This is a genomic window from Profundibacterium mesophilum KAUST100406-0324 (genome assembly GCF_009835145.1).
Classification (GTDB): domain Bacteria; phylum Pseudomonadota; class Alphaproteobacteria; order Rhodobacterales; family Rhodobacteraceae; genus Profundibacterium; species Profundibacterium mesophilum.
Window position 1 is genome coordinate 56,138 of sequence record NZ_APKE01000026.1, and the last position, 113,213, is coordinate 169,350.

Annotated in this window: 102 protein-coding genes, 1 tRNA gene and 1 other RNA gene (2 of these 104 running past the window's edge); 67 read left to right on the forward strand and 37 right to left on the reverse strand. The window is 67.7% G+C overall.

What is annotated here, in order from left to right:
• Positions 1 to 789, reverse strand: partial view of a pyridoxal phosphate-dependent aminotransferase gene (locus PMES_RS11160; RefSeq protein ID WP_159965772.1) — the 5' portion only. Its footprint begins 408 nt before the window's first position; the window shows 789 of its 1,197 coding nt (coding positions 1–789); its start codon is at positions 787 to 789; its stop codon lies beyond the left edge, outside the window.
• A gap of 177 nt (positions 790 to 966) precedes the next feature.
• Between PMES_RS11160 and PMES_RS11165 the strand changes: the two genes are divergently transcribed.
• Together PMES_RS11165 and ade are read left to right on the forward strand one after the other, a co-directional pair.
• Positions 967 to 1,203, forward strand: a complete 237-nt coding sequence (locus PMES_RS11165) for an Lrp/AsnC ligand binding domain-containing protein (RefSeq protein WP_159965773.1) — start codon at positions 967 to 969, stop codon at positions 1,201 to 1,203.
• Positions 1,203 to 2,918: an adenine deaminase gene (ade, locus tag PMES_RS11170; protein WP_159965774.1), complete on the forward strand. Its 1,716-nt coding sequence runs from the start codon at positions 1,203 to 1,205 to the stop codon at positions 2,916 to 2,918. Before PMES_RS11165 ends, ade begins: the two co-directional genes overlap by 1 nt.
• A gap of 108 nt (positions 2,919 to 3,026) precedes the next feature.
• On the opposite strand, the gene PMES_RS11175 is transcribed toward ade, so the two are convergent.
• The 4 genes from PMES_RS11175 to PMES_RS11190 all read right to left on the reverse strand — a co-directional run bounded on the left by PMES_RS11175 (position 3,027) and on the right by PMES_RS11190 (position 8,573).
• Complete coding sequence (locus tag PMES_RS11175) at positions 3,027 to 4,379, reverse strand: aspartate aminotransferase family protein (RefSeq protein WP_159965775.1); 1,353 nt, start codon at positions 4,377 to 4,379, stop codon at positions 3,027 to 3,029.
• Complete coding sequence (locus PMES_RS11180; protein WP_159965776.1) at positions 4,379 to 4,801, reverse strand: universal stress protein; 423 nt, start codon at positions 4,799 to 4,801, stop codon at positions 4,379 to 4,381. Before PMES_RS11180 ends, PMES_RS11175 begins: the two co-directional genes overlap by 1 nt.
• Positions 4,802 to 4,812: 11 nt before the next feature.
• Positions 4,813 to 7,449, reverse strand: coding sequence for a TRAP transporter permease (locus tag PMES_RS11185; protein WP_159965777.1), 2,637 nt, complete (start codon positions 7,447 to 7,449; stop codon positions 4,813 to 4,815).
• A 155-nt stretch (positions 7,450 to 7,604) separates the two neighbouring features.
• Positions 7,605 to 8,573, reverse strand: a complete 969-nt coding sequence (locus tag PMES_RS11190; protein ID WP_159965778.1) for a TAXI family TRAP transporter solute-binding subunit — start codon at positions 8,571 to 8,573, stop codon at positions 7,605 to 7,607.
• A 393-nt stretch (positions 8,574 to 8,966) separates the two neighbouring features.
• Between PMES_RS11190 and PMES_RS11195 the strand changes: the two genes are divergently transcribed.
• The 4 genes from PMES_RS11195 to PMES_RS11210 are packed head-to-tail and all read left to right on the forward strand — an operon-like array spanning position 8,967 to position 13,984.
• Positions 8,967 to 9,587 (forward strand): paraquat-inducible protein A, encoded by a 621-nt coding sequence (locus PMES_RS11195; protein WP_159965779.1) that lies wholly within the window; start codon positions 8,967 to 8,969, stop codon positions 9,585 to 9,587.
• A gap of 14 nt (positions 9,588 to 9,601) precedes the next feature.
• Entirely contained in the window at positions 9,602 to 10,222 is a 621-nt protein-coding gene (locus PMES_RS11200) for a paraquat-inducible protein A (RefSeq protein ID WP_159965780.1), read from the forward strand.
• On the forward strand, positions 10,219 to 13,410 hold the full coding sequence (locus PMES_RS11205; protein ID WP_159965781.1) for an MlaD family protein: 3,192 nt from the start codon (positions 10,219 to 10,221) through the stop codon (positions 13,408 to 13,410). Before PMES_RS11200 ends, PMES_RS11205 begins: the two co-directional genes overlap by 4 nt.
• 1 nt (position 13,411) lies before the next feature.
• The gene (locus tag PMES_RS11210) at positions 13,412 to 13,984 is read left to right on the forward strand and encodes a PqiC family protein (protein ID WP_159965782.1); all 573 of its coding nucleotides are present in this window, start codon (positions 13,412 to 13,414) and stop codon (positions 13,982 to 13,984) included.
• A gap of 310 nt (positions 13,985 to 14,294) precedes the next feature.
• Here PMES_RS11210 and dtd read toward each other — a convergent pair whose 3' ends face one another.
• The 9 genes from dtd to PMES_RS11255 form a co-directional block, all read right to left on the reverse strand.
• Entirely contained in the window at positions 14,295 to 14,732 is a 438-nt protein-coding gene (dtd, locus tag PMES_RS11215; protein ID WP_159965783.1) for a D-aminoacyl-tRNA deacylase, read from the reverse strand.
• Between the two features lie 4 nt (positions 14,733 to 14,736).
• Complete coding sequence (locus PMES_RS11220; RefSeq protein ID WP_159965784.1) at positions 14,737 to 15,654, reverse strand: carbohydrate kinase family protein; 918 nt, start codon at positions 15,652 to 15,654, stop codon at positions 14,737 to 14,739.
• An 85-nt stretch (positions 15,655 to 15,739) separates the two neighbouring features.
• Positions 15,740 to 16,813, reverse strand: a complete 1,074-nt coding sequence (locus tag PMES_RS11225) for a TFIIB-type zinc ribbon-containing protein (RefSeq protein ID WP_159965785.1) — start codon at positions 16,811 to 16,813, stop codon at positions 15,740 to 15,742.
• Positions 16,814 to 16,829: 16 nt separating this feature from the next.
• Complete coding sequence (locus PMES_RS11230) at positions 16,830 to 18,035, reverse strand: SPFH domain-containing protein (protein ID WP_159965786.1); 1,206 nt, start codon at positions 18,033 to 18,035, stop codon at positions 16,830 to 16,832.
• Between the two features lie 64 nt (positions 18,036 to 18,099).
• Positions 18,100 to 19,104 carry a DUF2927 domain-containing protein gene (locus PMES_RS11235; protein WP_159965787.1) on the reverse strand — a complete coding sequence of 335 codons (1,005 nt, stop codon included), beginning with the start codon at positions 19,102 to 19,104 and terminating at the stop codon, positions 18,100 to 18,102.
• A 2-nt stretch (positions 19,105 to 19,106) separates the two neighbouring features.
• Positions 19,107 to 20,285 (reverse strand): toxic anion resistance protein, encoded by a 1,179-nt coding sequence (locus tag PMES_RS11240; protein ID WP_159965788.1) that lies wholly within the window; start codon positions 20,283 to 20,285, stop codon positions 19,107 to 19,109.
• 15 nt (positions 20,286 to 20,300) lie between these two features.
• On the reverse strand, positions 20,301 to 21,251 hold the full coding sequence (locus PMES_RS11245) for a 5-bromo-4-chloroindolyl phosphate hydrolysis family protein (protein ID WP_159965789.1): 951 nt from the start codon (positions 21,249 to 21,251) through the stop codon (positions 20,301 to 20,303).
• Entirely contained in the window at positions 21,251 to 21,424 is a 174-nt protein-coding gene (locus PMES_RS11250) for a hypothetical protein (RefSeq protein WP_159965790.1), read from the reverse strand. The genes PMES_RS11245 and PMES_RS11250 overlap by 1 nt, the downstream gene beginning before the upstream one ends.
• A gap of 186 nt (positions 21,425 to 21,610) precedes the next feature.
• Positions 21,611 to 22,405 carry a pseudouridine synthase gene (locus PMES_RS11255; RefSeq protein ID WP_236549780.1) on the reverse strand — a complete coding sequence of 265 codons (795 nt, stop codon included), beginning with the start codon at positions 22,403 to 22,405 and terminating at the stop codon, positions 21,611 to 21,613.
• A gap of 58 nt (positions 22,406 to 22,463) precedes the next feature.
• On the opposite strand from PMES_RS11255, the gene PMES_RS11260 reads away from it, so the two are divergent.
• Both PMES_RS11260 and PMES_RS11265 read left to right on the forward strand, forming a co-directional pair.
• Positions 22,464 to 22,922 (forward strand): nucleoside deaminase, encoded by a 459-nt coding sequence (locus PMES_RS11260; protein ID WP_159965792.1) that lies wholly within the window; start codon positions 22,464 to 22,466, stop codon positions 22,920 to 22,922.
• A 70-nt stretch (positions 22,923 to 22,992) separates the two neighbouring features.
• Positions 22,993 to 24,234, forward strand: a complete 1,242-nt coding sequence (locus PMES_RS11265) for an ion channel (protein ID WP_159965793.1) — start codon at positions 22,993 to 22,995, stop codon at positions 24,232 to 24,234.
• Positions 24,235 to 24,256: 22 nt separating this feature from the next.
• Here PMES_RS11265 and PMES_RS11270 read toward each other — a convergent pair whose 3' ends face one another.
• Positions 24,257 to 24,958 (reverse strand): metal-dependent hydrolase, encoded by a 702-nt coding sequence (locus PMES_RS11270; RefSeq protein ID WP_159965794.1) that lies wholly within the window; start codon positions 24,956 to 24,958, stop codon positions 24,257 to 24,259.
• 157 nt (positions 24,959 to 25,115) lie between these two features.
• Between PMES_RS11270 and gatC the strand changes: the two genes are divergently transcribed.
• From gatC to rpmG, 6 genes are all read left to right on the forward strand, one after another.
• Positions 25,116 to 25,403: an Asp-tRNA(Asn)/Glu-tRNA(Gln) amidotransferase subunit GatC gene (gene gatC, locus PMES_RS11275; RefSeq protein ID WP_159965795.1), complete on the forward strand. Its 288-nt coding sequence runs from the start codon at positions 25,116 to 25,118 to the stop codon at positions 25,401 to 25,403.
• A complete protein-coding gene (gene gatA, locus PMES_RS11280; RefSeq protein WP_159965867.1) occupies positions 25,403 to 26,890 on the forward strand; it encodes an Asp-tRNA(Asn)/Glu-tRNA(Gln) amidotransferase subunit GatA in 1,488 nt (495 codons plus the stop codon). The genes gatC and gatA overlap by 1 nt, the downstream gene beginning before the upstream one ends.
• Before the next feature lie 39 nt (positions 26,891 to 26,929).
• Complete coding sequence (locus PMES_RS11285; protein WP_236549781.1) at positions 26,930 to 27,670, forward strand: hypothetical protein; 741 nt, start codon at positions 26,930 to 26,932, stop codon at positions 27,668 to 27,670.
• 56 nt (positions 27,671 to 27,726) lie between these two features.
• Complete coding sequence (locus PMES_RS11290) at positions 27,727 to 28,392, forward strand: N-acetylmuramoyl-L-alanine amidase (protein WP_159965869.1); 666 nt, start codon at positions 27,727 to 27,729, stop codon at positions 28,390 to 28,392.
• An 11-nt stretch (positions 28,393 to 28,403) separates the two neighbouring features.
• An RNA gene (gene rnpB / locus PMES_RS11295) (RNase P RNA component class A) lies at positions 28,404 to 28,774 on the forward strand.
• Positions 28,775 to 28,918: 144 nt separating this feature from the next.
• Entirely contained in the window at positions 28,919 to 29,086 is a 168-nt protein-coding gene (gene rpmG, locus PMES_RS11300; RefSeq protein WP_159965796.1) for a 50S ribosomal protein L33, read from the forward strand.
• 185 nt (positions 29,087 to 29,271) lie between these two features.
• Here the strand turns inward: rpmG and PMES_RS16720 are convergent, their stop codons facing one another.
• The 3 genes from PMES_RS16720 to PMES_RS11315 all read right to left on the reverse strand — a co-directional run bounded on the left by PMES_RS16720 (position 29,272) and on the right by PMES_RS11315 (position 31,246).
• Entirely contained in the window at positions 29,272 to 29,991 is a 720-nt protein-coding gene (locus PMES_RS16720) for a hypothetical protein (RefSeq protein ID WP_159965797.1), read from the reverse strand.
• Positions 29,992 to 30,100: 109 nt separating this feature from the next.
• Positions 30,101 to 30,838: a Bax inhibitor-1/YccA family protein gene (locus PMES_RS11310; RefSeq protein ID WP_159965798.1), complete on the reverse strand. Its 738-nt coding sequence runs from the start codon at positions 30,836 to 30,838 to the stop codon at positions 30,101 to 30,103.
• A gap of 186 nt (positions 30,839 to 31,024) precedes the next feature.
• Entirely contained in the window at positions 31,025 to 31,246 is a 222-nt protein-coding gene (locus PMES_RS11315; protein WP_159965799.1) for a DUF1127 domain-containing protein, read from the reverse strand.
• A 118-nt stretch (positions 31,247 to 31,364) separates the two neighbouring features.
• Between PMES_RS11315 and PMES_RS11320 the strand changes: the two genes are divergently transcribed.
• On the forward strand, positions 31,365 to 32,222 hold the full coding sequence (locus tag PMES_RS11320) for a LysR family transcriptional regulator (protein ID WP_159965800.1): 858 nt from the start codon (positions 31,365 to 31,367) through the stop codon (positions 32,220 to 32,222).
• A gap of 12 nt (positions 32,223 to 32,234) precedes the next feature.
• Here the strand turns inward: PMES_RS11320 and PMES_RS11325 are convergent, their stop codons facing one another.
• Positions 32,235 to 33,203 (reverse strand): NADPH:quinone oxidoreductase family protein, encoded by a 969-nt coding sequence (locus PMES_RS11325; protein WP_159965801.1) that lies wholly within the window; start codon positions 33,201 to 33,203, stop codon positions 32,235 to 32,237.
• 230 nt (positions 33,204 to 33,433) lie between these two features.
• Between PMES_RS11325 and PMES_RS11330 the strand changes: the two genes are divergently transcribed.
• From PMES_RS11330 to PMES_RS11350, 5 genes are all read left to right on the forward strand, one after another.
• Positions 33,434 to 33,802 carry a helix-turn-helix domain-containing protein gene (locus PMES_RS11330; RefSeq protein WP_159965802.1) on the forward strand — a complete coding sequence of 123 codons (369 nt, stop codon included), beginning with the start codon at positions 33,434 to 33,436 and terminating at the stop codon, positions 33,800 to 33,802.
• 167 nt (positions 33,803 to 33,969) lie between these two features.
• Positions 33,970 to 34,764 (forward strand): inositol monophosphatase family protein, encoded by a 795-nt coding sequence (locus PMES_RS11335; protein WP_236549789.1) that lies wholly within the window; start codon positions 33,970 to 33,972, stop codon positions 34,762 to 34,764.
• Between the two features lie 74 nt (positions 34,765 to 34,838).
• The gene (locus PMES_RS11340) at positions 34,839 to 36,137 is read left to right on the forward strand and encodes an 8-oxoguanine deaminase (protein WP_159965870.1); all 1,299 of its coding nucleotides are present in this window, start codon (positions 34,839 to 34,841) and stop codon (positions 36,135 to 36,137) included.
• Between the two features lie 132 nt (positions 36,138 to 36,269).
• Complete coding sequence (locus PMES_RS11345; RefSeq protein WP_159965804.1) at positions 36,270 to 37,175, forward strand: SDR family oxidoreductase; 906 nt, start codon at positions 36,270 to 36,272, stop codon at positions 37,173 to 37,175.
• The gene (locus tag PMES_RS11350) at positions 37,172 to 37,720 is read left to right on the forward strand and encodes a CAP domain-containing protein (protein WP_159965805.1); all 549 of its coding nucleotides are present in this window, start codon (positions 37,172 to 37,174) and stop codon (positions 37,718 to 37,720) included. Before PMES_RS11345 ends, PMES_RS11350 begins: the two co-directional genes overlap by 4 nt.
• On the opposite strand, the gene guaD is transcribed toward PMES_RS11350, so the two are convergent.
• Positions 37,717 to 39,033 carry a guanine deaminase gene (gene guaD / locus PMES_RS11355; RefSeq protein ID WP_159965806.1) on the reverse strand — a complete coding sequence of 439 codons (1,317 nt, stop codon included), beginning with the start codon at positions 39,031 to 39,033 and terminating at the stop codon, positions 37,717 to 37,719. The genes PMES_RS11350 and guaD overlap by 4 nt on opposite strands.
• 133 nt (positions 39,034 to 39,166) lie before the next feature.
• On the opposite strand from guaD, the gene mgtE reads away from it, so the two are divergent.
• The 6 genes from mgtE to PMES_RS11385 all read left to right on the forward strand — a co-directional run bounded on the left by mgtE (position 39,167) and on the right by PMES_RS11385 (position 45,019).
• Complete coding sequence (mgtE, locus tag PMES_RS11360; RefSeq protein ID WP_159965807.1) at positions 39,167 to 40,558, forward strand: magnesium transporter; 1,392 nt, start codon at positions 39,167 to 39,169, stop codon at positions 40,556 to 40,558.
• Positions 40,555 to 41,121, forward strand: a complete 567-nt coding sequence (locus PMES_RS11365) for a 5-formyltetrahydrofolate cyclo-ligase (protein WP_159965808.1) — start codon at positions 40,555 to 40,557, stop codon at positions 41,119 to 41,121. The genes mgtE and PMES_RS11365 overlap by 4 nt, the downstream gene beginning before the upstream one ends.
• A gap of 52 nt (positions 41,122 to 41,173) precedes the next feature.
• Entirely contained in the window at positions 41,174 to 41,986 is an 813-nt protein-coding gene (locus PMES_RS11370; RefSeq protein ID WP_159965809.1) for a TIGR00282 family metallophosphoesterase, read from the forward strand.
• 88 nt (positions 41,987 to 42,074) lie between these two features.
• Positions 42,075 to 43,853 (forward strand): SLC13 family permease, encoded by a 1,779-nt coding sequence (locus PMES_RS11375; RefSeq protein WP_159965810.1) that lies wholly within the window; start codon positions 42,075 to 42,077, stop codon positions 43,851 to 43,853.
• The gene (locus tag PMES_RS11380; protein WP_159965811.1) at positions 43,853 to 44,212 is read left to right on the forward strand and encodes a hypothetical protein; all 360 of its coding nucleotides are present in this window, start codon (positions 43,853 to 43,855) and stop codon (positions 44,210 to 44,212) included. The genes PMES_RS11375 and PMES_RS11380 overlap by 1 nt, the downstream gene beginning before the upstream one ends.
• Before the next feature lie 66 nt (positions 44,213 to 44,278).
• A complete protein-coding gene (locus tag PMES_RS11385) occupies positions 44,279 to 45,019 on the forward strand; it encodes a YebC/PmpR family DNA-binding transcriptional regulator (protein ID WP_159965812.1) in 741 nt (246 codons plus the stop codon).
• Positions 45,020 to 45,103: 84 nt separating this feature from the next.
• On the opposite strand, the gene PMES_RS11390 is transcribed toward PMES_RS11385, so the two are convergent.
• Complete coding sequence (locus PMES_RS11390; RefSeq protein WP_159965813.1) at positions 45,104 to 46,522, reverse strand: sensor histidine kinase; 1,419 nt, start codon at positions 46,520 to 46,522, stop codon at positions 45,104 to 45,106.
• Positions 46,523 to 46,669: 147 nt separating this feature from the next.
• Here PMES_RS11390 and PMES_RS11395 point away from each other — a divergent pair, with 147 nt between their 5' ends.
• Positions 46,670 to 47,269 (forward strand): LysE/ArgO family amino acid transporter, encoded by a 600-nt coding sequence (locus PMES_RS11395; protein WP_159965814.1) that lies wholly within the window; start codon positions 46,670 to 46,672, stop codon positions 47,267 to 47,269.
• A 151-nt stretch (positions 47,270 to 47,420) separates the two neighbouring features.
• Here PMES_RS11395 and choV read toward each other — a convergent pair whose 3' ends face one another.
• Positions 47,421 to 48,452, reverse strand: a complete 1,032-nt coding sequence (gene choV / locus PMES_RS11400) for a choline ABC transporter ATP-binding protein (RefSeq protein ID WP_438943240.1) — start codon at positions 48,450 to 48,452, stop codon at positions 47,421 to 47,423.
• A gap of 8 nt (positions 48,453 to 48,460) precedes the next feature.
• Complete coding sequence (gene choW / locus PMES_RS11405) at positions 48,461 to 49,294, reverse strand: choline ABC transporter permease subunit (RefSeq protein ID WP_159965872.1); 834 nt, start codon at positions 49,292 to 49,294, stop codon at positions 48,461 to 48,463.
• Positions 49,295 to 49,465: 171 nt separating this feature from the next.
• On the opposite strand from choW, the gene PMES_RS11410 reads away from it, so the two are divergent.
• Positions 49,466 to 50,245 carry an MBL fold metallo-hydrolase gene (locus tag PMES_RS11410; RefSeq protein ID WP_159965816.1) on the forward strand — a complete coding sequence of 260 codons (780 nt, stop codon included), beginning with the start codon at positions 49,466 to 49,468 and terminating at the stop codon, positions 50,243 to 50,245.
• Between the two features lie 62 nt (positions 50,246 to 50,307).
• On the opposite strand, the gene choX is transcribed toward PMES_RS11410, so the two are convergent.
• Positions 50,308 to 51,231, reverse strand: a complete 924-nt coding sequence (gene choX / locus PMES_RS11415) for a choline ABC transporter substrate-binding protein (RefSeq protein WP_159965817.1) — start codon at positions 51,229 to 51,231, stop codon at positions 50,308 to 50,310.
• 85 nt (positions 51,232 to 51,316) lie between these two features.
• Between choX and betI the strand changes: the two genes are divergently transcribed.
• The 5 genes from betI (at position 51,317) to PMES_RS11440 (ending at position 56,558) form a co-directional block, all read left to right on the forward strand.
• Complete coding sequence (gene betI, locus PMES_RS11420; RefSeq protein WP_159965818.1) at positions 51,317 to 51,880, forward strand: transcriptional regulator BetI; 564 nt, start codon at positions 51,317 to 51,319, stop codon at positions 51,878 to 51,880.
• Positions 51,881 to 51,998: 118 nt separating this feature from the next.
• Positions 51,999 to 53,453: a betaine-aldehyde dehydrogenase gene (gene betB / locus PMES_RS11425; RefSeq protein WP_159965819.1), complete on the forward strand. Its 1,455-nt coding sequence runs from the start codon at positions 51,999 to 52,001 to the stop codon at positions 53,451 to 53,453.
• Positions 53,453 to 55,111, forward strand: a complete 1,659-nt coding sequence (betA, locus tag PMES_RS11430) for a choline dehydrogenase (RefSeq protein WP_159965820.1) — start codon at positions 53,453 to 53,455, stop codon at positions 55,109 to 55,111. Before betB ends, betA begins: the two co-directional genes overlap by 1 nt.
• 59 nt (positions 55,112 to 55,170) lie before the next feature.
• On the forward strand, positions 55,171 to 55,752 hold the full coding sequence (locus tag PMES_RS11435) for a hemerythrin domain-containing protein (protein ID WP_159965821.1): 582 nt from the start codon (positions 55,171 to 55,173) through the stop codon (positions 55,750 to 55,752).
• A 95-nt stretch (positions 55,753 to 55,847) separates the two neighbouring features.
• The gene (locus PMES_RS11440) at positions 55,848 to 56,558 is read left to right on the forward strand and encodes a thermonuclease family protein (protein WP_236549782.1); all 711 of its coding nucleotides are present in this window, start codon (positions 55,848 to 55,850) and stop codon (positions 56,556 to 56,558) included.
• A 10-nt stretch (positions 56,559 to 56,568) separates the two neighbouring features.
• Here PMES_RS11440 and PMES_RS11445 read toward each other — a convergent pair whose 3' ends face one another.
• Positions 56,569 to 57,960 (reverse strand): helix-turn-helix domain-containing protein, encoded by a 1,392-nt coding sequence (locus PMES_RS11445; protein WP_159965822.1) that lies wholly within the window; start codon positions 57,958 to 57,960, stop codon positions 56,569 to 56,571.
• 84 nt (positions 57,961 to 58,044) lie between these two features.
• Entirely contained in the window at positions 58,045 to 59,259 is a 1,215-nt protein-coding gene (locus tag PMES_RS11450; protein WP_159965823.1) for a multidrug effflux MFS transporter, read from the reverse strand.
• A 210-nt stretch (positions 59,260 to 59,469) separates the two neighbouring features.
• On the opposite strand from PMES_RS11450, the gene PMES_RS11455 reads away from it, so the two are divergent.
• From PMES_RS11455 to PMES_RS11475, 6 genes are all read left to right on the forward strand, one after another.
• Positions 59,470 to 61,002 carry an acyl-CoA carboxylase subunit beta gene (locus PMES_RS11455; protein ID WP_159965824.1) on the forward strand — a complete coding sequence of 511 codons (1,533 nt, stop codon included), beginning with the start codon at positions 59,470 to 59,472 and terminating at the stop codon, positions 61,000 to 61,002.
• A 633-nt stretch (positions 61,003 to 61,635) separates the two neighbouring features.
• Positions 61,636 to 61,767, forward strand: a complete 132-nt coding sequence (locus tag PMES_RS16850; RefSeq protein WP_268892418.1) for a hypothetical protein — start codon at positions 61,636 to 61,638, stop codon at positions 61,765 to 61,767.
• A 63-nt stretch (positions 61,768 to 61,830) separates the two neighbouring features.
• Complete coding sequence (locus PMES_RS11460) at positions 61,831 to 62,190, forward strand: hypothetical protein (protein WP_159965825.1); 360 nt, start codon at positions 61,831 to 61,833, stop codon at positions 62,188 to 62,190.
• Between the two features lie 355 nt (positions 62,191 to 62,545).
• Positions 62,546 to 62,782, forward strand: coding sequence for a hypothetical protein (locus PMES_RS11465; protein WP_159965826.1), 237 nt, complete (start codon positions 62,546 to 62,548; stop codon positions 62,780 to 62,782).
• 106 nt (positions 62,783 to 62,888) lie between these two features.
• On the forward strand, positions 62,889 to 64,964 hold the full coding sequence (locus PMES_RS11470; RefSeq protein ID WP_159965827.1) for an acetyl-CoA carboxylase biotin carboxylase subunit: 2,076 nt from the start codon (positions 62,889 to 62,891) through the stop codon (positions 64,962 to 64,964).
• Positions 64,961 to 65,590: a hypothetical protein gene (locus tag PMES_RS11475; protein WP_159965828.1), complete on the forward strand. Its 630-nt coding sequence runs from the start codon at positions 64,961 to 64,963 to the stop codon at positions 65,588 to 65,590. The genes PMES_RS11470 and PMES_RS11475 overlap by 4 nt, the downstream gene beginning before the upstream one ends.
• 112 nt (positions 65,591 to 65,702) lie before the next feature.
• On the opposite strand, the gene PMES_RS11480 is transcribed toward PMES_RS11475, so the two are convergent.
• Positions 65,703 to 66,281 (reverse strand): DUF4174 domain-containing protein, encoded by a 579-nt coding sequence (locus PMES_RS11480; RefSeq protein WP_236549783.1) that lies wholly within the window; start codon positions 66,279 to 66,281, stop codon positions 65,703 to 65,705.
• Between the two features lie 111 nt (positions 66,282 to 66,392).
• Between PMES_RS11480 and scpA the strand changes: the two genes are divergently transcribed.
• From scpA to PMES_RS11495, 3 genes are all read left to right on the forward strand, one after another.
• Entirely contained in the window at positions 66,393 to 68,513 is a 2,121-nt protein-coding gene (gene scpA / locus PMES_RS11485; RefSeq protein ID WP_159965829.1) for a methylmalonyl-CoA mutase, read from the forward strand.
• A gap of 257 nt (positions 68,514 to 68,770) precedes the next feature.
• A complete protein-coding gene (locus PMES_RS11490; RefSeq protein WP_159965830.1) occupies positions 68,771 to 69,451 on the forward strand; it encodes a molecular chaperone DjiA in 681 nt (226 codons plus the stop codon).
• A 63-nt stretch (positions 69,452 to 69,514) separates the two neighbouring features.
• Complete coding sequence (locus PMES_RS11495) at positions 69,515 to 69,943, forward strand: AAA+ family ATPase (protein ID WP_236549784.1); 429 nt, start codon at positions 69,515 to 69,517, stop codon at positions 69,941 to 69,943.
• Here the strand turns inward: PMES_RS11495 and PMES_RS11500 are convergent, their stop codons facing one another.
• From PMES_RS11500 to PMES_RS11515, 4 genes are all read right to left on the reverse strand, one after another.
• A complete protein-coding gene (locus PMES_RS11500) occupies positions 69,944 to 71,494 on the reverse strand; it encodes a Ppx/GppA family phosphatase (protein WP_159965831.1) in 1,551 nt (516 codons plus the stop codon).
• Positions 71,495 to 71,648: 154 nt separating this feature from the next.
• Positions 71,649 to 73,817 (reverse strand): RNA degradosome polyphosphate kinase, encoded by a 2,169-nt coding sequence (locus PMES_RS11505; RefSeq protein ID WP_159965832.1) that lies wholly within the window; start codon positions 73,815 to 73,817, stop codon positions 71,649 to 71,651.
• A 71-nt stretch (positions 73,818 to 73,888) separates the two neighbouring features.
• Positions 73,889 to 74,629: a DnaA/Hda family protein gene (locus tag PMES_RS11510; RefSeq protein WP_159965833.1), complete on the reverse strand. Its 741-nt coding sequence runs from the start codon at positions 74,627 to 74,629 to the stop codon at positions 73,889 to 73,891.
• Positions 74,619 to 75,716, reverse strand: coding sequence for an AI-2E family transporter (locus PMES_RS11515; protein ID WP_159965834.1), 1,098 nt, complete (start codon positions 75,714 to 75,716; stop codon positions 74,619 to 74,621). The genes PMES_RS11510 and PMES_RS11515 overlap by 11 nt, the downstream gene beginning before the upstream one ends.
• Before the next feature lie 146 nt (positions 75,717 to 75,862).
• Here PMES_RS11515 and proS point away from each other — a divergent pair, with 146 nt between their 5' ends.
• The 4 genes from proS to PMES_RS11535 all read left to right on the forward strand — a co-directional run bounded on the left by proS (position 75,863) and on the right by PMES_RS11535 (position 80,471).
• Positions 75,863 to 77,221, forward strand: coding sequence for a proline--tRNA ligase (gene proS, locus PMES_RS11520; RefSeq protein WP_159965835.1), 1,359 nt, complete (start codon positions 75,863 to 75,865; stop codon positions 77,219 to 77,221).
• Positions 77,222 to 77,357: 136 nt separating this feature from the next.
• Entirely contained in the window at positions 77,358 to 78,476 is a 1,119-nt protein-coding gene (locus tag PMES_RS11525; RefSeq protein WP_159965836.1) for an endonuclease/exonuclease/phosphatase family protein, read from the forward strand.
• Between the two features lie 38 nt (positions 78,477 to 78,514).
• A complete protein-coding gene (locus PMES_RS11530) occupies positions 78,515 to 79,801 on the forward strand; it encodes a lipoprotein-releasing ABC transporter permease subunit (RefSeq protein ID WP_159965837.1) in 1,287 nt (428 codons plus the stop codon).
• Positions 79,794 to 80,471, forward strand: coding sequence for an ABC transporter ATP-binding protein (locus tag PMES_RS11535; protein ID WP_159965838.1), 678 nt, complete (start codon positions 79,794 to 79,796; stop codon positions 80,469 to 80,471). Before PMES_RS11530 ends, PMES_RS11535 begins: the two co-directional genes overlap by 8 nt.
• Before the next feature lie 4 nt (positions 80,472 to 80,475).
• Here PMES_RS11535 and PMES_RS11540 read toward each other — a convergent pair whose 3' ends face one another.
• From PMES_RS11540 to PMES_RS11555, 4 genes are all read right to left on the reverse strand, one after another.
• Positions 80,476 to 80,922 (reverse strand): DMT family transporter, encoded by a 447-nt coding sequence (locus tag PMES_RS11540; protein ID WP_236549785.1) that lies wholly within the window; start codon positions 80,920 to 80,922, stop codon positions 80,476 to 80,478.
• A 134-nt stretch (positions 80,923 to 81,056) separates the two neighbouring features.
• A tRNA-Gly gene (locus PMES_RS11545) sits at positions 81,057 to 81,131 on the reverse strand.
• Between the two features lie 133 nt (positions 81,132 to 81,264).
• A complete protein-coding gene (locus PMES_RS11550) occupies positions 81,265 to 84,708 on the reverse strand; it encodes a pyruvate carboxylase (protein ID WP_159965839.1) in 3,444 nt (1,147 codons plus the stop codon).
• 528 nt (positions 84,709 to 85,236) lie between these two features.
• Complete coding sequence (locus PMES_RS11555; protein WP_159965840.1) at positions 85,237 to 85,974, reverse strand: PAS domain S-box protein; 738 nt, start codon at positions 85,972 to 85,974, stop codon at positions 85,237 to 85,239.
• Between the two features lie 196 nt (positions 85,975 to 86,170).
• Between PMES_RS11555 and PMES_RS11560 the strand changes: the two genes are divergently transcribed.
• The gene (locus tag PMES_RS11560; protein ID WP_159965841.1) at positions 86,171 to 88,561 is read left to right on the forward strand and encodes an ATP-dependent helicase; all 2,391 of its coding nucleotides are present in this window, start codon (positions 86,171 to 86,173) and stop codon (positions 88,559 to 88,561) included.
• A gap of 592 nt (positions 88,562 to 89,153) precedes the next feature.
• On the opposite strand, the gene PMES_RS11565 is transcribed toward PMES_RS11560, so the two are convergent.
• Entirely contained in the window at positions 89,154 to 89,372 is a 219-nt protein-coding gene (locus PMES_RS11565; RefSeq protein ID WP_159965842.1) for a DUF1127 domain-containing protein, read from the reverse strand.
• A 1,402-nt stretch (positions 89,373 to 90,774) separates the two neighbouring features.
• Between PMES_RS11565 and PMES_RS11570 the strand changes: the two genes are divergently transcribed.
• From PMES_RS11570 to murD, 8 genes are read left to right on the forward strand one after another with little or no spacing between them, the layout of a single operon-like run.
• Positions 90,775 to 91,287: a division/cell wall cluster transcriptional repressor MraZ gene (locus PMES_RS11570; protein ID WP_159965843.1), complete on the forward strand. Its 513-nt coding sequence runs from the start codon at positions 90,775 to 90,777 to the stop codon at positions 91,285 to 91,287.
• Positions 91,287 to 92,291, forward strand: a complete 1,005-nt coding sequence (gene rsmH / locus PMES_RS11575; RefSeq protein ID WP_159965844.1) for a 16S rRNA (cytosine(1402)-N(4))-methyltransferase RsmH — start codon at positions 91,287 to 91,289, stop codon at positions 92,289 to 92,291. Before PMES_RS11570 ends, rsmH begins: the two co-directional genes overlap by 1 nt.
• 3 nt (positions 92,292 to 92,294) lie before the next feature.
• Positions 92,295 to 92,654: a cell division protein FtsL gene (gene ftsL / locus PMES_RS11580; protein ID WP_159965845.1), complete on the forward strand. Its 360-nt coding sequence runs from the start codon at positions 92,295 to 92,297 to the stop codon at positions 92,652 to 92,654.
• A complete protein-coding gene (locus PMES_RS11585) occupies positions 92,651 to 94,438 on the forward strand; it encodes a peptidoglycan D,D-transpeptidase FtsI family protein (RefSeq protein WP_159965846.1) in 1,788 nt (595 codons plus the stop codon). Before ftsL ends, PMES_RS11585 begins: the two co-directional genes overlap by 4 nt.
• A 14-nt stretch (positions 94,439 to 94,452) precedes the next feature.
• The gene (locus PMES_RS11590; protein WP_159965847.1) at positions 94,453 to 95,937 is read left to right on the forward strand and encodes a UDP-N-acetylmuramoyl-L-alanyl-D-glutamate--2,6-diaminopimelate ligase; all 1,485 of its coding nucleotides are present in this window, start codon (positions 94,453 to 94,455) and stop codon (positions 95,935 to 95,937) included.
• On the forward strand, positions 95,934 to 97,361 hold the full coding sequence (locus PMES_RS11595; RefSeq protein WP_159965848.1) for a UDP-N-acetylmuramoyl-tripeptide--D-alanyl-D-alanine ligase: 1,428 nt from the start codon (positions 95,934 to 95,936) through the stop codon (positions 97,359 to 97,361). Before PMES_RS11590 ends, PMES_RS11595 begins: the two co-directional genes overlap by 4 nt.
• 1 nt (position 97,362) lies before the next feature.
• Positions 97,363 to 98,445, forward strand: a complete 1,083-nt coding sequence (gene mraY / locus PMES_RS11600; protein WP_159965849.1) for a phospho-N-acetylmuramoyl-pentapeptide-transferase — start codon at positions 97,363 to 97,365, stop codon at positions 98,443 to 98,445.
• Between the two features lies 1 nt (position 98,446).
• Positions 98,447 to 99,856, forward strand: coding sequence for a UDP-N-acetylmuramoyl-L-alanine--D-glutamate ligase (gene murD, locus PMES_RS11605; RefSeq protein ID WP_159965850.1), 1,410 nt, complete (start codon positions 98,447 to 98,449; stop codon positions 99,854 to 99,856).
• Positions 99,857 to 99,923: 67 nt separating this feature from the next.
• On the opposite strand, the gene PMES_RS11610 is transcribed toward murD, so the two are convergent.
• Positions 99,924 to 101,147: a BaiN/RdsA family NAD(P)/FAD-dependent oxidoreductase gene (locus PMES_RS11610; RefSeq protein ID WP_159965878.1), complete on the reverse strand. Its 1,224-nt coding sequence runs from the start codon at positions 101,145 to 101,147 to the stop codon at positions 99,924 to 99,926.
• Between the two features lie 293 nt (positions 101,148 to 101,440).
• Here PMES_RS11610 and PMES_RS11615 point away from each other — a divergent pair, with 293 nt between their 5' ends.
• The 12 genes from PMES_RS11615 to PMES_RS11670 form a co-directional block, all read left to right on the forward strand.
• Positions 101,441 to 102,607 (forward strand): peptidoglycan glycosyltransferase FtsW, encoded by a 1,167-nt coding sequence (locus PMES_RS11615; RefSeq protein WP_159965851.1) that lies wholly within the window; start codon positions 101,441 to 101,443, stop codon positions 102,605 to 102,607.
• 4 nt (positions 102,608 to 102,611) lie between these two features.
• Positions 102,612 to 103,772: an undecaprenyldiphospho-muramoylpentapeptide beta-N-acetylglucosaminyltransferase gene (gene murG, locus PMES_RS11620; RefSeq protein WP_201288992.1), complete on the forward strand. Its 1,161-nt coding sequence runs from the start codon at positions 102,612 to 102,614 to the stop codon at positions 103,770 to 103,772.
• Positions 103,769 to 105,205: a UDP-N-acetylmuramate--L-alanine ligase gene (murC, locus tag PMES_RS11625; protein ID WP_159965852.1), complete on the forward strand. Its 1,437-nt coding sequence runs from the start codon at positions 103,769 to 103,771 to the stop codon at positions 105,203 to 105,205. Before murG ends, murC begins: the two co-directional genes overlap by 4 nt.
• Positions 105,205 to 105,468: a DUF2484 family protein gene (locus PMES_RS11630; RefSeq protein WP_159965853.1), complete on the forward strand. Its 264-nt coding sequence runs from the start codon at positions 105,205 to 105,207 to the stop codon at positions 105,466 to 105,468. Before murC ends, PMES_RS11630 begins: the two co-directional genes overlap by 1 nt.
• On the forward strand, positions 105,465 to 105,743 hold the full coding sequence (locus PMES_RS11635) for a DUF2484 family protein (protein WP_159965854.1): 279 nt from the start codon (positions 105,465 to 105,467) through the stop codon (positions 105,741 to 105,743). Before PMES_RS11630 ends, PMES_RS11635 begins: the two co-directional genes overlap by 4 nt.
• A gap of 4 nt (positions 105,744 to 105,747) precedes the next feature.
• Complete coding sequence (gene murB, locus PMES_RS11640) at positions 105,748 to 106,695, forward strand: UDP-N-acetylmuramate dehydrogenase (protein WP_159965855.1); 948 nt, start codon at positions 105,748 to 105,750, stop codon at positions 106,693 to 106,695.
• Positions 106,696 to 106,795: 100 nt separating this feature from the next.
• On the forward strand, positions 106,796 to 107,710 hold the full coding sequence (locus PMES_RS11645) for a D-alanine--D-alanine ligase (protein WP_159965856.1): 915 nt from the start codon (positions 106,796 to 106,798) through the stop codon (positions 107,708 to 107,710).
• Positions 107,698 to 108,588, forward strand: a complete 891-nt coding sequence (locus PMES_RS11650; RefSeq protein ID WP_159965857.1) for a cell division protein FtsQ/DivIB — start codon at positions 107,698 to 107,700, stop codon at positions 108,586 to 108,588. Before PMES_RS11645 ends, PMES_RS11650 begins: the two co-directional genes overlap by 13 nt.
• Positions 108,589 to 109,923 (forward strand): cell division protein FtsA, encoded by a 1,335-nt coding sequence (gene ftsA / locus PMES_RS11655; RefSeq protein WP_159965858.1) that lies wholly within the window; start codon positions 108,589 to 108,591, stop codon positions 109,921 to 109,923.
• Positions 109,924 to 110,100: 177 nt separating this feature from the next.
• Positions 110,101 to 111,699, forward strand: a complete 1,599-nt coding sequence (ftsZ, locus tag PMES_RS11660; RefSeq protein WP_159965859.1) for a cell division protein FtsZ — start codon at positions 110,101 to 110,103, stop codon at positions 111,697 to 111,699.
• A 236-nt stretch (positions 111,700 to 111,935) separates the two neighbouring features.
• On the forward strand, positions 111,936 to 112,868 hold the full coding sequence (gene lpxC, locus PMES_RS11665) for a UDP-3-O-acyl-N-acetylglucosamine deacetylase (protein WP_159965860.1): 933 nt from the start codon (positions 111,936 to 111,938) through the stop codon (positions 112,866 to 112,868).
• 120 nt (positions 112,869 to 112,988) lie between these two features.
• Positions 112,989 to 113,213: the 5' portion of an outer membrane protein assembly factor BamD gene (locus PMES_RS11670; RefSeq protein WP_159965861.1), read on the forward strand. 624 nt of this gene lie beyond the right edge of the window; the window shows 225 of its 849 coding nt (coding positions 1–225); the start codon lies at positions 112,989 to 112,991; its stop codon lies beyond the right edge, outside the window.

A 113,213-nucleotide genomic window follows, 5' to 3' on the forward strand; every position in this document is an offset into this window, starting at 1 on the left:
CAGGGCCTTGGGCCAGACGGCATAGCCGAGCCGCCAGCCGGTCATCGCGTAGGTCTTGGACCAGCCGTCGAGCATGATGAGCCTGTCGCGGATCTGCGGATAGCTCAGCAGGCTGACGTGACGGCGGCCGCCATAGAGCATCTGGCTGTAGATCTCGTCGCTCAGCAAGGTGACATGGGGATGGGCCTCGAGCCCGGCGACGAGCTTGTCGATCTGCGCCTTGGGGGTGACGCCGCCCGTCGGGTTGGCGGGGCTGTTGATGATGATCAGGCTGGTTCGCGGCGTGATCTGCGACAGCACCGTGTCCGCGTCGAAGGCGAAGCCGTCTTCCTCGTGCAGGGCGATGGGCACGGGCGTGGCGCCGGAATAGCGGATGACGCTTTGATAGATCGGGAAGCCCGGATCGGGATAGAGGATCTCCGATCCCGCCCCGCCGAGCATCATCACCGCGAAGAACATCGTCGGCTTGCCGCCCGGCACGATCACGACCGTGTCCGGATCGACCTCCGCCTCTCCCGCGAGCGCATGCCTTGCCCCCAGATCGGCGGCGACGGCGGCGCGCAGGCGCGGCAGCCCGGCGGCCGGCGTGTAACCGTGATGCCCGTCGCGCAGCGCCTTGACGCCCGCTTCGACGATGTGCTCGGGCGTGCGGAAATCGGGTTGCCCGATGCCCAGGTTGATGATGTCGCGCCCCTGCGCGGCCAGCGCCTGGGCCCGGGCCAGCACCTCGAAGGCACTTTCGGTGCCCAGGCGTGACAGGGAAGGGGCGAGACGGGGGGCATAGCTCATCTTCTGAAGTCCATCCGGGCTTGATCGGGAGTGGGGACCCTTTCGGGCAACGATGCTAGGTGGAATGCGCGGCGGGGCAGTGTCAAGCGCTGCGCGATGCGGGAGGGACGCGCAAATTCGCTGGCGGGCCGGGACACGGGGTGGTCAAATGGCCCGGCAACAAGGGAGAAAGAGACGATGAAATGCGTGTTCGTGCAGATCCGCTGCCGGCCCGGAACGGCCTACAAGGTGGCCGAGCAGATCGTTCTGCGGGAGATCCATTCCGAACTCTATTCCACCTCCGGCGCCCATGACCTCCTGCTCAAGCTCTACGTGCCCGAGGAAGCCGATACGGGGCAGTTCATCAATGACGGCCTGCTCGACATCGAGGGAATCGAGCGAACCCAGACGACCCTGACCTTCAAGGCGTTCTGATGGAACTCGCGGCCCTCGACAGGGACGGGCTCTCGCGGCTGATCGCGGCGGGGCGGGGGGATGCGCCGGCGCAGATGGTGCTGCGGGGCGGCACGGTGCTCGATGTGGTGACGGGCGCGATGATCGAAGGGGACGTGGCGATCGTCGAGGGGCGGATCGCGGGAATCGGCGCGCATTACGAGGGCGGCGAGGTGATCGACATGGGCGGCGGCGTGCTCGTGCCCGGCTTCATCGACACCCATCTGCATATCGAGAGCAGCATGGTCACCCCGCACGAGTTCGACCGCTGCGTGGGCCCGCGCGGGATCACCACCGCGATCTGCGATCCGCACGAGATCGCGAATGTGCTGGGGGTGCCCGGCATCACCTATTTCCTCGAGGCGGCGCGTCACACGCTGATGAGCATCAAGGTCAACCTTCCCAGTTGCGTGCCCTCGAGCCACATGGAGACCTCGGGCGCACGGATCGGCGCGGCGGAGCTGGCCGCGCTGGCCGCGCACCCTTCGGCGCTGGGCCTCGCCGAGTTCATGAATTATCCCGGCGTCGTCTCCGGCGCGGCGGACTGTCTCGACAAGCTGGCCGCGTTCTCGGGGGCCCATATCGACGGGCATGCGCCGCAGCTCTCGGGCAAGGGGCTCAATGCCTACGTGGCGGCGGGCATCCGCACCGAGCACGAGGCGACCCGTGCCGAGGAGGCGCTCGAGAAGCTGTCGCGCGGGATGCGCATCCTGATCCGAGAGGGCTCGGTCAGCAAGGATCTCGACGCGCTGCTGCCGATCCTGACCGAGCGTAACAGCGCCTACCTGTGCCTGTGCACCGACGATCGCAACCCGCTCGACATCGGTGAGCACGGGCATCTCGACTACATGATCCGCCATGCCATCGCGAAAGGGGCGAGCCCTCTTGCGGTTTATCGCGCGGCAACCCTGTCGGCGGCAGAGGCGTTCGGCCTGAAGGATCGCGGGCAGATCGCTCCGGGAAAGCGCGCCGATATCGTGGTGCTCGGGAGCCTCGAGGCATGCGACGCGCGCATGGTGCTGAGCGGGGGGCGGCGTCTCGACGAGGCCGCCTTCGCCGCCCGTGCGCCGGTGGCCCCCATCGGGCGGAACAGCATGAAGGCACCGCATCTTGCGTCCTCCGATTTCGCGTCGCGGTCGAACCAGGCGATGACGGATGTGATCGGCATCCTGCCTGGCAAGATCATCACCGAGCATCTGCGCGAGGAGATCGTGGTGAGCGACGGTGACAAGCGTCCCGATCCGGCGCGCGACCTGGCGCGGATCGCGGTCATCGAGCGTCACGGGCATAACGGCAATATCGCGCGCGGCTTCGTCAGGGGGTTCGGACTGGAGCGGGGCGCGATCGCCTCGAGCATCTGCCACGACCATCACAACATCGTCTGCGCCGGGGTGGATTACGCCGACATGGCCCTCGCGGCCAATCGACTGGGCGAGATCGAAGGGGGGATCGTCGTGGCATGCGAGGGCGAGATCCGCGCCGAGCTCGCCTTGCCGGTGGCGGGTTTGATGAGCCTTGCCCCCTTCGAGCAGGTGCGCGGCGAACTCGAGGCGCTGCGCCATGCGGCGCGGGCGCTGGGCGTGGTGCTGGAGGAGCCGTTCCTGCAACTTGCCTTCCTCGCGCTGCCGGTGATCCCGGCCCTGAAGATCACCGACAGGGGCATGGTGGATGTCACCCGGTTCGAGATCATCGGCTAGCACCGTCTGGCGGGCCGGGGGCGCGTTGCGGGCCGGGCGGGGGCTTCGCCCCGACCTTGCGGTCTCCCCAAGGTATTTGGGCGAAGCTGAAGGCCCGGCGCATGAAGGTCAGCAGGCGATGGCCGCGTCGAGGGCGCGGGCGAGCTTCTCGGTCAGCTCGCCGATCTGTGCCTCGGTGATGATGAAGGGCGGCGCGAGGAGCACGTGATCGCCCCGTGCCCCGTCCACCGTGCCGCCCGCCGGGTAGCAGATCAGCCCCTCCTCCATCGCGGCGGCCTTGATGCGCGCATGCAGCTTGCGCGCGGGATCGAAGGGCGCGCGGGTCTCGCGGTCGGCCACCAGTTCGACGGCGCGAAAGAGGCCGCGCCCCCTGATGTCGCCGACATTGGGGTGATCGGCGAAGCGCGCATCGAGCGCGTCCGCGAGCTGCGTGCCCAGGCGCGGCACCGCGTCCAGCAACCGGTCGTCGAGCAGACGGGAAAGCACGGCATGGGCGGCCGCGGCGCTGAGTGGATGGGCGTGGTATGTATGGCCGTGCTGGAAGGCGCCGGACCCTTCGGCGATGGCCGAATGGATGCGGCGCGAGGCGAGCATTGCGCCGATGGGCGCATATCCGGCGCCGAGACCTTTCGCGATGGTCACGATGTCGGGGGCGATCCCGTCCTGCTCGCAGGCGAAGAGCGTGCCCGTCCGCCCCATGCCGCACATCACCTCGTCGAGGATCAGCAGGACGCCGTAGCGGTCGCAGATCTCGCGGATGCGGGCGAAATAGCCCGGCACGGGCGGCACCGCCCCCGCCGTGGCGCCGACGACCGGCTCGGCGATGAAGGCCATCACGCTTTCGGGGCCAAGGCGCAGGATCTCGGCCTCCAGCGTGTCGGCGGCGCGCCGGCCGTAATCCTCGGCCGTCTCGCCGGAGGCTTGCTCGCGATAGGCAAAGCACGGATCGACATGGCTGCATTCGGTGAGGAGGGGCGCGTATTTCTCGCGCGGCCACGCATTGCCCCCCGCCGCGAGCGCCCCGAGCGTGTTGCCATGATAGCTTTGGCGGCGCGCGATGATCCGGTGTCGGGCGGGCTCGCCGATCTCGAGGAAATACTGGCGCGCGAGTTTCAGCGCGGCCTCGACCGCCTCCGAGCCGCCCGAGAGGAAATAGGCATGGCCCAGATCGCCCGGCGCCGCCGCGACGAGTTTCTCGGCAAGCTCTTCCGCGGGCCGGGAGGTGAAGAAGCCGGTATGGGCGAAGGCGAGCCGATCGAGCTGCGCGTGGATCGCGGCGCGCACCTTCTCATCCGAATGGCCGAGGCAGGAGACGGCCGCGCCGCCGGAACCATCGAGGTAGCGCCGCCCCCGGGCGTCGATCAGGTAGCAGCCGTCCCCGCCCACCGCGACCGGCAGGGGCGGGCCCATGCTGCGCCCGAAGACGGCGGAGCGCGGCGGGGGCGCATCCGGCCTTCCCATCAGCCGCGTACCACGAAGACCGACTGGCGTGCATGGCGCACGACGCGCGCGGCATTGGGCCCGAGCAGGTAGTCGGTCAACTCGGGCGTATGGGCCGCGAGCACGATCGTGCCGACATCGAGCCGGTCGGCGGCGTGCAGGATCTCCTCGTAGACGCGGCCATGCACGACATGCGGATGCACCTCGACATCGTCCGGGATATGCTCGTTCACCCAGGCGTTCATCGCCTCGCCCACCGCGTGAAGGGCGCGGGACTTGAAGCCTTCGTCGAAAAAGCTGCCGACGATCGACATGCCGAAATTCGGCACCACCGTGACGACATGGAGAGGATTGCCGCCGCGCATCGCAAGGGCCGCCGGCAGGGCGTGACGCCAACTCGACGGCGCGCTGAGATCGACGGAGAGCAAGATCGGACTGTCCATGGGCTGGCTCCTCAGAAGGCCGGTTTGGTCTGGCGGCGGCGCTGCAGCATGATGACGAGGCCGAGCAGCAACAGGGCGGGGATGTAGAAGATCTCGGCCGGCAAGCGATCGCGCGGGGCCTGGATCGCGGTCACGGTCACGGGGGTGTCGGCATAGAAGTCGAACATGCCGAGCTTTTCCTGCGCGGGGGTGCCGAACATCGGCTCCTCCATGCGCAGCCCGTCCGCCTCCTCGATCACCATGAGGCCCGAGGCGCCGATCCGTTCGGCGGCGGTGCCCTCCTCCTCGATGTTCATCACCAGCGTCGTCTCCGAGGGCGCTCCGGTGGTGAAGTCCGGGCCCGAAACCTGCAGACGCAGGCGGCTGCCCAGGGGCGCGTCGGCGACGCTCTGCTCGAAGGCGGAGGGCGGGATCTCGCGGTAGGGGCTCTGCACCATGTTGAGCCAGATGTTCGGCACGAAGAGCGTGAAGGCGACGAGGAGCAGCGCGGCGCTTTCGTAAAAGCGCGAGGGCGCCAGGAAGTAGCCCTGGGTCGCGGCCGCGAAGAGCAGCATCGCGAATGTCGCGATCACGAAGACCATCACCGCCTGCGCGATCCCCGCCCAGGTCCCCAGATCGACACCGTAGAGGATCAGGACAGGGTTGTAGACGAAGAGGAAAGGCAGCGCGACGGTGCGCAGGCTGTAGAAGAAGGCGGTGAAGCCGGTCTTGATCGGATCGCCCCCCGAGACGGCGGCGGCGGCGAAGGAGGCAAGCCCCACGGGCGGCGTCACATCCGCCATGATCCCGAAGTAGAAGACGAAGAGATGCGCCGCGATCAGCGGCACGATCAGCCCTTCCTGTGCGCCGAGGCTGACCACCACGGAGGCCATCAGCGACGAGACCACGATGTAGTTCGCAGTGGTCGGAAGACCCATCCCGAGGATCAGCGAGAAGAGCCCGACAAGGACCAGCATGAGGATGAGAACACCGCCCGAAAGCTGTTCGACAAGGCCGGCGAGCTCGGTCCCGATGGGGGTCTTGGTCACGGTCGCGACGATGATGCCGGCGGCCGCCGTGGCCACGCCGATGCCGATCATGTTGCGCGCCCCGGCGATGAGCCCGTCGGCAAGATCGATGATCCCCGACTTCCATGCCGCGCCCTGGCTCTCGCCCCTGCGGAAAAGCGCTTTCAGGGGCTTCTGCGTCACGATGATGAAGAGCATCAGCGAGGTGGCGTAGAAGGCCGATTTCGCCGGGCTCTGCTGCTCGACCATCAGGAACCAGACCAGCACGAGGATCGGCAGCACGTAGTGCAGGCCGGTGGCATAGACGTCCTTGACCTCGGGCAGGCGGATCTCCTCGGCATCGGGATCGTCGAGGGCCAGCTCGGGCTGGCGGGCGGAGATCCACACGAGGAGCACGTAGACGAGCGCGAGCGCGCCCATGGTGATCGGCGTGGTCAGGGCGGGGGCCACCGCGCGCAGGGCGCCGACGGCGTAGATCAGGGCGGTGAAGCCGGCACCGAAGACCGCGAAGCCGATCGCGAACTTGACCAGCATCCCCAGGAGCGACTTGGGCTTGCCGAGTGCCGGCATGTCCTTCTTGAGCGCCTCGAGATGCACGATATAGACCAGCGCGATGTAGGAGATCACCGCCGGAATGAAGGCGTGCTTGATCACCTCGACATAGGAAATCCCGATGAACTCGACCATCAGGAAGGCCGCGGCGCCCATCACCGGCGGCATGATCTGTCCGTTCACCGAGGAGGCGACCTCGACCGATCCTGCCTGCTCGGAGGTGAAGCCCACGCGCTTCATCAACGGGATGGTGAAGGTGCCGGTGGTCACCACGTTGGCGATCGAGGAGCCGGAGATGAGGCCGGTCATGGCGCTGCCGACGACGGCGGCCTTGGCCGGGCCGCCGCGCAGGTGGCCGAGGCCCGAGAAGGCGAGCTGGATGAAGTAATTGCCGGCACCGGCCTTGTCGAGCAGCGAGCCGAAGAGCACGAAGAGGAAGACGAAGGCGGTCGATACGCCTAGGGGAATGCCGAAGACGCCGGCCGTGTCGAGCCATTGCGCGTTGATGAGAGCCGCGTAGCTCAGCCCCTCATGCTCGATCAGCTCGGGGATCAGCCATCCCTGTCCGAACCAGGCATAGGCGATGAAGAGGGCGCCGACGATGGTCAGGGCCGGCCCGAGCGCGCGGCGCGAGGCCTCGAGCAGGGTGATGAGGCCGACCGTGCCGATGATGATCTGCGTCTGCGTGGGCAGGCCCGAGCGCGCCGTCATCGCGAGCCGTTCCGAGAAGAGGAAGACATAGAGCGCGCAGCCGGTGGCGATCAGCGCGAGCGCCCAGTCGGCGAGCGGCACCCTGTCGCGCGGGGAATTGCGGAAGGCGGGATAGGCGAGAAAGGCGAGGAAGACCGCGAAGGAAAGGTGGATGGGACGCGTCTGCGACGAGTTGAGCACCGGAAGATACTGTCCGAACCAAAGCTGCGGCTGCGCGATCCAGAGCTGGAACAGCGACCATGTGAGCGCGGTGACGGCGATCAGGACCGCGACGGCGCGGCTCGACGGCGCGCGGGCACCGGCATCCGAGCTGGCAACCAGATCCTGAAGCTCGGCATCCGAGAATTGACGACCCTGGCCGTCGTTCTGTCCGGACATGGGACCCGCCTTTCTGTCACGAAATGAACATGGGATATTGCAAATCCTGCCGGCAAGGCAGGGCCGTTTCGTGCCCGCCCCCCTCCTTGGCGGAGGGAGGCAGGCGCGGACACGCGGCGCGGTCGCCGCGTGCCCCTATTGCTTCGGCAGGCGGATCACTCGATCAGGCCGGCCTCCCGGTAGTACTTCTCGGCGCCGGGATGCAGCGGCGCGGAGAGGCCGTCATTCGCCATCTGCTTGGGGTCGAGATCGGCGAAGGCGGGATGCAGGCCGCGGAACTGGTCGATATTCTCGAAGACCGCCTTGGTTACCGCGTAGACGACATCCTCGGGCACGGAGGCCGAGCTGACGAAGGTGGCGCCGACGCCGAAGGTCTGCGTGTCCTCGTCATTGCCGCGATACATGCCGCCCGGGATGGTGGCGGTGCGGTAATAGGGGTTCTCGTCCACGAGCTTGTCGACCGCCTCGCCGGACACTTCCACCAGCACCGAATCGCACGCGGTCGTGGCTTCCTGGATCGAGCCGGAAGGGTGGCCGACGGTGTAGACCATCGCGTCGATGTTGTTGTCGCACAGAGCCTGGCTCTGCTCGGCGGCCTGCAGCTCGGAGGCGAGGGCGAAATCGTCGGTGCCCCAGCCCATGGCTTCCATCAGCACTTCCATCGTGCCGCGCTGGCCGGAGCCGGGATTGCCGATATTGACGCGCTTGCCCTTGAGGTCGGCGAAGCTCTCGATGCCGGCATCGGCGCGGGCGACCACGGTGAAGGGCTCGGGATGCACGGAGAAGACGGCCCGCAGGTCCTCGAAGGCGCCCTGCTCCTCGAACTTGGAGGAGCCGTTGAGGGCGTGATACTGCCAGTCGGACTGCGCGACGCCGAATTCCAGCTCGCCGCTGCGGATGGCGTTGAGGTTGTAGACCGAGCCGCCGGTGCTCTCGACCGAGCAGCGGATGCCGGTTTCCTTGCGGTCGCGATTGACGAGACGGCAGATGGCGCCGCCCGTGGGGTAGTAGACCCCGGTCACGCCGCCGGTCCCGATGGTGATGAACTGCTCCTGCGCGCTGGCGCTTCCGGCGAAGAGGCCGGCGGCCACACTCACGGCGGTCAGGATCGGTGTATGCTTCATATCGTCTCTCCCAGATCGGTGCTTGTTTTTATTCCGGCGCCGCAGGGGAGGGGTGCCGCGGCTTGCGCCATGACGCCCCGCGGCCCGCGGCGGCGGCGGTCTCAGGGGGCGAGCATCGCTGATCACCGCGCGGTGATCAACCCGTCGATCCTCGGCCAAAGCGCGCTATGTGCGCCGGATGCGCCCCGGCGCACAGCCGCTTCGCGCAAGGGCGCGGCGCTTTGCGCTATCGCTCGCCGGCGGCTTTGCGGTAACGCTTGACGCGGCGGCGCACTGGCGCGCCGTGGGTGCGGGCAGTAGCACCGGACCACGTTTGGCGCCGATCCGGCCGGATCGGGGGAAGAACGGGGCGAGGGGTCCCGCCGGACCCGGCATGGAACCTGCGAGGATGCGATGACGAACGAGGATGCGATGATCGCCTGCCCGCAATGTGATGCGCTCTATACCGCGCGTGCGCCCGATCTCGGCGAGAAGGCCGTCTGCGCGCGCTGTCACACGGTCCTGATCGCGCCGCGGCGCAATGCCCTCCTGAGGGTGATGGCGCTCGCCGTGACGGTGGTGATCTTGATGGCGGGCGCGACCTTCTTCCCGTTCCTCAGCGTCAACGTCGCCGGGCTGTCGAATGCCAGCTCGGTCTTCGACGCGGCGCTGGCCTTCATGGATGGCGGGGCGATGATGCTGCTTTCGGTCCTGGTTCTCGGGCTGATCGTGCTGATCCCGGTCCTGCGGGCGGTCCTCGTGCTTTACGTGCTGCTCCCGCTCAGCTTGGGCCGCAAGCCGCTTCGCCATGCGCGCGGCGCCTTTCGCCTGTCCGAGGAGCTGCGCCCCTGGTCGATGGCCGAGATCTTCGTGATCGGGGTGGCCGTCGCGCTGGTGAAGGTGTCCGACCTGGCACAGGTCGGCTATGGGCCGGCCTTCTGGATGTTCGCGGCCCTGGTGCTGATCTCGGTCTTCCAGGACGGGATGATGGACAGATGGACGATCTGGAAGACGCTGGACGAGGCCGACAGATGACGAGGCCGACGACAATGACGACGACAATAACGACCGCGCGCGAGAAGGGGCTTGTGGCCTGCACGCGCTGCACCAGGGTATGGCCGATTGAGAAGACCGTCTGCGATCGCTGCGGCACGGCCTTGCGTTCGCGCGATCTGCGCAGCCTGCAGCGGGTGTGGGCCTGGCTGGCGGTGGGGGTGATCTGCTACATTCCCGCCAATCTCTACCCGATGCTGAGCACGAGAATGCTCTTCACGGTCTCCGAGGACACCATCGTGGGCGGCGCGATCGAGCTGGCCACCCATGGCGCGGTCGGCATCGCGATCGTCATCTTCGTCGCCTCCGTGCTGATCCCGATCGGCAAGTTCATGATCATCGGCTTCCTCGCGCTCAGCGTGACGGGGCGCGCGCGCCTGTCGCCCCATGCGCGCCACAAGCTCTACGAGCTGGTGGAATTCATCGGGCGCTGGTCGATGATCGACGTTTTCGTCGTCGCGATCCTCAGCGCACTGGTGCAACTCGACGTCGCTGCCGCGATTAATCCCGGCCCGGCGGCGATCACGTTTGCTTTGTCGGTCATCTTCACCATGCTGTCCGCGCAGAGTTTCGACCCGCGTCTCATCTGGGATGCAGAAGAGGACCATCCCGCATGACCGATACACCGCCGCCGGCACCGTCCGTCAAACCTGCCGGACGGTCGCTGCGCGATCGCTTCTCCCTGGTCTGGGCCGTGCCGGTCGCGGCGCTGCTGATCTCCCTCGCGGTGGTCTGGCAGAGCTATGCGGAGAAGGGGCCCCTCATCGGCATCGTCTTCGAGAACGCCGCCGGGGTGAAGGCGGGAGAGACGCAGCTGCGCTACCGCGACGTGACGGTGGGCCTCGTGGAAAGCGTGACCTTTACCGACGGGTTGACGAATGTCCTCGTGGAGGTGCGCCTCGAGAAGGAGGTCGCGCCCTTCGTCGACGAGGATGCAAAGTTCTGGGTGGTGCGCCCGGAAGTGTCGGCGCAGGGCGTCAGCGGGCTCGACACGGTACTGTCCGGCGTCTTCATCGCCGGTAGCTGGGACAGCACTGCCGGCACGCAGGTCGCGCGCTTCGAGGGCGCCGTGCGCGCGCCGCTGATCCGCAACGATCAGAGCGGTCTGACCATCCAGCTGCGCAGCGCCACCTCGGATGGCCTGTCCGAAGGCACGCCGATCCTCTATCGCGGTATCTCCGTGGGACAGATCGCCAACCTGCGCCTTTCGGATGACGGGGTGCAGGTCCTCGCCGACGGCTTCATCCGCGCGCCGATCTCCAAGCTGGTGACCACGGCGACGCGGTTCTGGGACACGTCGGGCTTCTCCTTTTCCTTCGGGGCCTCGGGCGCGCAGCTCGATGTCTCCAGTCTCGCCTCGCTCGTCACCGGCGGGATCAGCTTCGACACGACCATCAGCGGCGGCGAGGCGATCGAGCCCGGCCATGTATTCCAGCTCTTCGAGAGCGAGGATGCCGCCAGGTCGAGCGTCTTCTCGGAGGGGCAGGACGGGCCCAAGATCAATCTTGCGACGGTCTTCGAGGATGCGGTGACCGGGCTCGAGCCGGGTGCCATCGTCGAGTATCGCGGCATCAACGTGGGCAAGGTCTCGGCGCTGACCGGGCTGGTGGACGAGGAGCGGTTCGGCGACAGTGGCGTCCGTCTGCTGGCCACGCTCGAGCTGCAGCCCGGCAAGATGGGTCTGGGCGTCGAGACGACCGAGCAGGAGGCCCTCGACTACCTCGGCAACGAGGTCGAGAACGGTCTGCGCGCGCAGTTGCAGAACGCGTCGATCCTCGGAGGACTGCGCATCAGCCTGATCGAGATGGACAGTCCCATCGAGGCCGAGCTGGACATGGATGCCGCGCCCTATCCGATGCTGCCGAGCACACCGGCGGATCTGTCGGATTTCGCCGACACCGCCGAAGGGGTCTTCAACAGGGTCAACGCCCTGCCGATCGAGGAGCTTCTCGGCTCGGCGATCAACGTGATGGACAGCGTCAACCGCGTGCTCAACGATCCCGCCCTGACCGATACGCCCAACGAGGTGCTGGCACTTCTGGGCGACGTGCGCGGCCTCGTGACCTCGGACGGCGTGCAGCGCATTCCGCAGGACGCCTCGCAGACGCTTGTTTCGGTGCAGGAGGCGATTGGCCAGTTCGAAGGGCTGCTGGCCTCCATGCGCGATGCCGGCACCGTCGAGGCGCTCACCGAGGCGCTGGTCGCGGCGCAGGAAGCCGCCGACAGCGTCACCGGCGCGGTCGACGGCATCCCCGCGCTGACCGCGCAGGCGCAGGACGCGGTCGCCTCGCTCGACGGCCTGATCGCCAAGGCCGAAGGGTTGCCGCTCGAGGCGCTGCTCGGCGACGCGACCGCGGCCCTGGGAGAGGTCACGCGCCTGCTGTCCGATCCGGCGACGCAGGGCTTGCCGCAGACCGCGCGCGACGCGGTCGCCGAGGCGCAGGGCCTGATCGCCGATCTGCGCGGCAGTGGCATGATCGAGGACGCGCAGGCGACGATCGACACCGCACGCACCGCCGTTACCCAGATCGCGGAGGCTCTGACCCCGGTCCTGGCGCAGGCCCAGCAGGCGGCGAGCGACATTTCCGGCGCGATCTCCGGCGTGCCCGGCGTCGTCGCGCGCGCCGATGCGGTGGGCGCGCAGCTCGAGACGCTCCTGGCGGAGATCAACACCCTGCCGCTCGATGCGGTGCTCGCGCGCACGCAGGCCCTCCTGGGCAGCGCCAACGCCCTCGTGGCGGCACCGGCGACGCAGCAGCTCCCGGCCGAGCTCGCCGCCAGTCTGGCAGAGGCGCGCGGCCTCGTGACGGACCTGCGCGAAAGCGCGATCATCGACAACAGCGCCGCCACCATCGAGACGGCGCGCCAGACGGTCGAGCAGATCGCGGGCGCCGTCGAGCCGGTCCTGGCGCAGGCCCAGCAGGCGGCGAGCGACATTTCCGGCGCGGTTGCCGGAGTGCCGCGGATCGTCACCCAGGCCGAGGGTATCGCGGCGCAGATCGACACGCTGCTCTCCGATGTGAACTCCCTTCCCCTCGACACGGTGATGGCCCGCGTCGCCGCGATCCTCGCCAGCGCCGAGGCGCTCGTCTCGACCCCCGCCATGCAGCAGTTGCCGGCGGATGCCAGCCTCGCGCTGGCCGGGGTGCGCGGTGTGCTCGACCAGATCAGCAATTCGGGCCTCGTCACCAGCACGACGCGCACGCTCGACGTGACCCGCGCATCGGTCGAGGAGCTCAGCGCCGCATTGCAGCCGGTTCTCGCCGAGGCACGGCGCGCGGCAAGCGCAATCGCCGAGGCTTCCGATGAGGTGCCGGGCGTGGTGGCCCGCGCCGATGCCATCGCCGCCGAGATCGAGGCGCTGGTCGCCGGTGTCGGCGAGGTGCCGCTCGAGGAGGTGGTGCGCCGCGCCAGCGACCTTCTGGCGACCGCGGAGCGGCTCATCGGCTCCGAGGAGACGCAGCAGGTGCCGGGCGCACTGACGGCGGCGCTCGGCGAGGTCGACCGCCTGCTGAGCGAAATCCGCGAGGGTGGACTGCTGGAGCGGACGAACGAGACCATCACCTCGGCGGGCGTCGCGGCCGATGCGATCGCGGCCGCGGCAAACGATCTTCCCACGCTCGTCACGCGCCTCGACGGCGTGCTCGGCGAGGCGAGCACCGTTCTGGGCGGCTACCGTGCCGACGGCACGCTCGGCTCGGAGGCCCGCGCCGCCCTGCGCGACATCCGTGAGGCGGCCAAGTCGGTCAATTCCCTGGCCCGGATGCTCGAACGCAACCCCAATTCCCTTCTCCTAGGACGCTGACATGACCAAAGTCCCGCCCCACCTCCTCCTGCCGGCCCTGATCGGCCTGCTGGCCGCCTGCTCGGACGGGATCGGCCCCCTGCGCTACGAGGTGCCGCCGCAGGCGGAGGAGGAGCGCATTCCCGTCAGCGTCGGCTCGGTGGAACTGCGCGAGGTGTCGCTGCCGCTCTATGCCGAGCTCGAGACGATCACCGTCGAGACACCGGGCCGGATGCTGGCAACCGACAACGACGTCCTGTGGGCCGACGATCCGGTGCGCGGAATGACCCAGACCCTTGCCATGACCTTGGCCGAGATCACGCCCGCCAAGGTCGCCGCCGAGCCCTGGCCCTTCTCCGACGGGCCTGATGTCAGGGTCGAGGTGCGCTTTACCCAGGCCCTCGCGACGGCGGCCGCGCGCTACAGGATCGTGGGGCAGTATTTCGTGGCCTCGCCCTTCGGCGAGCGCAAGGACGTGGCGCGCCGCTTCGACATCGCGGTGCCATACGCGCCGGGCAACCCCAACTCGATCGCCGCCGCGCAGGGCGCCGCGCTGCGCCATCTGGCCAAGCATATCGCCCGCGAAGGTCTCTGATCGCGCAGCCGGGCGAGGGGGGCTCGCAAGGGGACTCCTTCGCGGCCTGCGCGCCGAACGCCGCCGATGCTCGGGCAAGGCGGCGCGGCCTTTGCCACGATGGCGCGCCGGGGCGGCTCCGAGCGCATGCAGCGTCCCTTCCTGCAAGATGCGCCGCGCGGGTTCGAACGGCACGGGGCGAGTGTTATCCCCGGTCTTGCGATCCCTCGGGCGATGAATGTCGGGTGCGGTGGTCGCGCGCCGGGTGCGGTGATCGGGGGCGGGCGCTCGTGGCGGGATCAATGGCGGGCGGCCGGCCTTTTCGGGAGGGTCAGCTCTCGATCCAGATCGTCACCGGCCCGTCATTGACGAGCGAGACCTGCATGTCCGCGCCGAAACGTCCACGCCCCGTTTCGATGCCGCTCCGCTCGAGCGCGTCCGCGAAGCCCTCGTAGAGCGCACGCCCCTCATCGGGGGGCGCAGCGGCTGAGAAGCCCGGACGATTTCCCCGCGAGGTATCGGCGGCGAGGGTGAATTGCGACACGACCAGAGCCCTGCCGCCCGTCTGCGCAAGGCTGAGATTCATTCGCCCGTCCGCATCGGCGAAGATGCGCAGCTTGCTTATCCTGGCGGCCAAGCGGTCGGCGGCCGCCATGTCGTCGCCGCGCATCGCGCAGACAAGGATCAGCAGTCCGGGACCGATCCCGGCGATGGGTTCGCCGTCCACGCCGACCTCGGCTTGGCTGACCCTTTGCAGAAGTGCCCTCACGGGCTCAGAGCTCGCCGGCCCGGGGCGGGTTCGCGCCCGCACGCGACACGGTGACGGCCGCGGCCTGGACACCGAGTTGCAGTGCCGCGCGGACCTGGTCCTCGCCCAGCGCGCGCAGCGCGGATTTGCCAAGCGCGCCGCCGCGCGACAGGGCGGCGAGAATGCCGGCATTGAACGTATCGCCCGCGCCGACCGTATCGACAACCTCCACCGGGCGGGCGGGCACACGCAGCGTACCGCCGGCATGGTAGGCGCTCGCCCCTTCGGCCCCTTCGGTGATGCAGACAAGGGCCGGTCCGCGCTCCAGGATGCCGCTCGCCAGCTCGGGGATCGACCCGTCGCCCATAAGCCAGCGCAGGTCGTCATCGCTGAGCTTGACGATGTCGGCGCGCGCGATCATCCGGTCGATCCTGGCGCGGTAGGCCGCCTCGTCCTTGATGAAATCGGGCCGGATATTGGGGTCGAGCATGATGACGCGCTTGTCGCTCTCGCGCGCCGCCAGGGCCTCGTAGGCCGCGGCGCAGGGCTCGACGGCCAGGCTGATCCCGCCGAAGAAAAGCGCCTCGCAGCGTTCTCCGGGGTCAGGCAGATCGGCCTGCGACAGCATCCGCCCGGCAGTGTTCTCGTCGTAGAAGGCGTAGCGGGCCTGCCCGTCGACGAGGGTCACGAAGGCGAGTGTCGTGGGCAGATCGGAGCGCGCCGCCAGCGATGCGTCCACCTGCGAGGCGCCGAGGGCCTCTACCAGCATCTCGCCGAACATGTCCCTCGACAGGCCGCTGAACAGCGCGGTGGCCACGTCCAGCCGCCCCAGCGCGATGGCGGTGTTGAAGACCGCACCCCCGGCATGCGGCGCGAAGACCTGTTCCTGGCCGATGGACCTCGGGAGCATGTCGATCAGGGCTTCGCCGCAGCAGAGGATCATGGCAGGTGTCCTTGTTTCATGTCAGCGCAAACATCATCCAGTTGCGTGCGTAGCGCGAACGCGGTCTCCTTGCAATCGCGCAGCTCTACTGCATCTGGTAGACATAGGCCGCACCGCCGGCAAGAACGAGGGCGAGGAGAACGGCGAGGGCGATCTTGATCGCCGAATAGGGACGCTCGCCCTGCACGCGTCCCGTCTGCGCGTTGACGACGAAGCGGTAGGACGCTCCCCTGTAGCGGTAGGCGGCCATCCAGACCGGAAGCAGGACATGCTTGAAGGTCACGGCGCTGACCTCGGTGCGGATCGCATGGACCCGTTGCCTGTCGCCACCGATATCGAAGCGCACGTCCCGCGCGATGGCCCTGTCCATGACCTCGCGGGCGGCCGCGAACCCTTCCTCGAGGTCGACCTGGTAGCCCTCGGCGTCGAAGCCGGCGAGATAGCCCGGCGTGTAGGGAACGAGCTGTGTCAGATCCCAAGGGGCGAGCGCATCGGCATGGGCGCGGGGGATCGACCGCGAGGCGAGGACGAGGACATCGTCGAAGGCACGCGCCACGCGGCCGCGCACCCGCCGCCAGCGGACCTTCTGCACCGGGACCCTTTCGGGCCTGCCATCGCGCATCACCGTGCGATGTTCGACATGCACCGTTCCGCGCTCGCCTTCGTAGGAGGAGCGGGTCTGTGCGTCGAAAGTCCAGAACGGCACGTAGACCCCGCTCAGCCGGCGCCCCTTGCGCGCATAACGCGACAGCCCGTTCGGCGCGAACCAGAGGCTGCCGAGCCAGTCGGTCATGGCGCCGTGCGCCTCGCGCTCGCTCAGCGCGAAGGGAAGCACGCCGCGCGGCTTGATCTGCCGGTGCGCGCCGGTGCCCGCGACCACGGGCGTCGCGCAGAACGGGCAGGTGGTGGCGTGGCTGTCGGCGGCGAACTCGATCAGCGCGCCGCAATTGGGGCAGGGCGAGACGCCGATCTCCTCGATCTGCGAGCTGGGCAGCGCCGCGCGCAGGGCGGTCTCGTAATCCATCTCGGCGAGGGGCGGCGCGACGGCGTTCTCGAGCAGGGTCTCGTTGCCGCAATAGTCGCATAGAAGCTTGCCGCCAGCGGGGTCGAACCGCATGTCCGAGCCGCAGCGGTCGCAGGGGAACCGGTGATCGTCCATTGCCGCCGCGCGCCCGTCAGCGGCCGGGCGGCGGGGGCGGCATCACGGTGAAAAGACGCGCAAGCTCGTCGATCTCGCCAGCCTTTTGCCATCCGTCCTGCCCCTGCGTCCAGACATGCGTCTCGCGGTCGAGCGCGCCCTCGCCGGCCATCCGGCCGAGCCGTGCCTTCGAGAAGGGGCCGCTTACCGCGCCATCACGCGCGATGTGCCACACATGCTCTTGCGGGGGTGGGGGGGGCGGCGGGGGATTTTGCGAATGGGCGGGGGCCTGGCCCCAGGGGCCGGGCGCGGCGGAATGCGGCGCGGCCTGTGGCTGGGCTTGCGTGGATTGCATGGGAGCCTGCGCGGACTGGCCGGCCGGCGCCATGCCCCAGGGGCCTTGCCTCGCGGCCTCGGCGGCCATCTGCATCCCGAGCCCCGCGCCGTATCCGGCCGCCATCGCGCCGCCGGCGCCCTGCGCCCCGCCAAGGGCCTCGGCGGCCTGGTATTGCGTGTAACGGCCCAGATCGCCGGCCATGCCCATCGAGGTGCGCCTGTCGAGTGCCGCCTCGACCGCCGGCGGCAGGGAGATGTTCTCGATGTAGAGTTCCGGCAGGACCAGCCCATAGGCGGCCACGGTCTCGCTGATCCTCGTGGCAAGGAGCTTGCCCAGATCGCCGGTATTGGCGGCCATGTCGAGGACGGGAATGCCCGATTGGGCGATGGTGCGGCTGAACTCCTGCACGATGATGTTGCGGATCTGGAAGCTGATCTCGTCGCGGGTGAACGCGCCATCGGTGCCCACGATCTCGGTGAGGAAGCGGGCCGGATCGGCGACCTTGACGGTATAGGTGCCGAAGGCGCGGATGCGGGTCGGGCCGAATTCGGGATCGCGCAGGATCACCGGGTTCTTCGTGCCCCATTTCAGGTCGGTGTGCCGGGTGGTCGAGACGAAGTAGATCTCGGACTTGAAGGGCGACCGGAACCCGTGATCCCAGTGCTGGAGCGTGGTCATCACCGGCATGTTGTTGGTCTCGAGCAGGTAGAGCCCCGGCGTGAACACGTCGGCCAGCTGTCCCTCGTGGACGAAGACCGCCGCCTGCCCCTCGCGCACGGTGAGCTTGGCGCCGTACTTGATCTCGTGGCCTTCGCGCTCGAAGCGCCAGACCATGGTGTCGCGGCTGTCATCCGTCCAGTGGATGACATCGATGAATTGCCCGGAAAGGAAATCGAAAAGGCTCATGCGCTCTGCTCCGTCACCTGCATCGGAAGGGGTCGAATGCCCGGCGGCAGGCCGCCGGGACGAATCAACTGTTCTCGTCGAAGAAATCCGCGGCGATCACCGCCGCCATGTCGCGGGCCTGCGCCGTGCTCATGCCCAGCTTCATGCGCGGATCGTATAGGATGCGCAGAAGCTGCTCGTCATGCCGCGTCAGCAGGCCGAACTCCTCGTCATCGTTGAAGATCGAGGGACGCGCGGTGGGGCTGTCATTGGCAAGGCCGAGGCCCTGGGCGATTTCCTCGTGGATGCAGCTCAGACGCAGCAGGTCGGGATGCTCGGCGCGGATTACCGCGACGGCGCGCGTGTAGCTGCCCGTGTTGCTGGGATCGAGCGCGAAGACGAGACAATAGCTCGACCGCGGCAGGTTGATGACCTCGTTGAGCGCCGAGCGCGAGATCCCGGGCACCATCTCCTGCAGCCTGGGGCCCAGTGCGCGGCGTTCGGCCTCGTTGAGGATGAAGATGGTGAAATTGCCATCCGTCCCCGCCGTGCCATCCTCGCGCGCCATTGCGATCGGATGGCGCGTCACCCGCGCCAGGCGCTGCGCATAGCTGGCGATGGCGGCCGTGTCGCGGGCCCTGATCGCTGGCGCGACGCTGTCGCCGAACTCGATATCGAGGACAACCGGACGCTCGAACCTGTGCAGACGGCTTTCGGTGGCGCGCGCGACGAGGCGGCTGCCGGTATCGGCATATTCCTCGAACAGGCCAATCTGGACGAAGTTCTCGACGAGGATGCGCCGGTTATAGGGGGTATCGCTGCCGCCGCCATCACGGCGGAGCAATCCCTGCGCCAGCAGGCCGCTCTGCACCCGCTCGTAATATTGCGCAAGCTCCTGGCTCTCGGGGGGCAGGGGCAGGGCTTTCGGCGGCGCGGTGCCGCGTTCGGGGGCGGGCTCGGGCCGCGGCGCCTTGACGCGCGGCTGCGGTGCGGGCTGCGCCAGGGTCCGCGGCTGCGGGGCGGGCGCGGGGGGCGCGCTGCAGGCGGCGAGCGCGCCGGCACAGATCGCAAGCAGACCGTGACGCAGCATTCTCAGCTCCCGGCCGTGCCGGCGGGCGGGGCGCCGGGATCGCGGGCGGCACGGCCCGACGCGGCCGCCAGGGACTGCTTGAGCTCGTCTTCCATCCGCGCAAGCTCCTGCTCGGCGGCGGCGCGCCGCGCGCGGCCCTCGTCGGCGATGTCGAGGCTTTCCTCGATCGTGGCGATGAGATCGGCATTGGCGCTGTTGACCGCCTCGATGTCGAAAACGCCGCGCTCGATCTCGCGGCGCACCTCGGAATTCGCCTCGCGCAGGTTGCGGGCGTTCGACGTCAGAAGCTCGTTGGTCAAGTCGTTGGCCTCGCGCACCGCGCCGGCCGCCTCGCGCGAGCGCTGGATGGTCACCGCCTGCGCCAGCTGCGTCTCCCAAAGGGGCACGGTGTTCACGAGGGTGGAGTTGATCTTCGTCACGAGGGACTTGTCGTTCTCCTGGACCAGCCGGATCGAGGGCAGGGACTGCATCGTCACCTGCCGGGTCAGGCGCAGATCGTGGATGCGCCGCTCGAGGTCGTCGCGCCCGGCGCGCAGATCGCGCAGCCTTTGCGCGGCGAGCATGTCGGTCTCCACGGGCTCGCCCTGCGCGGCAAGCTCGGCAAGTTCGCCATCGACCTGCGCCAGCTTGCGCTCGCCCGCAGCGATGTAGAGTGCCAGCTCGCGGTAGAAGGCGAGGGTCTGCTCGTAGAGCCGGTCCAGCGCCTTGATGTCCTTGAGCAGGGCATGCTCATGGGCCAGCAGGCTGCCGGTGATGTCGTCGATCTGGCTCTGCACGCTCTCGTAGCGCGCGACGAAGCGGGCCATGGGCGCCATCTTGCCGGTCAGCTTCTCCCACCAGGACCGCTTGCGCCGGATGTCGAGCTCGCTGACCGAAAATCCGCGCAGCGTGCTGACGATCTCGCGCAGGCTGTCGCCCGCCGGCCCGACATCCTTGCTGCGCACATCGGCGAGCATGGTCTGGCTGATCTTCTGCAACTCGCCCTGCGCGGCGGAGCCGAAGCCGACGATCGAATGGGTGTCGGTGATGTCGATGCCATCCGCCAGGCGCGCGATCTCGCCCGCAAGGACCGGATCGCCCTCGAGCTCGGCGGGATCGACCGGCGCGGGACTGCGCATCTGCTGCAGCGCCTCGATTTCGCCGACTGTCTCGGCGGCCTTTCGGCGGGTCGTCTCGGACATCGAAAACGCTCCTTTCTAGAGCTTGTCGCCGGAGGTGACGCCCTCGCGGGCCAATCTTTCGCGCAGGACCTCGATCTCGATCTCCAGGTCGCTGCGTTCCGCCCGGTGCATCGCTTCGGTATGGCGGGTAAAGCCTTGTTCGAGATCGTCGAGAAGAGCAAGGTAATCATCGCGCGCGGCCGCGTCGGCCCGGCGCCCGGCAAGCTCGGTATATTTCGCTGTCGCCTCGCGTGCGCCCTGCAGATAGACCCCCAGATAACGCCGCGCACCGTTCAGATCGCTGGGATCCTCCTCGATGCCGCGGAACATGCGGGCCGCCGTCGCGCCGAAGGCCTCGACCCGCCCCACCAGGACCGGATCGCGGGTCCGCGCGATGTCCCGGCGCATCTGCGCCAGATGTGCCTCGCCCTTGGCCACCGCGTCGAGCGCGCGCGACGTCTGATACTCGTCGGAGCCCTCGACCCCCTTGTCGCGAAGCGGATCGGGTCCGAAGGCGGCGACATGGAGCGCCGCGCCCAGCACCGCGAAGATGAGAGCCGCGCCGATACCGCCCGAAACCAGGCCAGCCAGCGCCAGCCCCGCCCCCGTCAGCGCGGCACCGAAGAGCTTGCGCGGCAGGGCGGGGCGCTTGGCGACGCGCCGCGTCTCGTAGACCTCCTGCGCGCGGATGCCCTCGCGGGTCAGCAGGGCCGCGCCGATCAGGAGCCCGAAGGCCGCGAGGCTGAGCGCCATTCCAGCCGGATCGCGCCCGAAGGCCAGAAGCGCCAGGGGGGCGGGGGCGATGAAGAGCGCGTTGACGCGCCCCCCGGTGCGGCTGCGGCGGGCATTGCGCCACTGTCCGGCCGGCGGCACGGAGCTGCGTCCGGTGCCGGGAAGCGGCCCATCGCCGCCGCGCCGCGCGTCGGTGTCATCACTGCCTTCCGGGCCGGGCCGGGGACTGAACCGGCCGCCGAATCGCTCGGCCATCACGCGCCCCCCCAAATCGAGGCATAGAAGATCAGGGCGACGAGGAGCACGAACGAGACACGCTGCAAGGGTCTTCCTCCGGGGGCGGTGAGCGCGCCGGCGGCACGCATGAGAACGAATGCGAGACCGCCCAGCAGAGCGAGGATCGCGATGGCGATGACAAGTCTCGACATGGTCCTTCCCCGGCATCTTCTCAAGTGTGGCGGATGATAGTCGATGGCGCTCGTGGCTGCCAGCGGCGCCGGTGCGGACGGGCGGGGCCAGGGAGGGGCCTGCGAGGGGCGGCACGCCGGGGCAAGGGCCGCGCGCCCGCATTGCGCGGATGCGCCCGGCCGGGATCGCCGCGCCGCGCCGCGCGATCAGCGGCGGCGGCGTTGCGGACGCGGCTTGGGCTTGGGCTCCTCCGCCTCGCCGGTCTCGGGCGGCAACCCGAGCTGGTCGCGCAGGACACGCCCCTTGATCTCCTCGACCTCCCCGGCCTTCAGCGTGCCGAGGCGGAAGGGCCCGTAGCTGACACGGATGAGGCGGTTCACCGGCAGGCCGATGCTCTCCATCGCGCGCCTGATCTCGCGGTTGCGTCCCTCTCGGATGGCGACCCCGGCCCAGGCATTGGCGCCCGTCTGTCGCTCCAGCGTGACCTGCATCGGCTGGAACTTCTCGCCGTCGATCGTCAGGCCGCGCCGAAGCGGCTCGAAATCCTCGTCCTTGGGGCGGCCATTGAGCCTGACGCGATACTTGCGCAGCCATCCCGTCGAGGGCAGCTCGAGCCGCCGCTTGATGCCGCCGTCATTGGTCAGCAGAAGCAGCCCCTCCGAGGTGATGTCGAGCCGGCCGACGGACATGACCCGCGGCATTTCCTCGGGCAGGGCATCGAAAACGGTCTTGCGGCCCTTCTCGTCGGAAGCCGTCGTCACCAGGCCCACCGGCTTGTGGTAGAGCCACAGACGCGGGGCCTCGGCGGCCGCGAGCGGCGTGCCGTCCACGGTGATCCGGTCGGCCGGCGTCACGTTGAGTGCCGGGCTGTCGATGACGCTTCCGTTGACCGTGACCCTGCGGGCCTCGATCAGGCGTTCGGCCTCGCGCCGGCTGGCACGGCCGGCACGGGAGATGACCTTGGCGATGCGTTCGCCTGGACGGGAGGGCTCATTCGTCATGGGCTGGACATACCGGCCCGGCGCGACAAGAAGAAGGGAAATCGTTCGGAAAGCGACCATGTCCTTCGTCACACACATGCATCTGGCGCTCGAGGAGGCGCGCGCGGCCGCCTGGCGCGGCGAGGTGCCGGTGGGCGCGGCGGTGATCGGGCCGGACGGACGGCTCCTTTGCAGCGCGGGGAACCGGACGCGTGAGCTGTGCGATCCGTCGGCCCATGCCGAGATGCTGGCGATCCGGGCGGCCTGCGCGGCGCTGGGCACCGAGCGCCTGATCGGATGCGACCTTTACGTGACGCTGGAGCCCTGTGCCGCCTGCGCCGGGGTGATCGCGGCGGCGCGGATCCGGCGGCTCTACTACGGTGCGGCCGATCCCAAGTCCGGCGGCGTCGCGCAGGGCGCCCGCGTCTTCACCCATTCGCAATCGCATCACGCGCCCGAAATCTACGACGGTATCGGGGCTGAGGCGGCGGCGCGGCTGCTGCGCGACTTCTTTGCCGGGCTGCGCGGCCCGCGCTGACCGCGCTTGCGGACGGAAAAGAAACCAAAACGCGCCCCGGCGGGTTTGTGGCAGAGTTCAAGGAGATCCCATGCGTTTCAAAAGCCACGTCCGCGCAGTCCTCGCCGCCGCCGCCCTGCTCGCCGGGGTGGCTGCGCTCCCGGTGGGCGCGCAGCAGCTCGAAGCGCCCGCCGAGGCGCAGGACCGGCGCGCGGGCGAACTTTTCGAGCGTGGCGGGATCGCTCCCTCGGAGCCGTCCCCCGGCGGGGCCGGGAGCGAGGCCGCAAGCGATGCGGATGCGGATGGCGTGCCGGACGGCGAGGTGGCGCGGCTCGAGGAACTGCGGCCCGGCATCGACGTGCCGCTCAAGGTCGGCGTCGGACACCGGCCGCCTTATGCGATCCGGACCCGCGACGATGCGTGGATGGGGCTCGCGGTCGATTACTGGCGCGTCATGGCCGAATCGCTCGGCTGGCGCTACGATCTGGTGGCCCTCGATGACGCGGCCCTCGAGAGCGGGTTGCAAAACGGCGATCTCGACGCGGTTCTCGCCTTGACCGCCACGCCCCGGCGCGAGGAACTCTTCGATCTGACCCACCCCTTGCATACCGCGACGATGGGCGTGACCTCGGAGCGCAGCACCCGCGTCGTCTCGGTCCTGACCGGGCTCATGGAATGGACCTTCCTCAGGCTCGTTCTCGGACTGTGTGTCCTGCTGCTGATCGTGGGCACGATCATTTGGCTCATCGAGCGCCGCCGCAACACCGAACAGTTCAGCCGCAGCCCGCTCAAGGGCCTGGGCGACGGGTTCTGGTGGGCGGGCGTGACGCTGACCACGATCGGCTATGGCGACAAGGCGCCGGTCACGGCCCTTGGCCGGGGTGTCGCGATGGTCTGGATGCTCGCCGGGCTCGCGGTCAGCTCGGCGCTCACCGCCACGATCGTCACCCTCGCGGATGCCGATGCCGGCGTCGATCTGCCCGAATCCCTGTCGGGGCGGATGGTCGGCGTCGTCGCCGGCAGCTCGAGCGAGGTCGCCCTGGGCCGCGAGGGCGTGTCGCTGCGCAGCTATGCCGATCTCGCGAGCGCCTTCGCGGCGATGAGCGAGGGCGCCGTGGACACGGTCGCGGGGGCCGCGCCCGCCCTGCGCCACGTGGTGTCGGAGGATGGCGGGCTCTCGGCGCGGGTGGAGACGACGGCGCTCGATCCGCATTACATCACCATCGCCCTCGCGCAGGGCTCACCCCTGCGCGAGCCGCTCAACGTGCAGATCCTGCAACGCCTGACCAGCGAAAGCGGCTGGAACCTGTCGCTGCGCTATCTCGACGAATGAGGCGGCCGCCCGCGCGCGGCCCTCAGCGCGCGGGGATGGAGAGGCGCTCCATCACGTCGGGCACGCGCACATCGACCCCCGGAAGTCCCGCCACGAGCCGGTCGGCCGATTGCTCGAGCAATTCGAAGGTGCGGTAATGGCAGGGGATCACGGTCTCGAAGGCGAAATACTTCCGCGCCGCCCAGGCCGCGCGCTCCATGTCCATCGTGAAATGCCCGCCGGCGCACAGGATGCCGATATCGGGCGCGTGCAGCTCGCCCATCCAGGCCATGTCGGCCATGATGTCGGTATCGCCCGACAGGTAGATCACATGGCCCTCGCCGGCGATCATGTAGCCCGCCTCGGCGCCGGCGTAGCGTGGCCCGTCAGGCCCCTCGATGGAGGAGGAATGCTGCGCGTTGACCATGGTGATCGCCAGCGCGCCGAGCCGCACCGTGCCGCCCTTGTTGAAGCCGGTCGTCTCGATCCCATGCGTCTTTTCCCAATGACCCATCAGGTCGAATATCCCGAGCACGGGTATGCCAAGCTCCGCCGCGAGCTCCGGCACGCCGCCGGTGTGATCCCCATGGCCATGGGTGATCAGGATATGGGTGGCGCCGGCGACCGCCTCGTCGCGGCGGTCCTGCGGAAAGGAGGGGTTTCCCTCGAACCAGGGATCGACGAGCAGCACCTGCCCGGCGATCTCGATGCGGAAGCTGGCGTGGCCGAGCCAGGTGATGTCCATGCGCAAAACTCCTTGGATCATGTCCTTTCACGGAGGCTAGCGGGGCGGGGCGTGGATGGAAAGCGGGGCAGGAATGGAAAGCGGGGCGCGCGTGACTTGAAGCCGGAGGGGCGGGACGCTAAAGCCTCGCCTTGACCCAGATTCCGGAGGGGGCCCCATGTCGATCGACACCGAAACCGCCGCCAAGGTGGCCAAGCTCGCGCGGATCCGCGTCGAGCCCGACGCGCTGCCGGCCTTGGCCGCAGAGTTCAATACCATCCTCGGCTTCATCGAGCAGCTCGGCGAGGTCGATGTCGAGGGCGTCGAGCCGATGACGGGCGTGACGGCGCAGCGTCTCAAGCGCCGCGAGGATGTCGTGACGGATGGCGATCAGCAGGACCGGGTCCTTGCCAATGCGCCCGATGCCCGCGAGGGGTTCTTTGCCGTGCCGAAGGTGGTGGAATGATGGATGATCTGAACAGGTTGACGATCGCGGCCGCCCGGGACGGGCTGCGCGACAAGAGCTTCACCAGCGCCGAGCTGACCGAGGCGTGCCTCGGGGCGATCGACGGCGCGGACGCGCTGCGCGCCTTCGTGCACAAGACCCCAGAGATCGCCCGCGCGCAGGCCGCGCAGGCCGATGCGCAGATCGCGCAGGGCGCCGCCGCCGACCTGTGCGGCGTTCCGATCGGGATCAAGGATCTCTTCTGCACCGAGGGCGTGGCCTCTCAGGCGGCGAGCCGGATCCTCGACGGCTTCGTGCCGCAATACGAATCGAGCGTGACCGCGCAGCTTCGCGGACAGGGCGCGGTGATGCTCGGCAAGCTGAACATGGACGAATTCGCCATGGGCTCGTCCAACGAGACCTCGGTCTACGGCGCGGCGGTGAACCCGTGGCGCCGGGCCGGCAGCGACACCCCGCTCACCCCGGGGGGGAGTTCGGGCGGCTCGGCGGCCGCCGTGGCGGCCGATCTGTGCCTCGCCGCGACCGGCACCGATACGGGCGGCTCGATCCGCCAGCCCGCCGCCTTCACCGGGATCACCGGGCTCAAGCCGACCTACGGGCGCTGCTCGCGCTGGGGCATCATCGCCTTCGCCTCCTCGCTCGACCAGGCCGGGCCGATGACCCGCGACGTGCGCGATGCCGCGATCATGCTGGGCGCGATGGCCGGGCATGATCCGCGCGACAGCACCAGCGTCGACATACCCGTCCCCGATTTCGAGGCGGCGCTGACCGGCGATGTCCGTGGCAAGCGGATCGGCATTCCCAACGAGTACCGCATCGAGGGCATGCCGGACGAGATCGCCAAGCTGTGGGAGGAGGGCACGTCGATGCTGCGCGAGGCCGGCGCGGAAATTGTCGAGATCTCACTGCCGCACACGAAATACGCGCTTCCCGCCTATTACGTGATCGCCCCCGCCGAGGCGTCCTCCAACCTGGCGCGCTACGACGGTGTGCGTTTCGGCCACCGTGCCGCGCTCGATGCGGGCGACGGGATCACCGAGATGTACGAGAAGACCCGCGCAGAAGGGTTCGGCGCCGAGGTGCAGCGCCGCGTGATGGTCGGGACATACGTGCTCTCGGCGGGCTTCTACGACGCCTATTACAACCGGGCACGCAAGGTGCGCGCGCTCATCAAGAAGGATTTCGACGATGTCTTCGCCGCCGGCGTCGACGCGATCCTGACCCCTGCCACGCCCTCGGCCGCGTTCGGGCTGGGCGAGATGAGCGACGCGGATCCGGTGCGCATGTATCTCAACGACGTGTTCACCGTCACGGTGAACCTCGCGGGCCTTCCTGCGATCAGCGTTCCCGCCGGGCGCGACGCGGAGGGGCTTCCGCTGGGGCTGCAACTGATCGGGCGTCCCTTCGAGGAGGGGCCCCTGCTCAACGCCGCATATTCGCTCGAGCGATCGGCGGGTTTTGTGGCCAAGCCTTCCAAATGGTGGTAGAGCCGATATCCTGAGAACGAGAGCAGGCGGAGAATTTGCATGGCGAGATTCGCATGGGTGGCCTTGGCACTTTCCGGGCTCGCGGCCTGTGCCGCGCCGATGCCCGAGAGCGGCCCGACCTATTTCGACCAGTCGCCCGATGCCGGGCGCGGCACCGCGTTCGGGAGCTATGATCCCTATGCCGCCGGCCGTTCAGCCCGTGACGTCGAACTCGAGGGCGACACGCAGGTCCTGCCGTCGCGTCCCGGTGAGCCCGTGATCACCAGCGCCGAACTGGCGGCCGCCGGATTGCCGGCGGGCGGCATCGTCGGGGGCTCCGCCCAGAATCCGGTCGTGCCGAGCATGGCACCGGGCCGCCGCGAAGCCTCGATCGTCGTCGATACCGACAATCCGGGCATCTCGGACGAGCAGGATTTCCAGGCCGTCTCGGGCCGGGTCTCGATCGAGGACGACAAGGAGCGCATCGCCGCGCAACGCGAGGCCTATCGCGTGATCCAGCCCACCGCGCTGCCGCGCCGCTCGGGCGGGGAGGGGCCGAACATCGTAGACTACGCCCTGCGCAGCACCAACAAGGTGGGCGAATCGCTCTACAGCCGGTCGGGCTTCAACGCTCAGTCGAAATTCCTGCGCGGATGCGCCTCCTACGCCTCCTCCGATCTCGCGCAGCAAGCGTTCCTCGCCGAAGGCGGCCCCGAGAAGGACAGGCTCGGCCTTGATCCCGACGGGGACGGATTCGCCTGCTACTGGGATCCCGCGCCCTTCCGCAAGGTCAGGGGCTAGACGCGGGACCGCGTGTGACGGGCTGCCCCTCACCCAATCACGGGCCGCGCCGCAGCATGGCGCGCCCCGATCTCATCGTGCTGCACTACACCGCCATGCGCAGCGCGGATGCCGCGCATGAACGCCTCTGCCAGCCGGAGGCCGAGGTCTCCGCCCATTACCTGATCACCCGCGAGGGCGCCTTGCGCAGTCTCGTGCCGGAAGCCCGCCGGGCCTGGCATGCGGGAGCGGGACGCTGGGGCGCGGTGGTGGATGTCAATTCCGCCTCGATCGGCATCGAACTCGACAATGACGGTGCCGGTCCCTTCGCCGCCCCCTTGATGCGCTGTCTCGAGCGGCTCTTGTCGGATGTCATGGCCCGCCACGACATCCCGCCCGAGCGCGTCATCGGGCATTCGGATTGCGCACCGCTGCGCAAGGTCGATCCGGGGCCACGCTTCGACTGGCGGCGCCTCGCGCTGGGCGGCTACGCGATCTGGCCAGGTATCGACGGGGCGCCCGAACTCGGCCCCGCGCCCCGCTCCGCGCTGAGCGATGCGCGTTTCGCGGCGCTGTGCGTCGCGGCGGGCTATGCGCCCGGAATGGCGGCGCAGGTCTACCTCTGCGCGCTGCGGCTGCGCCTCGCGCCCTGGGCGCGGGGCGCCCGCGGGCCCGCCGACGATCGCCGCGCGCTCTGGCTGGCGGAACATTTCCCCGTTGACGCCCGTGCCGGCACCGCCTAACCGGGCGCTGCGCGGAGGGCCGGATGGCCGCACCTTTCGGGGTGAGGAAAGTCCGGACTCCAGGAGACGACGGTGCCGGGTAACGCCCGGGCGGGGCAACCCGACGGAAAGCGCCACAGAAAAGAGACCGCCACGGCTCCGGCCGCGGCAAGGGTGAAACGGTGGGGTAAGAGCCCACCGCGGGGCTGGCAACAGCGCCGGCAAGGCAAGCCCCACCGGGAGCAATGCCGAATAGGGGTTCCACGGGCTTGTCCCAGAGCTGTCTGCGCTCAGGAACCCGGGTAGGCAGCTAGATCCGGCCGGCAACGGCCGGGGCAGAGGAATGGTCATCGAACCGCCGTCAGGCGGGGAACAAAATCCGGCTTACAGGCCCTCCGCGCATTACGGGGCTCCCATTGCCATCCTTCCCTGTCGGTTTGCCGGTTGACAGGGCCGGGCAAGCGCTTAAAAGGCGAGGCTCAGGAATTCACGGGCCGGCGCCCGGGTTGTCGAGACATGCGCCGCCGCCCAGTCGAGGAGAGACATCATGGCGAAGCCAACGACGATCAAAATCCGCCTCAACTCGACGGCGGATACGGGCCACTTCTACGTCACCAAGAAGAACGCGCGCACGATGACGGAGAAGATGACCATCCGCAAATACGACCCCGTCGCGCGCAAGCATGTCGAGTACAAGGAAGGCAAGATCAAGTAAGGCGCCCCGGGGGCGGTCCGCGCGGATCGCCTCTCCCGGATCATCAAATCCGGATCGCCTTGCCCGGATCGCCAGACCCTGCATCTCCCCAAGGGCCGCCCGGAACATCCGGCGCGGCCCTTTCGGTGTCCAGAAGGGAGGGCTTGGCGATCGGCCCCGTGTGGCCCCGCTCGGCCCCGTGCGGCTCAGGCGGCGAGAAGCAGGAGGGCGTAGCCTGCCCCGCCCGCCACGAAAGGCAGGAAGCGGCTCTCGCGCTCCTCCGGCAGTTCCTCCTTGAGCACGTTGAGCACGACGCCGCCCGCGAGGAAGGCGAAGAGCATTCCGATCCACAGCTCAGGCAGATGCGTCAGCATCCCGAGCGTCCATCCTCCCAGCACGGCCGCCGCGAGAACCCAGCGCGCGACGTGGTCGTAGCGCGCCTTGTGATCGTCCCTGAGGCCGAAATCACTGGTCACGAAATGCAGCGCCATGGCGACCCCGTAGACGAGCAGCGGGACGATGCCGGGGGTCTCGCGATGCACCAGAAGATAGCCGATGATCACGTTGTAGACCGCGAAACTGCCGATATGGAGCCAGAACGCCCCGGCCCCCGGTGCGCCGTCATGGCTGCGGCGCGGGGCGGTCTTCATCCAGCGCTCCAGCCCGTAGAAGGCCGCGAGGCCGATCAGTGCGAGCGTGTAGACGGCCTCCTCGGCATGCAGCTCGTCAAGCTCGAGCGTTTCGGCGAAGGTCGAGGCGTTGGCGCTCAACTCCGGCAGGATATGCAGGAAGACATAGGCGACGGCGACACCTCCGGCGGCGGAAAGCCATCGCGATCGCGGCGTGTGTTCCAGAAAGCGCAGCATGCCGATGAAGATATGGACGAGAGCGAAGAGAAGGGCGAAGGTCAGGCTGAGAACTGTCATGCGGGGCAAACTGTCTGTCCCGCCACCCGGTTCCCGACCCCGCGAACGCGAAAAAGGGCCGGCAATGCCGACCCTTTCCCTTGTAGCGACTGGCCTGTGCTGGACCGCGTTACTCGCGGTTGCCCATGAACTGCAGCAGGAACATGAACATGTTGATGAAATCGAGATAGAGGTTCAGCGCCCCCATGATCGCCGACTTGGCGAGCCATTCATCGTCCATGCGCGCGGCATGCTGGATGTAGTCGTTCTTGATCCGCTGCGTGTCATAGGCGGTCAGGCCCGCGAAGATCAGCACGCCGAGGATCGAGATGGCGAACATCATCGCCGGGGAGGCGAGGAAGATGTTCACGATCGAGGCGACCACGAGGCCGATGACGCCCATGATCAGGAAGGAGCCCCATCCGGAGATGTCCTTCTTGGTGGTGTAGCCCCAGAGCGACAGGCCCGCGAAGGCAATCGAGGTCACCAGGAAGGTCTGCGCGATCGAGTAGCCGGTGAAGGCCGCGAAGATCCATGCCATCGACAGGCCCATCACGGCGGCGAAGGCATAGAAGAAAAGCTGTGCCCCGGATGCGGAGAGCCGGTTGATCGCGGCGCCGAAGGCAAAGACCATGATCAGCGGCGCGAACATCGCCACCCAGCCCAGGATGTTGGGCTGCAGCGTCGCGGGATCGCGGAAGATGGCCAGCAGGGCGGGCGTGGACCCGACGGCCCAGGCCACGCCGGCCGTGACCAGCATGCCCACCGACATGGTGCCGTAGACCTTGTTCATATGGGCCCGAAGGCCCTCGTCGATCGCAGCCGAGCGGGCGCCGGTACCGGCACGGATCGTCTGATAGTCAGCCATTAGTCGCCTCCTTGAAACCATCGGCTGTGCCCGACCAGCGGGCATCGCCTCTTTGCTAGGGAATATCGTGAACTCCCCGGCATTATTCAAGATCCGCAGGCATCATGTCATCAGCAAAAGACCGAGCGCGACACCATGACAGGGCAGGGGGGCGATGCCCCGCGCCATCTGGCGGGGCATGGGGGCTCAGAGCGGCAGGTCCCAGAAGGGGCGGCGGGCCTCGTGCCGGGCCTGTGCCCGGTTGAGCCCCAGATCGGCGAGCCGGTCGGCGGGGAGGGCGGCGAGCTGACGCCGCTGGCGCGCCACACTGGCCGATTGGCTCAGAAGGCCGAGCAGGACGGTCAGGGAGGGCGTGCGAAGGGACAGCGTGCGAAGGAACGGGGCGCGGGGCGCGGTGGTAAGGCTCATGTCATTTTCCGAATCGTGATGCGTTGTCTGAATTTCATTCGTTTCGACGATCCTCTTGCCTTGCCTAGGTGAATAGGTAAAACGAATGCTTGATGCCTCGACGATCAAGGTTTGTGATATGACGCGAAATCTCGACATGACCGCCCTGCGCTCTTTCGTGGCTGTTGCCGATACGGGCGGCGTCACGCGGGCGGCCGGCTTCCTGAACCTGACCCAATCGGCGGTCTCGATGCAGCTCAAGCGTCTCGAGGACAACCTCGGGATCAGCCTGCTCGACCGCACCGCGCGGGCGGTGGCGCTGACGACGGCGGGCGAGCAGCTGCTCAGCTACGCGCGCCGGATGCTGGTGCTCAACGACGAGGTCATGACGCGGATGACCGATACCGCCTTCGAGGGCGAGGTGGTGCTCGGCGTGCCGAGCGACATCGTCTACCCGGCCATCCCGCGCATCCTGAACCGTTTTGCGGTGGAGTTTCCACGGATGCGGGTGCAGCTTGTCTCCTCGAACACGAACCGCCTCAAGGCAATGTTCGCGCGCGGGGAATGCGACTTCATCCTGACGACCGAGGGCGGCTGCGGGCCCGGGGGGCGCACCCTCGTCACCCTGCCCCTCGTCTGGGTGGGGGCGCGAGGCGGCAATGCGCACAAGGCCCGCCCGCTCAGGCTCGCCTTCGGCACGCATTGCATCTTTCGCCGGGGCGCGCAGTTGGCGCTCGACGAGGCGGACATCCCCTGGGAGACGGCGGCGCAATCCGATACGGATCGTGCGATCGAGGCGACGGTGGTGGCCGATCTTGCGGTGACCGCGCTCCTCGAGGGAACCGAGCCGCGCTATACCGAGCCCGTGCCGGCTGCGGCGGGCCTGCCGGCGCTGATCAACCAGAACATCAACCTTTACCGCGCGGGCGGCGCCCGGGGGCCGGCGGCCGATGCCTTTGCCGACCTGGTCGCGCAGCAATACGCGCTGTGCGGGTGAGGGCGGGCGGCGTCATTCAGTCCCGCAGGTGACGACGACCTTGCCGACCGCCCGCCGGCTGCGCAGCAACTCGAGCCCCTCGCCGGCCCGCGCCAGGGGCAGGACATCGCCGACATGCGGGCGCAGGCGATCCTGCGCATACCATTCGAAGAGGGTCGCGAGGCTGCCGTCGAGCAGCGCGGGCGCGAAGGTCGCGTAGCCGCCCCAGTAGAAGCCTTCGACGGTCACGTTCTTGACCAGCAGGTGGTTCGCCTTGATCTGCGGCACGGTGCCGCTGGCAAAGCCGATCGCCAGTATGCGGGCCTCCGGCCGGCAGGCGCGCAGGGCCGCATCGAAAAGGGCGCCGCCCACCGGGTCGTAGACGACATCCGCCCCGCCAAGCGCCAGGACCGCTTCGCGCAGATCCTCGGTCTCGCTCTCGATCAGGTGATCCGCCCCGGCACGGCGGGCGATCTCGAGCTTGTCACGGCCGCGGGCACAGGCGATGACGCGCGCGCCCAGCGCCTTGCCGACCTCCACTGCCGTCAGGCCCACGCCGCCCGCCGCCCCGAGCACCAGCAGCGTCTCGCCGGGCGCCAGCCGGGCGCGCCGCGTCAGGGCGAGATGCGAGGTTCCATAGGCGACCATGAAGCCGGCGGCATCGGTGAAGGGCATGCCAGCGGGCAGGGGAATGCAGCGTTCGGCGGGGACATTCGCGCGCTCTGCGAGCCCGCCCGCTCCGGCAAAGACGGCGACCCGGGACCCGATCGGTGGGGCCTCGGCGCCCGGACCATGCGCGATCACGGTCCCGGCGAATTCCATGCCCAGCGTGACGGGCAGGGGGCGGCGCTCCTGGTACTGTCCCTTGCTTTGCAGCAAATCGGCGAAATTCAGCCCGCATGCCTCGACTGCAAGCTGAACCTCGCCGATGGCCGGCGCGTCGATAGCGATATCATGCAACCTTGGCGGTGCGTCATGCGCTGTGACCTGGAAGGCTTTCATGCGAGTTTACTCCGCTTTTACGGCAATGCTGATCATGAATTGCCTGATTGGCAAGCGCGCCGCTACAAATTAACACTGTTCGAAAGCCTTGATTTACCTTCGGGGAATGCCATCATAGCGTGTATACAATGACGCCTTATGGGTGAGTAAGACGAACCTGACGATAAGTTTAGGTTGCACTGCGAGGGGTCGAGTCCGCATCTTCAGCGGCACTGAACAGGAAGCGTATGATGAAACATCCAGTGGACGTTCATGTCGGCAAGCGCGTGCGTCACCGCCGTTGGACTATCGGCATGACCCAGCAGCAACTGGCAGAACGTGTCGGAATCAAATTCCAGCAGATCCAGAAATACGAGACCGGGACGAACCGCGTCAGCGCCTCGCGCCTGTGGGACATCGCCGAGGCGCTCGATGTTCCGGTCGCCTTCTTCTTCGAGGGGATGGAGGACAAGGCCGTGGCCACCGACGAGAGGGGGCTGCCGAAAGACATCCTCGCCGACAAGGAGGCGCTCGAGCTCGTCCGCTCCTATTACGCGATCCCCGAGGCCCAGAGACGGCGCCTCTTCGAGCTTGCGCGGGTGCTCAGCGACGTCGCCTGACCCGGTCCTCGGCATGGCCCGTCCGCATGGGCTGTTCCGGCGAGGCGGGCATGCCAGGGCGTGACGGGTGCCGCCGGCCATCGCGCGCCGCCGGCTTGACCCGGCGGGCGGGCGATCCTAGCAGTGGCGGCCAGAAGCAGGCCATCGAAGGGGACCCCGTGCGCCAGATCGACACCGACACGCTCGCCGATCTCGAGGCGGTGGCCCACGCGGTGGCCGATGCTGCCCGCCCCGCCACCTTGCGCCATTTCAGAAGCGACGCGCTCGACGTGTCCAACAAGCGCGTCGGCGGGTTCGACCCGGTGACCGAGGGCGACCGCGCGGCGGAGACGGCCATGCGGGCGGTGCTGGGCGAGTGGCGCCCGCAGGATGCGATCCTTGGCGAGGAATTCGGCCACAGCGACGGGCAGAGCGGATTGTGCTGGGTACTCGATCCGATCGACGGCACCCGCGCCTATCTGTGCGGGGCGCCGACCTGGGGGGTGCTGGTCGCGGTGGGCGGTGACGAGGGACCGGTGCTCGGCCTGATCGACCAGCCCTTCACGAAGGAGCGGTTCTTCGGCGGTCCGGGCGGTGCCTTCTGGGATGGGCCGCTCGGGCGGCGGCGTCTGCGCACGCGTCCTCCGCGCGGCCTGGACGAGGCGATCGTCCTGAGCACCTTTCCCGAGATCGGCACGGAGGAGGAGCATGCGGCCTTCACCGCCGTCTCGCGCGCGGCGAAGCTCACGCGCTACGGGCTCGACTGCTACGGCTACGCGCTGCTTGCGGCGGGGCAGGTCGACCTGGTGATCGAGGCGGGGCTGCAATCCTACGACATTCATGGGCCGATGGCCGTGATCGAGGCGGCCGGCGGCGTCGTCACGACCTGGGATGGCGGCCCCGCGCGTCACGGCGGGCGCATCGTCGCGGCGGCCAATCTTGAGATCCACGCCGCCGCCTGCGCACGCCTGGCGGGGGGGTGAACCCGGCCCTCGAAGCTGCGCCGCTCGGCGGCCGCGGCGCCGTCCTGCTGCGCGGTGCGGCGCTGATCGTGACGATGGACGCGCAGCGGCGCGAGATCGTGGATGGCGACATCGTGATCCACGGCGGATGCATCGTCCATGTCGGCGCGCCGGTGCCGGTCGCGTCCGGCACGCAGGTGATCGATGCCCGTGGATGCCTCGTCACGCCCGGCCTCGTGAACACCCATCACCATCTTTACCAGAGCATGACCCGCGCCGTTCCGGGCGCGCAGGACGCGTTGCTTTTCGGCTGGCTGGAGACGCTCTACCCGATCTGGGCACGGATGGGGCCCGCGGAGATGCGTGTCTCGGCGATGGCCGGCCTTGCCGAGCTGGCCCTGTCGGGCTGCAGCACCAGTTCGGATCACCTCTACCTCTATCCCAACGGCGCAAGGCTCGACGACACGATCGAGGCGGCGCGCGAGATCGGGTTGCGCTTCCATCCCACCCGGGGCGCGATGTCGATCGGGCGCAGCGCCGGCGGTCTTCCTCCCGACAGCCTCGTGGAGCGCGAAGCGGCGATCCTCGAGGATTGCATCAGGGTGATCGACGCCTTCCATGACAGCGCCGAGGGCGCGATGCTGCGGGTCGGGATTGCCCCGTGCTCGCCCTTCTCGGTCAGCCGCGAGCTGATGCGCGACGCGGCCATCCTGGCGCGCGACAAGGGGGTGCGGCTGCACACGCATTTGGCCGAGAACGAGGAGGATGTCGCTTATTCCCTCGAAAGGTTCGGGTGCCGTCCGGGGCAATACGCGCAGGATCTCGGCTGGACAGGGCCCGATGTGTGGCACGCGCATTGCGTCAGGCTCGACCCTGCGGAGATCGCCCTTTTCGCCCGGACCGGGACATGCGTCGCCCATTGCCCCTGTTCCAATTGCCGGCTGGGATCGGGCATCGCGCCGGTGCGGGCCATGCGCGATGCGGGGATCGGCGTGGGCCTGGGCGTCGACGGCTCGGCGAGCAACGATCAGGGCAACCTGCTTGCCGAGGCGCGCCAGGCGATGCTGCTGCAGCGGGCCGTGTCCGGCGCCGCCGCGATGAGCGCGCGGGAAGCGCTCGAGATCGCGACCCTCGGCGGCGCCGCCGCGCTGGGCCGGACCGATATCGGACGGATCGAGGCGGGCGCGCGGGGCGACGTCGCGGTCTGGGACATGCAGGGCATCGAGGCGGCGGGGAGCTGGGACCTGGCGGCGCTGCTGCTGGCCGGACCCATGCGGGTGCGCGACCTGCTGGTGGAAGGGCGCCCGATCGTGGCCGAGGGCACCCTTGTCAGCACCCCGCTCGCGCCGATCATCGACGCGCAGCGCCGCATGGCGCGGGCCCTCGCGGGCTAGGCCGCGCGGTATATCAACGAGGCTCGGGAACCGTGCCCCCCGGCGCGCGCGTTTGACAGGGAAGACCGGTCCGAGGCCCCGTGCCGCGGCACGGCATCCCGTTTCCAATCGCGATTCCGATGGAGAAAAGACATGTCAGGCAAGACCCGTAACCAGTGGGAAATGCGCGATCCGCGCGACCAGTATCCCCAACCCCCCTTTCCCGAGCAGCCGCAGCCCAAGCCCGGCGAGGCCCGCCGGATGGAGCCGCAGCCCGATCACGGCGAGGAAAGCTATGTCGGCCTCGGCCGTCTGAAGGGCCGGCACGCGCTCATCACCGGGGGCGATAGCGGGATCGGCCGCGCCGCGGCCATCGCCTATGTGCGCGAAGGCGCCAGCGTGGTGATCAACTACCTGCCCGACGAGCAGGCCGATGCCGACGAGGTGATCGAGCTTCTGCGCAAGGAGGGCGGCACGATCCATGCCATGCCCGGCGATCTGAAGGACGAGGCGTTCTGCGAGAAGCTGGTGGCCGACAGCGCCGAGAAGCTCGGCGGGCTCGACATCGTGGTGAACAACGCCGGCAAGCAGGTCAGCCAGCCCTCGATCCTCGACATCACCACCGAGCAGTTCGTCGACACGTTCCGCACCAATGTCTTCGCGATGTTCTGGATCTGCAAGGCGGCGCTGCCGCTGATGCCGCCCGGCGGCAGCATCATCAACGTCTCCTCGGTGCAGGGCTACAAGCCATCGGCGAACCTGCTCGACTACGCTTCGACGAAGGGCGCGATCCTGAACTTCACCAAGGCATTGGCGGAGCAGGCGATCGAGCACGGCGTGCGCGTCAACGCGGTCGCGCCGGGTCCCTTCTGGACGGTGCTCCAGCCCTCCGGCGGCCAGCCGCAGGAGAAGGTCCAGCATTTCGGCGAGGGCCATCCGATGGGTCGGCCCGGGCAGCCTGCCGAGATCGCCTCGGCCTTCGTGTTCCTGGCCAGCCAGGAAGGCGGTTACATGGTCGGGGAGACGATCGGCGTGGCGGGCGGAAACCCCGCCGAATGAGTGCGGGCGGCACCATGCGCCGCGCGGCAGGCCTCGGCCTTGCCCTGCTCGCCGCCGGCTGCGCCGCACCGTCCGTGCGGACAACGGCGCCGGGCATGGCGCCGGTGGCCGTGCAGCCGGCCACGGCGCGCGACGATGCCGCCCCGGCCCTCGCCGCCATCCGCCGCGCGGCCGGGCACGGTGCCCTGCGCCGCGACGACCGGCTCGACGCGGCCGCCCGGGGCCATGCGCTCTACATGCAGCGCAGCGGGCGCATGGGTCATGACGGGCAGGGCGGCAGCGGCCCGATGGAGCGGGTGAGGGGGCAGGGGCTGCTGGCCTGCTTTGCCGCCGAGAACGTCGCCGAGGGCTATGGCGACCTGCCGCGCGTCTTGCGGGCCTGGATGGCCTCGCCGGGACACCGGGCCAACATTCTCGACCCCCGCGCGACGCTGTTCGGCATGGCACGGGCGGGTGATTACTGGACGATGCTGACCGCCGCGCCCTGCCCGCAAGGGGCGGTCCTCTCGCCGACGGACGGAGCGGTCATCCTGCCCCGGCGCTAGGTCTTCCGATCCGGAGCCGCGGCGCCCGCATCGTGCCGGGTGCCGCCCACCCAGACACCGGCGATCGCGCGGTCGTCGCCCATCATGATGGTCGGAAAGAGCGCCTCCCACGGATCCTCGGCGCGGCGTGCGCGCTGGGCGATCGCCGGGGTGGAGGCGAGGTCGAGCGCCACGATATCCGCCATGCTGCCCGCCGCGAGCGTGCCGATCTCCGCTTCCGCGCGCAATGCCCGCGCCGAGCCTTCGGTCGCCAGCCACAGGAGCTGCGCGGGGTGGAGCGCGGTGCCGGCAAGCTGCCCGATCTCGTAGGCGGCGGCCATGCTGCGCAGCATCGAGAAGGACGAGCCGCCGCCGGTATCGGTGGCGAGCGCCAGTCTCTGCCCCTCCCGTGCCCGCGCCGCCAGATCGAAGATCCCCGAGCCGATGAACGTGTTCGATGTCGGGCAATGGACGAGGGCCGCGCCGGTCTCGCGCAGCCTGTCGCGCTCGCGCGGCTCGAGATGGATCGCGTGGCCATAGAGCCCGTTCGCCCCCAGGAGCCCGTGCATCTCGTAGGTGTCGAGATAATCGCGCGCCTCGGGGTAGAGCTGGCGCACCCAGGCCACCTCGTCGACCTGCTCGCTCAGATGCGTCTGCATCAGGCAGTCGGTATGCGCGGCCCAGAGCGCGCCCAGCGCCTCGAGCTGCGCGCCGCTCGAGGTGGGCGAGAAGCGCGGGGTGATGGCATAGCGCGCGCGTCCCTTGCCGTGCCAGCGCATCAGCAAGGCGAGGCTGTCGTCATAAGCCGATTGCGCGCTGTCGCGCAGGGTCTCGGGGGCGTTGCGATCCATGCAGGTCTTGCCCGCCACCACGGCCATGCCGCGCGCCTCGGCCGCCTCGAAGAAGGCGTCGACGCTGGCGGGATGGATGGTGCAGAAACTGGTGAGGCTGGTCGTGCCATGCGCAAGGGCGAGATCCAGCGTGCGGCCGGCGATCTCGGCGGCATAGGCGGGATCGGCGAATTTGGCCTCCTCGGGGAAAGTGTAGGTCTCGAGCCAGTCGATGAGCCGCTTGCCCCAGCTCGCGATCATCGCCGTCTGCGGGTAATGCATATGCGCGTCGACGAAACCGGGTAGCAGCAGCGCCGCCCCCATGTCCGTGCACCGGGCGCGTGGATGGGCGGCGCGCAGCGCGTCCGCATCACCGGTTTGAACGATGCGGCCGGCCTCGACGGCGATCGCGCCCCTGCGCACATGGCGCGCGGCGGCCCATGGTTCGGGCCCGAAAGGGTCGTCCTCGAAGATCAGCAATTGGCCGAGGATCAGGTCGGTCATTCGGGCGGGCTCCTTCGTGCGGCTGGACGGCGCCACGTTAAAGCGCGCCGCACCGCAGGTAAATCCGGGCTGCCACTGGCAGAGGTCACGGGTGTGACCTATTGTCCGCCAAACATTGCCAAGGAGGCGCGACATGGCCGAGCACGACGTGATCGACGAGCATCTCGAGGACGATCAGGGCGACGCCTACGGGCTCGATGCGCGCACCGTCCGGGCGATCCGCGAGGCCGCCGAGGCGGGGGATGCGGCCGCGCTGACCGCGCTGATGGAGCCGCTGCACCCCGCCGACATCGCCGACGTGCTCGAGCAGATGGACCGCGAGCCGCGCGACCGGCTGATCGCGCTCTACGGGCATGAATTCGACGGCGATATCCTGTCGGAGCTCGAGGAGAGCGTGCGCGAGGAGGTCATCGCCACCCTTGCGCCCGACGTGCTGACAGATGCCGTGCGTGAGCTTGAATCCGATGATGTCGTCGACCTGATCGAGGATCTCGACGAAGCCCAGCGAAGCGAGATCCTGGACGCGCTGGGCGCCGCGGACAGGTTGGCGGTCGAACAGGCGCTCAGCTTCCCCGAATACTCCGCCGGCCGCCTGATGCAGCGCGAGGTGGTCACGGCCCCCGCCCACTGGACGGTGGGGGACGCGATCGACTTCATGCGGGCCAAGGAGGATCTCCCGGACCAGTTCTACCATATCGTCCTCGTCGATCCGCGCCATCAGCCGGTCGCCTACGTGACGCTCGGCAAGGTCATGTCCTCGCGCCGCGACATCGCGCTGATGGACCTGGCGGAGCCGAGTTTCAGGACCATCCCCGTCACCCAGGACGAGGAGGACGTGGCCTACGCCTTCAACCAGTATCACCTGATCTCGGCGCCTGTCGTTGACGAGGACGGGCGCCTCGTCGGGGTCATCACCATCGACGACGCGATGGCGGTGCTCAGCGAGGAAAACGAGGAGGACCTTCTGCGCCTCGCCGGTGTCGGCGACGAGAGCCTGAGCGACAGGACGCTCCAGATCGCCCGGCAACGCTTTCCCTGGCTCTTCGTCAACCTGCTCACCGCGATCCTGGCGAGCATCGTCATCGCCCAGTTCGAGGATGTGCTGGCCGCCATCGTCGCGCTCGCCGTGCTGATGCCGATCGTCGCCTCGATGGGGGGCAATGCCGGCACCCAGTCGCTGACCGTCGCCGTGCGCTCGCTGGCCACGCGCGATCTGACCGGGGCGAACGCGCTGCGGGTCATCCGGCGCGAGATCACGGCCGGGCTCATCAACGGCTGCATCTTCGCGGTGATCATGGGCGTCGTCGGCGTCGTCTGGTTCGGCACGCCGATGCTCGGCATCGTGCTCGGGGCGGCGATGATCATCAACATGGTCGTGGCGGGCCTCGCCGGCATCCTCGTGCCGCTCACCCTCGAGAAGGTCGGCGTCGATCCGGCGCTGGCCTCGGGGGCCTTCGTGACCACGGTCACCGACATCGTCGGCTTCTTCGCCTTCCTGGGGCTCGCCGCGTTGCTCCTGTTATGAGCCGCGAGGAAGAGAAGGCGGCCCTGCGCGCAATCTGCGCCGCCCGCCGCGCCGAGGCCCATGCGGCCGCCCCCGCCGGTGCAGGGGTCGCGGCGCTGGGCACGCTCCTTGCGCGTCAGAAGGGGCGGGTCATGTCGGGCTACCTGCCGATCCGCGACGAGATCGATCCGCGCGGCGCGATGGCGCTGGCCGTCCGGCACAGCGCCGTCGGCGTTCCGGTCATCGAGGCCGCGCGCCGCCCCTTGCGTTTCCGCGAATGGACACCGGACGCGGCGCTGGTCCCAGGCCCGTTCGGGGTGATGATCCCGCAGGCGGGCGAGTGGCTCGTGCCCGAGGTGCTCGTTCTGCCGCTGCTCGCCTTCGATGCGCAGGGCAACCGGCTGGGCTATGGCGGGGGGTATTACGACCGCACCCTGGCGGTCCTGCGACGGGCCGGGCCGGTGATCGCGATCGGCTTTGCCTATGCCGCGCAGCAGGTCGATCGCGTGCCGGCGGAGCCGACCGATCAGCCGCTCGACATGATCGTGACCGAGGCGGGTGTGCTTGTGGCGGGCGCGGCATGAGCGCCGCGGCACCCGCTTGTCATCGGGGGCATCGATGGCTTAGGGCTTCGTCATGAGGCTTCTTTTTCTCGGTGACGTGATGGGCCGCGCGGGGCGCGCCGCCATCACGCGGACATTGCCGGCGCTGCGCGACGAGCTGCGGCTCGATTTCGTCGTGGTCAACGGCGAGAACGCGACCGGTGGCGCGGGACTGTCCGGCGCGCATGCCAGGCTCCTGCTCGATGCGGGGGCCGATGTGCTGACGCTCGGGGACCATGCCTTCGATCAGAAGGACATGCTGCAGGTCTGCGCGAGCGAGCCGCGCATCATCCGGCCGCTGAACTTCTCCAAGTCGGCCCCGGGACGGGGGGCGCATGTCTTCGACGTGCCCGGCGGGCGCAAGATCCTCGTGGCCCAGGTTTTGGGACAGGTCTTCATGAAACGTCCCTTCGACGATCCCTTCTCGGCGATCGACAGGGTGTTGAACGCCGCGCCGCTCGGCCGGCAGGTGAACGCCGCCCTCGTCGACATCCATTGCGAGGCGACATCCGAGAAGATGGGCATGGGGCATTTTTGCGACGGGCGCGCCAGCGTGGTCGTCGGCACGCATACCCATGTGCCCACGGCGGACGCGATGATCCTGCCGGGCGGGACCGCCTTCCAGAGCGATGCGGGCATGTGCGGCGACTACAATTCGGTCATCGGAATGCAGAAGGACGAGCCGCTGCGCCGCTTCGTCACCGGCATGCCGAAGGCGCGCTTCGAGCCCGCGCGGGGAGAGGCGACGCTGTCGGGCCTGCTGGTGGAGACCGATGATGCGACGGGGCGCGCCGTCTCGGTGCGCATGTTCCGCCGCGGCGGACTTCTCGAGCCCGTGGGCGCATGAACCCACCGATGCGCTTGTGCCGGCGGCGCCGCGCGCTAAGCTGTCCAGCGGCGCCCGCGCGGGGTGTGCCGAGTGTTGCCGGGGTGCGATGACGTTTCTGACCTTCGATCCGACCGTCCAGGCCTTGCTCAGCTTCGGCGTTGTCTTTGCCATGTTCGCGCTCTTCGTCTCGGAGATCTATCCCACCGAGGTGGTGGCGATCGGCGGCGCGGCGCTTCTCTTCGCGCTAGGCCTGCTGCCCTATGAGGCGGCGCTCGAGGTGCTGGCCAACCCGGCGCCCTGGACGATCGCGGCGATGTTCCTGATCATGGGGGGGCTGGTGCGCACCGGCGCGCTGCAATGGTTGACGGAACATGCCGAGAAGGGCGCCGATACCGCCCCCGTCATGACGCTCCTGCTGTGCCTTGGCGCGGTGGCGATGGGATCGGCCTTCATGAACAACACGCCCGTCGTGGTGGTGATGATCCCGATCTTCATCCAGCTGGCCAAGCGGATGGGCATCTCGCCGTCCAAGCTCCTGATGCCGCTGAGCTATGCGGCGATCCTTGGCGGAATGCTCACCCTGATCGGCACCTCGACGAACCTGCTGGTGGACGGCGTGGCGCGCAGCGCGGGGCTCGAGCCCTTCTCGATCTTCGAGATCGCCCCGCTCGGCATCGTGCAGGTGGCGATCGGCGGGCTCTACATGGCGCTCATCGGACGCAAGCTCCTGCCGGAGCGCCAGTCGATGGGCCTGATGCTGAGCGATCGCAGCAAGATGAAGTATTTCACCGAGGTCGCCGTGCCCGAGGGCAGTGCCCTGATCGACCAGCCGGTAATGGATGTCGAGCTGTTCCGGCGCGAGGGCGTCCGGGTGATCGACGTCCTGCGCGGCGATGCCTCCTTGCGTCGCGACATGCGTGCCGTGCATCTCGAGGCCGGCGACAGGGTGGTTCTGCGCACCGAGATGGCCGAGCTGCTGAGCCTTCAGCAGAACAAGGACCTGCGCAGCGTCGACAAGCTCAGCTCGGTTGCCACGGAGACGGTCGAGGTCCTGATCACGCCGGGCTGCCGGATGATCGGCCGCTCGCTCGGGGCGATGCGCCTGCGGCGGCGCTATGGCGTCTACCCGCTCGCCGTGCACCGGCGGAACCAGAATATCGGCCGTCAGCTCGACGACCTGGTCGTGCGCGTCGGCGACACGCTGCTGCTCGAGGGCACGCCGGGCGACATCCAGCGGCTTGCCGCCGACATGGAACTGGTCGACGTGGCCCGTCCCACGGTGCAGGCCTATCGCAGGGGCCGCGCCTGGATCGCGATCGGGGCCCTGGCCGGCGTCGTGGTGCTGGCCGCGCTCGGGGTGGCGCCGATCTTCGGCCTCGCGGTCGTGGCGGTCGCGATCATCCTGCTGACGCGCTGCATCGACGCGGACGAGGCGTTCTCCTTCGTCGAGGGACGTCTGCTCGCCCTGATCTTCGCCATGCTCGCGGTCGGGGCGGGGCTGCAGGCCTCGGGCTCCGTGGCGCTTCTGGTCAGTCTCATCGAGCCATGGCTGAGCGGGCTGCCGCCCATCGCGATCATCCTGTGCGTCTATTTCATCGCCTCCACCCTGACCGAGCTCGTCTCGAACAACGCGGTGGGGGTCATCCTGACCCCGATCGCGATCGAGCTGGGCCTGGCGCTCGGTCTCGATCCGCGCCCGCTCGTCGTCACGGTGATGTTCGCCGCCTCGGCGGCCTTCTCGACCCCGATCGGCTACCAGACGAACATGCTCGTCTACGGTCCCGGCGGCTATCGCTTCACCGACTACATGAAGGTGGGCATTCCGCTGAACATCATCCTGGGATTGACGGCGGCGCTCGTCATCCCGCTGATCTGGCCGATCTGATGCGCGGAATGCTCCTTGCCGCGCTGCTGCTGGCGGGATGCGGCACCCTGCCGGACGCGGCCGCCCCCTTGGGGGGTGCCGAGGCGTATCCCGAGGCGGTTCTGCTCTACCGTGACACGGCGACCGTCCGCTTTTCGGACGGGCAGCTCTGCACCGCCGCGCGCCCCGCGCAAAGCCCCGCCGGCGGTTGGAGCGTGCCCCTCGCGGGATGCGGCCACGGTTGGCGCGCCGAGATCGCCCGGCCCGCCGGTTCCGCCCGCCCGCGCGTTCCCCTGCGGGAGGGGGCGGGGGCGCGGCTCGTGCTGACGGCGCCCGGCGGCGCGGCATTCGCCTACGGCGCCGCCATGCCCGAGGCTTGAAGCGCGCGCGCCTTCGTCCTATGAGATGCCGGTCATTCGGAAGACTTGAAAAGGACGAGGCGCGCCATGGCAGGCCATTCAAAATGGGCGAATATCCAGCACCGCAAGGGCCGTCAGGATGCGGCCCGCTCCAAGCTGTTCTCTAAGCTCGCCAAGGAGATCACCGTCGCCGCGAAGATGGGCGATCCCGATCCCGACAAGAACCCCCGGCTGCGCCTCGCGGTCAAGGAGGCCAAGTCGCAATCGGTGCCCAAGGACGTGATCGACCGCGCCATCAAGAAGGCGATCGGTGGCGATGCCGAGAATTACGACGAGATCCGCTACGAGGGCTATGGCCCGAACGGCGTCGCGATCATTGTCGAGGCGATGACCGACAACCGCAACCGCACCGCCAGCAACGTCCGCTCCACCTTCTCCAAGAACGGCGGCAACCTGGGCGAGACCGGATCGGTCAGCTTCATGTTCGATCGCAAGGGGCAGGTGTTCTATCCTGCCGAGGTGGGCGATGCCGACACGGTGATGATGGCCGCGATCGAGGCGGGCGCTGAGGATGTGGAAAGCTCCGAGGAGGGCCATGTCGTCTGGTGCGCCGATACCGATCTGGCCGAGGTGTCCGGCACGCTGGAGGCCGAGCTTGGCGAGAGCGAGAGCACCAAGCTCGTCTGGCGGCCGCAGACTTCGACCGAGCTCGATCTCGAGGGCATGCAGAAGCTGATGAAGCTGATGGAGGCGCTCGAGGATGACGACGACGTGCAGAACGTCACCGCCAATTTCGAGACCACAGACGAGGTGATGGCGCAGCTGTGATCCGAAGGCCCTCCCCCGCCGTGTCTTGCGCCGGGGGGGGATGGGCCGGGCGGGGCGGCGGGCGTGATCCGCCCCCCGCCCGTGTCAGGCGGCGATGGCCGGCGTGCCGTGCCGGGCTGCGAGGCGCATCTGGGGGCGCTCGTGCTCGCCGCCGAAGAGCAGTCCGAGTTCCACCGAGAACACGGTGCCCTCGCCAAGCGTGCTGTCGAACCAGATCCGGCCCCCATGCTGTTCGACGATGACCTTCGAGATGTTCAGCCCGAGGCCACTGCCGCCGAAGGTGCGGGTGTCGGAGCTGTCGGCCTGGCTGAAGCGATCGAAGACGCGGTCGTGGAACTCGGGGGCGATGCCGATGCCCTCGTCGATGACCTTGAGCACGGCCCTGCCGCCGCTCGTCTCGATCGCGACGCGCACCGTGGAATTGTCCGGCGAGAATTTCGCGGCATTCGACATCAGGTTGAAGGCGACCTGTGACAGGCGCTGCGCATCGCCGTTCACCCGCACCTGTGCGGCGGGCGGATCGTAGCTGAAGCGCACCCCGCGCGCGGCGGCGAAATCGGCGTTGTCCTGCACCGCCGCCGCGATCACCGCCCCGAGATCCATCGGCCGGCATTCCATGCTGATCCTGCCCGAGCGCGCCTTCTCGATATCCAGGAGATCGTTCACCATCCGCGTCAGCCGGTCGGCATTTCGACGCGCGATGTTGAGCACTTCGGTCAGCGGTGCCTCGAGCTTGCCCAGCGTGCCGGAACCCGCCAGCGAGAGCGCGCCCTTGATCGAGGTGAGCGGCGTGCGCAGCTCGTGACTGATCACGGCGATGAATTCGTCCTTGGCCAGGCTCGCGGCCTGAGCCGATTGCAGCAGCTGCGTCTTTTCGCGGCGCAGACGTTTCTCGCGCACTGCCTGCCGGGCAAAGAGCGCCGTGAGCAGCAGGGAGCCGAAGGTCGCGATGAGCCCGATCGCGGTGAGGCGGCGCGAGGTCGTGATCATCATGGCATGTGCGCCGTGAATCTCGCGGGAGCGCAGCGCGCTGGCCGCGTCGAGCCGGCGATGAACGGAACGTGCCAAGAGGTGGAACACCTCCCCGAGCGTGGTGATCGCGCCCGCCCGCGGCGGTTGATCGAGAACGAAGCGCGCCTGCTCGACGGCCGTGCCGATCGAGGCCAGCATGGTGGCGTCGATCCCGACCTTGCCATGGCCACCGGGCGGCGGCGCGGCGCGCAGGGCGGCGTTCGCGTAGATATCTTCCAGATGGCGCAACTGCGAGAGCAGCCCTTCGTGGTCGAGACGCTCCAGGCTGCTGCGTGCGAGCGCGCCCGAAAAGGCCGAAAGGGCGTAATCGAGATCGTCCAGCGGCGGGCCCATCTCCTGCAGCGCGCTGTTATGCAGATGCGACATGCGATCCGATAGCAGGACCAGTCCCAGCATCATGCCCATCAAGCTGGTCACCGCGAAGGCCAAAGACGCCTTCAGAAACCTGTTTTGTGTATGAACGAATTCCATCGCATGTCACTCGCATTTGCCTATCTTTCGATCTGTAGGAGGCGAATCCGACAAGATGAGGGCGAAACCCGCGCCGGGTGCGTCTTTCTCGAAAGGGCCTGCGCTAATCGTTGGGATTTCCCGCGGCGAGACACTACACCCGGCTGCATGAATGCTTTCGTCGCCGGTTTCGCCCTCGGTCTTTCCCTCATTCTCGCGATCGGCGCGCAGAACGCCTTCGTCCTGCGGCAGGGATTGAAGCGCGCGCATGTCTTCGTGGTCTGCCTGACCTGCGCGGTGAGCGACGCGGTCCTGATCGCGGCGGGGGTCGGGGGGCTCGGCTGGATCGTCTCCGGCGCGCCATGGCTCATTTCCCTGCTGACCTGGGGCGGGGCGGCCTTCCTCTTCATCTACGGCGCGCGGGCATTCAGGGCGGCACTGCGCGGAGGCGAGCGGCTCGAGGCCGAGGGCAGGGGCGCCGGGTCGGCCCGCGACGCGATCCTCTCGGTGCTCGCGCTGACCTGGCTGAACCCGCATGTCTATCTCGACACTGTGGTCCTGCTGGGCTCGATCGCCAACGGGTATCCCGACGCCCGGCCCGCTTTCGCGGCCGGCGCGATGCTGGCTTCGTTCGTCTTCTTCTTTTCGCTGGGATACGGCGCGATCCTGCTGGCGCCACTTTTCGCGCGGCCCCGCGCCTGGCAACTGCTCGACCTGTTCGTCGGCAGCGTGATGTGGCTCATCGCCGCGAGCTTGCTGCTGGGATAAGTGGCCGCAGCGGAAGTCTCGCGGCCGTCCTCCTTCATCTTCGCTCCAAATACCTCCGCCGGAGGCCCGGATCGCGGCAGACGCGGCCCCCGGGGGCATCGGCGGCCAGCGCGCCAACCCACCTTTCGGAACGGCGCACCGGCACGGGCGGTCAGCTCCGCGGTTCGACCAGGCGGGTGAGGATCGAGGCCCGCGTGACCTGCCCGATCACCTCTCCATCCTCGGCAACCGCCACGGGGGTCGCCTCGTCGCTCAGATGCGCCATCAGATCTTGGATATTGGTCTCCGGGCCGACCTGCTGCACGCAGTTCTCGCCGCCCGGAACCATGACATCGCGCGCGCAGAGCACACCAAGCGGATTCATGTGGGCCACGAAATCGGCGACGTACTCATTCGCGGGGTTCTGGAAGATGTCGCGCGGCGTGCCGTGCTGAACGATCCGCCCGCCCTCCATGATCGCGATGCTGTCACCGAGCTTGAACGCCTCGTCGAGATCGTGGCTGACGAAGACGATGGTCCTGTTGAGCCGCTTTTGCAGATCGATCAGCTCGTCCTGCAGACGCGAGCGGATCAGCGGGTCGAGCGCCGAGAAGGGCTCGTCCATCAGCAGGATCGGGGCTTCCGTCGCGAAGGCGCGCGCCAGCCCGACACGCTGCTGCATGCCGCCGGACAGATCGCCCACCTTGCGGTCGGCCCAGTCCGACAGGCCGACCAGGTCGAGCTGGGTATCCGCGCGCTTCGTCCGTTCCGCACGTTTCGCCCCGCCGAATTCGAGCCCCAGCGCCACGTTCTCGCGCACCGTGCGCCAGGGCAGCAGGCCGAATTGCTGGAACACCATGGAGACCTTGTCGAGGCGCAGTTGGCGCAGCACGCGCTTGCCGGCGCCCGTCACGCTCGTCTCGCCATCGCCCGTATTGATCCGGACCTCGCCGCGCACCACGTCGTTGAGCCCGTTCACCGCGCGCAGCAACGTCGATTTTCCCGATCCCGACAGCCCCATGAGCACGAGGATCTCGCCCGCCGGAACCGCCAGGGTGCAATCATGCACCCCCAGGATCTGTCCGGTCTCCTCCTGGATCTCCGGGCGGCTCTTGCCCTGGTCCATGAGGGGCAGGGCCTGTTCGGGCTTGTCGCCGAAGACGATCGAGACGTTGTCGAAGGTGACGGCGTTTCTCTTCTTCATGGTCTTGCTCATTTCTCGGGGACCCTCAGCATTCTGTCGAGCATGATCGCCACCACGACGATGATGAAGCCACTCTCGAAGCCGAGCGCGGTATTGACCTGGTTGAGTGCCCGCACGACCGGCACGCCGAGGCCGTCGGCGCCCACCAGCGCCGCGATGACCACCATCGACAGCGAGAGCATGATCGTCTGGTTCAGACCTGCCATGATCTGCGGGATCGCGGACGGCAGCTCGACCTTCCACAAAAGCTGCCTGCGGGTCGCCCCGAAGGCCTGCGCCGCCTCGATCAGGGGGCGCGGGGTGGAAGAGATGCCCAGATGGGTCAGGCGGATGGGCGCGGGAAGCACGAAGATCACCGTCGCCAGGAGACCCGGCACCATCCCGATGCCGAAGAAGACGATCGCAGGGATCAGGTAGACGAAGGTCGGCAGCGTCTGCATCAGATCGAGAACCGGCCGCATCCAGGCATAGAGCCTGGGGCGATGCGCCACCGCGATGCCGATCGGCACGCCCACGGCCATGCACACGACGCAGGCCGACAGGACCAGTGTCAGGCTCTCGGTCATCTCCTCCCAGTAGCCCTGGTTGAGGATGAAGAGGAACCCCAGCAGGACGAGCAGGCATGTCTGCCAGCGCCTTTGGAAGACCCAGGTCAGCGCCACGAAAACCGCCACCACGATCAGGGGATGGGGCGTCTGGAAGACCCACAAGATCGCCTCGATCAGTTTCTCCATCGTGTCCGACAGCCAGTCGAAGAAGAAGGCGCCGTTGATCTGGAGCCAGTCGAAGATCACCCGCGCCGTGTCGCCGACGGGGATCTTGCTCTCGGTCAGCCAGTTCATCATGTCGCCCGCCCCGGTGCCGGCCTGCTGCTCTCGCGCATGTGGTGTCCCTTGCTGCTCTGGCCCAGCGGGGCCGTTTCTGCTCGATCGCGCCGGCTTGCCGGTGAAACGGACCCCGCGCGCGCTATGTGTCCCTTTCGGATCGCTTCAATCCGCAAAAGGAGAATTCTCATGCAGTCCCGACGCCACTTCATCGCCACGGCACTCGCCGGAACCGGTGCCATCAGCGTTTTGGCCCTGCGCGCCGACGCCGCGGCACATGGTCCTGACAGTTTTCCCACCCAAAGCGGCGAGATCGTCGTGCACCCGGTCGAGCATGCCTCCATCGTTCTGGAGACCCCGGCCGGGGTGATCTATGTCGACCCCGTGGGCGGCGCCGAGCTTTACGAAAGCTTCCCGCCGGCCGATCTCATCCTCATCACCCACGAGCACGGGGACCATTACGACGCGGCCACGCTCGCCGCGCTCATGGGCGAGGAGACGGCTCTGGTCACGAACCCGGCGGTGCATGACATGCTGTCCGAGGATCTCGCGGCGCGCTCGACGGCGCTCGCCAATGGCGAGGAAGGGCAGGTCGGCGATATGGAGATCCGCGCGATCCCGGCCTACAACACCACCGAGGAGCGCAAGAACTTCCATCCCGAGGGGCGCGACAACGGCTATGTCCTTTCGATCGACGGCCGGCGCGTCTACGTCGCCGGCGACACCGAGGGAACGGACGAGATGAAGGCCCTCACCGATATCGACATCGCCTTCATTCCGATGAACCTGCCATTCACCATGGATGCCGAACAAGCCGCCGTCGCGGTGGGGGCTTTCGCGCCCAAGGTCGTCTACCCTTACCATTACCGTGGCCGGGATGGCGGGACGCAGGACCCCGAGGCGTTCGCCAAGCTGCTTGCCATGTCGAACGGACAGATCGAGGTCAAGTTCGGCTCCTGGTACGAATGATCGATGCCGGCCGGTCCCGCGGCGCTCCGCGGGACCGGCCAAGGTCATATCGCCCGCTCCGCTCAGAGTCCCAGCTCGGCCGAGACGGCCTCCATCGCATCACCGCCATCCTTGGCCGTGACACCTTCGAGCCAGGCTTCGATCGGCTCGGGATTTTCCTTCAGCCAGGTCTGTGCGGCCTCCTGCGGACGCGCGCCGCCATCGAGGATCGCGCCCATCACCTCGTTCTCGAGCTGCAGCGTGAACTCGAGATTGTTCAGCAGCTTGCCGACATTGGGGCATGACTGAACATAGCCGGCCGAAGTGTTGGTGTAGACCGTGGCGCCGCCCAGATCGGGGCCGAAGAAGTCGTCGCCGCCCTCGAGATAGGTCATCTCGTAGGCCGCGTTCATCGGATGCGGCTCCCAGCCGAGAAAGACGACCGGCTCGTCGCGGCGATCGGCGCGGCTGACCTGCGCGAGCATGCCCTGCTCGGAGCTTTCGACGACCTCGAAGCCGCTCAGGCCAAAGGCGTTCTCGTCGATCATCGACTGGATCAGGCGGTTGCCGTCATTGCCCGGCTCGATGCCGTAGATTTCGCCGTCGAGCGCGTCCTTGTGCTCGGCGATATCCTTGAACTCCTCGATTCCCAGCTCGGCGGCGGCCTTGTTGGCGGCAAGCGTGTATTTCGCGCCGGTCAGGTTCGCGCGCACCGTGTCGACGGTGCCGGCCTCGCGGTAGGGTTTGATATCGGCTTCCATGGTCGGCATCCAGTTGCCGAGGAAGACATCGATATCACCCTCTGCGAGCGAGGTGTAGGTCACCGGAACGCTCAGCACCTTCACGTCCGTCTCGTAGCCGAGCGCCTCGAGGATAACGGTGGTCACGGCGGTGGTGGCGGTGATGTCGGTCCAGCCGACATCGGCGAAGGTGACCGTCTCGCAATCGGCGAGCGCCGGGCCGGCGATGGCCGCGAGCGCAAGGGCGGACAGGGTGGTTTTCAGCATGTCGTGATCTCTCCCTTTGTTTTTTGTTGATTGACTGATCAATCAAGATACGTCAAGCCCTCAGCACCGCGAAGGAGGTCATGCGATGCCCAAGGTCGGAATGGAGCCTATCAGGCGCGATGCGCTGGTAAAAGCGACGATCACCGAGATCGGCCGCGCGGGCTCGCTTGACGTGACGGTCGCGCAGATCGCGCGCCGCGCCGGCATGTCGACCGCCCTTGCGCATCATTATTTCGGCGGCAAGGACAAGCTCCTGCTGGCGGCGATGCGCCATATTCTGAGCATCTACGGCGGCGGCGTGCGCGGCAGCCTGCGCGGGCTGACGGCCCCCGAGGAGCGCCTGCGCGCGATCGTCAATGCCAGCTTTGCCCCGGTGAACTTTCGCGGCGAGGTGGTGAGCGCCTGGCTCAACTTCTACGTCCAGGCGCAGCACTCCGCGGAGGCCAGGCGCCTTTTGTGCATCTATCAGCGCCGTCTGCGCTCGAACCTTCTGCACGATCTGCGCAAACGCACGCCCCGCGATGCCGCCGGCATGGCCGAGACGGCCGCGGCGCTGATCGACGGGCTCTACATCCGGGCGGCGCTCGGCGAGGAGATCACCAGCGAGACCGCCGCCATGCGCGTTCTCGACGTGCTGGGGATCCGCTGATGGCATGCCGCGCTCCGATCAACCCGTCCGCCCCCACATGCCGGCCGGATCGCCGGTTTCGGGGCGAATGACCCTTCATTCATCTTCGTCCCAAATACCTCTGCCGGAGGCAACTGCCATGCAAGACCCACAACCGTCCGCCAGCCATTTCATCGATGGCGCCCCCGTCGAGGACGCCGCCGGCGCGTCGATCGACTGCATCTATCCCGCGACCGGCGAGAAAATCGCGACCCTTCATGGCGCGACATCGCAGATCGTGGACCGCGCGCTGGACGCCGCGCATCGCGCGGGGCCCGCCTGGGCCGCGATGAGCGGTACCGAGCGGGGCCGCATTTTGACCCGCGCCGCCCATATCATGCGCGAGCGCAACGCCGAGCTCTCGGAGCTGGAGACGCTCGATACCGGCAAGCCCCTGCAGGAGACGCTGGTCGCCGACGCGACCTCCGGCGCTGACGCGCTCGAATATTTCGGCGGGCTCGCTGCCAGCATCACCGGCACGCATCAGCAGCTCGGCGAGGACTGGGTCTACACGGTTCGTGAGCCGCTCGGCGTCTGCGTGGCCATCGGCGCGTGGAACTACCCGACACAGATCGCGTGCTGGAAGGCCGCCCCGGCGCTGGCCTGCGGCAACACGGTCGTTTTCAAGCCGTCCGAGACGACACCGCTCTGCGCGCTCAAGGTCGCCGAGATCCTGAAGGAGGCCGGCCTGCCGGACGGCGTTTTCAACGTCGTGCAAGGGCATGGCGATGTCGGCGCGGCGCTGGTGGCTGACGATCGCGTCGCCAAGGTATCGCTCACCGGATCGGTGCCCACGGGCCGCAAGGTCTACGCCGCCGCCGCCGAAGGGATCAAGTCGGTCACGATGGAGCTGGGCGGCAAGTCGCCCCTCGTGGTCTTCGACGATGCCGATCTCGACAAGGCGGTGTCGGGCGCGATTCTGGGCAATTTCTACAGCTCCGGACAGATCTGCTCGAACGGCACCCGCGTCTTCGTGCAGGAGGGCATCCGCGAGGCGTTCCTGTCGCGCCTTGGCGAGCGTCTCGAGGGCGTCGTCATGGGCGATCCACTGGATCCGGAGGTCAATTTCGGACCCATGGTCAGCGAGCGGCAGATGGAAATCGTCCTCGGCTTCATTGAGAAGGGCCGCGAGGAGGGTGCCCGGCTCGCCTCGGGGGGGGGGCGCGCGCCGCGCGAGGGCTTCTACATCGAGCCAACCGTCTTTGCCGATGTGACCGACGATATGCTGATCGCCCGCGAGGAGATCTTCGGTCCGGTGCTGTCGGTCCTCTCCTTCGCGACCGAGGAGGAGGCGCTCGCCCGGGCCAACGCGACGCCCTACGGGCTCTCCGCCGGCGTATTCACCTCCGATCTGACACGTGCCCACCGCATGGCCAAGGGGTTCGAGGCGGGAACCTGCTTCATCAACCACTACAACGTCGCTCCCGTCGAGGCGCCCTTCGGCGGTGCCAAGGCCTCCGGCGTCGGGCGCGAGAATTCCCGCGCCGCGATCGAACATTATACCCAGCTCAAGTCGGTCTATGTCGGCATGGGCGATGTGGAGGCACCCTACTGATGCAGGCCGATTATATCATCGTTGGCGCCGGCAGCGCCGGTTGCGCCATGGCTTACCGCCTCTCGGAGGCCGGCGCCTCGGTCATCGTGGTCGAGCATGGCGGCAGCGATGCGGGGCCCTTCATCAACATGCCCGGCGCGCTCAGCTTCCCGATGTCGATGCCCCGCTACGACTGGGGTTACATGTCCGAGCCGGAGGCGCATCTCGGCGGACGGCGCATGGCCTGTCCGCGCGGCAAGGTGATCGGCGGCTCCTCCTCGATCAACGGGATGGTCTACGTGCGCGGCCATGCGCGCGATTACGATAGCTGGCAGGAGATGGGCGCGGCGGGCTGGTCCTTCGCCGACGTGCTGCCCTATTTCAAGCGGCTCGAGAACTGGCACGCGAACGGGCATGGCGGCGATCCCGAATGGCGCGGCAAGAATGGCCCGCTCCATGTCAGCCGGGGGCGCCGCGACAACCCGCTCGTGACCGCGTTCGTCGAGGCGGGCGAGCAGGCCGGCTACGGGCTGACGCATGATTACAACGGGGAGCGGCAGGAAGGCGTCGGACCCTTCGAGGCGACGATCTGGCAGGGACGCCGCTGGTCGGCGGCGAGCGCCTATCTGCGCCCGGCGCTCAAGCGGCCCAATTGCACGCTGGTCAACGGGCTGGTGGAGCGTGTCGTGATCGAGAACGGCCGTGCCACGGGGGTCGAGATCGGCCGCCGCGGGCGCAGGCAGATCCTGAGCGCGAACCGCGAAGTGATCCTCGCAGCCTCCTCGATCAATTCGCCCAAGCTGCTGATGCTGTCGGGGATCGGCCCCGCGGCGGAGTTGCGCCGTCACGGGATCGACGTCGTCGCCGACCGTGCCGGTGTCGGCCGGAACCTGCAGGACCACCTGGAGCTTTACGTCCAGATGGCCGCGAACCAGCCGGTGTCGCTCTACAAGCACTGGTCGCCGCTGGGCAAGGCGCTGGTGGGGGCGCAATGGCTCTTGTCGCGCTCGGGGCCGGGCGCGTCGAACCAGTTCGAGAGCTGCGGCTTCATCCGCAGCGCCGCCGGGGTCGAATATCCCGACATCCAGATCCACTTCCTGCCGCTCGCGGTACGCTACGATGGCAAGATGAGCGCCGAGGGGCACGGCTACCAGGCGCATGTCGGGCCGATGCGCTCACCCTCGCGCGGCGCGGTGACGCTGAAATCCGCGCAGGCCGCCGACGCGCCCGAGATCCGCTTCAACTACATGTCCACCGACAAGGACTGGCAGGATTTCCGCAAGGCAATCCGCCTGACGCGCGAGATCTTCGGCCAGGATGCTCTCGCACACTACACCTCGCACGAGATCCAGCCCGGTGCGCAGGCGCAGGACGATGCCGCGCTCGACGCGGTGATCCGCGAGCATGCCGAAAGCGCCTATCATCCCTGCGGGACGTGCAAGATGGGCGCCGTCGACGATGAGGGCGCGGTGGTCGATCCCGAATGCCGGGTCATCGGGGTCGAGGGGCTGCGTGTCGCCGACAGCTCGATCTTCCCGCAGATCACCAACGGCAACCTCAATGCCCCCTCGATCATGGTGGGCGAGAAGGCGGCCGATCACATCCTCGGCAAGGGGATGCTCGCTCCCGATGCGGCACGGCCCTGGATCCATCCCGAATGGGAGTCTGTGCAGCGCTGAACAGTCGGGCTGCATGGTCATGGCTGGTGCATGGTCATGCGGCCCGCTAGAAAGCGGGGATGAACACCGCTCCCGATCTTCCGCTCGAGACCCGCTCGGGCCTGCCGGAGCCGCTTCGCGTGCTCGTGCGCGAGTTGCCGCGCGAGGGGTGGGAGAGCCATGGTAATTTCGACCAGCTCACCCGCTTCTGGCTCGACCGTCACCTGATGTTTCGTGACCTGCTTGCCAAGCTGCGCGGCGGGTCGGAGGCCTTTCTCGACGGACGGCTCGAGGCCAGGCGCCATGGTCGTGAGACCGGACGCTATGCCGGGTTCCTGCTCAACGAGTTGCACGGCCATCACCAGATCGAGGATGTGCACTATTTCCCCAAACTCGCCGGGCTCGATCCCCGGATCGAGGCGGGCTTCGCGCTGCTGGATGCCGATCATCACGCTCTGGACGGGCATATCCATGCGCTTGCCGGAACCACGAACGCGCTTTTGTCGGCGCTCGACAAGCCGGCCGGCGAGGATGCCGTCCGTGACGCGGCCGGCACCATGCACGAGCACCTCACGGCCTTCGAGGGCTTCATCGACAGGCATCTGACCGATGAGGAAGAACTCGTGGTGCCGACTCTTCTGAAATTTGCACCCAAATTGTGAAATTGCCGCGTAGCACTGAGTACGGTTAACGATTTTTTAACCGAATGCTTCTCTTGTGTATTGGTGATCGCATGTCATGGGCTAAACTCCGTGACATGTTAAAACTCGTTTTCATCGCTGCGATGGGAGCTGCGCTGGCCGCGGTCTTTCTCGGCGGCACCCCCTCGCTGAGCATCTCATCGGGGACCTCATCGGCCGGCACCACGCAAGAGCTGTCGGGCAGGGTGCGTGTCGTCGATGGCGACACGATCGCAGTCGGGCAGGAAAATGTGCGCCTCCTCGGGATCGACGCGGTCGAGAAGGATCAGACCTGCCGGGCGGCCGATGGCGGCAGCTACCCATGCGGTGTCTACGTGACCGACTGGCTGCGGGCGCGGGCCGAAGGCCGGCGGGCAGTCTGCGAGGTCGAGGAGCGCGATCGCTACGGGCGTCACGTGGCGCTGTGCCGGATCGACGGCGATGACATTGCCGCCGAACTTGTCGAGGCAGGGCTTGCCACGGCCTATCGCCGCTACTCCGTGCGCTACGTTCCCGCCGAGGACCGTGCGCGCGAGAACGGGATCGGTTTCTGGGCCGGCAGTTTCGAGCCGCCATCGAGCTATCGGCGCAGCCGTATCGAGGGGGTCGAGCCGCCCGGCGCCTGCAAGATCAAGGGCAACATCTCGGCAAACGGCAAGATCTACCATGTGCCGGGCGCGCGCAGCTACGACCGCACGGGTATCAAGACCGAGGAGGGCGAGCGCTGGTTCTGCACCGAGAGCGAGGCGCGGGCGGCCGGCTGGCGCGCGGCGCGCGGCGGGTCCTGATCCGCAAGGCTCACCGCGGGATCGTGTAGGGCAGGGTGCCGCGCTTGTGCGGATCGACCGTGATGGGGCGCTCAATCGGCGGAACCGAGCGCTGGTGGCAATGCTCGCGCTCGCAGATCCGGCAGGAAATGCCGATCGGCTCGAAAGCCTGCGCGTTCCCGGTATCCAGATCATCGCCATAGACGAGCCGCCCCGCATGGCTCACCTCGCAGCCCAGCCCGATGGCGTAGCGCCGGGTGGGTGCGCGGAAGCTGCCACCGGGCTTGAGGACGTCGCGCGCAAGGCACAGGTAGCGCACGCCATCGGGCGTTTCGGCAAGCTGGCGCACGAAGCGGCCCGGCGTCTCGAAGGCCCGGTGAACATTCCACAGCGGACAGGCGCCGCCATAGCGTGCGAATTGCAGCCGGGTCGCCGAATGGCGCTTGGTGATCGTGCCGGCCTGATCGACCCTGACGAAGAAGAAGGGGATGCCCTTGGCGCCCGGACGCTGCAGGGTGGAGAGACGATGCGCGACCTGCTCGATCGAGGCGCCGAAGCGCCCGGCGAGCTGTTCGAGATCGTGCCTCACCTCCCGCGCCGCATCGTGAAACGCGCCATAGGGCATCAGCGCGGCGCCCGCGAAATAGTTCGCAAGCCCGATCTTGGCGATATCGCGGGCGACATCGCTCTTGAACCGGGCGAGGTCGAGCGTGGCCTCCAGCAGGTCGCCGCGCGTCAGCAGGGCGATCTGGTGCAGCATCTGGAACCGCCGGGTCGCGGGCGACGCGCCGGCCGAAAGGGTGAGGTGCCCACTGGCCGGATCGAAGCTGCGCAGCGGCGCATCGGGCGTGATCTCCAGCGCGACGCCGTGATCGGCCAGGACCGCGCGTGCCGTCTCCTCAAGCGGGCCACGGCTGGCGAAATGCTCCGCCGCCCGGTCGACGGCATCAATGTAGTTGTCGCAGTAGTGAAAGAAGTCGCGCACCTCCTCCCAGGGAGACGGCTGAATACGGGCGCTGTCGCGTCCCAGCGCATCGTCGAGAGAGGCCAGCCGTTCCTGTCCCTGCCTGTAGGCGCGGTGCAATTCGAGAAAGGCGCGCGCGAGGGTCGGCGCGTTGGACGCGGCAAGGCGCAGATCGCCCATGGGCGGGATGTCGGCGCCGAAGACCGGGTCGGCCAGCGCCTCGCGCATGTCCGAAACCATCCGCTCCGAATCCCCCGAGGACAGCTCGGCCACGTCGAGACCGAATTCCTGTGCCAGCGCGAGGACCACGCCCGTCGACAGGGGACGGTGATTGTTCTCCATCTGGCTCAGATAGGGCAGCGAGATGCCCAGCCGGTCAGCGAAGGCCTTCTGCGTCACCCCGACCCGCAGCCGTGTCTCGCGCAGCTTGACGCCGGCGTAATGCTTCCTGACTGCCATCGGCCGCTCCTCGCAGGGCGCCGAAGCGGCGCGGGGCTTTGCAAAGCATCTCTACCCTTTGCAAAGCGCGGACCGCAAGCCGGCTCAGCTCTCCAGGCTGCGCTCGCGGTGAATGGTATAGAGGATCGAGAGCACCGCCAGGAGGGAGGTCGCCGCCATGATCGCGATCAACGGCAGCGCGCCCGTTCCGGGCGTCAGAAGGGCGCCCGCCAGCGCGGAGAGCGCCGCGCCGCCGCCGATCATCATCGCCCCGCCAAGCCCGCTTGCCGTTCCCGCGAGGTGCGGGCGCACCGACAGCATGCCCGAGGTCGCGTTCGGCAGCACCATTCCGTTGCCAAGCCCCACGAAGGTCATGAAGCCGAAGAAGACCCCGACGCTGCCATGCCCGGCGAGGAAGATCGCCATGGAGACCCAGAGCCCGAATGCCGACAGGATCGCGCCCCACAGGATCATCGCGTTGATGCCGAAGCGGACCGAGTAGCGGCCGGAGATATAATTGCCGGCCATGTAGCCGATGGCCGGGGCGCCGAAATAGATGCCGAGCGCGGAGGGCGTGAGGCCGAAGACCTCGCTTCCCACGAAGGGCGCTCCGCCAAGATAGGCGAAGAAGGCGCCGCTGGCGAAGGCCGCCGCCGCGCAATAGCCCCAGAACCGCCGCGAGCGCAGGAGTTCGGGATATTCGGCAACCTGGGCGCGGAAGCTGACGGGGCGCGCGACCATCGTCTCGCCAAGGTCGCGCCAGCAGATGTAGCCGATGATCGCCCCGAGGGCGGCCAGCGACCAGAAGCTGGCCTTCCAGCCGAAGATGCCGTCGAGCACGCCGCCGAGCGCCGGGGCCAGCATCGGCGCCACGGACATGCCCATCGTCACGTAGCCGATCATCGAGGCGGCCTGATCCTGCGGAACCATGTCGCGCACCACGGCGCGGCTGAGCACCAGGCCGCCCACGACGACGGCCTGCACCATTCGGAAGGCGAGGAAGATCTCGATATTGGGTGCGAGGACGCAGCCGATACTGGCAAGGGTGAAGATCGCGAGGGTCCACAGAACGACGGGCCTGCGTCCGTAGCGGTCCGAGATCGGGCCGACGATCACCTGCAGGAGCGCGTTCACTCCGAGATAGAGCGCGACGCTGAGCTGCACGATCCGGTATTCCGTATCGAAATAGCGCGTCATGGAAGGCAGGGACGGCAGGAAGATGTTCATCGACAGGGCCGAGATCCCCGCGAGCAGGATCAGCGTCAGGATATGGGGCGGGGTGGCACGGTCGAGAAACCGGACGAGGGGAGGCTGGTGCATGGTCGCGACTTAGGCCCGGGCGCGGGACCTGTCCAGACGCCCGCGCGCACAGCGCGGGGCCGCCAGCGCACCGTCGCTGGGTAATTCGCAGTTTTGCATTATGCAGGCGGATCACTGCATAGAATTTGCAAAATTGCAGGTTTGGTCTTTCCCGCGCCGAACCCGCAGACCTATCATCTGCAATCGAATGACAAACGGGAGCAATGGGCAATGACGGACATTCTCGAACAGCTCGAGCAACGACGCGCCGAGGCGCGCATGGGCGGCGGCGAGAAGCGGATTGCCGCACAGCATGCCAAGGGCAAGCTGACGGCGCGCGAACGGCTCGACGTGCTGCTCGACGAAGGCTCGTTCGAGGAGTTCGACATGTTCGTCACCCACCGCGCGACCGATTTCGGCATGGCCGAGAACAAGGTGGCCGGCGACGGCGTGGTGACCGGCTGGGGCACGATCAACGGGCGCCAGGTCTATGTCTTCAGCCAGGATTTCACCGTGCTGGGCGGATCGCTGTCCGAAACCCATGCCAAGAAGATCTGCAAGATCATGGATATGGCGATGCAGAACGGGGCGCCGGTGATCGGGCTCAACGATTCGGGCGGCGCGCGCATCCAGGAAGGTGTGGCCAGCCTCGCCGGCTATGCCGAGGTGTTCCAGCGCAACGTCCTGGCCTCGGGCGTCGTGCCGCAGATCAGCGTCATCATGGGACCTTGCGCGGGCGGCGCGGTCTATTCGCCGGCGATGACCGACTTCATCTTCATGGTGAAGGATAGCAGCTACATGTTCGTGACCGGCCCCGACGTGGTCAAGACGGTCACCAACGAGGTCGTCACCGCCGAGGAGCTTGGCGGCGCGAGCACCCATACCCGCAAGTCGAGCGTTGCCGACGGCGCCTTCGAGAACGACGTGGAGGCGCTGATCGAGGTGCGCAGGCTGGTCGATTTCCTGCCCGCCAGCAACCGCGCCAAGCCCCCGCTGCGGCCCTTCTTCGACGATCCCGCGCGGCTCGACGAGAGCCTCGACACGCTCATCCCCGCAAACCCCAACATGCCTTACGACATGAAGGAGCTGATCACCAAGCTCGGAGACGAGGGTGACTTCTTCGAGATCCAGGAGGAGTTCGCCAAGAACATCCTCACCGGGTTCATCTGCCTCGAGGGCAGGGCGGTGGGCGTCGTCGCCAACCAGCCGATGGTCCTTGCAGGCTGCCTCGATATCGACAGCTCGCGCAAAGCCGCGCGTTTCGTGCGCTTCTGCGACGCCTTCGAGATCCCGATCCTGACGCTGGTCGACGTTCCGGGCTTCCTGCCGGGCACGGGCCAGGAATATGGCGGTGTCATCAAGCACGGTGCCAAGCTCCTCTTCGCCTATGGCGAGGCGACGGTGCCCAAGGTCACGGTCATCACCCGCAAGGCATATGGCGGGGCCTATGACGTGATGAGCTCCAAGCATCTGCGCGGTGATCTGAACTATGCCTGGCCCACCGCCGAGATCGCGGTGATGGGGGCCAAGGGTGCCTCGGAGATCCTCTACCGCTCCGAGCTTGGCGAGCCCGACAAGATCGCCGCGCGTGCCGCGGAATACGAGAAGAACTTCGCCAACCCCTTCAAGGCGGCGGAGCGGGGCTTCATCGACGAGGTGATCATGCCGCATTCGACGCGCAAGCGCGTCTGCCGGGCCTTCGCCTCGCTGCGGGGCAAGCAGCTCAGCAATCCCTGGAAGAAGCATGACAACATCCCCCTGTGACATGCCTTGCGTGATTCGCGCACCGGACCGATCGGGGCCTGAGGCCGGGACGCTCTCGGCGCGCCCGGCGGCCCTCTCGGGCTACACGGCGCGCCGCCGGCGGAGGCTTGCCGCCCCGCGCGGCGCGTCCTTGCCGCCGGCGGCCTGCGCGCTAGGGCGGGGCGGGCTCGCCGCGATCGCCACATGGTCTCTGGACGCGTGGCCGCACAATCGTTCAGGTGCGCCATCGCGAGATCGGGCAGCGGCCCCGGCAAGGCAAGCTCCCGGCCAGAAAAATCGAGGCAAGATGTTGATGACACTCAAGAATGATGAGACGCATGCGGTGATCCGCGAGGGGCACGATGCGGAATGTCCCTTCGCGGGGTGCACTGGCAGGACCGAAGAACGCGCCCGCGCGTCCCGTTCCCGCACCGGGTATCGTGCCTTCGGCCCCGCACCCGCAGGCGGCCGAAAGCGCTCCGATGATGCAAGCTCGTCACATTGCACCCAACCCGGAAAGCCTCGGTATGAAACCGAAAATCCTTGCGTTATGGTTCGCACGGGCTACTTGCATGAAGCCTGTATAACGAACGAGGGGCAAGGGTCCGGTCAGGTCCGGGGAACCACCCTTCCCATTGGCAGTAGGAGACTAGGATGTCGAAGAGCATCAAATTCGTCATGGCACTTGGCCTTGTCGCTTTCGCAGCAGCATGCGCTCAGGAAGAAGAAGTTGTTTACGTCGAGCCGACGCCGATCGTGGCCGAGCCGACCTTCAGCAAGTTCTGATTTGCTGCGCGGACGGGCCGTCAGGCCCGTCCGCTATCATGCCGCCCATCCGGGGGTGCGGTCATGATCAAGCATCGCGGCTTTCCGGGCCGCCTCCCCGGCACCGATTTCCAGTTCACGATCCGCCGCCCCAATCCCAGGGGCGTGACGCCGATCACCCGGCGCGAGCGATTCGCCGACCGGCGCGCCGCCGACAAGCGCGCCGATGAAGGCTTCCTGCGCGCGCTGTGGGAGCAGTTCGGCGATGCCCCGTTCGAGCGTGGCAATCTCGATGCCGGCCGGCTGTCATGGCTGTTCGGGCGCGAGGTCGTTGCGGCCGAGGATCCCTTCCGTCCTGACGATTACGAAGCCCTGCTCAGGGTCGATCCCAAGGCCGCCGCCCTGTCCTTTCCGCAGGCTGCCGACTGGGGGGACTCGGCGTGAATTTGCTGGCCAGATCGGGGTTTGGGCGGAATTCGGCGCGCTTTGCGGGCGGCCTCGATTCCTCCTGTCCGCGGGCGGCAAAGCTCCTAATAGTCGGGCCCATGGCGGCTGCCTGCGACGGTTTCGTCGTTGCCGTCTCGTGTTGCCACGATTCTTCTCATGGGTGGCGCGGCCAGTCCCCGGTCGTGTCACCCTTTTTTCTTCGTCCGGCCATGGCGCGGGGAAAAGGTCCGCGCGGCACCTTGCGTGTCGGTGCGGCCACGAGGAAAAGGGCCACACCGGGCATCCCGGAACCCGAGGTCGCAACATGCTGTTGTGGCCCAGATGACAAGACACTCTCGAGAGGCACGTTACCATGGTATCCAAGAAAATCGTCCTGTTCGCATTGCTCGGCAGCACCCTCGCAGCCTGCACCACGGGCTATGACGGGCGCACCCGCCTCACCAATGACGGCCAGCGTGCCGCCATCGGCGCCGTCGGCGCTGGCGCCCTTGCCGCCGCGACCGACAACGATGTCGGCACCGCCGTCGCGGCCGGCGCCGCTGCGGGCGCGCTTTGCGATGACGTCACGCCCGGCCTCTGCCCGCGCTGACCGCCGGGCCGCGCGCCGCGCGGCATACCCGACCTGACCTGACCGGACGCCGCCGGGGGAAAAATCCCCGGCGGCGTCTTTTCGTTTGCGAGCCAAAGGAGCCGGAATGTTCAAGAAGATCCTGATTGCCAACCGCGGCGAGATCGCCTGCCGGGTCATCAAGACCGCCCGCCGCATGGGCATCAAGACCGTCGCCATCTATTCCGACGCCGATCGCCATGCGCTGCATGTGCGGATGGCCGACGAAGCGGTGCATATCGGCCCGGCGCCGGCCAACCAGTCTTATATCGTCATCGACAACGTGATGCAGGCGATCCGCGATACCGGCGCCGAGGCGGTTCATCCCGGCTACGGCTTCCTGTCGGAAAATCCCAGGTTCGCCGAGCGCCTCGCCGCAGAGAACGTCGCCTTCATCGGACCGCCGCAGGGGGCGATCGAGAAGATGGGCGACAAGATCACCTCGAAGAAGATCGCGGCCGAGGCCGGCGTCTCCACCGTGCCGGGCTACATGGGCCTGATCGCCGATGCCGAGGAGGCGGTGAAGATCTCCGGCGAGATCGGCTATCCGGTGATGATCAAGGCCAGCGCCGGTGGTGGCGGCAAGGGGATGCGCATCGCCTGGAAGGAGGACGAGGTCCGCGAGGGGTTCCAGTCTTCCAAGAACGAGGCGGCGAACAGTTTCGGCGATGACCGGATTTTCATCGAGAAGTTCGTCACGCAGCCGCGCCATATCGAGATACAGGTCCTCGCCGACAGCCATGGCAACACGATCTACCTCGGCGAGCGCGAATGCTCGATCCAGCGCCGCAACCAGAAGGTCATCGAGGAGGCGCCGTCACCCTTCCTCGACGAGGAGACGCGCCGCGCCATGGGCGAGCAGGCCTGCGCCCTTGCGGCGGCCGTGGGCTACACGAGCGCGGGCACGGTCGAGTTCATCGTCGACGGCGCGCGCAACTTCTATTTCCTCGAGATGAACACACGCCTGCAGGTCGAGCATCCCGTGACCGAGCTGATCACCGGCATCGACCTCGTGGAGCAGATGATCCGCGTCGCCTATGGCGAAAAGCTCGCGATCGCGCAGAAGGACGTGAAACTGACCGGCTGGGCCATCGAGAGCCGTCTTTATGCCGAGGACCCCTACAGGGGTTTCCTGCCATCGACGGGGCGCCTCGTGCGCTACCGCCCGCCGGAGGAGGTCGCGGCCGGACCGATGCTCAAGGCCGGTGCCTGGCATCATGGCGCCGCCGGCGCATCCGGCAATGATGCCGCGCAGGGGGATGCGGACGGCGCCGTGCGCAACGATACCGGCGTCTTTGAGGGCGGCGAGATCTCGATCTTCTACGATCCGATGATCGCCAAGCTGTGCACCTGGGGCGAGGACCGCGCCGCGGCGATCGAGGGAATGCGCGTCGCGCTCGACAGTTTCGAGGTCGAGGGGATCGGGCATAACCTGCCGTTCCTGTCGGCGGTGATGGATCATCCCAAGTTCGTCAGCGGCGACATCACCACCGCCTTCATCGCCGAGGAATATCCCGAGGGCTTCGAGGGGGTGACGCTCCCCGAGGACGCGCTGCGGCAGGTGGCGGCGGCGGCCGCGGCCATGTACCGCGTGGGCGAAATCCGGCGCAGCCGCGTCTCGGGGCGGATGGACAATCACGAGCGCAAGGTCGGGAATCGCTGGGTGGTCGAGGTGCAGGGCACACGCTTCGAGATCGAGATCACCGTCGATCGCGACGGGGCCTGGGTGCGCTTCCAGGATGGCACGCGGCACCGCGTCGCCTCGTCCTGGACCCCCGGACAGAGCCTCGCGCGCGTGGATATCGACGGGGACCGGATCGTTCTGAAGGTCTCCAAGTGCACCGGCGGCTTCCGTCTGCGCACCCGGGGCGCCGATCTGCGGGCAAGGATCATGAGCCCGCGCCAGGCCGAGCTGGCCAGCCTGATGCCGGAGAAGATGCCCCCCGATACGTCCAAGATGCTGCTCTGCCCGATGCCCGGGCTGATCGTCGCGATCAACGTGAACGAGGGCGACGAGGTCGAGGAGGGACAGGCGCTGTGCACGGTGGAGGCGATGAAGATGGAGAACATCCTGCGCGCCGAGCGCAAGGGCCGCGTCTCCGCGATCAAGGCCGCAGAGGGCGACAACCTTGCCGTGGACGAGATCATCATGGAGTTCGAGTGAGCGGCCAGGGCGACCTTCTGGGCCTCGATGCCCGGATCTGGCAGGCCATCGTGGCCGGCGGCTTCGTGGCCGCCGGCTGGGTCTATGACGGCTGGCGCAAGAGGCGCGAGGCCCAGCGCCTGCGCGAGGAGAAGCTGCGCGATGCCCATCGTGCGCTCTTCGCCGAGATCGCGACATTCCTGGCCAATCTCGCCGACGAGACCGCGCTCGATACCTATGTCGATGCGATGGTGGCCCGGATGGAGGCCGATCCGGATTTCGTGCCCTTCATTCCCAAGGAACGCCACGACCGCCTGTTCGACTCGATTCAGGGAGAGATCCACGTCCTGCCGCGCGTCACCATCGACCCGGTCGTGCGGTATTACAGCCAGCTTTCGGCCATCGCCGCGCTAGCCGAGGACATGCGCGGACGGGGCTTTGCCAGGCTGTCGCAGGACCGGCGCATCGTGATCTACAGGGATTATTTCGACATGCGGAAGCAGGCCTTCGAATACGGCCGCATCGCGAACTGGCTGATCGGTGTCTACGCCGAAGGCGGCAAGGACGCGGCCGAAGCCGCGGCGTCCAGCATCGGGCCGGCTGGCCGCGTGCTCAGTACCCCGGCCGCGGACCGGTCCGCCAGGTGACGGGTTCGGGCCAATACGGAATGTCGGGGCAGGGGGTCTTGACGGTATCTGCCATGATCGGTCCTCCTGCGACCAATATAGGGACGCGCCCGCGCGCTTGCAATCGGCGCGCCTACTGGTTCGCGTTCTGGCGTTCGCGCAATTCCTGCCGGCGCAGCGGCATCTTGTCGATCGAACGTGTCAGCTCGCGCACGTCCCAGGGGAAGGGCTTGCGCAGCTTGACCCCCCCATCCTTGCCGATCAGCGCCAGCATGAAGCCGCGCGGGCGAAGCTTGGCGCGCAGCGGCGACATGGCGGCCGGATCGGTATCCGTAATCACCACGACATCACGCAAGGCAAGATCATCGGCGCGCGCGGCGAGAAGGTCGAGCTGCCTTGCGAAGGCCGGATCGGCGGGACTGTCGGCAAAGACGACCACCGGCCGGGCGATCCAGCGGAACGCCTCGAGCGAGACATCGACGGCCTCGAGCGCCACCTTCGGATCCTCGCGCCAGCGATCGACCGGCGCCAGAAGAACGGGCGTCCCGGTCGCAGGGTCCGCGGCGGATGGCGCCTTTCCGACCTGCGGCGCATCGCCGGCGGCCGCGCGCCCCTCTTGCCCGTCCGCGGAGGGCATGGCCTGCTGTGCTCCCGAGGGCAATGCCGCGACGGTCAGGGCGGCCCCGAGGGCCAGAATTCGGATCATCAGCATCAAGCCTCCTGTCATATTTGATATAGGACATGCGGGCGGCGAAACGAAGAGCGGACGCGGCGGCCTCACGGCGGCGTGCGGCGCTCGTGAAGCAAAGCGGAGAGAACGATCATGAGCGACTGGAAAAGCCGTGCGGAGAAGGAACTCAGGGGCCGTCCGCTGGATGCGCTGACCTGGCGCACCGCCGAGGGGATCGACGTGGCGCCGGTGCATGGCCCCGAAGACGCCGAAGGGTTGCCCCATACCGGCGCCATGCCGGGCGAGGCGCCCTATACGCGCGGGCCCAAGGCGACGATGTATGCGGGCCGCCCCTGGACGATCCGGCAATATGCCGGCTTCTCGACCGCCGAGGAGAGCAACGCCTTCTACCGCCGGGCCCTCGAGGGCGGGCAGCAGGGCGTATCGGTCGCCTTCGATCTGGCCACCCACCGGGGCTACGACAGCGACCATCCGCGGGTCGAGGGGGACGTGGGCAAGGCCGGGGTCGCGATCGATTCGGTGGAGGACATGAAGATCCTCTTCGACGGCATCCCGCTTGGCGAGATCAGCGTCTCGATGACGATGAACGGCGCCGTGATCCCGGTGCTTGCCAGCTTCATCGTCGCGGGCGAGGAGCAGGGCGTCGATCGCGCGCAGCTTTCGGGGACCATCCAGAACGACATCCTCAAGGAGTTCATGGTCCGCAACACCTATATCTATCCGCCAGAGCCCTCGATGCGGATCGTGGCCGACATCATCGACTATACCAGCCGTGAGATGCCGCGCTTCAACTCGATCTCCATCTCCGGCTACCACATGCAGGAGGCCGGCGCGAACCTGGTGCAGGAGCTGGCCTTCACCCTCGCCGATGGCAAGGAATACGTGAAGACGGCCGTGGGGCGCGGCATGGATGTGGACGCCTTCGCCGGGCGGCTCTCGTTCTTCTTCGCGATCGGGATGAACTTCTTCATGGAGGCGGCCAAGCTGCGCGCCGCACGCTTCCTGTGGCACGAGATCATGCAGGAGTTCGAGCCGAAGAAGGAACAGAGCTCGATGCTGCGCACCCATTGCCAGACAAGCGGTGTCAGCCTCGCCGAGCAGGATCCCTACAACAACATCGTGCGCACCGCCTACGAGGCGATGAGCGCGGTGCTGGGCGGCACCCAGTCGCTGCACACCAACAGCTTCGACGAGGCGATCGCGCTGCCGACGGATTTCTCCTCGCGCATCGCCCGCAACACCCAGCTCATCTTGCAGAACGAGACCGGCGTGACCAATGTCGTCGACCCGCTGGCCGGCTCCTATTACGTCGAGAAGCTCACGGCGGACCTGATCGAGAAGGCCCGCGCCCTGATCGCCGAGGTGGACGAGCTGGGCGGGATGACCAAGGCGGTGGCCAGTGGCATGCCCAAGCTGCGCATCGAGGAAGCGGCGGCGCGCAAGCAGGCGGCCATCGACCGGGGCGAGGAGGTCATCGTCGGCGTCAACAAGTTCCGCCTCGAAAAGGAGGAGCCGCTCGACATCCGCGTGGTCGACAATGACGGGGTGCGCAGCTCGCAGATCGCCAGGCTGGAGCGTATCCGGCAAGAGCGCGACCAGCCGGCCTGCGACGCGGCCCTGGATGCGCTGGCAGACGGCGCGCGGGACGGATCAGGGAACCTGCTCGAGCTGGCGGTGGAGGCCGCGCGCGCCCGGGCAAGCGTGGGAGAGATCAGCATGGCGATGGAGAAGGCGTTCGGGCGCCACAGGGCCGAGGTGAAGACGCTCGCGGGCGTCTACGGGGCCGCCTATGAAGGCGATGCCAATTTCGCGGCCATCCAGAAAGATGTCGAGGATTTCGCCGAGGAGGAAGGCCGCAGGCCGCGCATGCTGGTGGTCAAGATGGGACAGGACGGGCACGATCGCGGTGCCAAGGTGATCGCCACCGCCTTTGCCGATATCGGCTTCGACGTGGATGTCGGTCCGCTCTTTCAGACCCCCGACGAGGCGGCGCAGGACGCGGTCGACAACGACGTCCACGTCATCGGCATCAGCAGCCAGGCGGCCGGGCACCGCACGCTCGCGCCGCAGCTCGTCAAGGCGCTCGAAGCCGCCGGGGCGGGCGAGATCCTGGTGATCTGCGGCGGGGTGATCCCGCAGCAGGACTACGATTTCCTTCGCCAGGCGGGGGTGAAGGCCATCTTCGGGCCCGGCACCAACATTCCCGAGGCGGCGCGCGATATCCTGTCGTTGATCAGGGCCGCGCGCGGCTGACTGGGAGGGGGCGGGCGCCCACCTTGCGGTGCCCGCGCCCCGCCTCGCGCACGCCCGGCCCGCCCGTGCCAGACCCGCCCGTGCCAGCCCCCGCGCAAGGGCTGCGCGCCGTCGCGCTCAAAGACGCGCGGCGGGCTGGCCTTTCGCCGCGCGATGGGATTTACCGGAAGGCGGGGCAATCACTGCGCGCGCCGTCCGGCTCCCGGGCCGATGCGCGGAGCGGCGCCCCGAGCCCTTTCGCCCCCGGGGAGCGCGCCATGACGCTTTGGGACCGAATCGCCGCCGCCCTGTCGGCCCTTGCCTCCGGCGAAAGCCTGGCGGCCATTTTCGACCGTCTGCGCGCACCGCCCGAGCGCAGCGTGGCCTTCACGATCGCGGTGATCGGCCTCGGCGCGAAGATGGCCAAGGCCGATGGCCGGGTGACGCGTGACGAGGTCGCGGCCTTTCGCGACGTGTTCACCATCCCCGAAGGCGAGACGGCCAATGCCGCCCGTGTCTTCGACCTCGCACGGCAGGATGTCGCGGGCTACGAGGAATATGCGCGGCGCATCAAGGCGATGTTCGACAAGGACGAGGAGACGCTTTGCGATCTCGTCGAGGGGCTGTTTCACATCGCGCTGGCCGATGGCGACTATCACAGCGCCGAGGATGCGTATCTGCGGCGGGTGGCCGAAATCTTCGAGATCGCGCCGGCAAGCTTCCGGCGGATGCGTGCACGCTTCGTTCCCGATTGCGCCCCCGATCCGCATGACGTGCTCGGTGTCGCGCCCGATGCCCCGCTTGACGAGAAGAAGCGCGCCTGGCGCCGCCTTGTGCGTGAGACCCATCCCGACAGGATGATCGCGCGCGGCGTGCCCGCCGAGGCGGTGCAGATGGCGCAGCGCCGCCTGGTGGCGATCAACGAGGCATGGGAGCAGGTCAGCCGCGGCGCGCGCTGACCCCCCTCGAAGCGGCGCGGCGCGGCCCTATCTGTCATGCACAGCCATGTCAGGAGAGCCCAGATGGGACGTAACAGAGCCATCGCGACCGCCCTCGCCATTTCCATCGCCGCAGGCCCGCTCGTCGCCGAAACGGGCACCGGGCCGGACACTGCGAAGCCGGGCATCGTTCCCGTGCAGGAGGTGGAGGGCGATTCGCCGGCAGTCCGAAAGGGGATCGAGGATGGTATGGCGCTCCTGTCCGAAGGGGCAGGGCAGGTGCTGCGTGGGTTGCTGGGGTCGATCGAGCCGGGTCTGCGCGAGATGGCCGAGGCGCTCGAGGGCTGGGACCTCGATGCGCTGGGCCTCGACGACCTGCGCGCCTATCATCCGCCCGAAATGCTGCCCAACGGCGATATCGTGATCCGGCGGCGCGATGAGGCGGGGCCGCCGCCCGGCGATGCACCGGGTCCGGATGCCGATATCCCGCCCGAAGGCGCCATCGAGCTGTGATCAGCGCGGTTTGAGCCGCTTGATCTCGCTGTTGGCATCGAGCGCGCTGACGAGAGCGCCGAACCGCGACTGTGCCACCTCGCCGAAGAGCGCGTCGGCATGCGCGCTCAGCCGCAGTTCGAGCATGCGTTTCTTGGGAAACCAGCGCAGCTCTCCAAGGCTGTCGGGCGTCTGCGCCGAGAACATCGCTCCGAAGCGCAGCGCCCGGCCGAGGACCTCCGCCTGGCGGCTCTCCTTGTCGGAGAGCAGTCCCAGCAACGGCTCGAAACGCGAGCCCGAACGCGAATTCTTGTAGCGGTGCAGCAAGGACAGTCCCAGGAAAACCCGTTCGGAATGCGTCAGCCCGCCGAGATTGGCGCGTGTCGCATTGTCGAAACAGGCCTCGTGCCGGTAGTCGGGATGCGCCCGCCAGCTCACGTCATGCAGCAGGCAGGCCGCGCGGATCACCCGCTTGCGGCTGTCGGGCTCGCCCTTGAAGATCGGCTCTATGAACCTGTAGAGCGCGCGCCCGAAACCGGGAATGCGCGCATCCTTCTTCTCGGCGAAGCGGCAGGCCTCGATGAGCGGGTCGCGGTCCCGCAGGCGCTGTGGCATCTGCTCGTAGAGCATGCCCTCACGGATGCCATAGCTGGAGATCGCGATCTCCTTGGGCCCCAGCGCGCGCACCAGCTGCTTGAGCACCATGGAGGCAATGGGGACCAGCGCCATGCGTGCCTCGCCGATCCCCGTCAGGGCGCGCAGCTCGGCGGTGTCATGCTCGGCGATGAAGGTCGCGGTGGCCTGGATCGCGCCGCTGCTCATCCGGTATTCATGCTGCACGTGCAACGGGTAGCCCCGGCGCTGCATGTCGATCCGCGCGATCGCGCGCCAGGAGCCGCCAACGAGAAAGAGACGCTTGTGATCGGTGCCGACCTCCTCGGCGAGCGCCGCGATGGTCTTGGAAATCTCGGCCTTGATGCCTTTCTTGCCGCCCCGCACGCCCTGCAGGCGCAGCGGGCCGAGCGGTGAGGTGACGCGCTTGCCGACGCGTCCGCCCTCGATGCGCGCAAGCTCCATCGAGGAGCCGCCGATGTCGCAGACAAGCCCGGCCGCCCCCGGCCAGCCCAGCAGGACGCCCTGCGCCGAAAGCCGCGCCTCCTCGCGTCCGTCGACTACCCAGAGCTTGATCCCGGTCTGTTCCTCGACCTCGCGGCGAAAGGCCGGGCCGTCCTCGGCCTCGCGCACGGCGGCGGTGGCCACGGCGGTCAGCGGGCTGGCGCCCATGCCCTCGGCCAGAAGCGCGAAGCGCCGCATCGCGGCAAGCGCGCGCTCGCGGCCCGTCGGGTTCAGGCGCCCGGTCTCGTTGAAGCCCGCCCCGAGCCCGCACATGACCTTCTCGTTGAAGAAATAGGCCGGGCTGCGCGCCGCGCCGTCGAAGACGACCATCCGAACCGAGTTCGAGCCGACATCGATCACTCCGACCCGGCTGAGCGCACGCGCCGACGGATCATCGAAAAGCGGCCTGCCGAACGGTCCCCATTCCTCTGTGGCGATCTCGGTCGTGGCTGTCATGGTGGGCCTTCCGGGCAATGTGCGGCGCAGGGTGCACCGGCGGGGCAGGGGTGGTCAACGCGCGATGCGCGGTTGCGGTCCGCCGGCGGGATGCGACGCAGCGGCGCGGGCGAGGCGCGACACGAATGGTCCGCGGCGCGGCGCATTCGGCCGCTCATTCCTCCGAATGGGTCAGTTCCGGCACATCGCCCGCGCCGGCGCTGCCACGCCCCGACAGGGACGGGTTTTCCATGAAGAAGCGGTGGCAGTTGAAACCGGGACCCTCGGGCCGCTCGAAACGCCCATCGGGCCCGAGCAGCCAGCTCTGCGCCGTGTCGACCATGTTGGCGGCCATGATCTGGCTAACGATCTGCGCCTTCACGGTGGGGTTGGTGCATTCGACGAGGGTCTCGACGCGGCGATTGAGGTTGCGCCCCATCCAGTCGGCGGAAGAGATGTAGACCCGTGCGCGCCGAGAGGGCAGCTCCTGCCCATTGGCAAAGCAGACGATGCGCGAATGCTCGAGGAACCGCCCGACGATGGATTTCACGCGGATATTGTCCGAAAGGCCCCGCAGGCCGGGACGCAGCCCGCAGATGCCGCGGATCACGAGACTGATCTTCACCCCGGCCTGGCTCGCGGCGTAGAGCGCGTCGATCACGTCCGATTCGACGAGCGCGTTCATCTTGGCCCAGATCGCGGCCGGCCGGCCCTGCCGCGCGTTCTCCGCCTCTGCCGCGATCCGCTCCAGAAGCGTCGTCTTGAGGTTGAGCGGCGAGATCGACAGGTTCTCCAGCCGTTCGGGCTGCGCATAGCCCGACAGGTAGTTGAAGACCCGCGTCGCATCGCGCCCAAGCGCCGCGTCGCAGGTAAAGAGCGACAGGTCCGTATAGAAGCGGGCGGTGATCGGGTGGTAATTGCCTGTTCCGTAATGGGTATAGGTCTTCAGCTCGCGGCCCTCGCGGCGCACCACGGTGCTGATCTTGGCATGGGTCTTGAGGTTGAGAAATCCGTAGACGACATGCGCGCCGGCCCGTTCGAGGCGCCGTGACTGGCGGATGTTGGCGGCCTCGTCGAAGCGGGCCTTAAGCTCGACCAGCGCGGTGACCGACTTGCCCTGCTCGGCCGCGTCGCAGAGCGCATCGACGATCGGGCTGTCGCGGCTGGTGCGGTAGAGGGTCTGCTTGATGGCGACGACGTCGGGATCGTTGGCGGCCTGCGCGAGGAAGCGCACAACCATGTCGAAGGTCTCGTAGGGGTGATGCAGCAGCATGTCCTTCTGCCGGATCGCGGCGAACATGTCGCCGTCATGGTCCTGCACCCGTTCGGGCACGCGCGGCGTGAAGCTCGGCCAGAGCAGGTCGGGGCGCTCGTCGAGCACCAGTTCGGCAAGGTCGGCGATGCCGATCAGGCCGTCGACCTCGATCACCTCGTCCTCGCGCACCGGAAGCTGCTCCATGATGATCTTGCGCAGGCTCGCCGGCGCGCCGGCGCTGATCTTCAAGCGCACCACCTCGCCGCGGCGCCGCCGCTTCAGCGCGACCTCGAACTCGCGTACCAGGTCCTCGGCCTCGTCCTCGACCTCCAGGTCGCTGTCCCGCAGGACCCGGAACGCGCAGCTGCCGCGCTCGACATAGCCCGGATAGAGGCTGGAGATATGCATCAGCAGCAGATCCTCGAGCGGCACGTAGCGGCGCTGCCCCTCGGGGGCGGGCAATGGCACGAAGCGCTTGATCTGGGCGGGAATCGGCAGCAGCGCGCGCAGCTTGCGCCGGTCCTCGCCGCCTTCGAGCTGCAATGCCAGCGAGTAGCCGGTATTGGGAATGAACGGAAAGGGATGCGCCGGGTCGATCGCGAGAGGCGAGAGGATGGGGAAGACCTGGCCCAGGAAATAGTCGGCGAGGAAGGCGCGATCCTCGGTGCCGATCGTGTGACGGTCCAGGATGGCGATGCCGGCCGCCTCCATCTCCGTCTGCAGCGCCTGGTAGACCGATTGCTGGTGATCCATCAACAGCCGCGCCTCGCGGTTGATCATCCGCAGCTGCTCGGCCGGGGTCAGCCCGTCGGCGGCCGGCGTGGTCTTGCCGGCCTGCGCCAGCTCGCGCAGCCCGGCGACGCGCACGGTGTAGAACTCGTCGAGATTGGTCGCCGAGATGGACAGGAAGCGCAGACGCTCGAGCAGGGGCACGCGCGGGTTCTCGGCCTCCTCGAGGACGCGCCAGTTGAAGGCCAGCCAGCTCAGCTCACGGTTCACGAACCGCGCCGGCCCCGTCAGGTCGGCGTCCTCGGCCGCTGCGGTGGCCTGGGGGAAGGGCGAGTTGAGAAAATCCGTCAGTGGTGTCATGCCGGCCCGCGAGATTGGCCCCGGCGGCGCAAGCGCGCGGCTGCCGGCGGCGGTGGTCTCCATTGGGGCCGTTATGGCGCGGTGCCGGCGCCGCTGTCCAGTGCAGCAAGCGCCCGGCGCGCCAGCGGAACGGTGATCGGGCGGCGCTCGGCGAGCGACAGGCGGTCGATCTCGGCGGCGAGCCGGCTTGCCCCCGCGCCCGAGCGCGTCATCCGCGGCGCCAGGTAGCTCAGCACCGCCGCCGGCACCTGCAACTGCCGATCGGCCAGCTGCTTGCGCAGCAGGGCCACGAGGAGCGCGTCATCGGGCGCCGCGATCGCCATCACCCCGGCGGCCTGCAGGCGGCTCTTGAGGTCGGGCAGCGCGATCTGCCAGCGCGCCGGACCCTCGCGTCCGGTCACAAGGAGCCTGCCGCGCTCGGCCATCAGCAGGTTGTGCAGGTGAAAGAGGGCGGTCTCGGCCCGCCTGCGCCCCGCGATCGCGGGCACATCCTCGACCGCGACATGCCGCGCCGAGGCAAGCGTGGGGATGTCGAGCCGTTCGAGCTGTGCCGCTTCGACCACCACCGCGTCGACCTGCGCGGCCCAGACATGCGCGAGATGGGTCTTGCCGGAGGCCTCCGGCCCGATCAGGGCCAGCTTGCCCCCGGCCGCGGGGCTGCCGGCCGCGAGGGTCGCGACCGCGGCGGCATTCGAGGGGGAGACGAAGAAGTCCTCCCGTCCAAGAGCGGCGCGCACCGGCAGCTCGAGCACCAGTTGCTGCCCGTCGCTGCCCTGCACCGGGCCGGGCGCGGGGTCGCGATCAGCGTGCATCGTCTTCGAAGACGTCGCCGAGGATCTCGTCTTCGTGGATCACACCGCGATAGAGCATGCTGTCCTTGTACTGGGCGATCATGAAGCGCGCGACGACACCCAGCGCGGCGGCGACCGGCACGGCGACCAGAAGGCCCACGAAGCCGAAGAGGGAGCCGAAGGCCGCCAGTGCGAAGAGCAGCCAGACGGGATGCAGTCCGACGCTGTCGCCCACGAGCTTGGGGGTCAGCACGTTGCCCTCGATCAGCTGGCCGAACTGGAAGATCGCGGCGACGCCGATGACCCAGAGCCAGTCGCCCCATCCCTGCACCAGGGCGAGGCCGACCGCCAGGCCGCCGCCCACCAGGGCGCCGACATAGGGAATGAAGGTGAGCGCCCCCGCCAGCGCGCCGACGACGATGCCGAATTGCAGGCCCATCAACATGAGCGCCACCGCGTAGAAGGTGCCGAGGATCAGGCAGACCGTGCCCTGGCCGCGGATGAAGGAGGCGAGGGTCGTGTCGATCTCCCTGGCAATCTGACGGATGGTGGGGGCATGATCGCGCGGCAGCAGCCCGTCGATCCGCGCCACCATGTTGTCCCAGTCGAGCAGGAGGTAGAAGGCGACGACAGGCACGATGACGAAGAGCAGCAGCGTGTTGACGAGGCCGCTGACCGAGGCGAGCAGCCCGTTGATCAGCTCGCCGCCGCGCGACTGGATCGTCTCGCCGAGGCCGACGAGGGAGCGGCGCAGGGTCGAGTCGGCCTCGAGCAGGTCGGGATAACGCTCGCTGACGAAGCGCTGGAAGGTCTGGATCTGCTGGGGGGCGGATTCGATCAGCGATGCGGCCTGGTTGACCAATGTCGGCAGCACCAGAAGCGCCAGCGCAACGAAGAGCAGCAGCGCAAAGATGGTGATCACCGCCGTCGCCCAGATCCGTCCGAACCCGACCCGCTCGAGCGCATCCGCGATGGGATCGAGCATGTAGGCGATCGCGCCGCCCAGCAGGAAAGGCAGGATGACATCGCCCAGAAGCCAGAGCAGAACGAAGAGGACGGCGGCCGCCAGTCCCCAGTATTTCACCTGTTCGCGTACCAGAAGGGTCATGGGTCATCCTCTCGCCAATGCGCGTGTGTCGCCCCTTCGCCGGTTCAAATCAAGCCCCGTGACGCTTGCTTGAGCGTGCGCCAGCCCCTAAACCGCGAGCAATGCGCGCCCGCACGGCGCGCCCACAAATGGTCAAGGATTCGCCCATGCGCCTGTCGCGCTATTTCATGCCCGTCCTCAAGGAAACGCCCGCCGAGGCGCAAATCGCCTCGCATCGCCTGATGCTGCGCGCCGGGATGATCAAGCAGGCGGGGGCGGGGATCTACTCTTGGCTGCCGCTGGGCTTCAAGGTGCTCAGGAAGATCGAGACCATCGTGCACGATGAGCAGCAGCGCGCCGGGCATATCCCGATGCTGATGCCGACCGTGCAATCGGCCGAGCTGTGGCGCGAGAGCGGGCGGTATGACGATTACGGCAAGGAAATGCTGCGCATCACCGACCGGCACGGGCGCGACATGCTCTACGGCCCCACCAACGAGGAGCTGATCACCGACATCTTCCGCTCGCATGTCAGCAGCTACCGCGACCTGCCGCTCACGCTCTACCACATCCAGTGGAAGTTCCGCGACGAGGTCCGTCCGCGTTTCGGCGTCATGCGGGGGCGCGAGTTCTACATGAAGGACGGCTACAACTTCGACGTGGACCGCGACAGCGCGATCCATGCCTACAACCGCCACATGGTCAGCTACCTGCGAAGCTACGAGCGGATGGGGCTCAAGGCGATCCCGATGCGCGCGGCTTCCGGGCCCATCGGCGGCGACGACACGCATGAGTTCCTGGTGCTGGCCGAGACCGGCGAGAGCGAGGTCTTCTACGACGCCGCGATCACCGATCTGGAACTGGGCACGCGGGCGGTGGATTACGATGACCGGGCGCAATGCGAGGCGATCGTGCGCAAATGGACCGCCCCCTACGCGCGCACCGACGAAACCCATGACGAGGCGCTCTTCGCGCAGGTGCCAGAGGCGCAGAGGCGCAGCTCACGCGGAATCGAGGTCGGCCAGATCTTCTATTTCGGCACCAAGTATTCCGAGGCGATGGGCGCGACCGTCACCAATGACGAAGGCCAGGTGGTGCCGGTCCACATGGGCTCGCACGGCATCGGCGTGAGCCGCCTTCTGGGCGCGATCATCGAGGCGAGCCATGATGAGAAGGGCATCATCTGGCCCGAGGGCGTGACCCCTTTCGACGTGGGGATCGTGAACCTGCGCCAGGGCGACGGGGATTGCGACGCGGCCTGCGAGGCGCTCTATGGCGGGCTGCGCGCGGCCGGACTCGATCCGCTCTATGACGACCGGGACGAACGGGCGGGCGCGAAATTCGCCAGCATGGATCTCATCGGGCTGCCCTGGCGGATCACCGTGGGTCCGCGCGGGCTCAAGAACGGGGTCGTGGAGCTGACCTCGCGGCGCAGCGGCGAGAGCGAAGAGGTCTCCGCCGAGGCTGCCATCGCCCGGATCGCCGAGATCTACGGGCAGGTCCGCGCCGCGGCGATGCCGAGCTGAGCGCGCCCGCCGACAGGCCCGCGGCGCGCTGCTCGATTGCGATTCCGGGCGATCGGCGGTAAGGGGGCGCGGTCCGGCATCTCGCCGATGCCCCTTTCCGTCGCGGCGGATCGCAGGAACAAGGGAATCACGCACCATGGATATGGGGATCATCTCCACCGCCTACCTGGCATTCATGTATGTCACGTCGCTGGCGATGCTGACATTCACGGCATTGCCGTTCACCGGCAGCCATGCCTGGTGGATCAGGGTGATGGACTTTCCGCGCTTCCATTACATCGCCGTGATCCTTCCCCTCCTCGTGGCCGCATGGTGGCTGCCGAGCTGGCACCGCGAGGGGATCATGCTGATCCTCGGCGGCTGCCTCGCCTACCAGTTCTGGCGTGTGCTGCCCTACACGCCCTTCGTGCCCAAGGAGATCCGTTTCGCCTCCGAGGGGAACGGCGACGACGTCGTCACGCTGATGTCCTCGAACGTGCTGATGGAGAACCGCGATTACGCCGCAGTGCGCCGGGTGATCGAGGAGAACGATCCCGACATCCTCTTCCTGATGGAGATCGACCAGACCTGGCTCGACGCGATGGAGCCGGCGCTCGAGGGCTACGAGACGGTGATCCGCCACCCCAAGGACAACTATTACGGCCTCGTCTTCGCGACGCGTCTCAAGATGCACGAGGTGCGCGTCGCCTATCTTACCCAGGAGCGCACGCCGACGCTCTTCTCCGAGCTGGAGACGGACGATGGCAAGCGCTTCCGCTTCGTGGGCATGCATCCCAAGCCGCCCACCCCCGGCGTCGATACCGAGGAGCGCGACGATCAGCTGTTCTACGCCGCGCGCTTCGCCCGCGATTCCAACCTGCCGGTCGTCATCATGGGCGATTTCAACGCCGTCGCCTGGAGCCACGTCGCGCATAAGTTCAAATCCGTGGGCCGCTATCTCGACCCGCGCATCGGGCGTGGACCGCTGCCCAGCTTCGATGCCAATCACCGCATCATGCGCTTCCCGATCGACCAGCTCTACATCACCCCGGATATCGCGCTGATCTCCTTCGGTCGCGGCGAGAATGTCGGCTCGGATCACTTCCCCATGTTCGCCAAGCTCAGGTTCGATCCCGAGCAGGCGGAACGGCTCAACAAGAGGCTCGTCCCGCTGCCCGAGGATGTCGAGACCGAGATCGAGACCCGCATCGCTCGGCACCGGGCCCGCCTCGACGCTGTCATGGACGAGGTCGAGGACGAGCGCACCGACGCCTGAGACGGCGCGATCCCTCCAGCAAGCAGCGAGACCTTACCGTGGCCGCATCGCCCCTTCCGTTTTCCCGTTTCGAATGGCTGATCGCCTGGCGCTACCTGCGGGCCAAGAGGGCCGAGGGCGGCGTCAGCGCGATGACCTGGATCTCCCTGATTGGCATCACCCTGGCGGTTTTCGCGCTGATCGCGACCCTGGCGGTGCGCTCGGGCTTTCGCGATGAGTTCATCGACACGATCCTGGGGGCGAACGCCCATGTGACCATCTACGCCACGCCGCGCGTGGACGAGGCGGGGCGCACCAGAAACGATCTTCCCGATTACGCGGCGATGGCCGAGCGCGTCGCGCAGGTGCCCGGCGTCACCCGCGTCGCCCCCCTGGTCAAGGGACAGGTCATGACCGCCTTCCAAGGCGCGACGGCCGGTGTCGAGGTTTTCGGCATCGCCCCGGATGATCTGGCAACGATCCCGCGCATCGCCGATCCCGAAGCCTCCGACGGGGCGATCGAGCGCTTCGGGGAGGGCATCGCGATCGGCTCCGGCGTGGCGCGCAGCCTGAATGCAGGGGTCGGCGACGTGATCCGGCTGATTTCCCCGGACGGGGTAAAGACCGCCTTCGGCACAAGTCCGCGCGTGTCGAATTACGAGGTCGTCTATATCTTCACCGCCGGGCGCTACGACATCGACAAGACGCGCGTCTACATGCCTTTCGAGGAGGCACAGGTCTATTTCAACCGCGATGCCGCCGCCGACGAGCTCGAGGTGATGGTCACCGATCCCGAGCATATCGAGGCGATGAGCCGCGCGCTCTATGCCGCCGCCGGACCCGGCGCGCGGCTGTGGACCTGGCGCGACAGCAGCGGCGGCTTCCTGCGGGCGCTCGATATCGAGGACAACGTGATGTTCATCATCCTGAGCATCCTCGTGCTGATCGCGGCGATGAACATCATCTCGGGGCTGGTGATGCTGGTGAAGAACAAGGGCCGTGATATCGGCATCTTGCGCACCATCGGGCTGACGGAGGGCTCGATCCTGCGTATCTTCTTCATCTGCGGCGCGACCACGGGGGTTCTGGGCACCGTTTTCGGCCTCGTTCTGGGGGTGCTCTTCGCGCTCTATATCGACCCTATCTTCTCCTTGGTGAACTATGCCTCCGGCGGCGATGCGTGGGACGCTTCGATCCGCGGGATCTACGCGCTTCCCGCCAAGCTCGAGGCGGGGGATGTCCTCTCGGCGGTCGGCCTGTCGCTGGGGCTCAGCTTCGCGGTGACGATCTTTCCCGCACGCCGTGCCGCGCGTCTCAACCCGGTGGAGGCGCTGCGCTATGAGTGACGACGTGCTCAGGCTCGAAGGCATCGAGAAGGTCTACAACAAGGGCGCGGTCTCGCAGGTGAGGGTGCTGCGCGGCGCCGACCTGTCGCTGGCGCGCGGCGAGGCGGTGGCCATGATCGCGCCCTCCGGGGCGGGCAAGTCGACCTTGCTGCATATCGCGGGATTGCTCGACACGGCCGATGCGGGGCGCGTCCTGCTCGGTGGGCAGGACATGACCGCCCTGTCGGACCGGCGCCGAACGGCCGCGCGGCGGGCGCGGATCGGGTTCGTCTACCAGTTCCATCACCTGCTGCCTGAGTTCACGGCGCTCGAGAACATCATCCTGCCGCAGCTTGCGGACGGGGTCCGGCGGGGCCCGGCGGCGAAGCGCGCGCGGATGCTTCTCGAGACGGTCGGGATCGCGCATCGCGCCGATCATCGACCCTCCGCCATGTCCGGCGGAGAGCAGCAGCGCACGGCCCTGTGCCGCGCCCTTGCCAACGCGCCGGACCTGCTGCTTGCGGACGAGCCGACGGGCAATCTCGATCCCGAAACCTCGGACACCGTCTTTGCCGCGCTCATGCGCCTTGTGCGCGAGACCGGGCTCTCGGCGCTGATCGCGACGCATAACCTGGAGCTTGCGGCCCGGATGGACCGCACGTTGCGTCTCAGCCAGGGGCGCGTCGAGTGACGGGTTAGGCCTTCTGCGTGACGAAGACGCCGAGCGCCATCAGGGCGATCCCCAGCGCGCGCATCGCGGTCAGGCTCTGCTGACGCGCGCCGAACAGGCCGAAATGGTCGATGATCGCGGCCGAGACGAGTTGCCCCAGGAGCACGAAGAAGACCGCGTTGCCGACGCCGAAGCGCGGCGCGACGAAGGTGATCGTCAGGACGTAGAAGGCGACGAAGAAGCCGGCGGTAAAGAGGTGCCAGGGTTGCCCGGCAAGACGCTGCAGCCCTCCGAGCCCGGTGACGGCGCCCACCAGGAGCGTGGCCCCGAGCGCCACGGTGAAAAGGACGGCCCCGGCGGCCACGGGCGCGCCGATCCGCGTGCCGAGCGCGGCATTGAGCGAGGCCAGCACGGGGATGCCGATCCCCGCCGCAAGCATCACGGCCGCATCCCTGAAATGTTCCGTCGCCATACTTGCCCGCTCCCCTCGCAACCTCGCAAAGCGGAGCGTAGGGCAGGGCCGCTGGCATTGCCAGATGCGCCGTATTCGATGGCGCAGACGCGAAAAGGCCGCCCCGGAGGGCGGCCTTTTCGCAGTAAACCAATTGGAGCGGGCGATGAGATTCGAACTCACGACCCCAACCTTGGCAAGGTTGTGCTCTACCCCTGAGCTACGCCCGCGTCCCGTTGGTGAGGCAGGATTTACTGCCCGTGGGCGGTCTCCGCAAGGGCAAAAACAAAGAAAAATGCCCCGGACGCCAAGTTTCTGACCCGAGCGGCGGAACGGGCCGCCCGGACGGATCCTCCGTTCCGCCTACTCGAATTCGATCAGGAGATCCTTCGCGTCGATCTGGGTGCCCGGCGTCACATGAACGGCCTTCACGGTGCTCGCGCGTTCGGCATGAAGGCCTGTCTCCATCTTCATCGCCTCGATGGTCAGAAGCAGATCGCCCTCCTTGACGGCGCTTCCCACCTGCACGCCCACCGTGGCCACGACGCCCGGCATCGGCGCGCCCACATGCGCGGCATTGCCGGGTTCGGCCTTGGCGCGGACCGCGGCGCTGCCGGCCATCTTGCGGTTCGGCACACGCACGAGGCGGGGCTGGCCATTGAGCTCGAAGAAGACCTTGGACTTGCCGTCATCGCCGGTCTCGCCGATGGCCTGGCACCTGATCTCGAGGGTCTTTCCCGGATCGATCTCCGCGGTGATCTCTTCGCCGGGTTCCATCCCGTAGAAGAAGGTATGGGTGGGCAGGGTGCGCACCGGGCCGTATTCCTCGTTGCGCAGGCGGTAATCGGAGAAGACCTTGGGATACATCAGGTAGCCCATCAGGTCCTCGTCATCGATCGGCACGCCGCCGGCGGCCGCCGATGCCTCGGCGCGGGCCTGCTCGAGATCGACCGGCGCAAGATGCTTGCCGGGCCTGTCGGTGATCGGCGCCTCGGTCTTGAGCACCTTCCTTTGCAACGCCTCGGGCCAGCCGCCCGGCGGCTGACCGAGATTGCCGCGCATCATGTCGACCACCGAATCGGGGAAGGAGACCTCGACCTGCGGATTCTCGACCTCGGCGCGGCTCAGTCCCTGGCTGACCATCATGAGGGCCATGTCGCCGACGACCTTGGAGGAGGGCGTCACCTTCACGATGTCGCCGAACATCTGGTTCACCTCGGCATAGGTCTCGGCGACCTCGTGCCAGCGCTCCTCAAGGCCGAGCCCTCTTGCCTGCGCCTTGAGGTTGGTGAACTGCCCGCCGGGCATCTCGTGCAGGTAGACCTCCGAGGCGGGCGCCTGCAGACCGCTCTCGAAGGCGGCATATTGGGCGCGGACCGTTTCCCAGTAGTTGGAGATCTCGCGGATCGCGGTGATGTCGAGACCGGTCTCGCGTTCGGACCGGGCGAGCGCCTCGACGATGGTGCCGAGCGTGGCCTGGCTGGTGTTGCCCGAGAGCGAGTCCATCGCGCAATCCACCGCGTCGACGCCTTCCCCGGCCGCCGCCAGGATCGTGGCGCAGGCGATGCCGGCCGTGTCATGGGTGTGCAGGTGGATGGGAAGCCCGACCTCCTGCTTCAGTGTCCGCACGAGATGGCGCGCGGCGGCCGGCTTGAGCAGGCCCGCCATGTCCTTGAGCCCCAGGACATGCGCGCCCGCATCGCGCAACTCGCGGCCCATGCCGACATAATAGGCCAGATCGTATTTCGCACGGTCCGGATCGCCCAGATCGCCGGTATAGCAGATCGTCCCCTCGCAGACCTTGCCGCTCTCGATCACCGCATCCATCGCGACGCGCATGTTCTCGGTCCAGTTGAGGCTGTCGAAGACGCGGAAGACGTCGATACCGCTCTCGGCGGCCCGGGCCACGAAACCCTTCACCACGTTGTCGGGATAGTTGGTATAGCCGACGCCATTGCTGCCGCGCAGCAGCATCTGCGTCATCAGGTTGGGCATTGCCGCCCGAAGATCGCGCAGGCGTTGCCAAGGGCATTCCTGCAAGAAGCGATAGGCGACATCGAAGGTCGCCCCGCCCCAGCATTCGACGCTGAAGAGCTGCGGCAGGTTCGCCGCGTAGACGGGCGCGGCGCGGATCATGTCGATGGAGCGCATCCGCGTGGCCAGGAGCGACTGGTGTCCGTCACGCATCGTCGTGTCGGTAATCAGAAGTTCCTTCTGCTCGGACATCCAGTCGGCCAGCCCTTGCGGGCCGAACTGATCGAGGATCTGCCGGGTGCCCGGCCGGGGTGCATCCGTGCGGGCGGAGGGGGCGCGGGGCGTGCGGGCGCCGGCGGCGGGCAGGTCGCGCCCCTCGGTCTCGAGGTGACCGTTCACGGTGATATCGGCGATATAGGTAAGGATTTTCGTTGCCCGGTCGCGGCGCGGCGCGAAATCGAAAAGCTCGGGCGTCTGGTCGATGAACTTGGTGTGGTATTCGTAGTTCAGGAAGGTGGGATGCTTGAGCAGGTTTTCCACGAAGGCGATGTTGGTGCTGACACCGCGGATGCGGAACTCGCGCAAGGCCCTGTCCATGCGGGCGATCGCGGCTTCCGGCGTCGGAGCCCATGCTGTCACCTTCTCGAGGAGCGAATCGTAATAGCGCGTGATGACCGCCCCGGAATAGGCGGTGCCGCCATCAAGGCGGATGCCCATGCCCGTGGCGCCGCGATAGGCGGTGATGCGGCCGTAGTCGGGGATGAAGTTGTTGGTCGGATCCTCGGTGGTGATGCGGCACTGAATGGCATGGCCGCGCAGTTGCACGTCGTATTGCGACGCCGTTCCCGTCGCCTCCACCAGGCTTTTGCCCTCGGCCACGAGGATCTGTGCGCGCACGATGTCGATGCCGGTGACTTCCTCGGTCACGGTATGCTCGACCTGGACGCGGGGATTGACCTCGATGAAGTAGAATTCGCCCGAATCCATGTCCATCAGGAACTCGACCGTCCCGGCGCACTCGTAATTCACATGCTCGCAGATCCGTTTGCCGAGGCTGCACAGCTTCTCGCGCTGCGCGCTCGACAGGTAGGGCGCGGGCGCACGCTCGACGACCTTCTGGTTCCGGCGCTGCACCGAACAGTCCCGCTCCCACAGGTGATAGATGCGGCCATGGCTGTCGCCGAGGATCTGCACCTCGACATGGCGGGCACGCTCGATCATTTTCTCGAGGTAACCCTCGCCGTTGCCGAAGGCCGCCTCCGCCTCGCGGCGCCCCTCGCGCACTTTCTCCTCGAGGTCCTCCTCGGAATGGATCGGACGCATACCGCGCCCGCCGCCACCCCAGCTTGCCTTGAGCATAAGCGGGTAGCCGACCTCCGCCGCCTGCCTGCGGATCTCGTCCATGTCATCGCCAAGCACCTCGGTGGCGGGGATGACCGGCACGTCTGCCTCGATGGCGACACGCCGCGCGCTGGCCTTGTCGCCAAGGCGGCGCATGGTTTCGGCACGCGGGCCGATGAATGCGATGCCGGCATCGGTGCAGGCATCCACGAAATCGGGGTTCTCCGACAAGAGCCCGTAGCCGGGGTGGATCGCGTCGGCGCCGGACATGCGGGCCACGCGAATGATCTCCTCGATGCTCAGATAGGCGGCGACCGGTCCGAGGCCTTCGCCGATCCGGTAGGCTTCGTCGGCCTTGAAGCGGTGCAGGCTGAGCTTGTCCTCCTCTGCGAAGATCGCGACCGTCTTCTTGCCCAGCTCATTGGCCGCGCGCATCACCCTGATGGCGATTTCGCCGCGATTGGCGATCAGGATCTTCTTGAAATCGCTCATGGTGACGGGTCCTCTTTCCTTGATCTGCAGGCATGTCGCCTTCGCAGGCGCAGAAAAAGCGTAGAGGCTTACCCTTGCACGGGCAATAGACCGCAAGATCGGGGAAAGGGGCCGAAGACATATATGGAGCCAATGACAGGCAGAGCACGGCGCGGGGTGCCGTCGGAACAGGCAGCGGGCGGGACGGAACGGCGAGACGTCGGGCGGCGAGGGCGGCATGCGGGCTGCCACACCGTATGACGGACGGTATGGCCGGCAGACCGGCTCGGATGATCGAGAGGCCGGCGTCCGGGATATGACACGCGAAGGCGCCCTTCGCATGCTCCGACTGCAGGGAAAGATCCGGCCGGGTTTGGCATGGCAGTCCTAGATCGGTCAGTTCCGGGGTAGGCATGCCCCCGCTGCCGGAACGGACCGGGCCGCGAGCGGCCCAGTGCAGCGCCGGTCCAGCCCAGCGTCGCACCCGGCCCAGCGCTGGACCCGGCCCAAAGCCTGCCCACCACCCGCCCAGCGCCCGATTTGGCGCGGCTAGCCCGACGCGCAGCGCGAGGGCGGCGCCTCGAACATCTCGGACAGTTTCATGAGGGACCGCTCCACATGGGGGTGGCGGGACAGCTGCTTCACAGCGTCTTCGGACAGGAGATACTGTTCCCTGCGCACCTGTGCCTTGGCGATCTGTGCATCTGCGACCGAGCGGATGTCCATGAGTGCGCGATCGATCGACCGGCAGATCCCCGCAAGCGCGGCGATCGAATCATGCATCCGGTTCGGCTCTATCTTGCCGCGATCCACGGCATCGAGATACGTGCTGACCTGTGACAGCTGGAAGGCGGCCTGCGCCGAGAAGTACTGGACATCCTCGAAGGCAAGCTGATCGCCCTGCGGCCGGCTGATGTGGCGCAGGTAGACGGCACTGCCCAGAACGCGTTCGCGCCCGTCATGCATCGAGATGGGCTGGATCGTGGTATCCCACATGATCGAGCCCTCGCTCATGTCGAGCACCTCGCGGTAGCGCTGACTGGTGCGACTGCGTACACAGGTCGTGTAGTGCTTCGCGACCTGTTTGGCCTGCTCCGGAGGCAGGATGTCCTCGAGGTTCTTGCCGCACAGATCCTGGTGTTTGAACCCGGATATGCGCTCATGGGCCGTGTTGATGCCGAGAATGCGGAAGGGAGTGTCCCCATCGCGGCGTTCCGCCGCGAACATGGGAATCTGGAAGATGTTGATCTCCTCGCGCAGGGCATCGGGATCTAGTGTATCGAACATGGATGCTCTCGCTTTGTCTGACCGTATTATCGCCACAGCTTGCACGTCAGTCTGTATATAAAGGCTTAAGGTGGCAGGGGTGGGACCCGTGTCTGCGCTACTTTTCGCCAGTGAGTACTCCGGCAAGGATGTTTCGCTCCGAACAAAAAGAGAACAAGGCTTCCCCCTGCAAGCAGTTCCCGCTAGTTTGGGCCGTATGAGCAATTTCGATGAAAGCGATGCCTTCGACGCCGCCGTGCCACTCTCGGCACGCGCCGCCGCGGTGCGCCCCGCCCCCTATCTCGACGATCTCAACCCTGCCCAGCGCGAGGCGGTCGAGACGCTCGACGGTCCCGTCCTCATGCTCGCGGGGGCCGGAACCGGCAAGACCAAGGCCCTGACCTCGCGCATCGCGCATCTGATGGTCACGGGGCGCGCGCGCCCCAACGAGATCCTGGCCGTCACCTTCACGAACAAGGCCGCGCGCGAGATGAAGGAGCGGGTCGGCCGGGTGCTCGGGCAGACGGTCGAGGGGATGCCGTGGCTCGGCACCTTCCATGCGATCTGCGTCAAGCTCCTGCGCCGTCATGCCGAGCTGGTCGGGCTGAAATCCAATTTCACCATTCTCGATACAGACGATCAGATCAGGTTGCTCAAGCAGTTGATCGTCGCCGAAAACATCGACGAGAAGCGCTGGCCCGCAAGACAGCTCGCCGGGTTGATCGACGGCTGGAAGAACCGTGCCTGGACCCCCGAGAAGGTGCCCGCCGCCGAGGCCGCGGCCTTCGACCAGCGCGGCACGGAGCTCTACGACTACTACCAGCAGCGGCTCAGGACGCTCAACGCGGTCGATTTCGGCGATCTGCTGCTGCATGTCGTCACGATCTTCCAGACCCGGCCAGACCTGCTGGAGCAATATCAAAAACGATTCAAATACATCCTCGTCGACGAGTATCAGGATACGAACGTCGCCCAGTACATGTGGCTCCGGCTGCTTGCGCAGGGGCATCGGAATATCTGCTGCGTGGGTGACGACGATCAGTCGATCTATGGCTGGCGGGGCGCCGAAGTGGGCAATATCCTGCGATTCGAGAAGGATTTCGAAGGGGCCCACGTGGTCCGGCTCGAGCAGAACTATCGCTCCACGCCCCATATCCTCGCCGCCGCCTCCGGCGTGATCGGCGCCAACGAGGGCCGGCTGGGCAAGACCTTGTGGACCGCCGAGCAGAAGGGCGAGAAGCTCCGGCTGATCGGTCACTGGGACGGCGAGGAGGAGGCGCGCTGGATCGGCGAGGAGATCGAGGCGCTGCAGCGCGGCGCGCGGGGCATGCGGGTCCTGAGCCTCGACGACATGGCGATTCTCGTGCGCGCCTCGCACCAGATGCGTGCCTTCGAGGACCGGTTCCTGACAATCGGGCTGCCCTACCGGGTGATCGGCGGGCCACGCTTCTACGAACGGCTGGAGATACGCGATGCCATGGCCTATTTCCGGCTCGCGACATCGCCGGATGACGACCTGGCCTTCGAGCGGATCGTCAACACGCCCAAGCGCGGCCTTGGCGACAAGGCGCGTCAGAAGATCCAGATCGCGGCGCGCGAGGCGGGGGTCACCCTCGTCGACGGCGCCCGCCTGCTGCTGTCCGAGAAGGGGCTTAGCGGGAAGGGCGGGGCGGAGCTGCGCAGTCTGGTGGACGGTATCGGACGCTGGAGCGACGAGGCGCGGCGCCCCGATCACAACCATATCGAGCTGGCAGAGCGTATCCTCGAGGAATCCGGCTACACGGCGCATTGGCAAAACGACAAGACGCCCGAGGCGCCCGGCCGCCTCGAGAACCTCAAGGAGCTGATCAAGGCCCTCGAGCAGTTCGAGAATCTTCAAGGGTTTCTTGAGCACGTGGCGCTGATCATGGATAACGAGACCGAGGAGCACGGCGCGAAGGTCACGATCATGACCTTACACGGGGCCAAGGGGCTCGAATTTCCGGCGGTGTTCCTGCCGGGCTGGGAAGACGGGCTGTTCCCCTCGCAGCGCAGCATGGACGAATCGGGGACCAGCGGTCTCGAGGAAGAGCGGCGCCTTGCCTATGTGGGCATCACCCGCGCCGAAGAGCTGTGCACCGTCAGCTTCGCGGCGAACAGGCGCGTTTACGGGCAATGGCAATCGGCGCTTCCCTCGCGTTTCATCGACGAGCTGCCAGAGGCGCATGTCGAGGTGCTGACCCCGCCCGGTCTTTACGGCGGCAGTTACGGCGCGGCCGGCATGGCAGCGAGCGCCTCCCCCTCGATCATGGCGAATCAGGCGAGCGAGCTGCACGAGAAGGCCAGCCGCGCCGATGTCTACAGCTCGCCGGGATGGCGCAGGATGCAGGCGCGTGGCGCCGCGCGCCCGGTTTCGCAGCCGTCGGAGGCCCGCAACATGGTGATCGACATGCAGGCGGTGTCCGCCTACGGCGCGGGGGATCGGGTGTTTCACAAGAAATTCGGCTACGGAACCGTTCTGGCCACCGAGGGCGACAAGCTCCACATCGAATTCGACAAGGCCGGCTCGAAGAAGGTCGTGGCGAAATTCGTCGTCGAGGCGGAGCGCGCCGGAGACGTGCCCTTCTGATCCGAACACGGCCGCACGGAGCCCGCGGAATTGTCAGCCGGCGCGTTGTTCGGCTGGTTTTGCATGCGCGCACCGGCCACGCATATGGCCCGTACCGGCATTCCGTTATGTTCAGGGGGCGAAAAGCAAAACGGCGACGTTCGGGAGGAGGTGAACGCCGCCGCTCTGGCAACGCGGACGCCCTAGGGAGGAGGAGCGGACGCCGCGTATCTCGATCAGGCCATGTCGGCCCGGGATGTGCCCGGTGCGGCGACGTTCGGGAGGAGGTGAACGCCGCCGCTCTGGCAACGCGGACGCCCTAGGGAGGAGGAGCGGACGCCGCGTATCTCGGTCGGACCATGTCGGCCCGAAATGTGCCCGGTGCGGCGACGTCCGGGACTGGCAACGCGGTCGCCCTAGGGAGGAGGAGCGGACGCCGCGTATCTCGATCAGGCCATGTCGGCCCTTGGAAGTGGTGCACCGGCGATATCCGGGAGGAGGTAGATATCGCCGTTCTGCACCTGCGAAAACCCGGGAGGAGGGAGAGGTTCCGCAATTCATTGCCGACTGCTGCCGGATGTCGCAGGCGGCCCCATGGACCGCGTGCGAGGGATTACTTTACCTGGCGAGCCGCGTCAGCCGCGATGGCGCGGATCGAGGAGCGGTGCAGGCCGAGATCGGCCAGTTCGCGGTTCGACAGCTCGGACAGTTCCGAAACGGTCCGGCGGAACATACGGTAGCGCGCCCAGCGGCGGGACAGGTCTGTGGAGATCGTGCCGAAGCCGTCGAAGAAGGAGTTACCGGCGGTCCGGGTGGTGTTCATATAAGCCATCATGAGCCTCGTTCGTTTGAAGCGGCGCCGGGTGGTAGCGCTCGCCGTTGACCCAAATGTAGGCACATGCTGCATCCGCACAATCCGACAAATACTCAATGCCGCCATGCAGCAAATGCATATGTATTACTGACCTATTATTGACGGTTCCCCGAGTGATGCTTCGGCCCGGCGACGCTTCTATCCTCATGCAGCGTGTTTTCGAGTAATCGTCCTCAGGATTACTGCCACAGTGTTAATAATGCGCTGCTGCAATCCCATGGTTTCGTGGCGAGGGGCGATCTTCGACGGGTGACTTCGGGCCGGTTCGGACCTTGTCACGTCTTTTCCATTGTCGCTGTGCAAACGGGGGGATGGATATGGTCCATCGCGCTGCCATACGGGGCAGGCGTCACCTGCACCTGCACCTGCACCTGCACCTGCCCCTGCTTCCCAAGCGCGCGCCTGGGGGTAATGCCTTTCTGCTCAGATCATCTCCTAGAATGAGAGGGAGCGTCTCATGCTAGAATGAGAGAGAGCGTCTCATGATCCGTAAGGAGCCCGGTGCCAACTGCCCGTTCATGGGAGCACATGGGACGAACCCGTGCAAAGCACCACGGCGGCCCGAATGGCAGGCCCCTACATCCGGCGATAAGGGACGCCACATGGTCTCCGCTACCAGAAGTCGTGCTGCGCGCGGATTCGATCGCAAGAATCAGTGGCATGCCTGTATGATTCTACCGAAGGTCCGGGCTGCACGGCCACTGATGGATCGATAACGGTATGAAAATCTGACCTATTCGTCGAAAAACATGCCGAAAAGTTGAAGTCTTGGGAAACGGCATTGTTCCGGGATTGCTTACGGAGCCGTTAATATCGCGACAAGACTGACCGAAAAGTCATGGAACAATTTTGCAACTGGCGCAGTTATTAATGGCCGGAGCTGCGGTTGATTTATAGTTTTCCATCGCCAGTCTCAATCAGCCAAAATCCCCCCGAACACACAATATATAGTCATAAATCATGTATACAATCCATATATAATGGGTTGTCTGTGTGCTTTGCGATGACAATCCGAGGGCCCAAGATGCGCAAGGCAGGGCATACAGTTGGAGAAATTGTCTTGCTTCCCACGAGTTCCCATGGCATCCCTTTATTCATCGAAGAGCAGGACACACGAGGCATCAAGACCTCAGCGACGGCAACGATAACAGAGGCTTACAAGGTTTCATACAGGCACCCCCTTAACTTCGAGAACATAGAATCCGGCGCATGGGCAAGCAGACATCCCCCCATGATGGCACATGCAGTCGGACATCCCCGGAAACGGGACGAGGGCGGCGATCCGAACAGTGGCAGCAGTTCGGGTCGCCGTTTCTCGTTTTGAAGGTCCGATGCAGGACAATGGACAGGAGAAACCTCCGTGCTTGGAGTGTTCATAGGCGAACACGACAACAAGATCGACGCCAAGGGCAGGCTGTCGATCCCGGCGGAATTTCGCCGGGAGCTGGAGGATGCGGACCCCAAGTGGGAAAGCGGCAAACCCGCCCGCATGGTCATCGTCTACGGCGATGAGCGTCGCAACTATCTCGAAGTCTTCAGCGTGGCGGATCTGCAAAGGGTCCATGCTCAGATCGCGACACTCCCCCGCGGCTCGCGCAAGCGTGCCGAGCTCCAGAGACTCTATGCCCATCAGGTCGTCATGGCGACGGTCGACGAGACCGGGCGCATCGTCCTCGGCTCGAAGCTGCGCGGCAAGCTCGATCTCAAGGACAGGGCCCTCGTCGTGGGCAATGGTGAAACCTTCATGATCTGGCAGCCCGAGACCTATGAAAACGACGCCATGCCCGGCCTGATGGAGGAGGATGACTTTGATCCCACCCTCGACCCCTCGACCTGGCTGCCCGGTGGCGGCGGTCCGTTGATGGACCTTTGATGGACCAGGAGCGGGCCAATGCGGAAGGGGAGGACCAGGCGCCCCATATCCCCGTGCTTCTGGCGCCGCTGCTCAAGGCGGTGACGCCTGTCTCGGGGCGTTGGCTCGACGGCACCTTCGGGGCAGGCGGCTACGCGCGCGGCCTTCTGGCCGCCGGCGCGGCGCAGGTCATCGGGGTCGACCGGGATCCCGCGGTCTTCGAGATGGCGCAGGATTGGGCGCCGGAGTTCGGTGACAGGCTGCGGCTCGTCGAGGGGACATTCGGTGATCTGGACGAGCATGCCGGCGGGCCGCTCGACGGCGTGGTTCTCGATCTCGGTGTCTCCTCGATGCAGCTCGATCAACCCGAACGCGGCTTCTCGTTCCGCAATGACGGCCCGCTCGACATGCGCATGGGTCCCGGCATTCCCTCCGCCGCCGATCTCATCGCGCGTATCGAGGAGGAGCCGCTTGCCGATATCCTCTACCATTACGGCGAGGAGCGCGCCTCGCGCCGGATCGCCCGTGCGATCGTGCAGGCGCGCGCCGTGGAGCCGGTGACGACGACCCGGCAGCTGGCCGCCATCGTCGAGCGGTGCCTGCCGCGCCCCAAGCCCGGCCAGAGCCATCCGGCGACGCGGAGTTTCCAGGCGATCAGGATCGCGGTGAACGACGAGTTCGGGCAACTGGTCGATGGCCTCGAGGCGGCCGAGCGCGCCCTTGTGCCGGGCGGGCAGCTTGCCGTCGTCAGCTTCCATTCGCTGGAGGACCGCATCGTCAAGCGATTCTTCCAGGCCAGGAGCGGCGGTGGCAGCACCAACAGGCACGTTCCCGCGACGGCAGAGGAGGCCCCGCGTTTCACCAGGACGGGCAAGGGGATCAAGGCCGATGCGCAGGAGCTCGCGGTCAATCCGCGCGCCCGTTCGGCACGGCTGCGCGTGGGCACGCGCAGCGATGCGCCTGCCGGTCCCGTGGATCGCGGCCGCCTCGGAATGCCACGCTTCGACATCAGGGAGACCAGCTGAGCCATGCGTTCGATCTTCTACGTCCTCTCGGCCCTCGCCGTCATGGGACTGGCCTTCTGGGCCTATTCCGAGAATTACGCGACGCGCGAGGCGCTCGGCGAGGTGGATGACCTGCGCGCGCAGATCGCGCAGGGCCGCGAATCGCTTTCCGTCCTGCGCGCCGAATATGCCTATCTGAGCCGGCCCGAGCGGTTGCAGACCTTGGCGGATATGAATTTCGACCGGCTCGGCCTGTTGCCCCTGCTGCCCGAGCAATTCGCCACGATCGATCAGATCGCCTATCCCGCTGCCGCCGATACCATCCTCCTCGACCCGATCGAGGTCTCGAGCGACGGAATGCTCACGGAGGAGGCCACGGAATGACCCGCATCCCCCTCCGGCCCCTGGCACGTGTCCTGCGGGCGCGCGATCGCGGCGAGAACCCCGATACGATCGAGCGCGAGAATCTCCGGCTGCGCCACGAGGCGATGCGCGACCGCGACCGCACCCGCGCCGAGGGGCGGCTGCTGGTCCTGTCGATCTTCTTCTTCGCCGTCTTCGCCGTGGTCGGCGCGCGCATGGGTTTGATGGCCTCCTCCGCGGGATCGGAGCCGCGCGCACGCGCCGGCGGGGCCGCGATCACCGCGCAGCGCGCCGATATTACCGACCGCAACGGCCGGGTCCTCGCCACCAACCTGAGCACCTTTTCCCTCTATGCCCAGCCGCCGCACATGGTCGACAAGGAGCGCGCGGCACGCGAGCTGGTGAAGATTTTCCCCGACCTGGATGAGAAACGCCTCGTCGAGGATTTCACGGGCAGCCGCAAATTCCTGTGGATCAAGAAGAAGCTCTCGCCCGAGCAGAAGCAGGCGGTGCATGACATCGGCGATCCGGGGCTTCTTTTCGGCCCGCGCGAGATGCGCCTCTATCCCAACGGCGCGCTTGCCGCGCATGTCCTTGGCGGCGCGAGCTTCGGCCGCGAGGGGGTGCATTCGGCGGAGGTGATCGGCATCGCCGGCGTCGAGAAGGCTTTCGACGGCTACCTGCGCGACCCCGAGAATGGCAGCCCGCTGCGCCTGTCGATCGACATGACGGTGCAGACCGCCATGCGCCAGGTGCTTTGGGGCGGAATGCGCCTGATGAACGCCAAGGGCGCGGCCGGCATCCTGATGGACGCGCATAGCGGCGAGATCATCTCGATGGTCTCCTTGCCGGATTTCGACCCCAATGACCGGCCCCGGCCACTGCTCAAGGGGGACGCGGCCGACAGTCCGCTCTTCAACCGGGCGGTGCAGGGGGTCTACGAGCTTGGCTCGACCTTCAAGATCTTCACCACCGCGCAGGCAATGCAGCTTGGCCATGTGAACGAGAACACGCTCGTGGACGCCGACGCGCCGATGCGCTGGGGCCGTTTCCGCATCAAGGAATTCGAGAACAAGAATTACGGACCGCTCCTGTCGGTCACGGACGTGATCGTGAAATCATCGAATGTCGGCACCGCCAAGATGGCGCTGCAGATCGGCGGCGAGCGCCAGCAGGATTTCCTGCGCAAGCTGGGATTCTTCGATGCGACACCCGTCGAACTGGTCGAAGCGCCCGGTGCCAAGCCGCTTTTGCCGCCGAACTGGTCCGAAATCGTGACCATCACCGCCTCCTACGGGCACGGCTTCTCCGCCTCGCCCCTGCACCTGGCCACCGCCTATTCCTCGCTTCTAAACGGCGGCACCCTGGTCACGCCGACCCTGCTGGCGCGCGACAAGGTCGAGCCGGGACCGCGCATCGTCTCCGAGCGGATCAGCCGCGTCTCGCGCGAGATGCTGCGCGCGGTCGTGGTGCGCGGCACCGCGAGCTTCGGCGAGGTTCCGGGCTACGAGGTCGGCGGCAAGACCGGCACCGCCAACAAGCCCAAGACGGACGGGCGCGGCTATCACCAGGACAAGAACATCAACACCTTCGCCAGTGTCTTTCCGGTCAGCGATCCGCGCTACGTGCTTGTCGTCACCCTCGACGAGGCCTCCGACAATACGGGGCCGAAGCCGCGCCGCACCGCCGGCTGGACCGCGGTTCCCGTCGCGGCGGAAGTGGTACGGCGCACCGCGCCCCTGCTGGGCCTGCGACCGAAGATTGAACCCGCCGAGGCTTCCGCGCTAACACTCACCTCGAACTGAGGGAGAACCGCGTCATGGCACAGACTGCAAAATCGCTGGCCGAGCTGGGGCTGACCGCGCCGGGCGGAGGGGAGGTGCGGATCACCGGGATCGCCTCCGACACGCGCGATGTCGCGCCGGGCCATCTCTTTGCCGCCCTGCCGGGAAGCCGCGAGCACGGCGCCCGTCACATCGAGGCCGCCCTCGCGGCAGGGGCGGCGGCGATCCTGACCGACCGGGAGGGCGCGCGCATTGCCGCCGAAGGGCTCGCGGCGGCCGATGCGGTGCTGATCACCGCCGAGGATCCGCGGCAAACGCTGGCATTGACGGCGGCCCTGTGGTTCGGACGGCAGCCCGAGCTGGCCGTCGCGGTGACCGGCACCAACGGCAAGACATCCGTGGCCAGCTTCACGCGCCAGATCTGGACGCTTCTCGGGCTCGATGCGTGCAATCTGGGCACGACAGGAGTGGAGGGGGCCTATAGCGCGCCTCTCGTGCATACCACGCCCGACCCCGTGACGCTGCACAGGGTGCTCGCGGAGGCGTCGGCGCATGGGGTGACCCATGTCGCGATGGAGGCCTCCTCTCACGGGCTCGACCAGCGCCGGCTCGACGGCGTGACCCTCGCGGCGGCGGCCTTCACCAATTTCACCCAGGACCATCTCGACTACCACGCCAGTTTCGATGCCTATTTCGCCGCCAAGGCCGCGCTCTTTGCCCGTGTTCTGCCGGAGGACGGGACGGCGGTGGTCAATCTCGACGATCCCCGCGGGGCCGAGATCGCCGAGATCGCGCTGCGCCGCGGGCAGGACCTGATGACGGTGGGCCGCGGGCCGGAGGCGGCGCTGCAGATCACCGGCCAGCGGTTCCACGCCGCGGGGCAGGACCTGCGTTTTTCATGGAACGGCGTGCCGCAGCAGGTCGCGCTGCAGCTCATCGGCGGCTTCCAGGCCGAGAACGTTCTTGCCGCGGCCGGCCTCGTGATCGCCAGCGGCGTCGAGCCGCGCGATGTCTTTGCCGTCCTGGAAGGGCTTTCGACGGTGCGCGGCAGGATGCAGCTTGCCGCGATGCGCGACAACGGCGCGGCCGTCTTCGTCGACTACGCCCATACCCCCGCCGCCCTTGCCACCGCCCTCGCCGCGCTGCGGCCGCATGTCATGGGGCGGCTCATCGTGGTCTACGGGGCCGGCGGCGACCGCGACCGGGGCAAGCGGCCGCTGATGGGGCGGGAGGCGGCCGCGCATGCCGATATCCGCATCGTCACCGATGACAATCCCCGCAGCGAGCAGCCCGCCGCGATCCGGGCCGAGATCCTCGCCGGGGATGCGGACGCGGTCGAGGTGGCGGACCGTGCCGAGGCGATCCTGCGCGGGGTTGACAGCCTCGGGCCCGGAGATGCCCTGCTGATCGCGGGCAAAGGGCACGAGACGGGCCAGACCATCGGCGACGACGTCTTCCCCTTCGACGACAGCGAACAGGCGAGCATGGCCGTGGCCGCGCTCGACGGGCGGGTGTCATGAGCCTCTGGACATCGGCGCAGGCGGTTATCGCCACGGGCGGCAAGGCCACGCGGGCCTGGTCCGCCAGCGGCATTTCGATCGACACGCGCACCCTGCGGCCGGGCGATCTCTTCGTGGCGCTCAAGGCGGAGCGGGACGGGCATGATTTCGTCGCCGCGGCGCTGGAGAAGGGCGCCGCTGCCGCGCTCGTCAGCCGCCGGCCCGATGACGTGCCGCCCGACGCGCCGCTTCTCGTCGTGCCCGATGTCCTTGCCGCCCTCGAGGCGCTGGGTCGGGCAGGGCGTGCCCGCTGCACGGGGCGCGTCGTCGCCATCACCGGCTCTGCGGGCAAGACCTCGACGAAGGACATGCTCGCATCCGCCCTTCCGGGGCAGGCGGACCTCCATGTCGCGCAGGCAAGCTACAACAACCACTGGGGCGTGCCCCTTACCCTTGCGCGGATGCCGCCGGACACGGATGTCGCGATCATCGAGATCGGGATGAACCATCCCGGCGAGATCGCGCCCCTCGCGCGCATGGCACAGCCGCATATCTGCATCGTGACCACGGTCGGGGCCGCCCATCTCGCGGCCTTCGGCTCGATCGAGGGCATCGCGCGGGAAAAGGCGGCCATCTTCGACGGGTTCGCCGCGCAAGGCACGGCCATCGTGAACGGCGATCTGGAGGTCACGCCGATCCTCCACGACGCGGCGCGCGCGCATGACGCCGCCATCGTGCATTTCGGGCAGGGCGAGGATTGCGCGCTGCGTCTGGAACAGATGCGCATCGCCGGGGGCTGCACGGTGGTGCAGGCCCGGATGGAGGGCGAGGAGCTGATCTTCAAGATCGAGACCACCGGCCGGCACATGGCGATGAACGCGCTCGCCGTGCTCGGCGCGGTGCGGGCGCTCGGTGCGGATGTCGCGCTCGCCGCGCATGGCCTTGGCAGCTGGCGCCCGACCCAGGGGCGCGGCACGCGCGAGCGGGTGGTCCTGGATCTCGTGGACGATCATCTCTGGATCGATCTCATCGATGACGCCTTCAACGCCAATCCCGCCTCGGTCTCCGCCGCGCTCGAGATGCTGGCCGCCAGCGAGCCGGCGCCGGGCGGGCGGCGGGTGGCCATCCTTGGCGACATGCTCGAGCTCGGGCCGGACGAGGCCGCTCTGCATGCGCGCCTGGCCGAGCATCCCGCGCTTGCGCAGATCGATGCCGTCCATTGCCTGGGGCCGCGCATGGCGGCGTTGCACGAGGCGCTTCGGGACGGTGTGCGCGGGATCCACACCGCCGACGCGCAGACCATGGCGCGGGAGCTGACGAGCCTGATCGCCCCCGGCGACATCGTGCTCGTCAAGGGCTCGAAGGGCATTCGCGCGTCGCATGTTGTTGACGTGATCCGCAATCTGGGCCAACGCCACGGGCTCATGCACCAAAAGGCCGACTGACATGCTTTTCTGGATGACGGAGCTTTCCGATGGTGGCGGCGTCTTCAACCTTTTCCGCTACATCACCTTCCGATCCGGCGGCGCCTTCTTCACGGCGCTGGTCTTCGGGTTCCTCTTCGGCCGTCCCCTGATCGACTTGCTGCGCCGCAGTCAGCAGCATGGTCAGCCGATCCGCACCGACGGTCCCGAGGGCCATATCGGCAAGGCCGGAACCCCGACCATGGGGGGCGTGCTGATCCTGGGCGCGGTGATCCTGTCGACCCTCCTTTGGGCGCGGCTCGACACGCCCTATGTCTGGATGGTGCTCTTCGTGACGATCGGCTTCGGGCTGATCGGCTTCGCCGACGATTATGCCAAGGTCTCGCGCAACAACCACAAGGGCGTGCCGGGCCGGACGCGCCTCGCGCTCGGTTTCACCATCGCCGGGATCGCGGCGGCCTGGGCGGTCTGGTTCCATCCGCCAGAACTGACCAACCAGCTCGCCGTGCCGATCTTCAAGAACCTGCTGGTGGACATGAGCTTCCTCTTCATCCCCTTCGCGATGTTCGTGATCGTCGGCGCGGCCAACGCGGTGAACCTCACCGACGGGCTCGACGGGCTGGCCATCATGCCGGTGATGATCGCGGCAAGCGCGCTGGGCGCCATCGCCTATGCCGTCGGGCGGGTGGATTTCACCGATTACCTCGAGGTGCATTATGTACCCGGAACCGGCGAGATCCTCGTCTTCTGCGCTGGTCTGATCGGTGGGGGGCTCGGCTTCCTGTGGTACAACGCGCCCCCCGCGGCGGTCTTCATGGGCGATACCGGAAGCCTTGCGCTCGGCGGCGCGCTCGGCGCGATCGCGGTCGCGACCAAGCACGAGATCGTCCTGGCAATCGTCGGCGGGCTCTTCGTCGTCGAGGCGCTCTCGGTCATCATCCAGGTCTTCTACTTCAAGCGCACCGGCAAGCGGGTGTTCCTCATGGCGCCGATCCACCACCATTTCGAGAAGAAGGGATGGGCCGAGCCGCAGATCGTGATCCGCTTCTGGATCATCTCCCTCATCCTCGCCCTGATCGGGCTCGCCACGCTGAAGGTGCGCTGACATGATCGCGGTGCGCGGTCACGAGGGGCGCCGGGTGATGGTGCTCGGGCTCGGGCGCTCCGGCCTCGCGGCGGCGCGCGCGCTCGAGGCGGGCGGCGCGCAGGCCCTGTGCTGGGATGACGGGCCGCAGGCGCAGGAGGCGGCGCAGGCCGAGGGGTTGACGCTGCACGACCCGAACCGGGCGGATGCCTTTGAAGGGGTCGATGCGCTGATCGTCTCGCCCGGCATTCCGCATCTTTATCCCGCGCCGCATCCCGCGATCATGGCCGCGATGCGCGCCGGGGTTCCCATCGACAACGATATCGGCCTTTTCTTCCGCTCCGTCGCGACCCCGGACTGGGAGCGGTTCGACACCCTGCCGCGGGTGATCGCGATCACCGGATCGAACGGCAAGTCGACGACTTCGGCCCTGGTCCATCACATCCTGCAATCGGCGGGACGCCGGGCGCAGCTTGCCGGCAACATCGGGCGCGGCGTGCTCGACATCGACCCGCCCGGCGAGGGGGGCGTCGTCGTGCTCGAGCTGAGCAGCTACCAGATCGAGCTGGCGCGCGCCCTGACCCCCGATGTCGCCGTCTTCACCAATCTCACCCCCGACCATCTCGACCGTCATGGCGGGCATGGAGGCTATTTCGCGGCCAAGCGCCGGCTATTCGCCGAGGGCGGACCGGACCGCGCGGTGATCGGCACCGACGAGCCCGAGGGCCTGTTCCTGGCCAACCAGCTTGCCGAGGGGCTCGCCGACGACCGGCTCATCGCCGTGGCCACCGGCCGCCGTCTGCGCGGACCGGGCTGGTCGATCTACGCGCATAAGGGGCATCTGGTGGAATGGCGCAAGGGACGCCAGGCGGCCAGCATCGACCTGCGCGAGATCGCCGGGCTCCCCGGAACGCACAACCATCAAAATGCCTGCCATGCCTATGGCGCGCTCAGGGCGATCGGCATGTCGCCGCGCGTCATCGAGGCGGGATTGCGCGATTTCGCCGGGTTGCCGCATCGCAGCCAGATGGTCGCGCAGATCGACGGCGTGCGTTATGTCAACGACAGCAAGGCCACCAATGCCGACAGCGCCGCCAAGGCGCTCCAGGCTTTCGGCAAGATCCGCTGGATCGCCGGGGGGCTCGGCAAGGAGGGCGGGATCGCCGCGCTCGCGCCCGTCACCGGCGGGGTGGCGAAGGCCTATCTCATCGGACATTCGGCGAGAGAGTTCGGGTTGCAGTTGGGGTCCGTTCCCTACGAGATCTGCGGCACGATGGAGGCGGCGGTCGCGGCGGCGCATCGCGATGCCGAGCCGGGCGAGACGGTGCTTCTGGCACCGGCGGCGGCGAGCTTCGACCAGTTCGCCGATTTCGAGGCCAGGGGCACGGCTTTCGTGGAACTGGTCCGGCGGTTGGAGCGCGGCGAAGGCTGATCCGGAGCGGAACGCCGTCGCCGCGTGCCGTATGGCGGACCGGCAGGCATGGCCGCGCGAACGGGGGTCAGGCCCCGCGCCGGGCCGTGCCGGCGGCGATTGCCGTGCCGGCGGCGTATCCCGAGGCCCAGGCCCATTGGAAATTGTAGCCGCCGAGCCAGCCGGTCACATCGACCGCCTCCCCGATCGCGTAGAGCCCCGGCATGGCCCGGGCGCGCAGGCTCCGGCTGTCGAGGCCGTCCGTGTCGATGCCGCCGAGCGTGACCTCGGCGGTGCGGTAGCCTTCGGTGCCCGACGGGATGAGCTTGCGCCGGCGCAAAATGTCCTCGAGCCGGGTAAGGGCCGCGTCCGGCAGATCGCCGACCCGGCCCTCGACCCCGGCGGCGGCGGCGAGATGGGCGGCGAGCCGCGCGGGCAGGGGGCCGGAGAGCAGTGTCGGGACCGTCTTGCGCCCGGTCTTGGCCCGCGCGCCGCGCAGCATCGGCAACACGGCGCCTGCGGGGTCGAGATCGATCGTCACCGTCGCGGTTTCGTTCCAGTAGCTCGAGGCTTGCAGGATGGCGGGGCCCGAAAGGCCGCGATGGGTGAAGAGCAGCGCCTCCTCGAAGCTGGCCGTGCCCGGCCCCTGGCCGGCGGTGACGCGCGCCGGGGCCGCGACCCCCGCCATCGGGGTGATCCAGTCGAGATCGGCGAGCCCGAAGGTCAGCGGGACGAGCCCCGGCCGGGTGCTGCGAAGCGAGAGACCGAACTGCTCGGCGATCCGGTAGGACAGCCCGCTCGCACCCATTTTCGGGATCGACTTGCCGCCTGTCGCCAGGACGAGATTGCGGCAGGAGACACGGCGGCGCTGTCCTTCGCGATCAACATCGATCGCGAAGCCGTCCGGCCCATGCGTGATGGCCCCGGGCTCGGCCCGCAGCCACAGCTCGGCTCCCGCGCCGCGCATTTCGGCAAGCAGCATCTCGACGATCTGGCGCGCCGAGCCGTCGCAGAAAAGCTGTCCCAGGGTCTTCTCGTGCCAGGCGATCTTGTGCCTTTGCACGAGATCGAGGAAGTCCCACGGGCCGTAGCGGCTGAGCGCGGACTTGGCGAAATGCGGGTTGGCCGACAGGAAATTTTCCGGCCCGCAGCCGGTATTGGTGAAGTTGCAGCGTCCGCCGCCCGAGATCCGGATCTTCTCGCCCGGCGCGCGTGCGTGGTCGATCACGAGCACCCTGCCGCCGGCATGGGCCGCGCACATCATCCCCGCCGCGCCGGCGCCGAGGATCACGGTATCGAATTCGTCCTGCATCATCATCCGGCGCTTCGAGCATGGGGCAGGGCGCTTGGCAAGTATTCTTGAAGGCGCCCCCGGCGGCCATCCTGTCCGGTGGCCGTGATCCGGGCCGCCCGTGCCGATTGCCGAAGGCCACTCCGCGCGGCATGAACGCCCCCCGGAATGCCACCCGCCGGGCGTTCGCGACAATCGAGCGGGCTTACCACAGTCTCGCCACTATCTTAGGTAGCGCCGCGAGTATTCTTGCGCTATCCTTGTAGGCAGACCCGGCAAACGGGCGAATCTGAGGCAGCACATAGCGGTATCCCATGACTGAAATGGTCTATGGCACGCTCCCTTCACGGGATGGCGAGCCGATTCTTCCCCGTTGGTGGAACACCATCGACAGATGGTCCCTGACCTGCGTTCTGTTGCTGTTCGGCATCGGCCTGCTTCTCGGGCTCGCCTCCTCGCCGCCCCTTGCCGAGCGCAACGGCTTCCAGTCCTTCCATTATGTCGAGCGTCAGACCTTCTTTGGCGGGCTTGCCATACTGGCCCTGATCCTGACCACCATGATGTCGCCGCAGCTGGTGCGCCGCCTCGCGGTGATCGGTTTCGTGTTCGCCTTCCTCGCGCTTCTGGGCCTGCCTTTCGCGGGGACCGATTTCGGCAAGGGCGCGGTGCGCTGGTACTCGCTCGGCTTCGCCTCGGTGCAGCCTTCGGAGTTCCTCAAGCCCGGCTTCGTGGTGGTCGCGGCCTGGATGATCTCATCCTCGCTGGACCTGAACGGGCCGCCGGGCAAGACGATGTCCCTCGCGCTGACCCTGCTGATCGTGGTCATGCTGGCGCTGCAGCCCGATTTCGGGCAGGCGAGCCTTGTCCTGTTCGGCTGGGGCGTCATGTGGTTCGTCGCCGGCGCCCCGATCATCCTGCTGATCGGTATGGCGGGAATGGTCTTTCTCGCCGGCACCTTCGCCTATAACTCGTCGGAGCATTTCGCGCGGCGGATCGACGGCTTCCTATCCCCGGATGTCGAGCCGACGACCCAGCTCGGCTATGCCACCAACGCGATCCGCGAGGGCGGGCTCTTCGGCGTCGGCGTTGGCGAGGGGCAGGTGAAATGGTCGCTGCCCGATGCCCATACCGATTTCATCATCGCCGTCGCGGCCGAGGAATACGGCCTCGTCCTCGTGCTGGCGGTGATCGCCCTCTATGCCACGATCGTGGTCCGCTCCCTGATCCGCCTGATGCGCGAGCGCGATCCCTTCATCCGGCTCGCCGGGACCGGCCTTGCCTGCATGTTCGGCGTCCAGGCGATGATCAACATGGGCGTTGCGGTGCGCCTTCTGCCCGCCAAGGGCATGACGCTTCCCTTCGTCAGCTATGGCGGCTCCTCGCTGATCGCCGGCGGGATCGCGGTGGGAATGCTTCTGGCCTTCACCCGCATCCGTCCGCAAGGCGAGATCGGTGACATCCTTCTGAGCCGCAGGAGCTGATCCGATGGCAAATGCGAAGGTCCAGGCCGGTGCCGCGCCCCATGCGATGATCGCGGCGGGCGGCACCGGGGGCCACATGTTTCCCGCCCAGGCCCTCTCGGAGGCGCTCCTGGCCCGCGGCTGGCGCGTGACGCTGAGCACGGATGCGCGCGGCGCACGTTATGCCGATGGCTTTCCGCCTGCCGTGGTACGCTCGGTCCTGCGCTCGGCCACCTTCGCGCGCGGCGGCCTGAAGGCGCGCCTTGCCGTGCCCGCGCGGATCGCCGCCGGCGTGTGGGGTGCCTTGCGCGTGATGCGCCGGGACCGCCCCGACATCGTGGCGGGCTTCGGCGGATACCCTTCCATCCCGGCCCTGTCGGCGGCGCGGCTCCTGGGCGTGCCGGCCATCATCCACGAACAGAACGGCGTTCTCGGCCGGGTCAACCAGCTCTTCGCGCGCCATGTCGCCAGGGTCGCCTGCGGGGTGATGCCCGAGCGAATGCCCAAGGGGGTGGAGGCCGTCCATACCGGCAATCCAGTGCGCGGCGCGGTCGCCGATCAGGCCGCCGCGCCCTATGCCGCCATGCAGGAGGGCGGGTCGCTCGAGATCCTCGTGATCGGCGGCAGCCAGGGCGCGCGCATCCTGTCGGATATCGTCCCCGAGGCGATCGGCGCCTTGCCCGAGGGGCTGCGCCGCCGCCTGAGCGTGGCGCAGCAGGCGCGGCCCGAGGATGTCGAGCGTGTGCGCGCGGCCTATGCCGCCAGTGGTATCCCGGCACGGATCGAGCCCTTCTTCGCCGATGTGCCCGAGCGCATGGCGCGCGCCGCGCTCGTGATCAGCCGGGCAGGCGCCTCTTCGATTGCCGATATCACGGTGATCGGACGTCCCTCGATCCTGATCCCCTTCGCCGCGGCCGCCTCGGATCACCAGACCGCCAATGCGCGCGCGCTGGACGCGGCGGGAGCGGCCAGCGTTCTGCGCGAAACGGGGCTCGGCTCCTCCGACCTCGCCGCCGAGATCGAGGCGATCCTCGCCGATCCGGCGCGGGCCGAGGCGATGGCCACCGCCGCCCGCGCCCTCGGCCGCCCCGACGCGGTGTCGCGCCTGCTGGCGCTTGTCGAAGAGGTGTCGGGCCGCGACATGCCGGACCGACCGCAACCTTCCCAGAATGGACTGAGCCGATGAACGCCGCCGCAACCAAGCTGCCCACCGAGATGGGCGCCATCCACTTCGTCGGCATCGGCGGGATCGGCATGTCCGGCATCGCCGAGGTGCTGCTCAACCACGGCTACCGCGTCCAGGGATCGGATCTGAAGCATTCCAAGATCACGCGGCGGCTCGAGGAACTCGGCGCGGTGATCTACGAGGGGCAGAGCGCCGACAACCTCGCGCAGGCGGAAGTCGTGGTGATCTCCTCCGCGATCAAGGCGGGCAATCCCGAGCTCGACGCCGCCCGCGCCCGCGGCATGCCGGTGGTGCGCCGGGCGGAAATGCTGGCCGAGCTGATGCGGCTCAAGTCGAACATCGCGGTCGCCGGCACCCATGGCAAGACCACCACGACCACGATGGTCGCGGCGCTGCTCGACGAGGGCGGGATCGACCCGACGGTAATCAATGGCGGCATCATCCATGCCTATGGATCGAATGCCCGCGTGGGCACCGGCGACTGGATGGTGGTCGAGGCCGACGAGAGCGACGGCACCTTCAACCGCCTGCCGGCCACGATCGCGATCGTGACCAATATCGACCCCGAACACATGGAGCATTGGGGCAGCTTCGACCGGCTGCGCCAGGGTTTCGTCGATTTCGTCTCGAACATTCCCTTCTACGGGCTGGCCGTCTGCTGCACCGATCATGCCGAGGTCCAGAGCCTCGTCGGCAAGATCACCGATCGGCGCGTCACCACCTTCGGTTTCAACGCCCAGGCCGATGTGCGCGCCATCAACCTGCGCTACGAGGCGGGTTGCGCGCATTTCGACATCGCGCTGCAGGCAGAAAAAAAGGTGATCGAGGGATGCGTCCTGCCGATGCCGGGCGATCACAATGTCAGCAACGCCCTTTCGGCGGTCGCGGTGGCACGCCATCTGGGCATGAAGGGGGCCGAGATCCGCAAGGCCCTGGCCGAATTCGGCGGCGTGAACCGCCGCTTCACCCGGGTTGGCGAGGTCGACGGCGTGACGGTGATCGACGATTACGGCCATCACCCGGTCGAGATCGCGGCCGTGCTCAGGGCCGCGCGGCAGGCCACGAGCGGCCGGGTGATCGCGGTGCATCAGCCGCACCGCTACTCGCGGCTGCATTCGCTCTTCGAGGATTTCTGCGGCGCCTTCAACGATGCCGATGTGGTCGCCATCTCGGAGGTGTTCTCGGCCGGCGAGACGCCGATCGACGGTGCCGGGCGCGATGATCTTGTCGCCGGGTTGATCCGGCATGGCCATCGCCATGCCCGTGCCATCGTTTCGGAGGATGATCTGGAGCGCCTGGTGCGCGAGCAGGCCGGACCGGGCGACATGGTCGTTTGCCTCGGGGCCGGCACCATCAGCACTTGGGCCAATGCCCTTCCGGACCGGCTGCGCCGGGCGGGCGTCACGAAACAGGTAAACAGGAGAACGATGTAATGTTGCCTTTAGTACTTGCCCTTGGATGGGCGCTCGCGGCGCTGGCCGTCATCAAGTTGCCGGCACGTCGCCAGCAGGCAGCCGGTATGATGCTGCTGATTTCGGGCGCGGCGCTCATCGGCTGGACATGGTGGCAGTTCGGTGGCTGGGAGGCCGCGACAATGGCGGTCGGCGCCATTTCCCTCTCCCGCAACCCGATCAAGCACCTGGAACGCTGGACCAGCTCGCAGATGGGCGCAACCGTGGAAGGAAGCAGCCGATGACCCCCTCTCTGATCGCCGCCTGCGTCTGGATGATCACCGCCAATGTCGCGGCCCTCATGCCAAGCCGGCACGGGCACTGGCCCGCGGCCATAGCGCTGATGACGGTCGGGTTGCCGCTTCTGGGCTGGACCGTGTTGCAGAACGGGCCGTGGATCGGCCTGCTGGTTCTGGGCTGCGGCGCGTCGCTGCTGCGCTGGCCGCTCTATTATGGTCTGCGCCGGGTGCTGCGCCCGCGCCAAGGCGGCGCCGCGGCCCCCGCCTTCGCGGCGGAATGATCCGATGGCCGGGCCGCTGATCGACCGCCTGCCGCAGGTCCGCGGCCGTCTCAGCCCGGCATTCGGGCTGGCGGCCGTGACCTGGCTGCGGGTCGGCGGGCCGGCGGAGGTGCTCTTCCAGCCCGCCGACCCCGAGGATCTCATGGCCTTTCTCGGCGCGCTCGATCCCGAGATCCCGGTCTTTCCCATGGGCGTCGGGAGCAATCTCATCGTGCGCGACGGGGGCTTGCGCGGCGTGGTGATCCGGCTCGGACGCGGCTTCAACGAGATCGCGGTCGAGGAGGGCGAGATCCGCGCGGGGGCCGCCGCGCTCGATGCGCATGTGGCGCGCAAGGCCGCCGATGCCGGGCGCGATCTGACCTTCCTGCGCACCATTCCCGGTGCGGTCGGCGGCGCGGTGCGGATGAATGCCGGATGCTACGGCGCCTATGTCTCCGACCACCTGGTCGGCGTCGACGCGATCACGCGGTCCGGCGAGCGCATCACCCTGCGGGCGGAGGATCTGCGCCTGGGCTATCGCAGCAGCGAGCTTCCAGAGGGCTGCGTGCTGACCGGTGCGCGTTTCGCCGCCGACCCCGCCGATCCCGAGACCCTGCATGCTCACATGCAGGGGCAGCTCGAGCGCCGCGATGCGACACAGCCCACGCGCGAACGCAGCGCCGGAAGCACCTTCCGCAACCCCTCGGGCGCCAGCTCCACCGGGCGCGCCGATGACAGCCATGCCCTGAAGGCTTGGAAGCTGATCGACGATGCGGGGCTTCGCGGCGCCAGGCGGGGCGGCGCGCAGATGTCGCCCAAACATCCGAATTTCCTCGTGAATGCCGATGATGCGAGCGCCGCCGACCTGGAGGCCCTGGGCGAGGAGGTCAGAGATAAGGTATTCCAAAACAGCCAGATTCGGTTAGAGTGGGAGATAAGGCGCGTCGGTGATCCGGCAGTGCCCGAACGCTGAGAAAAAGCAGATCACGAGACGCGCCCTCGGGGACGAGGCGCTGCGGCTCTAAACAAAGGCGGGGCCGATGAACGGCGCCGGGCAGGCACGAGTGGCGGTGATGTCGAGCAGGACAGCCTCCAATGTCGCCGTCCTGATGGGCGGACCATCGCGCGAACGTGCGGTGTCGCTTTCGAGCGGGCGCGAATGCGCGGCGGCATTGCGGAGCGAAGGATACCATGTGACCGAGATCGATGCGGGACCGGATCTGCCGGCCCGGCTCGTCGATCTGAACCCGGACGTCGTTTTCAACGCGCTGCATGGCCGCTGGGGTGAGGATGGCTGCGTGCAGGGTCTCCTGGAGTGGATGGGGGTGCCCTATACCCATTCGGGCGTGCTGGCCTCCTCACTCGCAATGGACAAGGAGCGCAGCAAGGAGGCGTTCCGGCGCGCCGGCCTGCCGGTCGTCCCATCGCTGCTCGCCTTCTCGCGGCATGTCTCCGCCAGCCACGTGATGGACCCGCCCTATGTGGTCAAACCCTATAACGAGGGCTCCTCGGTCGGCATCTATCTGGTGCGCGATGGGGCGAACGCGCCGCCGATCCTCGCCGATGACATGCCCGAGACAGTCATGGTCGAGCGTTTCGCGCCGGGGCGCGAGCTGACGACCACGGTGATGGGCGACAGGGCGCTGGCCGTCACCGACATCATCACCGATGGCTGGTACGACTACGATGCCAAGTACACCCAGGGCGGCTCGCGGCATGTCGTGCCGGCGCAGGTCCCCGCACAGATCCACACCGCCTGCCTCGATTACGCGCAGCGCGCGCATGACGCGCTCGGCTGCCGCGGCGTGAGCCGGACCGATTTCCGCTGGGACGAGAGCCGCGGGCTCGACGGTCTGGTCCTGCTCGAGGTCAACACGCAGCCCGGCATGACGCCGACATCGCTGACCCCCGAACAGGCGGCGCATTGCGGCATCGATTTCGGCGCGCTGTGCCGCTGGATGGTGGAGGACGCCTCATGCGATCGCTGAGACGCGGGGCGCAGGGTAGTGCCGCCCGGCGCGATCCCGCGCCATCGCGCCTGGCCTACAGGCTCAACCGCCTGGCCCTGACGCCCGCTGTCAGGCGCCTCGTCTCCACCGGCCTGCCGCTCCTTGGCGTGGCGCTGGCGGGGGCGGTCGTGATCGGCGATGCCGGACGCCGCGAGGCGATGCGCGACTGGAGCGACGAGCTGATCGAGACGTTCCAGAACCGCGAGACCTTCATGGTATCCGGGATGCAGGTCGGCGGCGCCTCCGGCCCGCTCGCGCGCGAGATCGGCGCGCTTCTGGGCATCCGGTTCCCGGTCAGCTCATTCGACCTCGATCTTGGCGAAATGCAGCGCACCATCGCCGCGCTCGACGCGGTGGAGGCGGCCTCGCTGCGGGTGCGCCCCGGCGGACAGCTGCAGATCGACGTGCGCGAGCGTCACCCGGCGATCATCTGGCGCAGTGCGGACGGGCTCGAACTGCTCGACCGCCGCGGTCACAGGGTCAAGACCGTCGAGGGGCGCGAGATGCGCCCCGACCTGCCGCTGATGGCGGGCGAGGGGGCCGGCGCGCGGACCGCCGAGGCGCTGGAATTGGTGGCGACGGGCGCGCTTCTGTCGAGCCGGATGCGCGGCCTTGCGCGGATCGGCGATCGGCGCTGGGACGTGATCCTCGATCGCGGCCAGCGAATCCTGCTGCCCGAGCGCAACCCTGTCGGCGCGCTCGAGCAGGTGATAGCGATGCAGCAGGCGCAGGATCTGCTGGGCCGCGATGTCGTGCAGGTGGACATGCGCATGGCCCGCCGGCCGACGGTGCGGATGCAGACGGGCACCGCCGGCGAATTGCGCAAGATCAAGCTCAGCGAATTGGGAGCCGACTAGATGACCGATCTCTACCAGTCCCAGCGGGCGATGCGTGCCATGCGGCGCGCCGCCATGCAGCGCGGGGTCATCGCGATCCTCGACGTGGGCACGTCCAAGATCGGTTGCCTGGTGCTGCGCTTCGACGGGCCGGACGGGTTCCGCGCCTCGGACGGGGTCGGCTCGATGGCGGGGCAGAGCGCCTTCAGGGTGATCGGTGCGGCCACGACGCGCTCGCGCGGGGTGCGCTTCGGCGAGATCGACGCCATGCAGGAGACGGAGCGGGCCATTCGTCTCGCCGTCCAGACCGCGCAGAAGATGGCGCAGATCAGGGTCGATCACGTGATCGCCTGCGTCGCGGGCGGCGCACCGCGCAGCTACGGCCTCGCCGGGCAGATCGATCTCGACGGGGCGCAGGTCACCGAGCAGGACATCGCCCGCGCGATGGCCTCCTGCGAGATGCCGCCGATCGGTGAGGGACGCGAGGTCCTGCATGCCCAGCCCGTCAATTTCGCCCTCGACCATCGCAGCGGCCTGAGCGATCCGCGCGGCCAGATCGGCCAGCAGCTCGCCTGCGACATGCACCTGCTGAGCGTGGAGAGCAACACGCTGGCCAACCTGATCCACTGCGTGAAACGCTGCGATCTCGAGCTCGCGGGGCTGGCGAGCTCGGCCTATGTCTCGGGGATCTCGAGCCTCATGGAGGACGAGCAGGAACTCGGCGCCGCCTGCATCGACATGGGCGGCGGCGCGACGGGCATGTCGATCTTCATGAAGAAGCACATGATCTACTCGGACAGCGTGCGGCTGGGCGGCGACCATGTGACCTCCGACATCTCCAAGGGCTTGCAGGTGCCGCTGGCCACCGCCGAACGGCTCAAGACGATCCATGGCGGCGCGATCGCGACGGGCGTCGACGATCGCGACCTGATCGAGCTGGGCGGCGAGTCGGGCGACTGGGAGCATGACAGGCGCACGGTCAGCCGTGCCGAGCTGATCGGGATCATGCGCCCCCGCGTGGAGGAGATCCTCGAGGAGGTGCGCATGCGTCTGGACGCCGCCGGGTTCGACCACCTGCCGAGCCAGCAGATCGTTCTCACCGGCGGGGCAAGCCAGATTCCCGGCCTCGACGGGCTCGCCCCGCGCATCCTCGGACAACGCGTCCGAATCGGCCGGCCACTGCGGGTCAGCGGATTGCCCGAGAAGGTCACGGGTGCCGCATTCGCAAGCGCGGTCGGTTTGTGTCTTTTCGCCGCCCATCCGCAGGATGAATGGTGGGATTTCGAGATCCCGGCGGACCGCTACCCGTCCCGTTCTCTGAAGCGCGCGGTAAAATGGTTCAAAGACAATTGGTAGGACACAGATGTTGAAGTGCATGCGAAATCCCGCCGATCTGTCAATTCGGCGCGTGAGGTTTTGCAGGGCGTTTGTGTTTTCAGGGTGACGCGAAAGCGCCGATTCTGTAGGATCGGCAATGAAATAAACGGCGGAAGGCCCTCGCTAGATGGGTCAGGCAAACAGGCGGACAAACCGATGACATTGAATCTCATGATGCCCCAGCAGGACGAGCTGAAGCCGCGGATTACCGTGTTCGGCGTTGGAGGGGCGGGCGGCAACGCGGTCAACAACATGATCGAGAAGCAGCTCGATGGGGTCGAGTTCGTCGTTGCCAATACCGATGCGCAGGCGCTGCAGCAGTCGCGGGCCCCGGCCAAGGTGCAGATGGGCGTGAAGGTTACCGAAGGGCTGGGCGCGGGCGCGCGTCCCTCCGTCGGCGCCGCCGCCGCCGAAGAGACGATCGAGGAGATCGTCGATCACCTCGCGGGTGCGCATATGTGCTTCATCACCGCCGGCATGGGCGGCGGCACCGGCACGGGCGCCGCGCCGATCATCGCGCAGGCCGCGCGCGAGCTGGGCGTTCTGACCGTCGGCGTCGTCACCAAGCCCTTCCAGTTCGAGGGCGGCAAGCGGATGCGCCAGGCCGAGGACGGGGTCGAGGCCCTGCAGAAGATGGTCGACACGCTGATCATCATTCCCAACCAGAACCTCTTCCGCCTCGCCAACGAGAAAACCACGTTCACCGAGGCCTTCGCGCTCGCCGATGACGTGCTCTACCAGGGCGTCAAGGGTGTGACCGACCTGATGGTGCGCCCGGGCCTCATCAACCTCGACTTCGCCGACGTGCGCGCGGTGATGGACGAGATGGGCAAGGCGATGATGGGCACCGGCGAGGCGGAGGGCGAAGATCGCGCCCAGCAGGCCGCCGAGAAGGCCATCGCCAACCCGCTGCTCGACGAGATCAGCCTGAACGGTGCCAAGGGCGTTCTGATCAACGTGACCGGCGGTCATGACCTCACCCTGTTCGAACTCGACGAGGCCGCGAACGTGATCCGCGACAAGGTCGACAGCGATGCCAACATCATCGTCGGCTCGACCCTCGACGAAGGCATGTCCGGCCGGATGCGCGTCAGCGTCGTCGCCACTGGCATCGATACGGTGAAGAAGAGCGGCGAAGAGCCGGGTCCGCGTCGCCGCATGGCCGAGCCGCTCGCCGCCCCGCGCGAAGAAGCCCCCCAGCAGCCCCAAGGCCAGGGACGCGGCGAAGTCTATGCCGCCGAGCCGCAGCGGGACTGGGCCGCGTCCGGCCGGAGCGAGTCGTTCCATGACCGCGAGACGCAGCGCCGCGTCGATCCGCAGACCGAGATGACCGAGGATGACGATGGCGGGTTGCCCGCGCCGGCCTACCGCCCAGAGCCTGCGCAGCCGGCAGCCGAAGCGCCCCAGCCGCGCCGCGCTGCCGGCTATCCTTCGCCGGAAGCCATGGAGCGCCTGCAGGCGGCCGTGCAAAAGGCGCCCTCGGCCGGCACTTCCGCAGGCGGTCAGTCTGCCAATCCCGGCCAGGGCCACGAGACGCCCAATGCCGGCGGATCGCGCCTCGGCGGCGGGATCAACTCGCTGATCAACCGGATGACCGGTCATCCCGAGCAGGGCGGTGAGCGTGCCGCGCATGGCCAGGCCGCCGCCGCGCGCCGCCAGGCGCCCCCGGTGCGGCGCTACGAGGAAGAGCCCGACATGAGCCCCGAGGAAGAGCGGATCGAAATCCCCGCCTTCCTGCGCCGGCAGGCCAACTGAGCCCGGGCAAAGGCTCACGATGATCGAGGAAAGAGCCGGCGCAAGCCGGCTTTTTTCCGTTTCAGGCAAAGACTTGCAAATTCTCGCAGGCGAATTGCGGCCAAAACCCGCCCAACTGCGCGCGCAATGTAACAATCGGTTGCACAAATTGTGTTGAGACATGGGAGCCTTGCGCCTAGCTCAGTGACACACGCTACCGCCTGTCCGGCCGTGGCGCCGCCCTGCGAGGTCCTGAAATGCAAACGACGCTGAATACGACCGTTTCCTTCGATGGCATCGGCTTGCACTCGGGCAAGGCCGCGCGCCTTACCCTCGTTCCCGCGCCGGCCGAGCAGGGCATCCGGTTCCTGCGCCGTGACGTGACGGACCGCGACCCGCGCATCCTTGCGCGCTGGGACCGCGTGCAGCAGGGCGAACTCTGCACCCGCATCTCCAACGACGACGGCGTTCATGTCAGCACGATCGAGCATGTCATGGCCGCGATCTCGGGCTGTGGCATCCACAACCTGACGGTCGAACTCGACGGACCCGAGGTGCCGATCCTCGACGGATCCTCCGCGCCCTTCGTGGAGGCGATCCTGCGCGCGGGCCTGCGCCGCCTGGGAGCGCCCGTCCGGGCCCTGCGCGTGCTGGAGACGGTGGAGGTGCGCAACGGTGCCGCCTTCGCGCGGCTGGAGCCTGCCGACGCGCTCGAGATCGACTTCTCGATCGCCTTCGACGATGCCGCGATCGGCCGCCAGAACCGTGTGATCAGCCTGCGCCGCGACGCCTTCGCTGCCGAACTGGCCGACAGCCGGACCTTCTGCCGGAAGGCCGACGTGGACGCGATGCGCGCCCGTGGCCTCGCGCTTGGCGGCAGCCTCGAGAACGCGGTCGTGGTCGATGGCGCGCAGGTGCTGTCTCCCGGCGGGCTGCGTCATGCCGACGAGGCGGTGCGTCACAAGATGCTCGACGCGATCGGCGATCTGGCACTGGCCGGTGCGCCGCTTCTGGCGCGCTACACCGGCAACCGGGCGGGGCACGCGATGACCAATGCCCTGCTGCGCACCCTCTTCGCACAGCCCGGCGCCTGCCGTCTCGTGGTGGCCGATACCGCCCTGTCGCAGCGTCTTCCCGGCGGCGCCGAGCCGGCGGTGCGCCCGCAGGAGCGGCAACTGGTGCCTGCGTGACATGACCGCAGGCCGGCGGCCGTTTTCCCGCCGCTTAGGCGTTTTGCCCTCGATTCATCTGTGTTAAGTCTGCGCCCGACAAGACCGGCCGGACCGGTTCGGCCAGGTATGGAGCATGTCATGACGGTTCTGTCGCGAGCTTGGGGAAGAAGGTTGGCCTTCGCGGCTGTCCTGCCACTGGTTCTGGCCGGATGTTCGGGCGGATTCGCCAGCCGTGACGTCCCGCTGGACAGCTTCTCGGCCGAGGAGCTGTTCCTGCGCGGCGAGTTCGAGATCGAGAGCCGCAACCCCGAGGAGGCGGCGCGTGTCTTCGGTGAGGTCGAACGGCTCTACCCCTATTCCGAA

Coding starts and splice junctions, on each gene's coding strand:
- betI (WP_159965818.1), top strand. CDS start 51,317: ATGCCCAAGGTCGGAATGGAGCCTATCAGGCGCGATGCGCTGGTAAAA.
- PMES_RS11220 (WP_159965784.1), bottom strand. CDS start 15,654: ATGATCCTCTGCTGCGGCGAAGCCCTGATCGACATGCTCCCGAGGTCC.
- PMES_RS11365 (WP_159965808.1), top strand. CDS start 40,555: ATGAGCCGCGAGGAAGAGAAGGCGGCCCTGCGCGCAATCTGCGCCGCC.
- mraY (WP_159965849.1), top strand. CDS start 97,363: ATGCTTTTCTGGATGACGGAGCTTTCCGATGGTGGCGGCGTCTTCAAC.
- PMES_RS11390 (WP_159965813.1), bottom strand. CDS start 46,522: ATGGAATTCGTTCATACACAAAACAGGTTTCTGAAGGCGTCTTTGGCC.
- ftsZ (WP_159965859.1), top strand. CDS start 110,101: ATGACATTGAATCTCATGATGCCCCAGCAGGACGAGCTGAAGCCGCGG.
- PMES_RS11515 (WP_159965834.1), bottom strand. CDS start 75,716: ATGACCCTTCTGGTACGCGAACAGGTGAAATACTGGGGACTGGCGGCC.
- PMES_RS11330 (WP_159965802.1), top strand. CDS start 33,434: ATGAAACATCCAGTGGACGTTCATGTCGGCAAGCGCGTGCGTCACCGC.
- PMES_RS11205 (WP_159965781.1), top strand. CDS start 10,219: ATGACCGATACACCGCCGCCGGCACCGTCCGTCAAACCTGCCGGACGG.
- PMES_RS11635 (WP_159965854.1), top strand. CDS start 105,465: ATGACCCCCTCTCTGATCGCCGCCTGCGTCTGGATGATCACCGCCAAT.
- PMES_RS11645 (WP_159965856.1), top strand. CDS start 106,796: ATGTCGAGCAGGACAGCCTCCAATGTCGCCGTCCTGATGGGCGGACCA.
- PMES_RS11385 (WP_159965812.1), top strand. CDS start 44,279: ATGGCAGGCCATTCAAAATGGGCGAATATCCAGCACCGCAAGGGCCGT.
- murD (WP_159965850.1), top strand. CDS start 98,447: ATGATCGCGGTGCGCGGTCACGAGGGGCGCCGGGTGATGGTGCTCGGG.
- PMES_RS16720 (WP_159965797.1), bottom strand. CDS start 29,991: ATGACAGTTCTCAGCCTGACCTTCGCCCTTCTCTTCGCTCTCGTCCAT.
- PMES_RS11190 (WP_159965778.1), bottom strand. CDS start 8,573: ATGAAGCATACACCGATCCTGACCGCCGTGAGTGTGGCCGCCGGCCTC.
- PMES_RS11210 (WP_159965782.1), top strand. CDS start 13,412: ATGACCAAAGTCCCGCCCCACCTCCTCCTGCCGGCCCTGATCGGCCTG.
- proS (WP_159965835.1), top strand. CDS start 75,863: ATGCGCCTGTCGCGCTATTTCATGCCCGTCCTCAAGGAAACGCCCGCC.
- PMES_RS11345 (WP_159965804.1), top strand. CDS start 36,270: ATGTCAGGCAAGACCCGTAACCAGTGGGAAATGCGCGATCCGCGCGAC.
- PMES_RS11310 (WP_159965798.1), bottom strand. CDS start 30,838: ATGGCTGACTATCAGACGATCCGTGCCGGTACCGGCGCCCGCTCGGCT.
- PMES_RS11615 (WP_159965851.1), top strand. CDS start 101,441: ATGACTGAAATGGTCTATGGCACGCTCCCTTCACGGGATGGCGAGCCG.
- PMES_RS11500 (WP_159965831.1), bottom strand. CDS start 71,494: ATGACAGCCACGACCGAGATCGCCACAGAGGAATGGGGACCGTTCGGC.
- PMES_RS11585 (WP_159965846.1), top strand. CDS start 92,651: ATGACCCGCATCCCCCTCCGGCCCCTGGCACGTGTCCTGCGGGCGCGC.
- PMES_RS11195 (WP_159965779.1), top strand. CDS start 8,967: ATGACGAACGAGGATGCGATGATCGCCTGCCCGCAATGTGATGCGCTC.
- PMES_RS11595 (WP_159965848.1), top strand. CDS start 95,934: ATGAGCCTCTGGACATCGGCGCAGGCGGTTATCGCCACGGGCGGCAAG.
- guaD (WP_159965806.1), bottom strand. CDS start 39,033: ATGACCGACCTGATCCTCGGCCAATTGCTGATCTTCGAGGACGACCCT.
- murB (WP_159965855.1), top strand. CDS start 105,748: ATGGCCGGGCCGCTGATCGACCGCCTGCCGCAGGTCCGCGGCCGTCTC.
- PMES_RS11230 (WP_159965786.1), bottom strand. CDS start 18,035: ATGAGCCTTTTCGATTTCCTTTCCGGGCAATTCATCGATGTCATCCAC.
- PMES_RS11460 (WP_159965825.1), top strand. CDS start 61,831: ATGATCAAGCATCGCGGCTTTCCGGGCCGCCTCCCCGGCACCGATTTC.
- PMES_RS11225 (WP_159965785.1), bottom strand. CDS start 16,813: ATGGACGATCACCGGTTCCCCTGCGACCGCTGCGGCTCGGACATGCGG.
- PMES_RS11435 (WP_159965821.1), top strand. CDS start 55,171: ATGAACACCGCTCCCGATCTTCCGCTCGAGACCCGCTCGGGCCTGCCG.
- lpxC (WP_159965860.1), top strand. CDS start 111,936: ATGCAAACGACGCTGAATACGACCGTTTCCTTCGATGGCATCGGCTTG.
- PMES_RS11265 (WP_159965793.1), top strand. CDS start 22,993: ATGCGTTTCAAAAGCCACGTCCGCGCAGTCCTCGCCGCCGCCGCCCTG.
- PMES_RS11340 (WP_159965870.1), top strand. CDS start 34,839: ATGGACGCGCAGCGGCGCGAGATCGTGGATGGCGACATCGTGATCCAC.
- choW (WP_159965872.1), bottom strand. CDS start 49,294: ATGAACTGGCTGACCGAGAGCAAGATCCCCGTCGGCGACACGGCGCGG.
- betA (WP_159965820.1), top strand. CDS start 53,453: ATGCAGGCCGATTATATCATCGTTGGCGCCGGCAGCGCCGGTTGCGCC.
- PMES_RS11535 (WP_159965838.1), top strand. CDS start 79,794: ATGAGTGACGACGTGCTCAGGCTCGAAGGCATCGAGAAGGTCTACAAC.
- betB (WP_159965819.1), top strand. CDS start 51,999: ATGCAAGACCCACAACCGTCCGCCAGCCATTTCATCGATGGCGCCCCC.
- rsmH (WP_159965844.1), top strand. CDS start 91,287: ATGGACCAGGAGCGGGCCAATGCGGAAGGGGAGGACCAGGCGCCCCAT.
- PMES_RS11395 (WP_159965814.1), top strand. CDS start 46,670: ATGAATGCTTTCGTCGCCGGTTTCGCCCTCGGTCTTTCCCTCATTCTC.
- PMES_RS11165 (WP_159965773.1), top strand. CDS start 967: ATGAAATGCGTGTTCGTGCAGATCCGCTGCCGGCCCGGAACGGCCTAC.
- PMES_RS11495 (WP_236549784.1), top strand. CDS start 69,515: ATGGGACGTAACAGAGCCATCGCGACCGCCCTCGCCATTTCCATCGCC.
- scpA (WP_159965829.1), top strand. CDS start 66,393: ATGAGCGACTGGAAAAGCCGTGCGGAGAAGGAACTCAGGGGCCGTCCG.
- ftsL (WP_159965845.1), top strand. CDS start 92,295: ATGCGTTCGATCTTCTACGTCCTCTCGGCCCTCGCCGTCATGGGACTG.
- PMES_RS11175 (WP_159965775.1), bottom strand. CDS start 4,379: ATGGGAAGGCCGGATGCGCCCCCGCCGCGCTCCGCCGTCTTCGGGCGC.
- PMES_RS11470 (WP_159965827.1), top strand. CDS start 62,889: ATGTTCAAGAAGATCCTGATTGCCAACCGCGGCGAGATCGCCTGCCGG.
- PMES_RS11255 (WP_236549780.1), bottom strand. CDS start 22,405: ATGACGAATGAGCCCTCCCGTCCAGGCGAACGCATCGCCAAGGTCATC.
- PMES_RS11410 (WP_159965816.1), top strand. CDS start 49,466: ATGCAGTCCCGACGCCACTTCATCGCCACGGCACTCGCCGGAACCGGT.
- PMES_RS11590 (WP_159965847.1), top strand. CDS start 94,453: ATGGCACAGACTGCAAAATCGCTGGCCGAGCTGGGGCTGACCGCGCCG.
- PMES_RS11180 (WP_159965776.1), bottom strand. CDS start 4,801: ATGGACAGTCCGATCTTGCTCTCCGTCGATCTCAGCGCGCCGTCGAGT.
- choV (WP_438943240.1), bottom strand. CDS start 48,452: ATGAAGAAGAGAAACGCCGTCACCTTCGACAACGTCTCGATCGTCTTC.
- ftsA (WP_159965858.1), top strand. CDS start 108,589: ATGACCGATCTCTACCAGTCCCAGCGGGCGATGCGTGCCATGCGGCGC.
- PMES_RS11285 (WP_236549781.1), top strand. CDS start 26,930: ATGGCGAGATTCGCATGGGTGGCCTTGGCACTTTCCGGGCTCGCGGCC.
- PMES_RS11185 (WP_159965777.1), bottom strand. CDS start 7,449: ATGTCCGGACAGAACGACGGCCAGGGTCGTCAATTCTCGGATGCCGAG.
- PMES_RS11650 (WP_159965857.1), top strand. CDS start 107,698: ATGCGATCGCTGAGACGCGGGGCGCAGGGTAGTGCCGCCCGGCGCGAT.
- PMES_RS11200 (WP_159965780.1), top strand. CDS start 9,602: ATGACGACGACAATAACGACCGCGCGCGAGAAGGGGCTTGTGGCCTGC.
- choX (WP_159965817.1), bottom strand. CDS start 51,231: ATGCTGAAAACCACCCTGTCCGCCCTTGCGCTCGCGGCCATCGCCGGC.
- PMES_RS11455 (WP_159965824.1), top strand. CDS start 59,470: ATGACGGACATTCTCGAACAGCTCGAGCAACGACGCGCCGAGGCGCGC.
- ade (WP_159965774.1), top strand. CDS start 1,203: ATGGAACTCGCGGCCCTCGACAGGGACGGGCTCTCGCGGCTGATCGCG.
- PMES_RS11260 (WP_159965792.1), top strand. CDS start 22,464: ATGTCCTTCGTCACACACATGCATCTGGCGCTCGAGGAGGCGCGCGCG.
- PMES_RS11270 (WP_159965794.1), bottom strand. CDS start 24,958: ATGGACATCACCTGGCTCGGCCACGCCAGCTTCCGCATCGAGATCGCC.
- PMES_RS11290 (WP_159965869.1), top strand. CDS start 27,727: ATGGCGCGCCCCGATCTCATCGTGCTGCACTACACCGCCATGCGCAGC.
- PMES_RS11245 (WP_159965789.1), bottom strand. CDS start 21,251: ATGGCCGAGCGATTCGGCGGCCGGTTCAGTCCCCGGCCCGGCCCGGAA.
- PMES_RS11375 (WP_159965810.1), top strand. CDS start 42,075: ATGACGTTTCTGACCTTCGATCCGACCGTCCAGGCCTTGCTCAGCTTC.
- gatC (WP_159965795.1), top strand. CDS start 25,116: ATGTCGATCGACACCGAAACCGCCGCCAAGGTGGCCAAGCTCGCGCGG.
- PMES_RS11630 (WP_159965853.1), top strand. CDS start 105,205: ATGTTGCCTTTAGTACTTGCCCTTGGATGGGCGCTCGCGGCGCTGGCC.
- PMES_RS11480 (WP_236549783.1), bottom strand. CDS start 66,281: ATGCTGATGATCCGAATTCTGGCCCTCGGGGCCGCCCTGACCGTCGCG.
- murC (WP_159965852.1), top strand. CDS start 103,769: ATGAACGCCGCCGCAACCAAGCTGCCCACCGAGATGGGCGCCATCCAC.
- PMES_RS11240 (WP_159965788.1), bottom strand. CDS start 20,285: ATGTCCGAGACGACCCGCCGAAAGGCCGCCGAGACAGTCGGCGAAATC.
- PMES_RS11510 (WP_159965833.1), bottom strand. CDS start 74,629: ATGCACGCTGATCGCGACCCCGCGCCCGGCCCGGTGCAGGGCAGCGAC.
- PMES_RS11560 (WP_159965841.1), top strand. CDS start 86,171: ATGAGCAATTTCGATGAAAGCGATGCCTTCGACGCCGCCGTGCCACTC.
- murG (WP_201288992.1), top strand. CDS start 102,612: ATGGCAAATGCGAAGGTCCAGGCCGGTGCCGCGCCCCATGCGATGATC.
- PMES_RS11445 (WP_159965822.1), bottom strand. CDS start 57,960: ATGGCAGTCAGGAAGCATTACGCCGGCGTCAAGCTGCGCGAGACACGG.
- PMES_RS11450 (WP_159965823.1), bottom strand. CDS start 59,259: ATGCACCAGCCTCCCCTCGTCCGGTTTCTCGACCGTGCCACCCCGCCC.
- PMES_RS11465 (WP_159965826.1), top strand. CDS start 62,546: ATGGTATCCAAGAAAATCGTCCTGTTCGCATTGCTCGGCAGCACCCTC.
- PMES_RS11505 (WP_159965832.1), bottom strand. CDS start 73,817: ATGACACCACTGACGGATTTTCTCAACTCGCCCTTCCCCCAGGCCACC.
- gatA (WP_159965867.1), top strand. CDS start 25,403: ATGGATGATCTGAACAGGTTGACGATCGCGGCCGCCCGGGACGGGCTG.
- PMES_RS11610 (WP_159965878.1), bottom strand. CDS start 101,147: ATGCAGGACGAATTCGATACCGTGATCCTCGGCGCCGGCGCGGCGGGG.
- PMES_RS11250 (WP_159965790.1), bottom strand. CDS start 21,424: ATGTCGAGACTTGTCATCGCCATCGCGATCCTCGCTCTGCTGGGCGGT.
- PMES_RS11565 (WP_159965842.1), bottom strand. CDS start 89,372: ATGGCTTATATGAACACCACCCGGACCGCCGGTAACTCCTTCTTCGAC.
- PMES_RS11540 (WP_236549785.1), bottom strand. CDS start 80,922: ATGGCGACGGAACATTTCAGGGATGCGGCCGTGATGCTTGCGGCGGGG.
- PMES_RS11235 (WP_159965787.1), bottom strand. CDS start 19,104: ATGCTGCGTCACGGTCTGCTTGCGATCTGTGCCGGCGCGCTCGCCGCC.
- PMES_RS11525 (WP_159965836.1), top strand. CDS start 77,358: ATGGATATGGGGATCATCTCCACCGCCTACCTGGCATTCATGTATGTC.
- PMES_RS11555 (WP_159965840.1), bottom strand. CDS start 85,974: ATGTTCGATACACTAGATCCCGATGCCCTGCGCGAGGAGATCAACATC.
- PMES_RS11380 (WP_159965811.1), top strand. CDS start 43,853: ATGCGCGGAATGCTCCTTGCCGCGCTGCTGCTGGCGGGATGCGGCACC.
- PMES_RS16850 (WP_268892418.1), top strand. CDS start 61,636: ATGTCGAAGAGCATCAAATTCGTCATGGCACTTGGCCTTGTCGCTTTC.
- PMES_RS11370 (WP_159965809.1), top strand. CDS start 41,174: ATGAGGCTTCTTTTTCTCGGTGACGTGATGGGCCGCGCGGGGCGCGCC.
- PMES_RS11550 (WP_159965839.1), bottom strand. CDS start 84,708: ATGAGCGATTTCAAGAAGATCCTGATCGCCAATCGCGGCGAAATCGCC.
- PMES_RS11325 (WP_159965801.1), bottom strand. CDS start 33,203: ATGAAAGCCTTCCAGGTCACAGCGCATGACGCACCGCCAAGGTTGCAT.
- PMES_RS11320 (WP_159965800.1), top strand. CDS start 31,365: ATGACGCGAAATCTCGACATGACCGCCCTGCGCTCTTTCGTGGCTGTT.
- PMES_RS11440 (WP_236549782.1), top strand. CDS start 55,848: ATGTTAAAACTCGTTTTCATCGCTGCGATGGGAGCTGCGCTGGCCGCG.
- PMES_RS11315 (WP_159965799.1), bottom strand. CDS start 31,246: ATGAGCCTTACCACCGCGCCCCGCGCCCCGTTCCTTCGCACGCTGTCC.
- PMES_RS11350 (WP_159965805.1), top strand. CDS start 37,172: ATGAGTGCGGGCGGCACCATGCGCCGCGCGGCAGGCCTCGGCCTTGCC.
- rpmG (WP_159965796.1), top strand. CDS start 28,919: ATGGCGAAGCCAACGACGATCAAAATCCGCCTCAACTCGACGGCGGAT.
- mgtE (WP_159965807.1), top strand. CDS start 39,167: ATGGCCGAGCACGACGTGATCGACGAGCATCTCGAGGACGATCAGGGC.
- PMES_RS11490 (WP_159965830.1), top strand. CDS start 68,771: ATGACGCTTTGGGACCGAATCGCCGCCGCCCTGTCGGCCCTTGCCTCC.